At 66.1% G+C, this 115,343-nt stretch carries 68 protein-coding genes, 2 pseudogenes and 1 CRISPR repeat array (1 of these 71 running past the window's edge); of the genes and pseudogenes, 36 read left to right on the top strand and 34 right to left on the bottom strand.

Annotated features, from left to right (window positions below; translation table 11 throughout):
• Positions 1-5,636 carry the 5' portion of a non-ribosomal peptide synthetase gene (locus FHW81_RS16140; protein ID WP_079760265.1) on the bottom strand. Its footprint begins 838 nt before the window's first position, so 5,636 of the gene's 6,474 nt are visible here — the first part of the coding sequence; its start codon is at positions 5,634-5,636; its stop codon lies off the left edge, out of view.
• A 99-nt stretch (positions 5,637-5,735) separates the two neighbouring features.
• On the bottom strand, positions 5,736-21,185 hold the full coding sequence (locus FHW81_RS16135) for a non-ribosomal peptide synthetase (RefSeq protein ID WP_271017648.1): 15,450 nt from the start codon (positions 21,183-21,185) through the stop codon (positions 5,736-5,738).
• Between the two features lie 317 nt (positions 21,186-21,502).
• On the opposite strand from FHW81_RS16135, the gene FHW81_RS16130 reads away from it, so the two are divergent.
• From FHW81_RS16130 to FHW81_RS16095, 8 genes are read left to right on the top strand one after another with little or no spacing between them, the layout of a single operon-like run.
• On the top strand, positions 21,503-22,714 hold the full coding sequence (locus FHW81_RS16130) for a PepSY-associated TM helix domain-containing protein (protein ID WP_003106912.1): 1,212 nt from the start codon (positions 21,503-21,505) through the stop codon (positions 22,712-22,714).
• The gene (locus FHW81_RS16125; protein ID WP_003111932.1) at positions 22,711-23,250 is read left to right on the top strand and encodes a hypothetical protein; all 540 of its coding nucleotides are present in this window, start codon (positions 22,711-22,713) and stop codon (positions 23,248-23,250) included. Before FHW81_RS16130 ends, FHW81_RS16125 begins: the two co-directional genes overlap by 4 nt.
• Positions 23,247-23,576: a hypothetical protein gene (locus tag FHW81_RS16120; RefSeq protein WP_003089624.1), complete on the top strand. Its 330-nt coding sequence runs from the start codon at positions 23,247-23,249 to the stop codon at positions 23,574-23,576. Before FHW81_RS16125 ends, FHW81_RS16120 begins: the two co-directional genes overlap by 4 nt.
• Positions 23,573-24,133, top strand: a complete 561-nt coding sequence (locus FHW81_RS16115; RefSeq protein WP_003116924.1) for a DUF6162 family protein — start codon at positions 23,573-23,575, stop codon at positions 24,131-24,133. Before FHW81_RS16120 ends, FHW81_RS16115 begins: the two co-directional genes overlap by 4 nt.
• Before the next feature lie 32 nt (positions 24,134-24,165).
• Complete coding sequence (locus FHW81_RS16110) at positions 24,166-25,119, top strand: metal ABC transporter substrate-binding protein (protein ID WP_003113055.1); 954 nt, start codon at positions 24,166-24,168, stop codon at positions 25,117-25,119.
• Complete coding sequence (locus tag FHW81_RS16105) at positions 25,116-25,871, top strand: metal ABC transporter ATP-binding protein (protein ID WP_003106905.1); 756 nt, start codon at positions 25,116-25,118, stop codon at positions 25,869-25,871. Before FHW81_RS16110 ends, FHW81_RS16105 begins: the two co-directional genes overlap by 4 nt.
• Positions 25,868-26,773 (top strand): metal ABC transporter permease, encoded by a 906-nt coding sequence (locus FHW81_RS16100; protein WP_003106903.1) that lies wholly within the window; start codon positions 25,868-25,870, stop codon positions 26,771-26,773. Before FHW81_RS16105 ends, FHW81_RS16100 begins: the two co-directional genes overlap by 4 nt.
• Positions 26,770-27,687, top strand: coding sequence for a metal ABC transporter solute-binding protein, Zn/Mn family (locus tag FHW81_RS16095; protein WP_003111290.1), 918 nt, complete (start codon positions 26,770-26,772; stop codon positions 27,685-27,687). Before FHW81_RS16100 ends, FHW81_RS16095 begins: the two co-directional genes overlap by 4 nt.
• Before the next feature lie 99 nt (positions 27,688-27,786).
• Here the strand turns inward: FHW81_RS16095 and FHW81_RS16090 are convergent, their stop codons facing one another.
• From FHW81_RS16090 to FHW81_RS16070, 5 genes are all read right to left on the bottom strand, one after another.
• Positions 27,787-28,551, bottom strand: coding sequence for a thioesterase II family protein (locus FHW81_RS16090; RefSeq protein ID WP_003105945.1), 765 nt, complete (start codon positions 28,549-28,551; stop codon positions 27,787-27,789).
• Positions 28,552-28,770, bottom strand: coding sequence for an MbtH family protein (locus FHW81_RS16085; protein ID WP_003089636.1), 219 nt, complete (start codon positions 28,768-28,770; stop codon positions 28,552-28,554).
• A 77-nt stretch (positions 28,771-28,847) separates the two neighbouring features.
• Positions 28,848-30,257 (bottom strand): aspartate aminotransferase family protein, encoded by a 1,410-nt coding sequence (locus FHW81_RS16080; protein ID WP_003089638.1) that lies wholly within the window; start codon positions 30,255-30,257, stop codon positions 28,848-28,850.
• A gap of 178 nt (positions 30,258-30,435) precedes the next feature.
• Positions 30,436-31,755: a PQQ-dependent sugar dehydrogenase gene (locus FHW81_RS16075; RefSeq protein ID WP_003451062.1), complete on the bottom strand. Its 1,320-nt coding sequence runs from the start codon at positions 31,753-31,755 to the stop codon at positions 30,436-30,438.
• Positions 31,748-32,173, bottom strand: coding sequence for a hypothetical protein (locus FHW81_RS16070; RefSeq protein ID WP_009876491.1), 426 nt, complete (start codon positions 32,171-32,173; stop codon positions 31,748-31,750). The genes FHW81_RS16075 and FHW81_RS16070 overlap by 8 nt, the downstream gene beginning before the upstream one ends.
• 358 nt (positions 32,174-32,531) lie before the next feature.
• Here FHW81_RS16070 and treA point away from each other — a divergent pair, with 358 nt between their 5' ends.
• A complete protein-coding gene (treA, locus tag FHW81_RS16065; RefSeq protein ID WP_014602887.1) occupies positions 32,532-34,175 on the top strand; it encodes an alpha,alpha-trehalase TreA in 1,644 nt (547 codons plus the stop codon).
• Positions 34,176-34,178: 3 nt separating this feature from the next.
• On the opposite strand, the gene FHW81_RS16060 is transcribed toward treA, so the two are convergent.
• Positions 34,179-35,117, bottom strand: coding sequence for a LysR substrate-binding domain-containing protein (locus FHW81_RS16060; RefSeq protein ID WP_003105956.1), 939 nt, complete (start codon positions 35,115-35,117; stop codon positions 34,179-34,181).
• A gap of 100 nt (positions 35,118-35,217) precedes the next feature.
• On the opposite strand from FHW81_RS16060, the gene FHW81_RS16055 reads away from it, so the two are divergent.
• The 14 genes from FHW81_RS16055 to FHW81_RS15990 all read left to right on the top strand — a co-directional run bounded on the left by FHW81_RS16055 (position 35,218) and on the right by FHW81_RS15990 (position 52,369).
• Positions 35,218-36,078 carry a pirin family protein gene (locus tag FHW81_RS16055; RefSeq protein WP_003089646.1) on the top strand — a complete coding sequence of 287 codons (861 nt, stop codon included), beginning with the start codon at positions 35,218-35,220 and terminating at the stop codon, positions 36,076-36,078.
• Positions 36,079-36,175: 97 nt separating this feature from the next.
• Positions 36,176-36,856: a hydrolase gene (locus FHW81_RS16050; RefSeq protein WP_106120649.1), complete on the top strand. Its 681-nt coding sequence runs from the start codon at positions 36,176-36,178 to the stop codon at positions 36,854-36,856.
• A gap of 81 nt (positions 36,857-36,937) precedes the next feature.
• Complete coding sequence (locus tag FHW81_RS16045; protein WP_023122083.1) at positions 36,938-38,356, top strand: OprD family porin; 1,419 nt, start codon at positions 36,938-36,940, stop codon at positions 38,354-38,356.
• A gap of 32 nt (positions 38,357-38,388) precedes the next feature.
• Positions 38,389-39,309 carry a SphA family protein gene (locus FHW81_RS16040; RefSeq protein ID WP_003116914.1) on the top strand — a complete coding sequence of 307 codons (921 nt, stop codon included), beginning with the start codon at positions 38,389-38,391 and terminating at the stop codon, positions 39,307-39,309.
• An 820-nt stretch (positions 39,310-40,129) separates the two neighbouring features.
• A complete protein-coding gene (locus tag FHW81_RS16035; RefSeq protein WP_003113065.1) occupies positions 40,130-40,444 on the top strand; it encodes a hypothetical protein in 315 nt (104 codons plus the stop codon).
• A gap of 270 nt (positions 40,445-40,714) precedes the next feature.
• A CRISPR array of direct repeats spans positions 40,715-41,342; the repeat unit is 28 nt; unit sequence GTTCACTGCCGTGTAGGCAGCTAAGAAA.
• A gap of 260 nt (positions 41,343-41,602) precedes the next feature.
• Positions 41,603-42,577, top strand: coding sequence for a type I-F CRISPR-associated endonuclease Cas1f (cas1f, locus tag FHW81_RS16030; RefSeq protein ID WP_004349917.1), 975 nt, complete (start codon positions 41,603-41,605; stop codon positions 42,575-42,577).
• The gene (cas3f, locus tag FHW81_RS16025) at positions 42,574-45,459 is read left to right on the top strand and encodes a type I-F CRISPR-associated helicase Cas3f (protein WP_253948316.1); all 2,886 of its coding nucleotides are present in this window, start codon (positions 42,574-42,576) and stop codon (positions 45,457-45,459) included. The genes cas1f and cas3f overlap by 4 nt, the downstream gene beginning before the upstream one ends.
• A gap of 93 nt (positions 45,460-45,552) precedes the next feature.
• Positions 45,553-45,804 (top strand): hypothetical protein, encoded by a 252-nt coding sequence (locus FHW81_RS16020; RefSeq protein ID WP_253948317.1) that lies wholly within the window; start codon positions 45,553-45,555, stop codon positions 45,802-45,804.
• A 57-nt stretch (positions 45,805-45,861) separates the two neighbouring features.
• Positions 45,862-47,166: a type I-F CRISPR-associated protein Csy1 gene (gene csy1 / locus FHW81_RS16015; RefSeq protein ID WP_009876497.1), complete on the top strand. Its 1,305-nt coding sequence runs from the start codon at positions 45,862-45,864 to the stop codon at positions 47,164-47,166.
• On the top strand, positions 47,153-48,136 hold the full coding sequence (gene csy2, locus FHW81_RS16010; RefSeq protein WP_009876498.1) for a type I-F CRISPR-associated protein Csy2: 984 nt from the start codon (positions 47,153-47,155) through the stop codon (positions 48,134-48,136). Before csy1 ends, csy2 begins: the two co-directional genes overlap by 14 nt.
• 10 nt (positions 48,137-48,146) lie before the next feature.
• Positions 48,147-49,175, top strand: a complete 1,029-nt coding sequence (gene csy3, locus FHW81_RS16005; RefSeq protein WP_003143949.1) for a type I-F CRISPR-associated protein Csy3 — start codon at positions 48,147-48,149, stop codon at positions 49,173-49,175.
• A 3-nt stretch (positions 49,176-49,178) separates the two neighbouring features.
• Entirely contained in the window at positions 49,179-49,742 is a 564-nt protein-coding gene (gene cas6f / locus FHW81_RS16000) for a type I-F CRISPR-associated endoribonuclease Cas6/Csy4 (protein ID WP_009876500.1), read from the top strand.
• Between the two features lie 787 nt (positions 49,743-50,529).
• Positions 50,530-51,042, top strand: coding sequence for a BRO-N domain-containing protein (locus FHW81_RS15995; protein WP_003089651.1), 513 nt, complete (start codon positions 50,530-50,532; stop codon positions 51,040-51,042).
• 529 nt (positions 51,043-51,571) lie between these two features.
• Positions 51,572-52,369 (top strand): hypothetical protein, encoded by a 798-nt coding sequence (locus tag FHW81_RS15990; RefSeq protein ID WP_003102987.1) that lies wholly within the window; start codon positions 51,572-51,574, stop codon positions 52,367-52,369.
• Positions 52,370-52,501: 132 nt separating this feature from the next.
• Here the strand turns inward: FHW81_RS15990 and pvdL are convergent, their stop codons facing one another.
• Both pvdL and pvdG read right to left on the bottom strand, forming a co-directional pair.
• Positions 52,502-65,530: a pyoverdine non-ribosomal peptide synthetase/polyketide synthase PvdL gene (pvdL, locus tag FHW81_RS15985; RefSeq protein WP_106120648.1), complete on the bottom strand. Its 13,029-nt coding sequence runs from the start codon at positions 65,528-65,530 to the stop codon at positions 52,502-52,504.
• Between the two features lie 72 nt (positions 65,531-65,602).
• The gene (gene pvdG / locus FHW81_RS15980) at positions 65,603-66,367 is read right to left on the bottom strand and encodes a pyoverdine biosynthesis thioesterase PvdG (RefSeq protein WP_003116905.1); all 765 of its coding nucleotides are present in this window, start codon (positions 66,365-66,367) and stop codon (positions 65,603-65,605) included.
• 643 nt (positions 66,368-67,010) lie between these two features.
• Between pvdG and pvdS the strand changes: the two genes are divergently transcribed.
• Positions 67,011-67,574, top strand: a complete 564-nt coding sequence (gene pvdS / locus FHW81_RS15975; protein WP_003113068.1) for a pyoverdine signaling pathway sigma factor PvdS — start codon at positions 67,011-67,013, stop codon at positions 67,572-67,574.
• A gap of 16 nt (positions 67,575-67,590) precedes the next feature.
• On the opposite strand, the gene FHW81_RS15970 is transcribed toward pvdS, so the two are convergent.
• Both FHW81_RS15970 and ppk2 read right to left on the bottom strand, forming a co-directional pair.
• On the bottom strand, positions 67,591-68,058 hold the full coding sequence (locus FHW81_RS15970; RefSeq protein WP_016253400.1) for a hypothetical protein: 468 nt from the start codon (positions 68,056-68,058) through the stop codon (positions 67,591-67,593).
• Positions 68,059-68,144: 86 nt separating this feature from the next.
• Positions 68,145-69,059, bottom strand: coding sequence for a polyphosphate kinase 2 (gene ppk2 / locus FHW81_RS15965; protein ID WP_003089666.1), 915 nt, complete (start codon positions 69,057-69,059; stop codon positions 68,145-68,147).
• Positions 69,060-69,320: 261 nt separating this feature from the next.
• Here ppk2 and FHW81_RS15960 point away from each other — a divergent pair, with 261 nt between their 5' ends.
• Positions 69,321-69,566 (top strand): hypothetical protein, encoded by a 246-nt coding sequence (locus tag FHW81_RS15960; protein ID WP_003113070.1) that lies wholly within the window; start codon positions 69,321-69,323, stop codon positions 69,564-69,566.
• 40 nt (positions 69,567-69,606) lie between these two features.
• Here FHW81_RS15960 and FHW81_RS15955 read toward each other — a convergent pair whose 3' ends face one another.
• From FHW81_RS15955 to FHW81_RS15945, 3 genes are read right to left on the bottom strand one after another with little or no spacing between them, the layout of a single operon-like run.
• Positions 69,607-70,611, bottom strand: coding sequence for a biotin/lipoyl-binding protein (locus FHW81_RS15955; protein WP_003116902.1), 1,005 nt, complete (start codon positions 70,609-70,611; stop codon positions 69,607-69,609).
• Positions 70,608-70,817 carry a DUF1656 domain-containing protein gene (locus FHW81_RS15950; protein ID WP_003116901.1) on the bottom strand — a complete coding sequence of 70 codons (210 nt, stop codon included), beginning with the start codon at positions 70,815-70,817 and terminating at the stop codon, positions 70,608-70,610. Before FHW81_RS15950 ends, FHW81_RS15955 begins: the two co-directional genes overlap by 4 nt.
• The gene (locus FHW81_RS15945; RefSeq protein WP_106120647.1) at positions 70,807-72,981 is read right to left on the bottom strand and encodes an FUSC family protein; all 2,175 of its coding nucleotides are present in this window, start codon (positions 72,979-72,981) and stop codon (positions 70,807-70,809) included. The genes FHW81_RS15950 and FHW81_RS15945 overlap by 11 nt, the downstream gene beginning before the upstream one ends.
• A gap of 400 nt (positions 72,982-73,381) precedes the next feature.
• On the opposite strand from FHW81_RS15945, the gene FHW81_RS15940 reads away from it, so the two are divergent.
• Positions 73,382-74,296 (top strand): LysR family transcriptional regulator, encoded by a 915-nt coding sequence (locus tag FHW81_RS15940; protein WP_003089677.1) that lies wholly within the window; start codon positions 73,382-73,384, stop codon positions 74,294-74,296.
• 114 nt (positions 74,297-74,410) lie between these two features.
• Positions 74,411-74,680, top strand: coding sequence for a hypothetical protein (locus FHW81_RS15935; protein WP_003089681.1), 270 nt, complete (start codon positions 74,411-74,413; stop codon positions 74,678-74,680).
• A gap of 135 nt (positions 74,681-74,815) precedes the next feature.
• On the opposite strand, the gene FHW81_RS15930 is transcribed toward FHW81_RS15935, so the two are convergent.
• The 6 genes from FHW81_RS15930 to hflK form a co-directional block, all read right to left on the bottom strand.
• Complete coding sequence (locus FHW81_RS15930; RefSeq protein WP_003102966.1) at positions 74,816-75,361, bottom strand: DUF4946 domain-containing protein; 546 nt, start codon at positions 75,359-75,361, stop codon at positions 74,816-74,818.
• Positions 75,358-77,343 carry a cation-translocating P-type ATPase gene (locus FHW81_RS15925; protein WP_003102964.1) on the bottom strand — a complete coding sequence of 662 codons (1,986 nt, stop codon included), beginning with the start codon at positions 77,341-77,343 and terminating at the stop codon, positions 75,358-75,360. The genes FHW81_RS15930 and FHW81_RS15925 overlap by 4 nt, the downstream gene beginning before the upstream one ends.
• A gap of 28 nt (positions 77,344-77,371) precedes the next feature.
• The gene (locus FHW81_RS15920; protein ID WP_003089693.1) at positions 77,372-77,806 is read right to left on the bottom strand and encodes a hypothetical protein; all 435 of its coding nucleotides are present in this window, start codon (positions 77,804-77,806) and stop codon (positions 77,372-77,374) included.
• 153 nt (positions 77,807-77,959) lie between these two features.
• Positions 77,960-79,000 (bottom strand): SPFH domain-containing protein, encoded by a 1,041-nt coding sequence (locus FHW81_RS15915; RefSeq protein WP_060774219.1) that lies wholly within the window; start codon positions 78,998-79,000, stop codon positions 77,960-77,962.
• A complete protein-coding gene (gene hflC, locus FHW81_RS15910; RefSeq protein ID WP_031632959.1) occupies positions 78,997-80,022 on the bottom strand; it encodes a protease modulator HflC in 1,026 nt (341 codons plus the stop codon). The genes FHW81_RS15915 and hflC overlap by 4 nt, the downstream gene beginning before the upstream one ends.
• An 11-nt stretch (positions 80,023-80,033) precedes the next feature.
• The gene (gene hflK / locus FHW81_RS15905) at positions 80,034-82,034 is read right to left on the bottom strand and encodes a protease modulator HflK (RefSeq protein WP_058202572.1); all 2,001 of its coding nucleotides are present in this window, start codon (positions 82,032-82,034) and stop codon (positions 80,034-80,036) included.
• A gap of 687 nt (positions 82,035-82,721) precedes the next feature.
• Between hflK and FHW81_RS15900 the strand changes: the two genes are divergently transcribed.
• Complete coding sequence (locus tag FHW81_RS15900; protein WP_023090543.1) at positions 82,722-83,684, top strand: hypothetical protein; 963 nt, start codon at positions 82,722-82,724, stop codon at positions 83,682-83,684.
• Complete coding sequence (locus FHW81_RS15895; protein ID WP_003119384.1) at positions 83,681-84,556, top strand: hypothetical protein; 876 nt, start codon at positions 83,681-83,683, stop codon at positions 84,554-84,556. Before FHW81_RS15900 ends, FHW81_RS15895 begins: the two co-directional genes overlap by 4 nt.
• A 45-nt stretch (positions 84,557-84,601) precedes the next feature.
• Here the strand turns inward: FHW81_RS15895 and gcvT are convergent, their stop codons facing one another.
• The 6 genes from gcvT to FHW81_RS15865 all read right to left on the bottom strand — a co-directional run bounded on the left by gcvT (position 84,602) and on the right by FHW81_RS15865 (position 93,095).
• Positions 84,602-85,723 carry a glycine cleavage system aminomethyltransferase GcvT gene (gcvT, locus tag FHW81_RS15890; protein WP_003122380.1) on the bottom strand — a complete coding sequence of 374 codons (1,122 nt, stop codon included), beginning with the start codon at positions 85,721-85,723 and terminating at the stop codon, positions 84,602-84,604.
• A gap of 93 nt (positions 85,724-85,816) precedes the next feature.
• Entirely contained in the window at positions 85,817-87,193 is a 1,377-nt protein-coding gene (locus FHW81_RS15885; RefSeq protein WP_003112071.1) for an L-serine ammonia-lyase, read from the bottom strand.
• 47 nt (positions 87,194-87,240) lie between these two features.
• Positions 87,241-88,497, bottom strand: coding sequence for a serine hydroxymethyltransferase (gene glyA / locus FHW81_RS15880; protein ID WP_023091292.1), 1,257 nt, complete (start codon positions 88,495-88,497; stop codon positions 87,241-87,243).
• A 142-nt stretch (positions 88,498-88,639) separates the two neighbouring features.
• Complete coding sequence (gene gcvP, locus FHW81_RS15875; RefSeq protein WP_003160368.1) at positions 88,640-91,519, bottom strand: aminomethyl-transferring glycine dehydrogenase; 2,880 nt, start codon at positions 91,517-91,519, stop codon at positions 88,640-88,642.
• Between the two features lie 10 nt (positions 91,520-91,529).
• On the bottom strand, positions 91,530-91,913 hold the full coding sequence (gcvH, locus tag FHW81_RS15870; RefSeq protein ID WP_003089718.1) for a glycine cleavage system protein GcvH: 384 nt from the start codon (positions 91,911-91,913) through the stop codon (positions 91,530-91,532).
• 258 nt (positions 91,914-92,171) lie between these two features.
• Positions 92,172-93,095, bottom strand: coding sequence for a LysR family transcriptional regulator (locus tag FHW81_RS15865; protein ID WP_003089722.1), 924 nt, complete (start codon positions 93,093-93,095; stop codon positions 92,172-92,174).
• A gap of 122 nt (positions 93,096-93,217) precedes the next feature.
• Here FHW81_RS15865 and FHW81_RS15860 point away from each other — a divergent pair, with 122 nt between their 5' ends.
• Complete coding sequence (locus FHW81_RS15860; protein WP_003105792.1) at positions 93,218-94,960, top strand: amidohydrolase; 1,743 nt, start codon at positions 93,218-93,220, stop codon at positions 94,958-94,960.
• 7 nt (positions 94,961-94,967) lie between these two features.
• On the opposite strand, the gene FHW81_RS15855 is transcribed toward FHW81_RS15860, so the two are convergent.
• The 3 genes from FHW81_RS15855 to FHW81_RS15845 form a co-directional block, all read right to left on the bottom strand.
• Positions 94,968-96,503, bottom strand: a complete 1,536-nt coding sequence (locus tag FHW81_RS15855) for a sigma-54-dependent transcriptional regulator (protein WP_003105794.1) — start codon at positions 96,501-96,503, stop codon at positions 94,968-94,970.
• A gap of 81 nt (positions 96,504-96,584) precedes the next feature.
• Positions 96,585-97,502: a hypothetical protein gene (locus FHW81_RS15850; RefSeq protein ID WP_058198039.1), complete on the bottom strand. Its 918-nt coding sequence runs from the start codon at positions 97,500-97,502 to the stop codon at positions 96,585-96,587.
• 202 nt (positions 97,503-97,704) lie between these two features.
• Positions 97,705-99,285 carry an alpha/beta hydrolase gene (locus tag FHW81_RS15845; RefSeq protein ID WP_106120646.1) on the bottom strand — a complete coding sequence of 527 codons (1,581 nt, stop codon included), beginning with the start codon at positions 99,283-99,285 and terminating at the stop codon, positions 97,705-97,707.
• A gap of 156 nt (positions 99,286-99,441) precedes the next feature.
• On the opposite strand from FHW81_RS15845, the gene FHW81_RS15840 reads away from it, so the two are divergent.
• From FHW81_RS15840 to FHW81_RS15815, 6 genes and pseudogenes are all read left to right on the top strand, one after another.
• Positions 99,442-99,663, top strand: coding sequence for a YgdI/YgdR family lipoprotein (locus FHW81_RS15840; RefSeq protein ID WP_003089729.1), 222 nt, complete (start codon positions 99,442-99,444; stop codon positions 99,661-99,663).
• A 53-nt stretch (positions 99,664-99,716) separates the two neighbouring features.
• On the top strand, positions 99,717-100,568 hold the full coding sequence (locus tag FHW81_RS15835) for a class I SAM-dependent methyltransferase (RefSeq protein ID WP_003089732.1): 852 nt from the start codon (positions 99,717-99,719) through the stop codon (positions 100,566-100,568).
• Positions 100,565-101,101: a GNAT family N-acetyltransferase gene (locus FHW81_RS15830; RefSeq protein WP_023911094.1), complete on the top strand. Its 537-nt coding sequence runs from the start codon at positions 100,565-100,567 to the stop codon at positions 101,099-101,101. The genes FHW81_RS15835 and FHW81_RS15830 overlap by 4 nt, the downstream gene beginning before the upstream one ends.
• Positions 101,102-102,122: 1,021 nt before the next feature.
• Positions 102,123-102,635: pseudogene (locus tag FHW81_RS15825) on the top strand (RHS repeat protein); the annotation flags it as partial.
• Positions 102,636-103,817: 1,182 nt separating this feature from the next.
• Positions 103,818-104,192, top strand: a pseudogene (locus tag FHW81_RS15820) (RHS repeat domain-containing protein); the annotation flags it as partial.
• Positions 104,193-104,206: 14 nt separating this feature from the next.
• Complete coding sequence (locus FHW81_RS15815; RefSeq protein ID WP_106120645.1) at positions 104,207-106,921, top strand: RHS repeat domain-containing protein; 2,715 nt, start codon at positions 104,207-104,209, stop codon at positions 106,919-106,921.
• Positions 106,922-107,655: 734 nt separating this feature from the next.
• Here FHW81_RS15815 and FHW81_RS15810 read toward each other — a convergent pair.
• The 4 genes from FHW81_RS15810 to FHW81_RS15795 all read right to left on the bottom strand — a co-directional run bounded on the left by FHW81_RS15810 (position 107,656) and on the right by FHW81_RS15795 (position 115,005).
• Entirely contained in the window at positions 107,656-111,477 is a 3,822-nt protein-coding gene (locus FHW81_RS15810) for an RNA-directed DNA polymerase (RefSeq protein ID WP_124132388.1), read from the bottom strand.
• A gap of 80 nt (positions 111,478-111,557) precedes the next feature.
• Positions 111,558-113,435 carry an AAA family ATPase gene (locus tag FHW81_RS15805; RefSeq protein ID WP_106120644.1) on the bottom strand — a complete coding sequence of 626 codons (1,878 nt, stop codon included), beginning with the start codon at positions 113,433-113,435 and terminating at the stop codon, positions 111,558-111,560.
• Positions 113,432-113,938, bottom strand: coding sequence for an ABC-three component system middle component 2 (locus FHW81_RS15800; protein ID WP_087851428.1), 507 nt, complete (start codon positions 113,936-113,938; stop codon positions 113,432-113,434). The genes FHW81_RS15805 and FHW81_RS15800 overlap by 4 nt, the downstream gene beginning before the upstream one ends.
• Positions 113,923-115,005, bottom strand: a complete 1,083-nt coding sequence (locus tag FHW81_RS15795) for an ABC-three component system protein (protein ID WP_031690548.1) — start codon at positions 115,003-115,005, stop codon at positions 113,923-113,925. Before FHW81_RS15795 ends, FHW81_RS15800 begins: the two co-directional genes overlap by 16 nt.
• Positions 115,006-115,343 lie beyond the last annotated feature (338 nt).

Raw genomic sequence — 115,343 nt, 5'->3', positions numbered from 1 at the left:
TCGCCCGCCACGCCTACCGGCAGCAGGTTCAACTGCCCGTCGAGGATGTAGCCGCTACGGTTGCCCAGCAGCGTACCGATCGGCATGTAGGCCGCGCCGCAGGCATCGCCCGCCCGTGCTTTCCACAGCAGCGGCGTCACCACCGTCTCGGTCGGGCCGTAGCCGTTGAACAGGTACTTCGGTTTCAGCGCCCGCCACGCCAGGTCATAGCTGGCCTGCGCCACCGCGTCGCCGCCGAAGCAATAGACCCGTACCGGCGGCGGATTGCCGTCGCGCTCGGCATGCTCGGCCAGTTGCTGCAGGTACACCGGCGGGAACACCCCCACCGTTACCCCGTGGCGATGCATCTCGGCGTAGGTCCGTTCCGGCAGCCACAGGCTGTCGTCGCGGATCAGCACCCGCGCACCGTTGATCAACGGGTGCATCCAGCCTTCGTGGGAACCGTCGAAGGCGAACGACATGAAGTGCAGCTCGCAGTCCTCCGGGGTCATCTCGTAGCGCTCGCCGGTAGCCACGATATGGGCGATCAACGGACCATGGGACACCGCCACGCCCTTGGGCATGCCGGTGGAGCCGGAGGTGTAGATCACATAGGCCAGGTTGTCGCCGTGCAGCGCCACCTCTGGATCATGGGCGGGGAAGCCGGCCCACTCCTCCTCGCGATCCACGGAGAGGCAGGACAACCCCTCGGGGATCGGCAGACGCTCCAGCAGGTGGCTATGGGTCAGCAGCAGGTGCGCGCGACTGTCCTGCATCATGTACAGCAGGCGCTCGCGCGGGTATTCGATATCCAGCGGCACGTAGGCGCCGCCGGCCTTCAGTACCGCCAGGAACGCCACCATGATCTCCGCACTGCGCTGCATGGCGATCGCCACCCGCACCTCGGGGCCAACGCCTCGGGCGATCAACGCATGGGCCAGGCGGTTGGCCCGGCTATCCAGCTCGGCGTAGGTGAGCTTTTCCTCGTCGAAGATCACCGCCACCGCATCCGGCGCCATACACGCCCGCTCGGCCACTCGCTGGTGTACCAGCGGCGTTGCCGGATAGCCCGAGCCGCTGCGGTTCCAGAGCTGCCCGATGACTTCGCGCTCCTCGCGGTCGAGCATGTCCAGCTCTCCCAGGCGAGCGTCAGGCATCGCCAGGATCGCATCCAGCAGGTTCTGCCAATGCCGTACCAGGCGCTCTGCGGTCGAAGCATCGAATAGATCGGTCGCATAGACCAGCGCCGCCCAGATGTCCGACTCGGACTCACAGGTATCCAGCACCAGGTCGAACTGCGCCGTATGGCTTTCCCACGCCTGCTCTTCGATGCTCAGTCCCGCGACTTCCGGCAAGCCGTGCTCGCCCCGCTCCGCCTGGTAGTTGAATAGCACCTGGAACAGCGGGCTGTGGCTGAGACTGCGCTCCGGTTGCAAGGCTTCCACCAGTTGCTCGAACGGCAAGTCCTGGTGCGCCTGCGCCTCCAGCGAGCGCTGGCGAACCTGGTGCAGCAATCGGTCGAACCCCATCTGCCCATCGATGTCGGCCTTGAGCACCTGGGTGTTGACGAAGAACCCGATCAGTCGCTCGGTTTCGACCCGGTTGCGATTGGCGACCGGCACGCCGACACGGATATCCGACTGACCGCTGTAGCGATACAGCAGCGCCTGGAACGATGCCAGCAGCAACATGAAGGTACTCGCACCCTGCCGTTGGGCAAGCGCCTTCAGCCGCCTGGCCCGCTCCGCGCCGAGTTCAAACTCCAGCCGCGCGCCGCGAAAGCTCTGCTCCGCAGGACGGGGACGATCGAACGGCAGCTCCAGCACCGGCTGTTCGCCACCCAGCAGGCCGATCCAGTACGCCAACTGGCGCTCCCTCTCTCCGGCCTCCATCCATTCGCGCTGCCAGACGGCATAGTCCGGATACTGTATCGGCAGCGCCGGCAGGGCCGCTTCGCGCCCCTGGCTGTAGGCGGCATAGAGCTGGACCAGCTCTTCGACCATCAACTGCATCGACCAACCGTCGGAGACGATATGGTGCTGGACCATGACCAGCACATGGTCATTCGGAGCCACTTCGAACAGACTGATCCGCAGCAACGCATCCGTCCGTAGGTCGAAGGGCCTGGCCATCTCCGCTTCGACTGCCGCCCTGAGCGACGCGTCATCGACATTCGCCAGGTTATGCCGGGAAACCTGCAACTGCCCATCGGCGTCCACCACCTGAACGGTACGCAGGCCTTCCTGGCGGAAGCGGGTACGCAACGACTCGTGACGCTGTGCGAGGCGCTCGAAACTGCGCTGTAGCGCGACGACATCGAGGCCGCCGCGCAAGCGCAGGGCGGCGGGAATGTGATAGGCCGCGCTCTCCGGTTCCAATTGCCAGAGGAACCACTGGCGCTCCTGTGCATAGGACAACGGCAGCGGCTGCTCGCGGGTAACGGGCATGATCGGCGGAACCTCCGCCGGTTTCTCGCCCAGGCTCTCGACGAATCCCTGCAGGACCGGCTGCTCGAAAAGGCTCTTCAGGCTGACTTCGATACCGAGATCCTGGCGAATCCGCGAGACCAGGCGCGTCGCCAGCAGCGAGTGTCCGCCCAATTCGAAGAAGTTGTCGGTAAGGCCGACCCGTTCGACGCCCAGCAACTCGCCCCATATCGCGGCCACGTCTTTCTCCAGCGCGCTCGCCGGCGCCATGTGTTCGTGTTGCATCAGGCCGGCATCCGGCTTCGGCAGCGCCCGACGGTCCAGCTTGCCATTTGGACTGAGCGGCATCCGCTCGAGGAACAGCAGGTGCGAGGGCACCATGTAGTCCGGTAGCGAGGCCCGTAGCGCTGTGCGGATACGCTCGCGCAAAGCCGGCTGGCGAGTCTCGTCCTCGCCCCCCTCAGCCACCAGGTAGGCCACCAGTTGACCGTCCAGCGCAAGAGCCGCCGCTTCGCGTATTCCCTCCAAGTCCATGAGGCGGGCTTCGACCTCCCCCAGCTCGATGCGGAAGCCGCGGATCTTCACCTGATGGTCGGCACGCCCCATGTACTCGATCACGCCGTCACCGCGTCGGCGCGCCAGGTCGCCGGTCCGGTAGAGCCTCGAGCCCGGTTCGCCGAAGGGGTCGGGCAAGAAGCGCTCGGCGGTCAAGCCGGGCCGATCGTGGTAGGCACGGGCCAGCCCGGCACGGCTGGCGATATAAAGCTCGCCTACCGCCCCTACGGGCAGTAGGCCGAGATGTTCATCCAGCACCAGCAACGTACGGCCGGGTAGCGCCTGGCCGATAGGACTGGCATTGCCCACCCGGGCGTTCTCGGCGGAACAATCGAAGACGCTGGACACCACCGTGGCCTCGGTCGGTCCATAGGTATTGAGCAACCTCACCCGGCCCATGCCGGCTTGCCGCCAGAGCTTCGGCCCCTCCAGTGGCATGGCTTCGCCACCGATGTGGATCTGCCGCAAGGCACCGTAGGAACGCCGTGGCTCGGCCAGGGCATCGAGCAGGAACAGGTTCCAGTACGCCGTGGGCAGGTCGGCAAGGGTCACGCCCTGCTCGACTATCTGCCGATACAGCTCACCGGTATCCCAGAGGTCGCCGCCACGCAGGACCACGCAGGCACCACGGGTCAGCGCCGGATAGAGCTGTTCGACGAAGCCGTCGAAGCTCAGGGTGGCGAACTGCAATATCCGATCCTCCGGGGTGAGCGCGGAATAACCACTGGCGATACGCGAGAACTGCGCAAGCGCCGCATGGCTGATGGCCACGCCCTTGGGTTTTCCGGTGGAGCCGGAGGTGTAGATCACATAGGCCAGGTTCTCCGGCCGCAGGTTCACCACCGGATCATCCGTAGACACCGATGCGTCCCGTTCCAGGCGGTCGATGGAGAGCACCTCCAGCCCTTCGTGCAAAGGCAGCCCGGGCAGCAAATGCTCCTGGCTGAGCAACAGGCCGACGGCGCTGTCCTCGAGCATGTGACGCAAACGGTCCTGCGGATAGGTCGGGTCCAGCGGCACATAGGCACCACCGGCCTTGAGAATCGCCAGCAGACCGACCACCATGTCCAGCGAGCGCTCGACGGCGATTCCCACCAGCACATCGGGACCGACGCCACGCGCTATCAGGCAGTGAGCCAGACGATTGGCGCGGGCGTTGAGCTCGGCGTAGCTCAAGGCCTGCCCCTCCAGCGCCAGTGCTTGCGCCTGCGGACGCAGACGGGCCTGCTCCTGGATCTGCAACTGGACCAGGGGCGGCAACCCACCCTCGTCGGCGTTCTCTGCCCAGGCCCGCAACAGGCAATCGCGCTCCTCGTCCAGCAACAGCGGCAACTCGGCGACCGGCCGGCCCGGTTCGGCCACGATGCCGCGCAGGAGATTCTGCCAGTGCCGAGCCAGGCGCTCGACGGTCGAGGCCTCGAACAGATCCGTGGCATAGCCGAACGATGCCCAGATACCGTCCTCGGCCTCGTGCACGTCCAGCGTCAGGTCGAAGGCCACGGAGCTGCTCCGCCACTCCATCCGCTCCAGCGACAGGCCTGGCAGTTGCACGCCCTGGTTGGCCGAACGAGAGTCGGCCTGGTGATTGAACATGACCTGGAACAACGGGTTGTGGCCGAGGCTGCGTTCCGGCTGCAAAGCCTCCACCAGTTGCTCGAACGGCAGGTCCTGGTGAGCCTGTGCCTCCAACGCGCGCTGGCGGGCCTGGGCCAGCAACTCGTCGAAACCCATCCGGCCATTGATGTCGGCCTTGAGCACCTGGGTGTTGACGAAGAAACCGATCAGCCGCTCGGTTTCAACCCGGTTACGGTTGGCGATCGGCACGCCGACACGGATATCCGCCTGTCCGCTATAGCGATGCAACAGCGCCTGGAAGGAAGCCAGCAACAGCATGAACATGGTCACACCCTTGCGCTGAACCAGCTGTTTCAAGGCAAGGGCCAGGTGTGGCTCCAGCTCCAGGTCCAATTGCGCTCCACGATAGCTGCGCAGCGGCTGCCGCGGGTGATCGAGGGGCAACTCGATCACCGGCTGCTCGCCGCCCAGCAGGCCGGTCCAGTACGCCAACTGGCGCTCCTTTTCCCCCGCCTCCATCCAGCTGCGCTGCCACAGGGCGTAGTCCGCGTACTGGATCGGCAGGGCCGGCAACACCACGTCGAGCCCTTGGCTATAGGCGGCATAGAGCTGGACCAGTTCCTCGACCATCAATTGCATCGACCAACCGTCGGAGACGATATGGTGCTGGACCATGACCAGCACATGCTCGTCGGCGTCCACCTCCAGCAAAGTCACCCGCAGTAACGGTCCCTGTTCGAGATCGAAGGGTCGTGCGATCTCCGCCTCGACCCGCTCCAGCAATCGCTGTTCGTCGAGTCCCCGTTGCACTTCGACTTCGAGCGCCAGCGAGACGTCGGCGGAGACGACCTGCACCCATTCATCACCCATCCGCGCGATCCGCGTGCGCAGGCTTTCGTGCCGCTCGACGAGCGCCGCGAAGCTGCGCTGCAAGGACGCAATGTCCAACCTGCCGCGCAGGCGCAGGGCGGTAGGAATGTGGTAGGCGGAACTCTCCGGCTCCAGCTGCCAGAGGAACCACTGCCGCTCTTGGGCATAGGACAGCGGCAGGTTGTCCATCTCCTGGCGAGTCTGCGGGATCGGCAGGCGGGCGAAGCTCATGCCCTTGGCCTGGACACGCTGATAGAACAATTTCTGCTGCGCCAGAGGCAGGCGAACGAAGCGGGACACGAGGTCCAGATTTGGATTGGAAAGCATGGGTCAGATCGCCTCTAGTTCGCTCATGAATTCACGAAGGTCATCGAAATCGGTGTCATTGCTGGAAGTCTGCGCTGCGGCAAGCTCGGCATAGGCTTGCAGCGACTCGGTCTGGAACAGCGCCGCCAGCGGCAGCTCCACGCCGACCTCGCTCTGCATCCGGGCAGTCACCTGGATCGCCAGCAACGAGTGGCCGCCAAGCTCGAAGAAGTTGTCGTCGAGCCCGACCTGTTGCAATTGCAGGACCTCCGCCCAGATCCCCGCGACCTGTTGCTCCAGATCGCTTCGCGGCGCCACGTAGACCTGCTGCAGCAGGCTCGCATCCGGCTGTGGCAGGCCCTTGCGGTCCAGCTTGCCGTTCGGCGTCAGCGGCATCCGCGCCAGGAACAACAGGTGCGACGGCACCATGTATTCCGGCAGGCGCTCGCGCAGCGCCGTCTTCAACTGCGCCCGGCACTCCGCCTGCGCTTCCGGCGAATCCGCGACCGCCGACGCCTGCGCCACCACGTAGCCCACCAACTGCTGGCCCACCGCACCCGGCTGGGCCACCACCACCGCCTCGCGCACCGCCGGATGCTCGCGCAGGCGCGCCTCGATCTCTCCCAGTTCGATGCGGAAGCCTCGGATCTTCACCTGGTGGTCCACCCGTCCGAGGTAGTCCACCACCCCATCCGCACGCCCACGGGTCAGGTCGCCGCTGCGGTACAGCCGGCTGCCCGGCGCGCCAAAGGGATCCGGCACGAAACGCTCGGCGGTCAGCGCCGGACGCTCCAGGTAGCCACGCGCCACCCCTTCCCCGCCCAGGTACAGTTCGCCCGCCACGCCTACCGGCAGCAGGTTCAACTGCCCGTCGAGGATGTAGCCGCTACGGTTGCCCAGCAGCGTACCGATCGGCATGTAGGCCGCGCCGCAGGCATCGCCCGCTCGCGCTTTCCACAGCAGCGGCGTCACCACCGTCTCGGTCGGGCCGTAGCCGTTGAACAGGTACTTCGGCTTCAGCGCCCGCCACGCCAGGTCATAGCTGGCCTGCGCCACCGCGTCGCCGCCGAAGCAATACACCCGTACCGGCGGCGGATTGCCGTCGCGCTCGGCATGCTCGGCCAGTTGCTGCAGGTACACCGGCGGGAACACCCCCACCGTTACCCCGTGGCGATGCATCTCGGCGTAGGTCCGTTCCGGCAGCCACAGGCTGTCGTCGCGGATCAGCACCCGCGCACCGTTGATCAACGGGTGCATCCAGCCTTCGTGGGAACCGTCGAAGGCGAACGACATGAAGTGCAGCTCGCAGTCCTCCGGGGTCATCTCGTAGCGCTCGCCGGTAGCCACGATATGGGCGATCAGCGGACCGTGGGACACCGCCACGCCCTTGGGCATGCCGGTGGAGCCGGAGGTGTAGATCACATAGGCCAGGTTGTCGCCGTGCAGCGCCACCGCTGGATCATGGGCGGGGAAGCCGACCCACTCCTCCTCGCGATCCACGGACAGGCAGGACAACCCCTCGGGGATCGGCAGACGCTCCAGCAGGTGGCTATGGGTCAGCAGCAGGTGCGCGCGACTGTCCTGCATCATGTACAGCAGGCGCTCGCGCGGGTATTCGATGTCCAGCGGCACGTAGGCGCCGCCGGCCTTCAGTACCGCCAGGAACGCCACCATGATCTCCGCGCTGCGCTGCATGGCGATCGCCACACGCACTTCGGGGCCGACGCCTCGGGCGATCAACGCATGTGCCAGGCGGTTGGCCCGGCTATCCAGCTCGGCGTAGGTGAGCTTTTCCTCGTCGAAGATCACCGCCACCGCATCCGGCGCCATACGCGCCCGCTCGGCCACTCGCTGGTGTACCAGCGGCGTTGCCGGATAGCCCGAATCGCTGCGGTTCCAGATAGCGCCGATAGCGCTAAGCTCCGCCTTCTCGAGCATCTGCAGATCGACCAGACGTCGCTGCGGATGTTCGGCGAATGCCTCCAGCAGAGTCGTCAGGTGGCGACCCAGGCGCTCGATCGTAGCGGCCGGGAACAGTCCGCGATCGTAGCTGAATTGCAGTGACAAGCTATCCCCGCCACCCAGCGCCAGGGCCAGCGGATAGTTGGTCTGCTCGTGCATCGCTACGGCACCGAAACGCACGCCTCCAGCGGAGGACCGTTCGAGCACCTCGTCCACCGGGTAGTTTTCGAACACCAACAGGTTGTCGAAAACCGCCTCGCCGCCGAACCCCGCCCAGCGCTGCAGCTCGAACAGAGGCGTGTGCTCCTGTTCGCGCAACGCCAGGTTCTGCCGTTGCAGCCCCTGCAGCAGTTCGTCGAGGGTCATCTGTGGAGCCAGCGTTATCACCACCGGCAAGGTATTGATGAACAACCCGACCTGGTTCTCGACACCCGGCAGATCGGCAGGGCGCCCGGAGACGGTGGCGCCGAAGACCACGGTGTGTTGTCCGGTATAGCGTTGCAGGAGCAGCGCCCAGCCCGCCTGGACCAGGGTATTGAGAGTGACCTGGTGGCGCCGGGCGAAATCCCGGAGCCGCGCGGTAGCCGTTGCGTCCACCTCACGCAGGTGCTCTCCGACGCCGTTGGCCGATGTCAGTCCCGGCTGAGCCAGTGCCTCGACCAATCGCGTCGGCTCGTCCAGAGCCGCCATCTGCTCGCGCCAGAATGCCTCGGTAGCTGCCGCGTCCTGCCGCTGCAACCAGGCGATGTAGTCGCTATAGCGGCCATCCCGGAGCTGCTCCGGCGAGCGTCCGGCATAGGACTCCAGCACCTCGCTGAGCAACTGGGCATTGCTCCATCCGTCCAGCAGGATGTGATGATGGGTGTAGATCAGGTGATGCTCACCTTCGGCAGTCTTCACCAACAGCAGCCGCAACAGTGGCGCACGCTGCAGTTCGAAACCGCGTTCGCGCTCGGCCGCAGCCAGCGCGAGCAGCGCGGCGTCCCGATTCGCCGCCTGGCTCAGGTCCTCTTCGGCGAAGGGCAACTGGCGCTGTCGATAGACGATCTGCAAGGGCTGCTGCAGCTCCCCCTGCCAGGCGAAACCACTGCGCAGGATCGCGTGCCGGTCCAGGGCGGACTGCCAGGCTGCGCGGAAGCGCGGGATATCGAGGCCGGACACATCCACACGCATCTGATTGATGTAGTCGCTCGATGCCTGCTCGTACAGCGAATGGAACAGCATGCCCTGCTGCATGGGTGACAGCGGATAGATGTCCTCGACCTCTTCCAGCGCGACCGGCAGGGCATCCAGACGCGCCTGGTCCAACCCCGCCAGCGGGAAATCGGAAGGCGTCGCGCCATGCCGTGGCGAATCGCAGCAGAAGTCGACCAGCGCCGTCAGCTCAGCCACATAGTCATCGGCCAGGCGACGCACCTGGTCCTCGCCGAACATCTGCGAGCTGAAGCTCCAGTCGATGCTCAGTTCACCGTCGAACACCCGGCCATTGAGACTCAGCCAGTTGTCCAGCGGAGCGCCGGGGTCCATCTCTGCCCCCGCGCTTTCGCCAGCCGGGTCCAGCAGAGCCATCTCGTCGAACTGAGCGTCGAACTGGCCCAGGTAATTGAAAGTGATCCGCGCCTGCGGCAACCCCGCCAGGACCCGGGCACTTTCCTCTCCAGCCAGATAGCGCAGCAAGCCATAACCCAGGCCCTTGTCGGGAATCGCACGCAACTGTTCCTTGATCGCCTTCAGGGACTCGCCAAGATCCGCGACCGGGCTCAGGCGCACCGGGAACAAACTGGTGAACCAACCGACGGTGCGACTCAGGTCGATATCGGCGAACAGCTCCTCGCGCCCATGCCCTTCCAGCTGTACCAGGCTTGAAGAGGCGCCGCTCCAACGGCAGACCACTCGCGCCAGGGCGGTCAGCAGAAGATCGTTGACCTGGGTACGGTAGGCTGCCGGCGCCTGCTTCAGCAGGCGTTCGGTCAAGCTGCGGTCGAAGCGACTCTGCACGGAGGTGGCGAAACGCTGCTCCAGAGCGCCTTGCGGATGCTCGCACGGAAGCTCGGCCGGCGCACCTTCCAGCAGCTCGCGCCAAAACTGCAACTGCGCCTTCATCGACTCACCACGGGCATGCTCGCTCACTCGGCCGGCCCAGGCCTTGAACGGGCTGGTCTTGCCAGGCAGCCGCGGAGCTTCTCCACGGAGGCTCTGCTGGTAAGCCCTTTGCAAATCCTCCAGCAGAATGCGCCAGGACACCCCGTCCACCACCAGATGGTGGATCACCAACAACAGACGCTGGCCGCCGTCGGCCATATCCACCAACAGGCTCCGCAACAGTGGGCCGTCGGCCAGGTCCAGGCTGCGCTGCGACTCCTCGCAGAGCGACTCCAGCGCTTGTCGGTCCACCGCCTCGGCACGCCAGAGCAGCGCACCGCCCAGCGTTGCTTCGGCATGTTCGGCATGCCAGGTTCCGTCCGTTTCATGGAAGCGCAGACGCAATGCGTCGTGATGTTCGACCAGGGCCTGCAAGGCCGCTTCGAGTGCCTTCGCATTCAGGGCCTCGCGCGGCTTCAACAGCAATGACTGGTTCCAGTGCTGGCGATTGGGAATCGGCTGTTCGAAGAACAACCGCTGGAACGGCAACAACACCGTCTCGCCGCTCACAGGCCCCTGCTCCATTTGCACCGCAGCCCCTACGCGGGCGACTCGCGCCAGCCCCTGTACGGTCTGTTGTTGGAACAGGTCCTTCGGAGTGAACTGGATGCCCGCCGCACGGCATCGACTCACCACCTGGATCGAAACGATGGAATCGCCACCCAGGGCAAAGAAGTTGTCGGTGGCGCCCACCTCCTCCAGCTTCAGCACGTCCGCCCAGACGGCCGCGATACGTCGCTCCATTTCATTCTGCGGCGCAACATGCGTCTGCCCCGCAGCAGCTTGCGGTCGCGGCAACGCCTTGCGATCCAGCTTGCCGTTCGGACTCAGCGGCATCCGCTCCAGCGCCAGCCACTGCGCCGGCACCATGTATTCCGGCAGGCTCGCCGCCAGGTGCGCGGCCAGCGCTTCGCGCCAGTCGCCGCCCTCGCTCTCCAGCACCACGTAGCCGACCAACTGCCTGCCGTCCACCGCCAGCACCGCCGCCTCGCGCACCCACGGATGCTCCAGCAGGCGCGCCTCGATCTCGCCCAGCTCGATGCGCAGGCCGCGCAGCTTCACCTGGTGGTCGATCCGCCCGGCGTACTCGATCACCCCATCGGCGCGGTAGCGCGCCAGGTCGCCGGTGCGGTACATCCGCTCCCCAGCCACGAACGGGCTGGCGACGAAACGCTCGGCAGTCAGCCCCGGACGCTGGTGGTAGCCACGAGCCAGGCCCCGACCGGCCAGGTACAGCTCGCCGAGCACGCCCACCGGCACCGGCTCCAGGTTGCCATCGAGGATGTAGCAGCCCAGGTTGGCGATCGGCCGGCCGATCGGCACCGCGTCCTTGCCCTCCTCCACGCAGCTCCAGTGGGTGACGTCGATGGCCGCCTCGGTCGGGCCATAGAGGTTATAGAGGCCGGCCTGCGGCAGCTTGGCGAACACCTGCTGCTGGGCGTCCGCCGACAGCGCCTCGCCGCTGCAAACGATGCGTTTCAGGCTGGTGCAGGAGACGACGTCTTCGTCCTGCAGGAAGGCCTGCAGCATCGACGGCACGAAGTGCAGCGTGTCGACCCCTTCGCGGTTGATCAGCGCCACCAGCTTCGCCGGGTCGCGATGGTCGCCCGGCGCGGCCACCACCAAACGCGCCCCGCTCATCAACGGCCAGAAGAACTCCCAGACCGACACGTCGAAGCTGAACGGGGTCTTCTGCAACACCGTGTCGCCGACGCCCAGCCCATAGGCCTGCTGCATCCAGCACAAGCGGTTGCTCAGCGCCGAATGGCGGTTGCCGGCGCCCTTGGGCTTACCGGTGGAACCGGAGGTGTAGATGACATAGGCGAGGTTCTCGCCATCGAGATGAATATCCGGGTTCGCCTCACTGTAATCCTCGAACCAGGGCGCACCGCGATCCAGGTCGATCCGCTGCACGCCTTGCGCCAGCGGCAGCTTCAGGTGCGACTGGCTGAGCAGCAGCTCCACGCCGCTGTCCTCCAGCATGTAGGCCTGGCGCTCCTCGGGATACTCCGGGTCCACCGGCACGTAGGCGCCGCCGGCCTTGAGGATCGCCATCAGGGCCACGACCATCTCGATGGAGCGCTCCATGGCCACGCCCACCAGGCGGTCCGCACCGACCCCGCGCTCGATCAGGGCATGCGCCAGGCGGTTGGCCCGGCGGTTCAGCTCGGCGTAGTCCAGGCGCTCCTCGCCGAAGGCCAGCGCCGGCGCCGTCGGCGTGCGCTCGACCTGCTCCTCGAACAACCGGTGCACGCCGCGTTGCAGCGGGTACTCGGCCGCAGTGGCGTTCCAGCCTTCCAGCAACTGGCCACGCTCCTCGGCATCGAGCATCGGCAGCGAGTCGACGCTGGCCTGCGGGTTTTCCAGCATGCCGCGCAGCAGATTCTGCCAATGCCGCGCCATGCGCTCGACGGTCCGCGCCTCGAACAGGTCGGTCGCGTAGGTCAGCGCCGCCCCAAGGCCGTCCGGGGTTTCCCAGGTATCGAGGGCAAGATCGAACTGTGCGGCAGCACCGTCCCAGGCAAAACTCTCGATGTGCAAACCATCGACTTGGGCATCCTGCCGCTCGCCGCTCTGGTGGTTATACATCACCTGGAACAACGGGCTGTGGCTGAGATTGCGTTCGGGCTGCAAGGCATCGACCAATTGCTCGAACGGCAGATCCTGGTGCGCCTGCGCGCCCAGCGCCGCCTCGCGCACGCGGCCCAGTAGATCGCGGAAAGCCAGGCCAGCATCGACCTGGCAACGCAGCACCTGGGTATTGACGAAGAAGCCGATCAGGCGCTCGACCTCGGCGCGGTTGCGGTTGGCGATAGGTACCCCGACGCGAATGTCCGACTGCCCGCTATAGCGCTTCAACAGCACCTGGAACGAGGCCAACAGAAGCATGAACGGGGTGACACCCTCCCGCCGGGCGCAGGCCAGCAGCTCCTCCGATAATGGCACCGGCAGCGCCATGTCCAGACGCTGCCCGCGTCCGCTGGCCTGGGCCGGGCGCACCCGGTCGGCGGGCAGTTCCAGGACCGGCTGCTCGGCGCCCAGGCGCTCACGCCAGTAATCCAGCTGCCGCGCGCCCTCGCCGCTGTCCAGCCAGGCGCGATGCCAGGCAGCATAGTCGGCGTACTGCAGCGTCAATGGCGCCAGCGTCGGTTGTTCGCCGCGGCGCGCCGCGGCATAGGCCTGGAGCAGTTCGTCGACCATCACCTGCATCGACCAACCGTCGGACACGATATGGTGCTGGGTGATGACCAACACATGCTCCTGCCCAGCCAGCGCCAGCAGACGCACGCGCAGCAGCGGCCCACGAGCCAGGTCGAATGGCTGGCGGATTTCCTCGGCCACCCGCTGGCGCAACGTTGCTTCGCTCGCCCCGGCGCAATCCTCCAGGACAATGCGCAACGGCATGTTCGCCAGGATCGTCTGGCGCGCCTGACCGTCGACCTCCTCGAAGCGGGTGCGCAAGGTCTCGTGGCGCAGCATCAGCCAATCGAAGGCCTGCTGCAACGCTGCCCGGTCCAGGACGCCACGCACGTGCAGTACGCTGGGGAGATGATAGGCCGCGCTTTCAGGCTCCAGTTTCCAGAGGAACCACATGCGTTGCTGAGCATGCGACAAAGGCAGCTCGGCGACTCGCGGCAATACTTGCAGCACAGGGGCAGCGCTCGCCGCCTGGGACTCCAGGGAAGCGGCGAAGTCTGCCAGGACCGGCCGCTCGAACAGGATGCGCAAGGGTACGTCCAGTTCCAGATCCTGGCGCAGGCGCGAGACCACCCGGGTGGCGCTGAGGGAGTGACCGCCGAGTTCGAAGAAGTGCTCATCGCGGGCGATGCCCTCGACACCGAGCAGCGCCTCCCAGATCGCTGCGACCGAACGTTCGAGCCCCTCCCGCGGAGGCTCTCCGGCCTGGCGGCGGGCAGCCGCGTCCACCTTCGGCAGCGCCTTGCGATCCAGCTTGCCGTTGGCGTTCAGCGGCAAGCTGGACAGCACCTGCCAAGCCGTCGGTTGCATGTACGCAGGCAAGCGTCCGGCCAGCCAGGTGCGCAGCTCCGCCAGAAGGTCCTCACCCCGCATAGCGTCACGCCCCACCAGGTAGGCCGCCAGCAGCGGACCACCGACGCCATCCAGCGCCACGACCGCTGCTTCCGCCACATACGGGTGTGCAAGCAGTTGGCTCTCGATTTCGCCGATCTCGATGCGGAAACCACGGATCTTGATCTGCTGATCGGCGCGGCCGAGATATTCGACCTGACCGTCGACGCGATAACGCGCCAGGTCCCCGGTGCGATACAGGCGCTCGCCCGAACCTGAGAACGGATCGGCCACGAAACGCTCGGCGGTCTGGCCGGGGCGGCCCAGGTAGCCACGAGCCAGGCACTGGCCGCCGATGTACAGCTCGCCGATCATCCCCGGCGCACATGGCTGCAGGGCTGCGTCCAGTATGCAGGCCCGGCGCGCACCGAGCGCGCGGCCGATAGCGGGAGCGCCGCCCTCTTGCGTCCGACAGTGCCAGGCCAGCGGAGTGATCACCGCCTCGGTGGGACCGTAGGCGTTGAACCAGGCTTCAGCCTGCACCGCCTGCTGGGTCAGCAGGCTGGCGTCCCAGGCTTCGCCGCCGAGGATACAGGCGCGTACCGCGATCCGGCGGCCGGCGTGGCGCAACTCCTCCGCCTGTTGCTGAAGATAAGCCGGCGGTAGATCGAGGATAGTCACCGCGTGCCGCTCCACCTCATCCGCCAGATGTTGCGCGCTCCACTGTCCAGCGTCGCCGAGCAGGACCCGGGCTCCTGCCAGCAGAGGTACGAAGAGTTGTTCGGCAGCGGCATCGAAACTGATCGAGGCGAACTGCAGTTGGCAGTCGCCAGGGCCGACGCCGTAGGTGCGTGCTGCCGCCTGGCAGTGCGCGACGAGCGCCGCCTGGCTGACCGCCACTCCTTTTGGCTGGCCGGTCGAGCCGGACGTATAGATCACGTAGGCCAGCGTCTCGCCAGCTACCTCCGGCAGCGGCCGCGTATCTGCACTCGCCGGCCAGGCGGCGGTCTCCAGCGGCAGCCGCTCGACCTCTGCCGGGCAGGGCAGCCGCTCCGCCAGGGTTTCCTGGCAGATCAGCCAGCGCGCGCCGCTGTCGCGCAACATGTACGCCAGGCGCTCCGCGGGGTAGTTCGGATCCAGCGGCAGGTAGCCGGCACCGGCCTTGAGGATACCCAGCAGGCCGACGACCAGGTCGAAGGAGCGCTCGGCAGCGATCGCCACCAGCGCTTCCGCGGCCACGCCGCGCGCCCGCAGGCCACGCGCCAGACGCTCGGCGCGCATATCCAGTTCGGCATAGCTGAGATACTCGTCGCCGCATACCAGCGCGATCGCCTCAGGCGCCGACGCTGCCTGATGCGCGAAGGCCGCCGCGACGCCGCCGCGCGGCAGCGCCTCGAGCGGTGCCTGCCAATCCCGCAGCGCCTCCTGGCGTTCCCCGGCGTCGAGCAGGGCCAGCTCGCCCAGCGCTGCCTGGGGGGTCTCGGCCATCCGCTGCAGCAGATGCAGCAGATGACGGTCCAGTTCGGCGATGTCCGCTGCGTCGAAATCGCGCCGCGCATAGACGTACTGCAGGCTCAGGCGCTCACCCAGGGTGACACCCAGCGTCAGGGGGTAGTTGGTCTGCTCGTGGTTGCTTGGCGTGGAGAACTCCAGATCGGCGGGAGCCTGGCGCAGAGCCTCGGCCACGGGGAAGTTCTCGAACACCAGGATGCTATCGAACAGAGCCTCGCCGCCATGCCCGGCCCAGCGCTGGATGTCGTACAGAGGCGTATGCTCGTGTTCGCGCAGCGCCAGGTTGAGCGCCTGCATCCCCTGCAGGTAGTCCGCGACGCTCTGCTGTGGCTGCGGCGCGGCGATCACCGGCAGGGTATTGATAAACAGACCGATCTGCGCCTCGATGCCTGGCAGTTCCGCCGGCCGTCCGGCCACGGTGGCGCCGAAGGCTACCGTCTCCTGCCCGCAGTGCCGCTGCAGGAGCAGCGCCCAGGCCGCTTGCACCAAGGTGTTGAGCGTGACCTTCTGACCTTGGGCGAAGGACGCCAGTTGGCGGGTCGTCTGCGGATCCAGTTCGCGCAGATGCTCACCCTGGCCAGTCTGCTCCGTCCTCGCCTGACGCGCCAGGCGTGTCGGCATCTCCAGGGAGGCCAGCCGATCGCGCCAGAAGGACTCGGTTGCCTTCGCATCGCGGCTCTGCAACCAACCGATGTAGTCGCGGTAGCGCCCAACGGTAGCGGCTACCTCCTGCCCCGCATAGCGCTGCAGTACCTCGGCAAGCAGTTGGGCGTTGCTCCAGCCATCCATCAGGATGTGGTGATAGGTATAGATGAGGTGCATCCGCCCATTCGCCAGCGGCACCAACACCAAGCGTTGCAATGGCGCCCTGGCCGGGTCGAAACCGGCTTCGCGCTCAGCCTCTGCCTGCCGTTGCGGATCACTGCCTGGCAGGGCCAGCCGCAGCTCCAGCGTCGCCTGCTCGAATACCACCTGCAACGGCTGAGGCCAGCCGTCCTTCCAGAGGAATCCGCTGCGCAGGATCTCATGGGCATCGAGGGTGGCCTGCCAGGCTGCGCGGAAGCGATCCGGGTCCAGTCCGCCGATATCCATGCGCAATTGGTTGACATAGTCGCCTTCCGCTCCATGAAGACTGTGAAACAGCATGCCCTGCTGCATCGGCGACAACGGATAGATGTCCCGCACCGAATCAGGATCCAAGGACAATCCATCGAGCTGCGTCTGGGAAAGCCCGGCCAGCGGGAAGTCCGACGGCGTCACGCCCCGATGCCGCGGGTCGAGACAATGCTCGATCAGCGCGTGCAGCTCCCGCGCGTAGTCATCGACCAGGCGCTGGACGGTCGCCTCGGCGAACATTTCCCGGCTGAAGCTCCAGTGCAGGCTCAGCTCGCCGCCGTAGACCTGGCCTTCGATGCTCAACCAGTTGGCCAGCGGGGCGCACGGATCCTGGGCGGCGCCGGCGCTTTCCGTGGCCGGTACCAGCAGCGCCGCTCCATCGAACTGACGGTCGAACCGGCCCAGGTAATTGAAGGTGATCCGCGGCTGCGGCAGTGCGGCCAGGCGGGTCGCAGCCTCCTCTCCAGCCAGGTAGCGCAGCAGGCCGTAGCCGACACCCTTGTCCGGCACGCCGCGCAGTTGCTCCTTGATCGCCTTCAGCGACTCGCCGAGGTCCGCGGCCGGGGTCAGGCGCAGCGGGAACAGGCTGGTGAACCAGCCCACCGTGCGGCTCAGCTCGATGGCCTCGCCGAGGTCCTCGCGGCCGTGCCCTTCGAGCTGCACCAGCACGCTGGCGTCGCCGCTCCAGCGGCAGGTCGCGCGGGCCAGGGCGGTCAGCAGCAGGTCGTTGACCTGGGTCCGGTAGGCCGCCGGGGCTTCCTGCAGCAACTGCCGGGTACGCTCGGCGTCCAGGGTCAGGACGAGCTTGCGCTCATGGCGGTTTTCCAGGGCGCCGTGCGGGTTTTCGCATGGCAGCGCATGCGGAGCGTCGTGCAGTTGCGCCTGCCAGTAGTCGAGTTCGTCCAGGCGCGCGCCGGCCTGTTCGTGCAGGTGCCGGCTCCAGGCCTGGTAGGAACTGCTACGCGGCCCGAGATCGGCGTCGAGGTCGGCATAGAGACGCTGCAGGTCTTCCAGCAGGATGCGCCAGGACACCCCGTCCACCGCCAGGTGGTGGATGACCAGCAGCAGGCGCTGGCTGCCGTCGGCCATGTCCACCAGCAGCGCACGCAGCAGCGGCCCCTGTTCGAGGTCGAGGCTGCGCTGGGCTTCTTCGCAAAGCGCCAGCAACACCTCCTCGGACCCCGCCTGCCGGCGCCACAGCGGCTCGCCGGCCTGCTCGGCGTAGGCCTGGTGCCAGGCGCCGCGCTCTTCGCGGAAACGCAGGCGCAGGGCATCGTGCTGCGCCTGCAGGCGTTCCAGGGCACGCCCCAGCCGGTCGCCGTCGAGCGGCTGGCGCGCCTGCAACAAGAGAGACTGGTTCCAGTGCTGGCGGTTGGGAATCGACTGCTCGAAGAACCAGCGCTGTACCGGCGCCAGCGCCACCTCGCCGCTTGCCGGACCCTGTTCCGCCGTCGCCGCACCCGCCTTGGCCGCCAGGGCCAGGCTGCGGATGTTCTGGTGCTGGAACAGGTCGCGCGGGCTCAGTTGCAATCCGGCCTGGCGCGCACGGCTGACTACCTGGATCGAGACGATCGAGTCGCCGCCGAGGCTGAAGAAGTTGTCGTCCAGGCCGACCCGCTCGACGCCCAGCAGGTCCTGCCAGATTTCCGCCAGGGTTCGCTCCACTGCGTTGCGCGGTGCGCTGTAGCCTGCCTGCGCCACGCTTACTTCAGGCGCCGGTAGCGCCTTGCGATCCAGCTTGCCGTTCGGACTCAGCGGCATCCGCTCCAGCGCCAGCCACTGCGCCGGCACCATGTATTCCGGCAGGCTTGTCGCCAGGTGCGCGGCCAGCGCTTCGCGCCAGTCGCCGCCCTCGCTCTCCAGCACCACGTAGCCGACCAACTGCCTGCCGTCCACCGCCAGCACCGCCGCCTCGCGCACCCGCGGATGCTCCAGCAGGCGCGCCTCGATCTCGCCCAGCTCGATGCGCAAGCCGCGCAGCTTCACCTGGTGGTCGATCCGCCCGGCGTACTCGATCACCCCGTCGGCGCGGTAGCGCGCCAAATCGCCGGTGCGGTACATCCGCTCCCCAGCCACGAACGGGCTGGCGACGAAACGCTCGGCAGTCAGCCCCGGACGCTGGTGGTAGCCACGGGCCAGGCCCCGACCGGCCAGGTACAGCTCGCCGAGCACGCCCACCGGCACCGGCTCCAGGTTGCCATCGAGGATGTAGCAGGCCAGGTTGGCGATCGGCCGGCCGATCGGCACCGCGTCCTTGCCCTCCTCCACGCAGGTCCAGTGGGTGACGTCGATGGCCGCCTCGGTCGGGCCATAGAGGTTATAGAGGCCGGCCTGCGGCAGCTTGGCGAACACCTGCTGCTGCGCGTCCGCCGGCAACGCCTCGCCGCTGCAAACGATGCGTTTCAGGCTGGTGCAGGAGGCGACGTCTTCATCCTGCAGGAAGGCCTGCAGCATCGACGGCACGAAGTGCAGCGTATCGACCCCTTCGCGGTTGATCAGCTTCACCAGCTTCGCCGGGTCGCGATGGTCGCCCGGCGCGGCCACCACCAAACGCGCCCCGCTCATCAGCGGCCAGAAGAACTCCCAGACCGACACGTCGAAGCTGAACGGGGTTTTCTGCAACACCGTGTCACCGACGCCCAGGCCATAGGCCTGCTGCATCCAGCACAAACGGTTGCTCAGCGCCGAATGGCGGTTGCCGGCGCCCTTGGGCTTGCCGGTGGAGCCGGAGGTGTAGATGACATAGGCAAGATTCTCGCCGTTCAGCTCGATCCCCGGATTGTTCTCGGCATGGTTTTCCAGCCAGGCATCGGCCTGGTCCAGGTCGATCCGTTGCACACCTTGCGCCAGCGGCAGCTTCAGGTGCGACTGGCTGAGCAGCAGCTGCACGCCGCTGTCCTCCAGCATGTAGGCCTGGCGCTCCTCGGGATACTCCGGGTCCACCGGCACGTAGGCGCCGCCGGCCTTGAGGATCGCCATCAGGGCCACGACCATCTCGATGGAACGTTCCATGGCCACGCCCACCAGGCGGTCCGCGCCGATCCCGCGCTCGATCAGGGCATGCGCCAGGCGGTTGGCCCGGCGGTTCAGCTCGGCGTAGTCCAGGCGCTCCTCGCCGAAGGCCAGCGCCGGCGCCGTCGGCGTGCGCTCGACCTGCTCCTCGAACAACCGGTGCACGCCGCGTTGCAGCGGGTACTCGGCAGCAGTGGCGTTCCAGCCTTCCAGCAACTGGTAGCGCTCCTCGGCATCGAGCATCGGCAGCGAGTCGACGCTGGCCTGCGGGTTCTCCAGCATGCCGCGCAGCAGGTTCTGCCAATGCCGCGCCATGCGCTCGACGGTCCGCGCCTCGAACAGGTCGGTCGCGTAGGTCAGCGCGGCGTACAGGCGGCCGCCCTTCTCGTAGGTATCCAGGCTCAGGTCGAACTGGGTGGTACGGCTCTTCCAGTCGAGCTGGCCGAAGCTCAGGCCGGCCACGCTGTCCAGCGCCTCGATGTCGGCCACCAGCGGCTGGTGGTTGTACATCACCTGGAACAGCGGGCTGTGGCTCAGGCTGCGCTCGACCTTGAACGCCTCGACCAGGCGTTCGAACGGCAGATCCTGATGGGCCTGGGCGCCAAGCACGGTGTCCTTGAGCCCGGCCAGCAGGGTCGCCACCGACGTGCGGCCGTCGAATACCGAGCGCAGCACCTGGGTGTTGACGAACAGGCCGATCAGCCCTTCCACCTCGGCGCGGTTGCGGTTGGCGATGGGGACGCCGACCCGCAGGTCGGTCTGCCCGCTATAGCGTTGCAGGAGGATATTGAAGCCGCCGAGCAACAGCATGAACAGGGTCAGCCCCTGGCGTCGGGCGGTGCCGCGCAGGGCCTCGGCCAGGGCCGGCTCGATGCTGAACTCGTAACGGCTGCCACGGTAGCTGGGAACCGCCGGACGCGGGTGGTCGGTCGGCAACTCCAGGACCGGATGCCGCTCGCCGAGCTTGCCGCGCCAGTACTCCAGCTGGCGCTCCTGCTCACCGGCCTCCAGCCAGCTGCGCTGCCACAGGGCGTAATCGGCGTACTGGATCGGCAAGGCCGGCAGGCCGGGCTCCGCGCCAGTCGCATAGGCACTGTAGAAACGACTGAATTCTTCGATCAGCACGTTCATCGACCAGCCGTCGGACACGATGTGATGCAGGGTCAACAGCAGCACATGCCGCTCCTCGCCCAGGCGGATCAGGCGGACCCGCAGCAACGGCCCCTCGCACAGGTCGAACGGCTGCAACGACTCGCGCTGCGCCTCCTCGCGCAGGCGGGCTTCCTGCTCGGCCTCGGGCAGGCCGCTGCAATCCTCGAAGGCAACCTCCAGCGGGCGTTGCAGGGGCGCCTGCGCGAGGCTGTCGTCGGCGCCGCGCGGGAACACCGTACGCAGGGTTTCATGACGCTGCACCAGGCTGGCGAAGGCGCGCTCCAGCGCTTGGCGATCCAGCGGTCCGTTCAGGCGCACCGCGCTGGGCAGGTTGTAGGCGCCACTCTGTGGCTCCAGGTGCCAGAGGAACCACATGCGCTGCTGGGCGTAGGACAGGCGGTCGCGCTCGGCCGAAGACACGCCGGCCGGAATCGGGAACAGCGAGAAATCGATTCCCTCCCCTCGCAGGGTTTCGAGGAAGACCCGACGCTTCTCAACGGGTAGTTCGATAAAGCGGCGGGCGAGCTTGAGGGAATCTTCTGCGTTCATCGGTCTTCTTCCGTGCACATGGGCAACGAGCGCGGGGCTCGGTCATTCATGTGAAACGGACGACACATCGTGAAAATTAACCGGACAGCGACTTCCGGTCGCACCTTGGCCGATCGGTTTTTTGCATAGCCATCAGGCGCTTACGGAAGCCCTCGGACAAGCCGCCGGCGCCAGGCTGAAAGCAACTGCGAAACATTTGCTTTCATCTTCCCCTTCAGGTTCTACCGGCCTCATTCGTCCTATATGGATGAACGGGGCGCATCCAGTCCCCGCAACCCATGGTCGGTGCCCACGACCCCTAACCTACCGTTAGCCTCATGTCGAAAAAGTCCCGCTCCAGACTCTGGTTCCTCGTCCACAGCTGGCTGGCCCTGCCCATCTGGTTCTTCGTCCTGATCGTCTGCGTCACCGGCACCCTGGCGGTGGTCAGCCAGGAGATCGTCTGGCTGGCCAACCCGGACGTCCGGGCCAGCAAGCCCTACGAAGATGCCGAGCCGCTCAGCTTCAGCCAGGTCCTGAAGGCGATCAACGAAGCCCAACCGGACCTCCTGGTCGAATCCATCCAGCGCCCCGACGAAGAGCATTTCGCCCTTACTGCCGAGGTCAGCTATCCCGGCGGCAGCGAGGCGACCCTGTACATCAACCCCTACACCGGCGCCATCCAGGGCGAAAGCCCCTCCTTCGACTTTCGTCAGTTCACCCGTGCCCTGCACGGATGGTGGCTGGTTCCGTTCAACAACGGCTACAGCTGGGGCTGGTACATGGTCTCGCTGCTCGGCCTCCCCATGCTGGCATCGCTCATCACCGGGCTGGTGGTCTATAAACGATTCTGGAAGGGCTTTCTCAAACCCAGATTACGCATCAACCAGGGCGCCCGGATCTTCTGGGGCGACTTCCATCGCCTGAGCGGCATCTGGTCGATCTGGTTCATCGCCCTGATTTCCATCACCGGCACCTGGTTCCTGATCCAGGCCATCCTTGCCGACAACCACGTCACCCTGACCAACGACGGCATCCCTCCGGTCATCGCACGCGCCGACGTGCCCCGCGCCGCACCCGGTCAGAAGGTTCCATACATCGAGCTGGACGAGGCGGTGCGGCTCGTCACCGGGCGCATCCCCAGCCTGGAGGCCAGCGCGGTGTTCCTGCCCGGCAACGCCTACAGCCCGATGTTCGTGGCCGGACGCGGCTGGTATCCGCTCATGTTCCAGTCGGCCGCGCTGAACCCTTATACGGGCAAGATCGAAACCACCCGCCTGCTCAGCGACCGTACCCCCCTGCAGTTCGTCACCGAATCCATGCGCCCCCTGCACACCGGCGATTTCGGCGGTATCTGGGTCAAGCTGATCTGGTTCGTCTTCGGCCTGCTGCTGAGCATGATGGTGCTCAGCGGCCTGCTGATCTGGAGCAAGCGCACCGCACAGGCCACCGCCGCGCTGGTCAAGCGCGGCAAGCGCCCGGCGCGCCAGCCGAAACCGGCCAAGCCGGCGCCGGTAATGGCCAACCAGACCGCGGAGGGACAGCCATGAGCAAGGCCGCCGTCGCCCAGCCCGTTTCGCCGCTGCGCCAGTTCTGGCTGCGCTGGCGTTTCCACCTGAACGTTCTGCTGATCCTGATCCCGCTCGGCTTCATGCCACGTTATTTCGCCGACATGGCGTTGTTCTCTGGCAGCAGCGGACTGGGTGAACGCGAGATCGGCGAAGTCCAGGTAGGCCCCTGGAGTCTCAAGCTCGCCGAATGGCGTATCGAACCGCCGCACGACGAAGGCCCCGCCGGCTTCATGAAGGACTTCAATGCCGCCCTCTGCCAGGCCTGCATTCCCCAGGTCAAGGCGACCTACCTGCGCATCGGCAAGCCGCGCAGCCTGCGTGCCGCCGGGGTGATCTTCTTCGGCAGCCCCTACCGCATGGGCACCAGCGTGCCGATCCCGCCGCGCACCCGGCCCGACGCCGAGCTGTGGATCACCATGGAAGGTTGGGACGGCTCCATGCACCAGGCTTCCATTCCCCTGGCCGAGGCATCCCCCGCCACCGTGGCCTGGCTGAACAAACGAGGTAAGCAATGAGCATCCACACCCGCCCCTGGCGCCTGCCCCTGGCCGCCCTGTTGCTCGGCCTGAGCGGCGCGGCCCTGGCGCACAACCCGATCTGCGAATGCGAGGAAGTGCAGGCCGGCGAGATCCGCTGCAAGGGCGGCTTCTCCGACGGCAGCGGCGCCCCCGGCGTAACCCTCGACGTGATCGGCTACGACGAGCAGATCCTGGTTCCCGGCAAGCTCGGCGCCGACTCGACCCTGACCTTCAAGCGTCCCGACGGCGAGTTCTACGTGCTGTTCGACGCCGGCCCCGGCCACGTGGTGGAAATCGACCACGCCGACATCGCCGCGCCATGAGCGTCGAAACCGTCCGCCCGGCCGGCGCCGGCCACGAGACCCTCTACGTACTGCTCGGCAGTGTGCTGATCCTGGCCCTCGCCGCCACGGTGGTCGGGCTGCGCCAGCAGTCCCATGAAGCGCAAGCCCTGGACGCCCACCAGGTGGACGCCCGGCTCGACCTGAATGCCGCCGAACAGGGCATCTACGCCGACCTGCAGGTCGCCGCCGAAGACATCCAGGCGCGCCTGGACGACGGCGAAGCCGCGCCCTCCGTCGACGAACTGGCCGCCGAGGGCTTCCCGCCCTTCGTCGCCGACGTCGCCGCGAGCAGTCGCGGCGAGCACCGCTGGAGCCGCGGCGAAACCGCCGGGCGTCCGAGCTACCTGGGCGTCAGCGGCAAGCCCGGGGTGGCCGGCTCGTTCCTCCTGCTGCTCGGCCCCGCCGAAGTCTGGCTGAAGCCCGCCGCGGCCGCTGCCGGCACCGTACCGGGCGACGCCCGCGCCCTGGCCGATGCCGGCTGGCGCCAGGTGGTCAGCCGCTTCGACGCCGGCGTGACCCGTCAGCACCGCCATTGATCGCACATCGACTCCACAGAAGGCGTTTTTCCATGCTGTTCTCCCGTCGCTCATCCCGTCCGCGCGGCCTCGCCGCCCTCCTCCCGGGCCGTGCCCTGCTGGCCGCCCTGCTGCTGGCCCTGCTCGCCCCGCTGGCCCAGGCCGAAGACGGCAAGCGCCTGCGCATCGGCATCACCCTGCACCCCTACTACAGCTACGTGAGCAACATCGTCGGCGACAAGGCCGAGGTGGTGCCGCTGATCCCCGCCGGTTTCAACCCGCATGCCTACGAGCCGCGCGCCGAGGACATCAAACGCATCGGCACGCTCGACGTGGTGGTGCTCAACGGCGTCGGCCACGACGATTTCGCCGAGCGCATGATCGCCTCCAGCGAAAAGCCCGGCATCCCGGTGATCGAGGCCAACGCCAAGGTGCCGCTGCTGGCCGCCACCGGCATGGCCGCGCGCGGCGCCGGCAAGGTGGTCAACCCGCATACCTTCCTGTCCATCAGCGCCTCGATCACCCAGGTCAACACCATCGCCCGCGAACTGGGCAAGCTCGACCCGGCCAACGCCAAGGCCTACACCCGCAACGCCCGGGCCTACGCCAAGCGCCTGCGGGCCCTGCGCGCCGACGCCCTGGCGCGGCTGAACAAGGCCCCGGCCGCCGACTTCCGCGTCGCCACCATCCACGGCGCCTACGACTACCTGCTGCGCGAATTCGGCCTGGAAGTCACCGCCGTGGTCGAGCCGGCCCACGGCATCGAGCCGAGTCCGAGCCAGTTGAAGAAGACCATCGACCAGCTCAAGGCGCTGGACGTGAAGGTGATCTTCTCCGAGATCGACTTCCCCTCCACCTACGTCGAGACCATCCAGCGCGAGTCCGGGGTGAAGCTCTATTCGCTGTCGCACATTTCCTATGGCGACTACAGCGCCGGCAAGTACGAGGAAGAAATGGCGCGCAACCTCGACACCGTGGTCCGCGCCATCCAGGAGTCCGGCGCATGACCGTAGCCGAACGGCTTTGCGCCACGCCTTGCGGGCCGGCCATCGAGTTCGCCGGGATCGACCTGAGCCTCGGCGGCAGCCGCATCCTCGATGGCGTGCGCCTGCGCGTCGAGGCCGGCAGCGTGCACGCGCTGGTCGGACCGAACGGCGGCGGCAAGAGTTCGCTGGTCAAGACCCTGCTCGGGCAGATGCCGCATCGCGGCGAGCTGCGCCTGGAGTGGCCCGGCGCGCCCGGCTGCATCGGCTACGTGCCGCAGGCGCTGGAGTTCGACCGCGGCCTGCCGCTCACCGTCGACGATTTCATGGCCGCCATGTGCCAGCGCCGTCCGGCCTTCCTCGGCCTGTCGCGCAGCCGGCGCCCGGCGATCGACGCGGCCCTGGAACGGGTCGGCATGCTGGCCAAGCGCGGTCGGCGCATGGGCGCCCTCTCCGGCGGCGAGCGCCAGCGCGTGCTGCTGGCCCAGGGCCTGGTACCGCCGCCGCAACTGCTGGTGCTGGACGAACCGATGTCGGCCCTCGACGAGGGCGGCATCCAGGTCTTCGAGCGGCTGCTGCTGGACTGGCGCCAGGCCGGCGTCACCGTGCTCTGGATCGAGCACGACCTGGAGGCCGTCGGCCGCCTCGCCGACCGGGTCAGCGGTCTCAACCGCCACCTGCTGTTCGACGGTCCGGCGGCCAGCAGCCTGACCCCGGAACGCCTGCTCACGCTGTTCTCCACCCAGCCCCGGAAGAACGCGGAGGCCAGTCGATGAACGACGCCTACGAACAACTGCGCCAGGCCGTCCAGGCCTGGGCCGCCGCCGGCTACCTGCCGGAGACCCTGGCCTACGGCTTCGTCGTCAACGCGCTCCTCGCCGGCCTGCTGATCGGCCCGGTGCTCGGCGGCCTCGGCACCCTGGTGGTGGTCAAGCGCTTCGCCTTCTTCTCCGAGGCGGTCGGCCACGCCGCGCTCACCGGCGTGGCCATCGGCATCCTTCTCGGCGAGCCCTACACCGGGCCCTACGGCAGCCTGTTCGGCTACTGCCTGCTGTTCGGCGTCCTGCTCAACTACCTGCGCAACCGCACCGGCCTGGCCCCGGACACCCTGATCGGGGTGTTCCTCTCGGTGTCCCTGGCGCTCGGCGCCAGCCTGTTGCTGGTGCTGGCGGGCAAGATCAACGTGCATATCCTCGAGAACGTGCTGTTCGGCTCGGTGCTGACCGTGAACGGCCATGACCTCGCGGTGCTGGCGGCGGTCGCCGTGCTGGTGCCGTGCCTGGCCCTGCCGCTGTACAACCGCATCATGCTGGCCAGCTTCAACCCGCAACTGGCGGCGGTGCGCGGGGTCGCGGTGAAGAGCCTGGACTACCTGTTCGTGGCCCTGGTGACCCTGGTCACCGTCGCCGCGGTGAAAGTGATCGGCGCGATCCTGGTCGGTGCCCTGCTGGTGATCCCGGCGGCGGCGGCGCGCCTGGTCAGCCAGTCGCTGAAAGGGTTCTTCTGGCTGGCGGTGCTGATCGCCACCGTCAGCACGCTGGCCGGTATCCTGTTGCCGATCATGTTCGACCTGCCGATTCCCTCCGGCGCCGCGATCATCCTGGTCGCCGGCCTGGCCTTCGGCCTCGCCGCCATCGCTCGCGGCTGCCTGCCGCACCTGAAAGGAACCCCCGGATGAACCTGAAACCCCATTGCCTCGCCCTGGCCCTGGCTTGCGCCGGACTCGCCGGCCCGCTCCCGGCCCTCGCCGCGACGCCGGCCGCGGCTCAGTCCGCGCAAGTCACGGTACTGGCCAGCCTGCCGGTCACCCACGCCCTCGCCGAACGCCTGCTGCGGGACACCGAGGTCAAGCTGCAACGGGTCGCCCCGGCCAACCTGCCGGCCAGCCGCCAGGCCTCGTTCTTCGCCGGGCGCGGCGCCGGCGGCCTGGCCAAAGCCGCCGGGCAGGCCGACGCGGTGATCGACCTGCGCTCGATCTGGAGCGACGACCCGCTCTACCCGCTGGCCCGCCGTAGCAATATCCGTATCGTCGAGATCGACGCCGCGCGTCCGGTGGACGGCGCCCTGCCCGGCATCGCCCTGCGCCCCGGCAGCGACCTGCATGCCTACCCCTGGCTCAACCCGACCAACCTGGGGCGCATGGCCGATGTCCTTGCCAGCGACCTGGAACGCCTGGCGCCCGGCGCCGCAGCGACCATCCAGGCCAACCTGGCGACGCTGAAGAAGCAATTGCTGGAAGCGACCGCCAGCAACGAGACTCGCCTGGCGAAGGCCGACAACCTCAGCGTGATCAGCCTCTCCGAACGCCTCGGCTACCTGCTCGCCGGGCTCAACCTGGACCCGCTGGACGTGGAGATCCAGGCCGACGACGGCTGGACCGAGACCAATATCCAGGCTTTCGCCGAGGAGCTGAAGAGCGAGGACATCGCCCTGGTCCTGCACCATCGCCAGCCACCCAAGCCCCTCGCCGATGCCATCGCCGCCAGCGGCGCACGCCTAGTAGTGGTGGACACCGAGGCGGCGGACCCGGTGGCCGGCCTGGAAAGCGACATGAAAGCGATAGTCGAAGGGCTGCTGGCCGGTAAAGGCTGAGCCGCGCCTCGTAACGAAAAAGGCCGGGGAGCGCTGCTCACCGGCCTTTTTTTCGTCGACATCGGACCCGCCGCAGGGCCTATGGCGCCCTCGCGGGCATCAGCAGATCGCCGCCGACTCCACCGCCAACGCCGCGGCGCCCTGCCCCGCGCGCCAGGCCTCGACCTGGCGCTCGACGACCGCCAGCACCTCGGCCTCGCGCTGATGGATGAAGAAGTGCCCGCCGTCGAACAGCTCCAGTTCGAAACCGCTGCGGGTTTCCTCGGCCCAAGCCAGCAACTGTTCCTCGCTGGCCTTGTCCTCCCTGCCGCCAAGCGTTCGGATCGGACAGGCCAGCGGCGGGCGCCGCTGGTGACGATAGCTGCCGCAGAGCAGGAAATCGGCGCGCAGGATCGGCAGGGTCAGGCTCATCAGCTCGCGGTTGCCCAGCACCTCTTCCGGCGTACCTTGCAGGTCGCGCAGATCGGCGATCAGCTCGGCGTCGCTCTTCGGTTCGGCGAAACCGCGGTCATACTCGGCGCGTCGCGACGGCGCCGCGGTGCCGCAGGCGAAGAACCCCAGCGGTGTCGGGCAACCCAGCTCGCGCAAGGCATACAGCACCTCGCAGGCGAGCAAGGCGCCGAGGCTGTGCCCGAGCATCGCGTAGGGGCCCTGGCGGACCTCGTCGTGCAGCTCGCGCGCCAGTTGCTGCGCCAGGCTCGCCAGGTCGGTCTGCAACGGCTCGGCCATCCGCGCCCCGCGCCCCGGCAACTCCACCGGACGCACCGCCAGCCAGGCCGGCAGCTTGCGCCGCCAGCGGCTGTAGGTCATGGCGCTGGCGCCGGAATACGGCAGGCAGAACAGCCGTACGGGCGTACCGCCCACTCAGCCGGCCGCCTTGTCCATGTGCTGGCGCAGGCTCAGCGGGCGCATGTCGGTCCAGACTTCCTCGATGTAGGCCAGGCAGTCCTTCTTCAGGCCGCTCTTGCCGGCCGCCCGCCAGCCCTGGGGAATCTCCTTGTATTCCGGCCAGATGGAATACTGCTCCTCATGGTTGACCACTACCTGGAACTGGATGTCGTCACGGTCGAACACTGAAGTCATTGCTTGCTCCTGATGGGATCGAACGGCCGCGCGCAGCACGGCCCTTGCGTTGGATAACGAAAAGCCCGGCGGGAAAATTAGCCGGCCAGCGCCGCGCCGAGGGCGCGGGCGAAACGCCGGGCCACCTCGTCGATCTGTTCGGCGCCGATGATCAGCGGCGGCAGGAAGCGCACCACGCTGCCGTGGCGGCCGCCCAGTTCGAGGATCAGGCCGCGCCTCAGGCACTCGCGCTGGACCCGCGAGGCCAGGGCGCCGTCGGTCGGCGGATGACCGAGGGCATCCGCCTCGCCCTGCGGGTCGACGATCTCGACCCCGAGCATCAGCCCCCGACCGCGGATATCGCCCAGTTGCGGATAGTCGCGCTGGAGGATGCGCAGGTGCTCGGCCAGGCGCTCGCCCATGGCCGCCGCGTGGGCCGCCAGGTCGTGTTCCTTCAGGTAGCGCATCACCGCCGAACCGGCGGCCATGGCCATCTGGTTGCCACGGAAGGTGCCGGCGTGGGCGCCGGGCTGCCATTTGTCCAGCCATTCGCGGTAGACCACCACCGCCAGCGGCAGGCTGCCGCCGATGGCCTTGGACAGCACCACCACGTCGGGGACGATGCCGGCGTGCTCGAAGGCGAACATCCTGCCGGTACGGGCGAAGCCGCTCTGGATCTCGTCGACGATCAGCGCCACCCCGGCCTGCTCGGTGATCCGCCGCAAGCCGCGCAGCCAGTCGAGATCGGCCGGGACCACGCCGCCCTCGCCCTGGACCACCTCGACGATCACCGCCGCCGGCAACTGCACGCCGCCTTCCGGATCGTTCAGCAGGTTCTCCAGGTAGTGCAGGTTCGCCTTGACCCCCGCCTCGCCGCCGAGACCGAACGGGCAACGGTAATCGTAGGGATACGGCAGGAACTGCACGCCCGTGCTGAGCACCGCGCCCAGCGGCTTCTTCGGTCCGAGATTGCCCATCAGCCCCAGCGCGCCCTGGCTCATGCCGTGGTAGCCGCCCTGGAACGACAGGATGGTGCTGCGCCCGGTGGCGGTGCGTACCAGTTTCAGCGCGGCTTCCACCGCGTCGGTGCCGGTCGGGCCGCAGAACTGGATCTTCGCCTCGGCGGCCAGCGCCGGCGGCAGCAGGCCGAACAGGTCCTGGACGAACTGGTCCTTCACCGGGGTGGTCAGGTCGAGGGTGTGCAGCGGCAGCTCGTCGGCCAGAACCTGGCGGATCGCCTCGATCACCACCGGATGGTTGTGCCCCAGCGCCAGGGTGCCGGCGCCGGCCAGGCAATCGATGAAGGTACGCCCCTCGACGTCCTCCACCAGCAGCCCCCTGGCCTTCTTCAGCGCCAGCGGAATCCGCCGCGGATAGCTGCGCGCGTTGGACTCCTGGCGGCTTTGCCGTTCCAGCAAGGGCGACTGGGAGAACTCGTAGAGCGTTTCGCCCTCCGCCGGGGTGGCGCGGAGCGGCTGGTCTTCGATGACGCTGGTGGCGACGTGCATGTCTTCAACCCTCAAGGCGTGGTGGTGTTCCACTGGCAACCGGCGATCCGGCCGCCAGGGGCGGCATTCGCGGATCGGATGCACAGGAGACGCAGGAGGGACGCACGGATTTACTGCGCCGGACCGCAGCACCGAGCCCGGACCGCCAGCTCCGGCCCGGACACCGTCGAGCAGGCCGCTAGTCGGCGCCCGCGGCGCTCACCCGCCAGATCGCATTGCCGACGTCGTCGGCGATCAGCAACGCGCCGTCGGCCGCCTGCGCCAACCCCACCGGCGCGCCGAACAACTGCTTCTCGTCCGCGGAGACGAACCCGGTCACCACCGGCTGCGGCGCACCGGCGGGCTTGCCGTCGGCGAACGGCACATGGACCACCTGGAAGCCGCTGACCGGCGAGCGGTTCCAACTGCCGTGCTCGCTGACGAAGGCGCCGTTGCGATAGCGCTCGGGCAACTCGTCGCCGGTGTAGAAGAACAGGCCCAGCGCGGCCACGTGGGAACCCAGCGCGTAGTCGGGGACGATGGCCTTCGCCACCAGGTCGGGACGCTGCGGCTTCACCCGCGAATCCAGGTGCTGGCCGAAGTAGCTGTAGGGCCAGCCGTAGAAGCCGCCCTCCCGTACCGAGGTCAGGTAATCCGGGACCAGGTCGTTGCCGATCTCGTCGCGCTCGTTGACGATGGTCCACAGCTTGCCGGAGACCGGTTCCCACTGCAGGCCGGTCGGGTTGCGCAGGCCGGAGGCGTAGATGCGGCTGCCGCGGCTGGCGACGTCCACCTCGAGAATCGCCGCGCGACGGTATTCGATCGCCGCGCCGTTCTCGGTGATGTTGCTGTTCGAACCGACGCCCACGTAGAGCTTGCGCCCGTCGGGACTGGCGAGCAGCGCCTTGGTCCAGTGGTGGTTGATGGTGTCCGGCAGGTCGGTGAACTCCATCCCCGGGTCGGCGACCCGGGTTTCACCCGGCACGTAGCGGTAGCGCATGATATTCCCGGTATTGGCGACATACAGGTAATCCCCCACCCGCTGCACGCCGAACGGCGAGTCCAGCCCTTCCAGGAACACGTACTTCTGCCACTGGCCTCCGGCGCCGGCTCGGCGCAGCAGGGTGATGCGGTTGCCGCCCTTGCCGGCCTTGCCGGACTTCCCCTTGACCATCCCCGCGATGAGTTGCTTCGGCGTGGTCACCGGCGCGGTGCCGGGCGAGTTGGCCTCCACCACCAGCACATCGCCGTTGGGCAAGACCAGCAACTGGCGAGGGTGTTGCAAGCCATCGGCGATCTTCTCGATCTTCAGGCCCTGGGCCACCGTCGGCTTGGCCTCTCCCGACCAGCCCACGCCTTCCGGTACCTTCATCGGCGGCAGAAGGAAGTGCTTCGGTTCCGGAAGCGCCGGATTGGCGCCGGTCTGCTGCTGCGGATCGTTCTGCGACCCCTGGTTGCAGCCGGCCAGGACCAGGCCGAGGGCAAGCGCGACGGGGCGCAGCGAGTGGAGGCTAGCCATGCGCCACCTCCTCCGCGGATACCGCCAGGAGCGCCTCTCCCAGCGCCAGCAGCAGCACGGTCGCGATCGACAGCCATAGCCCGGCCGGCATCACCGCATAGGCGTCGCGGCTGTGCACGAAGGCATTGAAGATGGCCAGGACGATGCCGGCGAACTTCAGCAAGGAGGAAACCCTGGCCGCCGCGACGACTGCCGCGCGCCGCAGCAGCCATACGCGGCACAGGTCGACGACGCAGGGCAGGATGGCGAACAGCAGGCCGAGACTGATCAGCCAGGCCGCGCTCTTGCCCCACATCACCTCCGCCGTGGCGAAATAGATGGCATCGAAGACCAGGGCGGCGACGAAGAAACCGAAGGGAACCGGGTTGAGGACGTTGTAGAAGGCGTCCAGGGGTCTGAAGCGTGGTGCGGTGGCCATTGCGAAACACTCCTCTCGGGAAACGCAGGCTTCCCGACGTGAAGGGACGGGCAGGAGATTCGAACCGCCGAGGCCCTGCGCAAGGCGTGGGCAGCGGGGAACGGCACGGCGAAACGGCGACTGGGGGGCTCGCGCCCCTTCTGCGACGGACCTGCGCGAAGCGCTGGAGTTCATCTGCAAGGACCTGTCGGAAGCGATAGGTACGCTGGCGATCCTTCCGATGGAACTTCGTGCGCCGCGACTCACCGAAACAGGGGTAGCGACCTTCCCGGCCCTCCCGCCGGGTTGCCGCGCCGCCCCAGGCGCACCCCGCCGGCGACCGATCCGCGCCCGGCGTTTGCCGAAGAGGAGACAGCCGATGCCTGATCGAACCGCTCTGCCCCGCGCCATGCTCGCAGCCTGGGTCCTGCTCCTGCTGGCGGCCTGCAGCCAGGGCCCGGCGCCTACCCCGCCCGCGTCCTCGTCCTGGGGTTGGCAGGACGCCAGCGGCGAACGCGCGATCGCCCCCGACGAAGCCTATCCCGAGCTGTTCCAGGCGGTGCAGGAAAGCCGGCTGTTCAGCGACCAGAAGCACTTCGTCGATGCGCTCCCGCTGCGCGAGCCTGCACGGATCCGCGCCGACTACCTGCGCGAGAGGGAGCGGCCCGGCTTCGACCTGCGCGCCTTCGTCGGCCGCAACTTCGAGGAGTCCGGCAGCGTCGAGACCGCCCCGCCGGAAGCGGGTGCCGATCTCGCCAGCCACATCAGCGACCTGTGGCCGGCGTTGACCCGCCACTACGAGCAGGTGCCGGCCCACAGCAGCCTGCTGCCGCTGCCGAAACCCTACGTGGTCCCCGGCGGACGCTTCCGCGAGGTGTACTACTGGGACTCCTACTTCACCATGCTCGGCCTTGCGGAGAGCGGGCAGCACCAGCGGGTGCGCGACATGCTCGACAACTTCGCCTACCTGATCGATACCTACGGGCACATTCCCAACGGTAACCGCAGCTACTACCTGAGCCGTTCGCAGCCGCCGTTCTTCGCCTACATGGTGGACCTCCAGGCAAGACGCGAAGGCGACGCCGCCTACCGGCGCTACCTGCCGCAGCTACAGAAGGAATACGCCTACTGGATGGAAGGCTCCGCCGGGCTGCGCCCCAACGAGGCGCGCCTGCACGTGGTGAAACTGGCCGACGGAAGCCTGCTGAACCGCTACTGGGACAACCGTGACACACCGCGCCAGGAGTCCTTCCTGGAGGACCGGGCGACCGCCGCGCGCGCCCCGCAGCGCCCCGCGGGCGAGGTCTATCGCGACCTGCGGGCCGGCGCGGAAAGCGGCTGGGACTTCTCCTCCCGCTGGCTGGACGACGGCCGCGAACTGGCCAGCATCCGCACCACCGCCATCGTCCCGGTGGACCTCAACGCCCTGCTCTACCATCTCGAACGAACCATCGCCAAGGCCTGCGCCAGCAGCGCGCTGAAGGCCTGCGAGCAAGGCTACGGCGCCCGCGCGGAGAAGCGACGACAGGCCATCGAAGATCACCTCTGGCACCCGGCGGGCTACTACGCCGACTACGACTGGCAACGCCGGCGGCCCATCGAGCGGATCAACGCCGCCAGCCTCTTCCCGCTATTCACCGGGCTGGCCTCCGCCGAACGCGCCGGTCGTACCGCCGACAGCGTCGCCGCCCAACTGCTGCGCCCGGGCGGACTGGCCACCACCACCCGTGCCAGCGGCCAGCAATGGGACGAGCCGAACGGCTGGGCACCCTTGCAGTGGGTCGCCGTACAGGGCCTGCGCGCCTACGGCCGGGACGCCCTGGCGGAAGACATCGGCCGGCGATTCCTCGCCCAGGTGCAGCAGGTCTACGACCGCGAAGGAAAGCTGGTGGAGAAATACGACATCAGCGGCAACCAGGGCGGCGGCGGCGGTGGCGAGTACCCGCTGCAGGACGGCTTCGGCTGGTCCAACGGCGTGACCCTGCAACTGCTCCGACTCTACGGCCCGGGCGCCGGTCGCTGAGCCTCAGCCCGGCGCCGGGTACTGGCGCTGCGCGGCGTCGGCGAAGCCTGCGGCGAGAAAGTCGATCAGCGCGCGGACCGAAGGCAACAGCCCGCGCCGCGAGGGGAACATTGCCACCACCATGCCTTCCACCGGCGTCCACTCCGGCAGCACCCGCACCAGCCGGCGCTCGGCCAGGTCGCGACTGACCACGCAGAGCGGCAGGCCGCCGATCCCGACGCCCTCCAGCACCGCCTGGCGCAAGGTGCCGAGGTCGTCGCTGAGCAGTTGCGGGCGCAGGTTGAGGGCCGCGCTGCTGCCATCCGCGCCGACCAGCCGCAGGCTGCCGTCCAGGCGCGAACGCTCCCAGCCGACGTAGGGCATCGCCGACAGGTCGGCCGGCAGCTCCGGCGGGCGGTAGCGGGCCAGCAGCTCCGGGCTGGCCACCAGCACCTGCGGGCTGCGTGCCAGCACCTTCATCACCAGGTCGCTGTCCTCCAGCGGCGGGAAACGCAGCGACAGCGAGATGTCGTAGCCTTCGGCGATCACGTCGACCCGGCGATTGAAGGTCTTCACATACAGCTCGACGTTCGGATACTGCGCCATGAAGCGCGCCAGCATCGGCGCCAGTTCGAAGTGCAGCAGCGGCGTCGAGCAGGTCAGGCGGACCATTCCGCACGGCTCCGAGCGGTTCTGTTCGATGACGTCCTCGGCAGCCTCCGCTTCCACCGTCATCGCCACGCAATGACGGTAGTAGGCCTGGCCGATCTCGGTCACCTGGAATTGCCGCGTCGAGCGCTGCACCAGGCGTACGCCCAGGCGCGCCTCGAGCTGCGCGACCTTGCGGCTGATGGTCGACTTGGGAATCCCCAGCACCCGCCCGGCGGGGGCGAAGCCACCGTGCTCGACCACCTTGGCATAGATGAAAAGCGCGTTCAGATCGAACACCAGCTCACCACTCATCGTTCCACCTGCGAGACTCTGAGACTTGATTTAAGGACTACCGGTTCCCACTCCCGGGAACTAGCGTATCGCTCCATCGACTCAATCGAGGAGCACCGACGTGAAAAAGGTCCTGGGAATCTACGGCAACGCCAACCGCCACTGGGTGGGCGACGGATTCCCCGTTCGTTCGCTCTTTTCCTACAACACACTGGGCCAGCATATCAGCCCGTTCCTCTTGCTGGACTACGCCGGGCCTGCTGATTTCCCCCCCGCACAGCAGCGCCGCGGCGTAGGCCAGCATCCTCATCGCGGCTTCGAGACGGTGACCATCGTCTACCAGGGCGAGGTCGAGCACCACGACTCCACCGGCGCCGGCGGACGCATAGGGCCGGGGGATGTGCAGTGGATGACGGCGGCCTCCGGGATCCTCCACGAGGAGTACCACTCGGAACGCTTCCGTAGCACAGGTGGAACGCTGGAAATGGTCCAGCTATGGGTCAACCTGCCCTCCAGCGACAAGATGAACCCGCCGCGCTACCAGACCCTGCTGGATGCCGACATTCCCCGCGTCGGCCTGCCCGACAGGGCCGGCGAACTGCGGGTGATCGCCGGACGCTACGGCCGCCACCAGGGGCCGGCGCTGACCCACTCGCCGCTGGCGGTCTGGGACGTGCAGCTGAAGGCCGGCAAGCACCTCGCCCTCGACCTGCCCAAGGGACATACCTGCGCCGTGGTGGTCCTGCGCGGCACCCTCGCGGTCGGCGACGAGATCGTTCGCGAAGCCCAGGTCGCCCTGCTCGACCGCGACGACCCGCGGCTGGAACTGGAAGCCAACAACGACGTGCAGTTGCTGGTGCTCAGCGGCGAGCCGCTGGACGAGCCGATCATCGGCTATGGCCCCTTCGTGATGAGCAGCCGCGAGGAAATCGACCAGGCCATCGAGGACTTCGAGAACGGGCGCTTCATCCGCGCCCACTGAAGTCCGCCCCCCTACGACATGGCCCGCGCAGGAAGCGCGGGCCCGGCCGGGCTTTGCCCGAAATTCACGGACGACCACCCTGCAAGAGGAAATGGAAATGAGCGCTCCCGCCAACTTCAACGGCCAGACCCCGAAGATCGATCCGGCCAACGCCGCCATGTTGCTGATCGACCACCAGAGCGGCCTGTTCCAGACGGTCAAGGACATGCCGATGACCGAACTGCGCGCCAACGCCACCACCCTGGCCAAGGTCGCCACCCTGGCGAAGATCCCGGTGATCACCACCGCCTCGGTACCGCAGGGCCCCAACGGCCCGCTGATCCCGGAGATCCACGAGGCCGCGCCGCACGCCCAGTACGTCGCGCGCAAGGGTGAGATCAATGCCTGGGACAACCCGGAATTCGTCGCCGCGGTGAAGGCCACCGGCAAGAAGCAACTGATCATCGCCGGCACCATCACCAGCGTGTGCATGGCCTTCCCCAGCATCGCCGCGGTACACGACGGCTATCAGGTGTTCGCGGTGATCGACGCCTCCGGCACCTACTCCAAGATGGCCCAGGAAATCACCCTGGCACGGGTGGTCCAGGCCGGCGTGGTGCCGATGGACACCGCCGCGGTCTGCTCGGAAATCCAGCGCACCTGGAACCGCGACGACGCTATGCAGTTCGCCGAGGCCTACAGCGCGGTCTTCCCGCACTACCAACTGCTGATCGAGAGCTACGCCAAGGCCCAGGCCGTGGTCACCAACCACGAGCAACTGGACTCGCAGCGCAAGTGATCCATGGGAAGGAAGGGGCTGCACGCCCCTTCTTTTGCCGAGCAGGAGCCTGGTGGACAGCAACGACTACGGACCGGACCCATGCCTGATTCCTCCATGAAGCGCGGGGCTACGCTCTGCCTTGCCCTTGCCATAGGTCCGGGCTCGCTCCTGGCCGACGACTCCCTGGGCCATCGCGACAACATCAGCACCGGCCTGAACCAGCGGCAGAAAGCCGAAATGAAGGTGCCGCCGGGCTTCGTCGAAGGCTCGACGCTGAACGGTTTCATCCGCAACTACTATTTCGCCCGCGACAACCACGACACCCCGTCCCGCCGCGACCAGCGCGAATGGGCCCAGGGCCTGATGCTGTCGTTCCGCTCCGGCTATACCGACACGCCGATAGGCATCGGCCTGGATGCACACGCCTTCTACGGCCTGCGCCTGGACGGCGGGGGTGGCAGCGGCGGCGCCGGCGTGCTGCCGCTGGACTCCGCCGGTCGCCCCGCCGACAGCTTCTCGGCGGCCGGCGCGGCCCTCAAGCTGCGCGGCCTGGACAGCCTGCTGAAGATCGGCGACCAGTTGCTGGAGAACCCGGTGATCGCCAGCGGCGTCAGTCGCATGGTGCCGCAGAGCTACCGTGGCGTGACCCTGAAGAACTACCATTTCCGCGCGCTCGAACTGGACGCCGGCTTCGTCGAAGCCACCCGCCTGCGCAACCAGAGCGGCCACAGTCATCTCACCAGCGGCTACGGCAACGGCACCAAGGGCGGTATCGCCGCCGATCGCGAAAGCCCGCACATCGCCTGGCTGGGCGCCAGCTACAGCGCCCCCGGCGGCAGCCAGGCGACGCTCTACAGCGGCCGCCTGGAGGATATCTGGAACCAGCACTACCTCGGCCTCAGCCAGCCGTGGCGGCTTTCCAGCCAATTGACCCTGACGCCCTGGCTGCATTACTACAAGACCCGCGACCAGGGCCGCAGCCAGCTCGGCCGGATCGACAACGACCTCTACAACGCCGGCCTGACCCTGGCCGGCGGCGGCCAGTCGCTGAGCCTCAGCCTGCAAAAGGTCGATGGCGACACCCCGTTCGACTTCATCGCGCAGAACGACCGGACCTTCCTCTACGAAAGCAACGCCATGCAGTACGCCGACTTCAACGGCCCCGGCGAGCGCTCGTGGAAGATTCAGTACCAGGCCAGCCTGGCCTTCCTCGCCGCCCCGGACTGGCAGTTCGGCGCCGCCTACGGCCGTGGCCAGGCCGACCTGACCCGGGTCGACCCGGACAGCGCGGGCTATGGCTACCTCTACAACCCCAATGGCAAGAACGCCCAGCACTGGGAACGCGACCTGTCGCTGCGCTACGCCTTCCCCGCCGGCCCGGCCAAGGGCCTCAGCGTGACCCTGCGCTGGGCCACCCACCGCCCCGGCGAAGGCTACACCGCCCCCGGCAACACCCGCGGCAACTCCAGCTCCGACGAATACCGGGTGGTGGTCGACTACCCGATCAGGTTGCTCTGAACCCACGGAACCAGAAAAAGAGAAATCCCCTCATGCGTGCAGCCCTGCTACCCACCTTCGGCGCCCTCTCCGCCGCGCTCTGCCTGGAGGCCCGCGCCGACGCCGTCGCGCTGCCGCCGCTGGCGCTCGGCAACACCAGCTTCATGGACGGCGTCAGCCGTCCCGGCATGCTCTTCGAACTGCCCCTGCAATACGTTCGGGCGAACAACGCCAGCGATGCCGGCGGGCATTCGGTTCCCGGACGGCAACGGGTTCGTGGCACCACGCTGTTGCCGCACTTCGCCTACCTCAGCCAGAACACCCTGCTCGGCGCCCACTACGGCGCCGAAGTGCTGCTGCCGCTGGTACGCCTGGACCTCGATATCGACGGCGGCCCGGACGGCCGGCGCACCCGCCAGGGCGACCTGATCGTCAGTCCGCTGATGCTGCAATGGGGGCCCGCTACGCTGTTCGGCCGCCCCTACTGGCAGCGCCTGAACTTCGTCTTCTCCCTGCCCACCGGCGACTACGACAAGGACGCCGCGATCAACACCGGCAGCAACACCTGGATCTTCAACCCGCACTACGCCTTCACCTGGGAACTGGGCGAGCGCCTGGAACTCAGCGGCCGCCTGCACTACGCCTGGATCAGCCGCAACGACGACCCCTCGCCGCGCCTGGGCGCAAACGACGTACAGCCGGGACAGGCGCTGCACGCGAACTTCTCGATCTCCTACGCGCTGGACCCGCACTGGCGGATCGGCCTGGCCGGCTACCAGTTGAAACAGATCAGCGCCGACCGCATCGACGACCACCGGCAGGCCGACTCGCGCGAGCAGGTCTTCGGCATAGGCCCGGGGGTGATGTACAGCCAGGGCAGGCAAACGCTGTTCGCCAACCTCTACGCCGAAAGCGGCGCGCGCAACCGCAGCGAAGGCAACCAACTGACCCTGCGCTACCTGCTGGCGTTCTGAATCGGCGGATAACGCCCTGGAAACGCCGACACCTCCCCGGGTCCGTAGGGCGAATAACCGCTCGCGGTTATCCGCCGCTTAACCGCGACATCGGCGGATGACGCCCATGGCGTTATTCGCCCTACGCACCCCGGAAACGCCGGACAGCACCCCAACTCCGTAGGGCAAATAACCGCTCGCGGTTATCCGCCGCTTATCCGCGATATCGGCGGATAACGCCCATGGCGTTATTCACCCTACGCACCCCGGAAACGCCGGACAGCACCCCAACTCCGTAGGGCAAATAACCGCTCGCGGTTATCCGCCGCTTATCCGCGACATCGGCGGATAACGCCCATGGCGTTATTCGCCCTACGCACCCCGGAAACGCCGGACAGCGTCCCAACTCCGTAGGGCGGATAACCGCTCGCGGTTATCCGCCGCTTATCCGCGATATCGGCGGATGACGCCCATGGCGTTATTCGCCCTACGCACCCCGGAAACGCCGGACAGCGTCCCAACTCCGTAGGGCGAATAACCGCTCGCGGTTATCCGCCGCTTAACCGCGACATCGGCGGATAACGCCTGTGGCGGTATTCGCCCTACAGGCCCTGGAAACGCCGGACAGCTCCCCCGGACATTTCCGCAGGCTCTCTCAGAAGCCCGGGAATTGGATAAAAACCCAGTAGGAGGATGATGGAGGGGCCGGCAAATCCGTCCCGCAGGGACAGGACCGAACGGCACTGCCCTCTATTTTCTGAGGGCAAAAAAGACGCGGGCCGCAGGTGGTGGAACACCTACGACCCGCTAACCACAACCCAGCTTACTAAGGAGCTGACCCATGGCTAAGCCGAATGATACGTCCAACCCCGAGGTAACAGAATCGTCCCCCCGCTTCGTCCCGCTGCTACCCACCTCCCAGGCCGACATGTGTCCGCGTAGCGCCACCCTGTACGTAGACACCCATGCACTCCCCACGCACTTGTTCGACAACGCGAAAGTGCGCTTGAGGTCGGCAATCAACATCCTGGCCATGACCCGTTTGCTCGATGAGAAAGAAGAGCCCGGCGGCACCCTGGCCTACATCAACGGTGCGTTGCTGTCGCTGCTCAGCGATGCCTTGTCCGAAATCGAGGCGGGCCACCCGAGCCTGTAGCGCCGCTCCCTGGCGCGACGCCCCCGGCCTGGCCGGGGGCTTTGCGGCATCGCCCATCACAAGACCTTTTGCCCTCGAACGGCATGGTTGATCGCCGTCCCGGTCCTCGCGAAACGGCCTCCAATTGCCCGAAACTTCCGACCCTTTTTTCGGACGATTTCTTACGCCCTTATAAATCAGCAAGTTACGAGGCCTCGAAAAAAGAGGGTTTCTGGCGGGAAAAACTCGGTATTTCTTTTTCCTTCAAATGGTTATAGGTTTTCGGAGCTAGTTCACTGCCGTGTAGGCAGCTAAGAAATGCGAGCAGCTTGCCGCTTGCGGCCAACGCCTGTTCACTGCCGTGTAGGCAGCTAAGAAAGCATCCTTGAAGCTGGTTTTCTTCTCGACCGCGTTCACTGCCGTGTAGGCAGCTAAGAAAACTTGGAAGCTCCCATTCGCCGGCTTCAGAACGTTCACTGCCGTGTAGGCAGCTAAGAAATGATGCCCGACATGGGTCGGTTCGCGGGAACCGTTCACTGCCGTGTAGGCAGCTAAGAAATCGTAGGCAGCCCGGTACGCTGCCCACACACTGTTCACTGCCGTGTAGGCAGCTAAGAAACAAATGGGCGTGGTCGCACCCGTTGCCCACCAGTTCACTGCCGTGTAGGCAGCTAAGAAATGGCCGCTCGGCGTCGTCTCGTTCGCCACCTGGTTCACTGCCGTGTAGGCAGCTAAGAAAGCGGAATCATCTCGCCGGCCGTCTTCGTGCTCGTTCACTGCCGTGTAGGCAGCTAAGAAACCGGACGCCCCTAATCTGGAGGGCTCCTGGCAGTTCACTGCCGTGTAGGCAGCTAAGAAATTTCCCCGCGAGGCATAGCAGGGATATCTTGTGTTCACTGCCGTGTAGGCAGCTAAGAAACTCGAACCCACCTCGGCCACAACAGCCGCCGGGTTCGCTGCCGTCTAGGCAGAACCACCCTCCCCATCCCACTACCAAACATCCGAATATAAAGTTCCTACCCCGCCCGCCAGCCTCGCCCGTCCACGACAATGTGCCTCGCTTGGAAGCTCACGCTCCTCATACAGACGAAAACGGGGTAGCGGCAATCGGCCATATCCGCTAAACAGTTGCCTTGGCGCAGAATTCGATAGATCCGATAGGGACAGGCCACGGTCAACATGGACGACATTTCTCCCAGCGAACTGAAGACGATCCTTCACTCCAAGCGTGCCAACCTGTACTACCTGCAACACTGCCGGGTACTGGTCAACGGCGGGCGGGTCGAGTACGTCACCGACGAAGGCCGGCATTCGCACTACTGGAACATCCCCATCGCCAACACCACCAGCCTGTTGCTGGGCACGGGTACCTCCATTACTCAGGCAGCCATGCGCGAACTGGCCAGGGCCGGGGTATTGGTAGGCTTCTGCGGCGGCGGCGGAACGCCGCTGTTCAGCGCCAACGAAGTGGACGTCGAGGTGTCCTGGCTGACGCCGCAGAGCGAATACCGCCCCACCGAATACCTGCAGCTCTGGGTCGGCTTCTGGTTCGATGAGGAAAAACGCCTGGAGGCCGCCCGGCACTTCCAGCGGGTCAGGCTGGAGCGGATTCGCCACAGTTGGCTGGAAGATCGCGTATTGCGCGACGCCGGCTTCGCCGTCGATGCCACCGCGCTGGCAGTTGCCGTGGAAGATTCCGCCCGAGCGTTGGAGCAGGCTCCCAATCATGAGCATCTACTGACCGAAGAAGCGCGCCTGAGCAAGCGCCTGTTCAAGCTCGCAGCCCAGGCCACCCGCTACGGCGAGTTCGTCCGCGCCAAGCGCGGCAGCGGCGGCGACCCGGCCAACCGCTTCCTCGACCATGGCAACTACCTGGCCTACGGCCTCGCGGCGACCGCCACCTGGGTGCTGGGCATTCCCCATGGACTGGCGGTACTACACGGCAAGACCCGGCGCGGAGGCCTGGTGTTCGATGTGGCGGACCTGGTCAAGGACTCGCTGATCCTGCCGCAGGCATTTCTTTCCGCCATGCGCGGCGACGAGGAACAGGACTTCCGCCAGGCCTGCCTGGACAACCTGAGCCGCGCACAGGCCCTGGACTTCATGATCGACACGCTGAAAGACGTGGCGCAGCGGAGCACGGTGTCCGCATGAACATCCTGCTGGTGTCGCAATGCGAAAAGCGCGCCCTGAGCGAAACCCGCCGCATTCTCGACCAGTTCGCCGAACGCCGCGGCGAACGGACCTGGCAAACGCCCATCACTCAAGCCGGACTGGATACCCTGCGACGCCTGCTGAAGAAAAGCGCACGGCGCAACACCGCCGTAGCCTGTCACTGGATCCGCGGCCGCGACCACAGCGAACTGCTGTGGATCGTCGGTGATGCCAGCCGCTTCAACGCCCAGGGTGCGGTGCCGACCAACAGGACCCGCCGCGACATCCTGCGCAAGGAAGACGAGAACGACTGGCACAGCGCCGAGGACATCCGCCTGCTGACGGTGATGGCAGCGCTGTTCCACGATATCGGCAAGGCCAGCCAGGCCTTCCAGGCCAAACTGCGGAACCGCGGCAAACCGATGGCCGATGCCTATCGTCACGAATGGGTATCACTGCGCCTGTTCGAAGCCTTCGTTGGCCCAGGCAGCAGCGACGAGGACTGGCTGCGGCGCCTGGCGGACAAGCGAGAGACGGGCGATGCCTGGCTGTCGCAACTGGCCAGGGACGACCGGCAACCCGCGCCACCCGGCCCGTTCCAGAAAAGCCGGCTACCGCCGCTCGCCCAGGCGGTCGGCTGGTTGATCGTCAGCCATCATCGCCTGCCCAACGGGGACCATCGCGGCAGCGCCTCGCTGGCACGCTTGCCGGCCCCCATCCAGAGCCAATGGTGCGGCGCACGCGACGCAGACGCAAAAGAAAAGGCCGCCTGCTGGCAGTTCCCCCACGGCCTGCCCTTCGCCAGCCCCCATTGGCGCGCCAGGACAGCGCTATGCGCGCAGAGCATGCTCGAGCGTCCCGGCCTGCTGGCTCGGGGGCCGGCCTTGTTGCACGACGCCTACGTCATGCATGTGTCCCGACTGATCCTGATGCTCGCGGATCACCACTATTCCAGTCTCCCTGCCGACTCCCGGCTGGGCGACCCGAACTTCCCCTTGCACGCCAACACCGACCGGGACAGCGGCCAACTCAAGCAGCGCCTGGACGAACACCTGCTCGGCGTCGCCCTGCACAGTCGCAAGCTCGCCGGCACCCTGCCACGCCTGGAGCGACAACTACCGCGCCTTGCCCGGCACAAGGGCTTCACCCGCCGGGTCGAGCAGCCGCGCTTCCGCTGGCAGGACAAGGCCTACGACTGCGCGATGGCCTGCCGCGAGCAGGCTATGGAGCATGGATTCTTCGGCCTCAACCTGGCGTCGACCGGTTGCGGTAAGACCCTCGCCAACGGCCGCATCCTGTATGCGCTGGCCGATCCGCAACGCGGCGCGCGTTTCAGCATCGCTCTCGGCCTGCGCAGCTTGACCCTGCAAACCGGGCAGGCCTACCGCGAGCGGCTCGGCCTGGGCGACGACGACCTCGCTATCCTGGTCGGCGGCAGCGCCGCCCGCGAACTGTTCGAAAAGCAGCAGGAGCGCCTGGAGCGCAGCGGTAGCGAGTCAGCCCAGGAACTGCTGGCGGAAAACAGCCATGTACATTTCGCCGGCACGCTCGAGGACGGCCCTCTACGCGAGTGGCTCGGCAGGAACAGCGCGGGAAACCGCCTACTCCAGGCGCCCATCCTGGCCTGCACCATCGACCACCTGATGCCCGCCAGCGAAAGCCTGCGCGGCGGACACCAGATAGCGCCACTGCTCCGCCTGATGACTTCCGACCTGGTGCTCGACGAGGTCGACGACTTCGATATCGACGACCTGCCCGCCCTGTCGCGGCTGGTGCACTGGGCCGGCCTGTTCGGCAGCCGCGTGCTGCTCTCCTCCGCGACCCTGCCGCCAGCCTTGGTGCAGGGCCTGTTCGAGGCCTATCGCAGCGGCCGGGAAATCTTCCAGCGCCATCGTGGCGCTCCCGGACGCGCTACGGAAATCCGCTGCGCCTGGTTCGACGAGTTTTCCAGTCAATCCAGCGCCCACGGCGCCGTAACCTCCTTCAGCGAAGCGCACGCGACCTTCGTCGCCCAGCGCCTGGCGAAGCTCGAGCAACTGCCGCCACGTCGCCAGGCGCAGCTATGCACCGTGCATGCCGCTGGCGAGGCCCGTCCCGCGCTGTGCCGCGAGTTGGCCGGGCAGATGAATACCTGGATGGCTGACCTGCATCGCTGCCATCACACCGAACACCAAGGACGTCGCATCAGTTTCGGCCTGTTACGGCTGGCCAACATCGAACCCCTGATCGAACTGGCCCAGGCCATCCTCGCCCAGGGTGCGCCCGAGGGGTTGCATGTCCATCTGTGTGTCTACCATTCGCGGCATCCCCTTCTGGTCCGCTCGGCCATCGAGCGACAACTCGATGAACTGCTGAAGCGTTCGGACGACGACGCCGCCGCGCTGTTCGCTCGTCCGACGCTGGCCAAGGCGCTCCAGGCCAGCACGGAGCGGGATCATCTGTTCGTCGTACTCGCCTCGCCGGTGGCGGAGGTCGGTCGCGACCACGATTACGACTGGGCCATCGTCGAACCCTCCTCCATGCGCTCGATCATCCAGTTGGCCGGGCGAATCCGCCGCCATCGCTCCGGCTTCAGCGGCGAGGCCAACCTGTACCTGCTATCGCGCAATATCCGCTCGCTGGAAGGGCAGAATCCGGCGTTCCAGCGGCCCGGCTTCGAGACCCCCGACTTCCCTCTTGACAGCCACGACCTGCACGACCTGCTCGACCCCGCCCTACTCGCCCGCATCGACGCCAGCCCACGAATCGTCGAACCGTTCCCACTGTTCCCACGCAGCCGGTTGGTCGACCTGGAACACCGACGCCTGCGCGCGCTGATGCTTGCCGACGACCCACCGTCGTCCCTGCTCGGCGTACCGCTCTGGTGGCAAACCCCGGCATAGCTCAGCGGCGCCCTGCAAACCAGCCAACCATTTCGCGCAGGCGCCAAGGAGCGATGCTACGCCCTGCTGCCGGACGAGGACGACGAGGAGCGCTTGCATTTCAGCCGCTACGAAGAAGGGACCTGGAGCAACCAGGACAACCTGTTGCGCAACCTCGACCTCACCTATGGCCCGCGCATCCAGACATGGGGCACGGTCAACTATCGGGAGGAGCTAGTCGCAATGGCCGGCCGCGAGGACCTCGACCTGCGTCAATGCGCCATGCGCTACGGCGAGATGAGATTGCGAGAAAACACCCAGGGATGGAGCTACCACCCTTATTTGGGGTTCAAGAAATACAACTGAGGAGCACAGCTTTCGAATGCGAGCACTCGTCAATGACAATCGACCAAGGAGGCATGGATGACCTCTCCCCTCCCAACGCCTACGTGGCAGGAGCTTCGCCAGTTCATCGAATCCTTCATCCAGGAGCGCCTCCAGGGCAAGCTGGACAAACTCCATCCCGACGAAGACGACAAGCGCCAGACATTGCTGGCCACCCACCGGCGGGAGGCCTGGCTGGCAGATGCCGCCCGGCGGGTTGGCCAGTTGCAGTTGGTGACCCACACGCTCAAGCCGATCCATCCCGACGCCCGCGGCAGCAACCTGCACAGCCTGCCGCAAGCACCCGGGCAACCGGGCCTCGCCGGTTCCCATGAGCTAGGTGACAAGCTGGTCAGCGATGTGGTGGGCAATGCCGCGGCGCTGGACGTATTCAAGTTTCTCAGTCTCCAGTATCAGGGTAAAAATCTTCTGAACTGGCTGACAGAAGACAGTGCCGAGGCATTACAGGCGCTGTCCGATAACGCCGAACAGGCTCGCGAATGGCGGCAAGCGTTCATCGGCATCACGACCGTCAAAGGCGCTCCCGCGTCCCACAGCCTGGCCAAGCAGTTGTACTTTCCCCTGCCCGGTTCCGGCTACCACCTGCTAGCACCGCTGTTTCCCACCAGTCTGGTGCATCACGTCCACGCTCTGCTCCGCGAAGCGCGCTTCGGCGACGCGGCCAAGGCGGCACGCGAAGCGCGCAGCCGCCAGGAGTCATGGCCCCACGGATTCAGCGAGTACCCCAACCTGGCGATCCAGAAGTTCGGCGGTACCAAGCCGCAGAACATCAGTCAGTTGAACAACGAGCGCCGTGGCGAGAACTGGTTGCTGCCAACGCTTCCGCCGAACTGGCAAAGGCAGGATGTAAACGCGCCGATGCGGCACTCTTCGGTCTTCGAGCATGACTTCGGAAGAACTCCTGAAGTATCCCGCCTAACCCGTACCCTGCAGCGTTTTCTTGCCAAGACAGTCCATAACAACCTCGCCATCCGCCAGCGGCGTGCCCAATTGGTGGCGCAAATCTGCGACGAAGCCCTGCAATACGCCGCCCGTCTGCGCGAACTGGAGCCCGGCTGGAGCGCAACCCCCGGGTGCCAACTGCATGACGCGGAGCAGCTCTGGCTCGATCCGTTGCGCGTACAGACCGATGAGACGTTCTTGCAGCGCCGACTACGAGGTGACTGGCCTGCCGAGGTCGGAAATCGCTTCGCCAACTGGCTGAACCGGGCGGTCAGCAGCGACAGTCAGATACTGGGTAGCCCGGAAGCCGCCCAATGGAGCCAGGAGCTGAGCAAGGAACTGACGATGTTCAAGGAGATACTCGAAGATGAGCGTGACTGATCCCGAGGCGCTGCTGTTGCTGCCACGCCTGTCCATCCAGAACGCCAACGCCATTTCCAGCCCCTTGACCTGGGGTTTCCCTTCGCCCGGCGCTTTCACCGGATTCGTCCATGCCTTGCAGCGTCGAGTCGGAATCTCCCTCGATATCGAACTGGACGGTGTCGGCATCGTCTGTCACCGCTTCGAAGCGCAGATATCGCAACCGGCCGGCAAGCGCACCAAGGTCTTCAACCTGACCCGCAATCCGCTGAACCGCGACGGCTCCACCGCAGCCATCGTCGAAGAAGGTCGCGCCCATCTGGAGGTCAGTCTGCTGCTCGGAGTGCATGGCGATGGTCTGGACGATCACCCCGCACAGGAAATCGCCAGGCAGGTACAGGAGCAGGCTGGCGCCATGCGCCTCGCCGGTGGCAGCATCCTGCCCTGGTGCAATGAGCGCTTCCCGGCTCCGAACGCCGAACTGCTGATGCTGGGTGGCAGCGACGAACAGCGGCGCAAGAACCAGCGCCGGCTTACCCGCCGCCTGCTCCCCGGCTTCGCCCTGGTGAGTCGCGAGGCGTTGTTGCAACAACATCTGGAAACCTTGCGTACCACGCTCCCCGAAGCCACCACGCTCGATGCACTGCTCGATCTTTGTCGAATCAACTTCGAGCCTCCTGCAACCTCGTCCGAAGAAGAAGCATCGCCGCCCGATGCAGCCTGGCAAGTGCGCGACAAGCCCGGCTGGCTGGTGCCGATCCCGGCTGGCTACAACGCCCTGTCACCCCTGTACCTCCCCGGCGAAGTGCGAAATGCCCGTGATAGGGAAACACCGCTGCGCTTCGTCGAAAACCTCTTCGGTCTGGGCGAATGGCTCAGCCCCCATCGCGTCGCCGCGTTATCGGACCTGCTTTGGTATCACCACGTCGAGCCTGACAAAGGGCTCTACCGCTGGAGCACACCCCGTTTCGTCGAACACGCCATCGCATAAGGAAATCAGCATGTCCAAGCCAATACTGAGCACCGCTTCCGTCCTCGCCTTCGAACGTAAGCTCGACCCTTCCGACGCCCTTATGAGCGCTGGCGCCTGGGCGCAACGCGACGCCTCGCAGGAATGGCCGGCCGTGACCGTGCGCGAGAAGTCCGTACGCGGCACCATCTCCAACCGCCTCAAGACCAAGGACCGTGACCCGGCCAAGCTGGACGCCTCGATCCAATCGCCCAACCTGCAGACGGTGGACGTGGCCAACCTGCCGAGCGACGCCGACACCCTCAAGGTCCGCTTCACCCTCCGCGTGCTCGGCGGCGCCGGAACGCCGTCTGCCTGCAACGACGCGGCCTACCGTGACAAGCTGCTGCAAACGGTCGCCACCTACGTGAACGAGCAGGGCTTCGCCGAGCTGGCTCGTCGTTATGCGCACAACCTGGCCAACGCCCGCTTCCTGTGGCGCAACCGGGTGGGCGCGGAAGCAGTGGAAGTCCGTATCAACCATATCCGCCAGGGCGAGGTGGCTCGCGCCTGGCGCTTCGACGCCCTGGCCATCGGCTTGCGCGACTTCAAGGCCGACGCCGAACTGGACGCGCTCGCTGAACTGATCGCCAGTGGCCTCTCAGGCAGCGGGCATGTCCTGCTCGAAGTGGTCGCCTTCGCCCGTATCGGCGATGGCCAGGAAGTCTTCCCCTCCCAGGAACTGATCCTCGACAAAGGCGACAAGAAAGGCCAGAAGAGCAAGACCCTGTACAGCGTGCGCGATGCCGCGGCCATCCACTCGCAGAAGATCGGCAATGCCCTGCGCACCATCGATACCTGGTATCCCGACGAAGATGGCCTCGGCCCCATCGCCGTGGAGCCCTACGGCTCCGTCACGTCCCAGGGCAAAGCCTATCGCCAGCCCAAGCAGAAGCTGGACTTCTATACGCTGCTCGACAACTGGGTACTGCGCGACGAGGCGCCCGCCGTGGAGCAACAGCACTATGTGATCGCCAACCTGATCCGTGGCGGCGTGTTCGGTGAAGCCGAAGAGAAGTAAGCCATGGACCACTACCTCGACATTCGCTTGCGACCGGACCCGGAATTTCCCCCGGCGCAACTCATGAGCGTGCTCTTCGGCAAGCTCCACCAGGCCCTGGTGGCACAGGGCGGGGACAGGATCGGCGTGAGCTTCCCCGACCTCGACGAAAGCCGCTCCCGGCTGGGCGAGCGCCTGCGCATTCATGCCTCGGCGGACGACCTTCGTGCCCTGCTCGCCCGGCCCTGGCTGGAAGGGTTGCGGGACCATCTGCAATTCGGAGAACCGGCAGTCGTGCCTCACCCCACACCGTACCGTCAGGTCAGTCGGGTTCAGGTGAAAAGCAATCCGGAACGTCTGCGGCGGCGGCTCATGCGCCGGCACGATCTGAGTGAGGAGGAGGCTCGGAAACGCATTCCCGATACGGTCGCGAGAGCCTTGGACCTGCCCTTCGTCACGCTACGCAGCCAGAGCACCGGACAGCACTTCCGTCTCTTCATCCGCCACGGGCCGTTGCAGGTGACGGCAGAGGAAGGAGGATTCACCTGTTACGGGTTGAGCAAAGGAGGTTTCGTTCCCTGGTTCTGAAGAACCCCGTCAGCGCCTTATCGGCATGTCCGCAACGAAGTCCCATGGAAAGGGACTTCGTTTCGACTGGTGACCCCGGCCGACAGCGAACCGCATCAATCGATACTTCAGGGCTGCTGGCCGTTTCTTGACGACCTATGTGGCAGTGAAATCGCCCGAAGCCCGCTTATGAACTTCGAGACATTTTTTTGCTGCCTATACGGCAGTGAACGTTGTTGCCGTCTGCGCCCTGGTCGCGTTCCTTTTCTTAGCTGCCTATACGGCAGTGAACTGAAGTCGGCGGCGACGATGTGCAGCGTCACCTTTCTTAGCTGCCTATACGGCAGTGAACTTGCTCCGTTGATGGTCAGGATGGGGGCAACGTTTTCTTAGCTGCCTATACGGCAGTGAACAAGACCAAAAAACCATCAACCTTCCCAGCTCCAAGGGCTCCAGCGCCAAAGCCCGGAAAAACCCCTCTTTTTGCAGCGATCTCTAACCCTTTGATCTAAAAGGGCTTTAAAAAACCACCAAAAAAAGGGTTCCCAAGCATAGCGTCCATCCCCTGTTTTCTCCATGCCGGCGTAATGTTCAGAACGGCCTAGCTGTTCAGCGGGCTTGTGCCATCGGAGACTTCGTACAAGGCTTAGCCATTGCCGTCCTACAGGCGCTGTCAGTAGGCTTTTTTCGCCGGCGACTTCGGTTCCCGGCAGGCCACAGCCTGCTGGCCCAACACCCACGAGCGGCCTGTCTCCCTGCCGCGCCGGCAGAAGCCAGGCAGCGGACAGCTCAGAGAAGGATTTCTCCTATGCACGGCCATACCCAGCTTGCCCCGCACTACTTCTTCCGACAGCAGCGATTGCTGCGCGCGCTGCTGATCGACGACCAGGCCTGGTTCGTCCTCGACGACTTCGCCCGGCTCATCGAACACAGCCAGCCCGAACAGATGCTCGCCCGCCTGGACGACGACCAGGCGCGCCGGGAGTCGTTGCGTTCCGAACGTGGCGAAGACCAGGCGCAGTGGCTGATCAGCGAGTCCGGCGCGTATGCCGCGCTGATCTACCAGCAGCGCGGCGATGGCGGCGAATTGCGCCGCTGGCTCAGCGGCGAGGTGGTGCCGGAGTTGCGCAGCGCCACCGACGACAGCGGTATGCCGCGCTACGTCAAGTTGCGCTGGGAGCGCCAGGTGGTGCACATGCTCGACTGGCAGGGCAAGCTCTGGGTGAATTTCAGCGAGATGCCCGACCTCCTCGAACGCCAGGGCGAACCCATGGTGCAACTGGGTTGGCGACGCTGGTTGCGCAAGTTGCGGCCGCTCTAGGCGAGCGGCCACTTGCTCGTCGCAGGGGCTCCACTCCTCCACCCGTTTGAGACGAAAGCCCGAACCCGATCAACAGGTTGAGCAGGCTGCCCAACGTGCGGTGACGCTTGACCACGCCGCTGGCCAGCCAGTCGGTGGTACGCGGCCCTTCGATCGAGTAGCGGTCCAGCAGGTGCACCATCCCTCCCTGTCCAGCCGCCAGCCGGACAGCGGTATGGCGTGCAGGTTGACCGGCAGGCGGCGAAGAAGTCGTCGCGATCGTAGATGTTCTGCGTCATCTGCCCCCCCGGAAGGACAGCGAAAGAATAAAGGCCGGCGGCGAAGAGCGACCGCCAGCGCAGCGAGCCGAAGCAAGTTCCGAATATAAGTTAATACCCTGTCAGATCTGGCAGCTTAAGGCGTATGGCGGCGCCAGTTAACAATATGGAAATAGACTTTCCCTAGCCTCACCTCCACGCACAACAACAAGAAGTCATCGGCATGAAAAAAATTCGAAAATTAATATTGGATGATTCCTTCGGAGAAGATTATGACTGCCAGGATCTACCGGGAAGTCGTCAACCCGGGAAAACTCGACGAAACACAGAGGGGAAACCTCGCAAGCGAACTCTACGCGATTCACGCCAGGATCTTTCATGGCGTCCAGTATGAATCCTTCGCTCGCGAGGTCATCCACTCCACCGCCCGCCTCACCCGCATCGCCATCTACCGCAACCGCCAGCACGAGATCGTCGGCTACTGCGCCGTGCATTTCCACGACTCGGAAGTCTTCCAGTACAGCAAGGCCTGCGTGATCCGCGCCGAGTCGGGGATCCTCCCGGAGTACCGCGGGAGCAACCAGAGCATTCCCTTCCTTACCCGCCAGGTGCTGCGCTACAAGTTGCTCAACCCCGGCAAGCGCCTGCTGTTCCTCGACACCCTGATCCATCCCTCCAGCTACGCCCTGGTGACCAAGTACGTGGATGACGTCTGGCCCTGCCACTGCGACCTGGAAAGCCACCACGTGAAGTTCCTCGAACACCTGATCGCCCAGTTCAGCTTCAAGCGCAGCAGCAACGATCCGCTGGTGGTCGACACCGGCTGGACCACCACCGAGGCCGATCACGAACGGGCACGCTGGGCTACGCACAGCAATCCGAATGTGCGTTTCTTCCTCGATCGGAACCCGGAATATCACAAGGGCAACGGATTGATCACGGTATTCCCGATCACCTTGAAGAACATCTTTACGGCGACCCGGCGTTTCAAGCGCAGTTCTTCGGTCAAGCGTAAACAGCACCAGCGTTACAACGCAGCTTCGGCGAAAGTCGGGAATATCGCGTTGTAATGAACCAAGCCGACCCGTATATCGGCGTTTATATATACGCACATATATGAAGAATGGCCGGAAGGGAGTATGGAACATTCCCTTCCGGCCATTTTCATCGCCCTCCGCGAAGGGCTCGGCGGCCGGATCCGATCAGAGCATTTCCAGCTTCGACATCAGGTCGTTCAGGCGCTCGGCCTTCTGCTCGCTGATCTCGCTCGGGGCCAGGGACTCGATGTAACTGGCCAGCTCTTCCACCGTGGTGCATTCGAACATCGCCCGTAGCGGCACGTTGCGTTGCAGGGCCTTCTGCACCCGCGAGGCGATCTGGGTGGCCAGCAGCGAATGCCCGCCGAGTTCGAAGAAGTTGTCGAACACCCCGACCCGCTCGACCTTCAGCACCTCGGCCCAGATCCGTGCCAGGGTTTCCTCCAGTTCGTTGCGCGGGGCCTGGTAGGCCTGGTTCTGCATCTGGCCGATGTCCAGCGCCGGCAGCGCCTTGCGGTCGAGCTTGCCGTTGGCGTTGAGCGGCATCCGGTCCAGCACCAGCCAGTGCAGCGGCACCATGTAGTCCGGCAGGTCGGCGCGCAGTTGCTGCTTGATCCGCTCGAACCAGGCGCCCTGCTCCACCATCAGTCCGGCCGGCGAGTCGGCGCTGGAACGCGGTGTCTCGCCGGGAACCAGGTAGCCCACCAGGTACTTACCGTTCGCCCCTTCCTGGACCGCCACCGCCGCCTCGCGGACGTCGGCGCGTTCGTGCAGGCGCGCCTCGATCTCGCCCAGCTCGATGCGGAAGCCGCGGATCTTCACCTGGTGGTCGATCCGCCCGACATATTCCAGCACCCCGTCGGCGCGCCGCCGCGCCAGGTCGCCGGTACGGTACAGGCGCTCGCCCGGCGCGCCGAACGGATGCGGGACGAAGGCCTGGGCGGTGCGCAGCGGGTCGCCGACGTAGCCACGGCCGACGCCGGTGCCGGCCACGCACAGCTCGCCCACCGCGCCCAGCGGCACCAGTTCGAAGGCGTCGTCGGCGCCGGCGCCGAGCAGGTACAGGCGGTTGTTGTCGGTGGGACTGCCGATCGGCAGGTAGGTGCTCTCGGTGGAGGCCAGGTCGACGCGGAAGAACGCCACGTCGTCGGAACACTCCGCCGGCCCGTAGGCATTCACCAGGCCGATCCGTGGGTAGCGCTTGAGCCACTGGCGCGCCAGTTCCGGCGGCATCGCCTCGCCGGTGGGCAGCATCCAGCGCAGGCCGTCGAGGGCCTGGCGCTCTTCGGCGAGCATGCCCTGGATCAGCGACGGCACGCTTTCCAGCACCGTGATGCCCTGTTCGCCGACGTGCGCCAGCAGGCCCTGCGGATCGTGGGCGATGGCGTTCGGCACGATCGCCACGCGGGCGCCGAACAACGGCGCGGCGAGGAACTGCCAGACCGAGATGTCGAAGCTCTGCGAGGCGGTCTGGGCGATCACGTCGTTCTCGTCCAGTTCCAGGTACGGGACCTTGCTCAACTGGTTGTTGAGCATGCCCGCCTGCTCCACCATCACGCCCTTCGGCAGTCCGGTGGAGCCGGAGGTGTAGATCACGTAGGCGAGGTTCTGCGGCCCGCTGTAGACCTGCGGATCGTGCTCGGCGCCCTCGCCCTGCTGGATCTCGTCCCACACCAGCAGGCGCGGCCGGTCGACGCAGCCGAGTTCGTCGAACAGCGCCAGCGCCTGCTCGCGGCAGGCCTGGGTGCAGACCAGCACCGGCGTGCGGCTCAGCTCGACGATCCGGGTCAGGCGCTGGGTCGGATGGCCGGGGTCGAGCGGCAGGTAGCCGGCACCGGCCTTGAAGCTGCCGACGATCATGCCGAGCAGGTCGAGGCCGCGCTCGGCCAGCAGTGCCACCGGCTGGTCGATGCCGACGCCGGCGGCGCGCAGGGCGTGGCCGAGGCGGTTGGCCCGGCGGTTCAGCTCGGCGTAGCTCCAGCGCTGTTCCAGGCAACTGGCGGCGATGCGCTGCGGATGGGCTGCCACCTGCGCCTCGAACAGCCGCACGTAGCCTTGCTCCAGCGGGTAGTCACGGGCGCTGCGGTTGCAGCCGTCGAGGAGGAAGTCGCGCTCGTCCTCGCCGAGCAGCGGCAAGGCCTCCAGTTCGCCGTGGAAACCGTCGGCCAGGGCCAGCAGCAGGCGCTTGAACTCGCCGAGCAGGCGCTCGACGGTCGGCGCCTCGAAGTAGCGCTGGTCGTAGGACAGGTGCAGGCCGAGGTCATCGCCCGGATAGCAGACCACGGTCAACGGGAAGTTGGTGTGGGTACGCCCGGAGTCGGAACTGGCGTTCAGGCTCTGCGCGCGGTCCAGCACCGAGACTTCCACCGGGGCGTTCTCGAACACGAACAGGCTGTCGAACAGCGGCTGGCCCTTGGGCAGCTCGCTGCTTTCCTGGATGGCCACCAGGGGCAGGTGCTCGTGCTCGCGCAACTCCAGGTTGCGCTCGAACAGCCGGTTCAGCCATTCGCGCACCGTGCAGCGCTGGCCGGCGGCCGGCATCTGCACGCGCAATGGGATGCTGTTGATGAACAGGCCGACGGTGCGCTGCATTTCCGGCATGCCCACTGGGCGCCCGGCCACGGTGACGCCGAACAGCACGTCGCGCTCGCCGCTGAAGCGGCGCAGGGTCAGCGCCCAGGCGGCCTGGGCGAAGGTGTTGACGGTGAGCTGGTAGCGCTGCGCCAGTTCGCGCAGGCGCGCGCCGTCGGCGGCGTCCAGACGCGTGTAGCGGTCACCGACGATCATCCCGCCGCTCTCGCCGGCGTGCTCGCGGAGGAACGGGCGGTCGCTGGGCACCAGGGTCGGCCGCTCGAAACCGCGCAGGCTCTCGCTCCACCAGCGGCGCGATTGCTCCAGGTCCTGGCGTTGCAGCCAGGCGATGTAGTCGCGGTAGCGCGGCGGCGTCGGCAGGTTCGCCGGGCGGCTTTCGCCGAGAGCACTGTAGATCTCGAAGAAGTCGCTCATCAGCAGGCCACGGCACCAGGCATCGATGAGGATGTGGTGGTTGCTCATCATGAACCAGTAGCGCGCCTCGCCCAGGCGGATCAGGCGCAGGTGGAACGGCGGCTGTTCGAGCAGATCGAAGCCGGCCTCGCGCTCGCGCTTGTGCAGCGCTTGCAGGAGCTCCTCGTGGCCGTCCTCCGGCAGCTCGCTCCAGTCGAGGAACTCGATGCGGGTGCGACCGGGCTTGTGGATCACCTGCAGCATCGTTTCGCCGGCATTCCAGACGAACGACGCGCGCAGCGCCTCGTGGCGGGCCACCACCGCCTGCCAGGCGGCGGCGAAGCGCTCGGGATCGAGCGGGCTGTCGATCCGGTAGCGGTCCTGCATGTAGTAGATGCCGGTGCCCGGTTCCAGCAGGGTGTGTAACAGCAACCCTTCCTGCATCGGGGTCAGCGGGTAGACGTCCTCGATCTCGCCGGCCGGCACCGCCAGGGCGTCCAGTTGCGCCTGGCTCAGTTGCGCCAGCGGGAAGTCGGACGGGGTCAGGCCGCCGGCGCCGTCTTCCAGGCAATGCTCGATCAGCGCCTGCAGTTCGGCGAGATAGGCCTGCGCCAGCTCGTTCACCGTCTGCGCGTCGTAGCGCTCGCGGCTGTAGGTCCAGCGCAGCACCAGCTCACCGCCGTAGACCTGGCCATCGACGCTCAGCTCGTTGGGCAACGGCGCCTGCTCGTCGTGGATCGGCCCGGTGGGCTGGTCCAGCGGCTGGAACAGGGCATCGGCGAAGCTCTGGTCGAACTGTCCGAGGTAGTTGAAGGTGATCGGCGCCGTGGGCAGCGCGGCCATCGCCTGGCGCACCGCCGGATCGGCGAGGTAGCGCAGCACGCCGTAGCCGAGGCCTTTGTGCGGCACCGCGCGGAGCTGTTCCTTGATCGCCTTGATCGACTCGCCCGGGCTCTGCGCCGGGGTCAGGCGCAACGGGTAGGCGCTGGTGAACCAGCCGACGCTGCGGGTCAGGTCGATATCGTCGAACAGCGCCTCGCGGCCATGCCCTTCCAACTGCACCAGCGTCGACGGCTGCCCGCTCCAGCGGCAGAGCACGCGAGCGAGGGCGGTCAGCAGCAGGTCGTTGACCTGGGTGCGGTAGGCCGCCGGCGCCTGTTGCAGCAATTGCCGGGTACGTTGCGGGTCGAGCCGCAGGCTGACACTTTCCGCCAGCGCCTCGCGGTTGTCGCCCCGCGGGCGGTCGCATGGCCACTCGGCCGACTGCCCGCCCAGCCGGGCTTGCCACCAGCCCAGCTCTTCGCGCAGCGATTCGCTGCCGGCGTAGGCCTGCAGGCGTCCGGCCCAGTCGCGGAAGGCGCTGGTCTTGGCCGGCAACGCCGGTTCGGCGCCCTCGGCGAACTGACGGTAGACCTGTTGCAGGTCCTCCAGCAGCACCCGCCAGGACACCCCGTCCACCACCAGGTGGTGGATCGCCAGCAGCAGGCGTTGCTCGCCGGCCGGGCCGTCCACCAGCACCGCGCGCAGCAGCGGCCCCTGTTCGAGGTCGAGGCTGCGCTGGGCCTTGGCGAACAGCTCGGCGCATTCGTCGAAGGATTGCACCGGAACGTGCCAGAGCAGTTCCTGTTCGTGCAGCGGACGATGCTGCGCCAGCCACTCGCCGTCGACCTGGCGGAACGCCAGGCGCAGGGCATCATGCTGTTCGACCAGGCGTTGCAGGGACTTGCGCAGCAGACCGAGGTCAATGGCCTGCCGCGGCTGCAACAGCAGCGACTGGTTCCAGTGTTCGCGGCGCGCCAGCGGCAGGTCGAAGAACCAGTGCTGGATCGGCGTCAGCGCGCTGTCGCCCTGCACCGGCCCCTGCTCGGCCTGGCTGGCCTGGCTGTGCCGGGCCACCGCGGCGAGGCTCTGCACGGTCTGGTGCTGGAACAGGTCGCGGGGGCTGAAGTGGATGCCGAGCTGGCGGGCGCGGCTGACCACCTGGATCGACAGGATCGAATCGCCGCCCAGTTCGAAGAAGTTGTCGCCGAGACCTACCCGCTCGACGTTCAGCACCTCGCGCCAGACCCCGGCCAGTTGCTGCTCCAGCACGCTGCGCGGGGCCTCGTAGGCCTGCCGGTTGAGCGCCGGGTCGGGCGCCGGCAGCGCGCGGCGGTCGAGCTTGCCGTTGGCGGTCAGCGGCAGGCTGGCGAGCAACAGCAGGTGGGCCGGCACCATGTAGTCCGGCAATTGCTGCTTGAGATGCGTTTTCAGCGCCTCGCGCAGCGCCGCCTGGGCGTCCTCGTCCTGCTCGGCCACCGCGCTGGCGACATAACCGGCCAACTGCTTGCCGCTCGGGCTGTCGAGCGCCAGGACCAGCGCTTCGCGAACTTGCGGATGCTCCAGCAGGCGCGCCTCGATCTCGCCCAGTTCGATGCGGAAGCCACGGATCTTCACCTGGTGGTCGATGCGGCCGACATATTCCACCTGGCCGTTGTCGCACAGGCGCACCAGGTCGCCGGTGCGGTACAGGCGGCCGCCCTCGGCAGCGAAGGGATCGGGCACGAAGCGCTCGGCGCTGAGCGCCGGACGCTCATGGTAGCCGCGCGCCAGGCCGGCGCCGCCGACGTAGAGTTCGCCGGTCGCGCCCTGCGGCACCAGGGCCAGGTCGGCATCCAGGATGTAGGCGACCCGCGCGCCGACCACGCTGCCGATCGGCACGCTGGCGGCACCCTCCTCCAGTCGTTCGGGAGCCAGGCAGGCCAGCGGCATGACCACCGTCTCGGTCGGTCCGTAGGCATTGAAGAACGACGCCGGGGCGAAGGCCTGGCGAATCCGTTGCAGGTGCTCGCCGGTCAGCGCTTCGCCGCCGGTGATGCACATGCGCACCGGCAACTGCCGGCCCTGGCTCTCCAGCCACTGGGCGAGCTGGCTGCCGTAGCTCGGGGTGAAGCCGAGGATGCTCACGCCCTCCGCACGGATCAGCTCGCAGATTTCCTCCGCGCCCCACTGGCCCTGGGCCCGCAGCACCACGCGGGCGCCGCACAGCAACGGGGCCAGCAGGCGCTCGCTGGCAGCGTCGAAGTTGATCGAATAGAAGTGCAGTTCGCAATCCTCGGCGCGCATGCCGAAGCGCTCGATCACCGCGGCGCAGTGCATGGCGATCTCGCCGTGGGAGACCGCCACGCCCTTCGGCTTGCCGGTGGAGCCGGAGGTATAGATCAGGTAGGCCTGGTGCTGCGGCCCGCTCAGCGCTGCCAGCGGCGCGGGGTCCTCGGCGTCCAGCGCCGGGCCGTCCTCCTCGAGGCACCAGCGCGCCACGCCTGCCGGCAGCTCGCCGAGGGCCTCGAACAGCGCCGCGTGGCTGAGCAGCAGGCGTACGCCGCTGTCCTCGATCATGTATTGCAGGCGCTCCAGCGGATATTCCGGGTCCAGCGGCACGTAGGCGCCGCCGGCCTTGAGGATCGCCAGCAGGCCGACGACCATCTCCAGCGAACGCTCCAGGGCCAGGCCGACCCGCACTTCCGGGCCGACGCCGTGACTGCGCAGGACGCGCGCCAGACGGTTGGAGCGGGCATCGAGTTCGGCATAGCTCAGGGTCTGCCCGGCGAAGGTCAGCGCCGGGGCCTGGGGGCTGGCCGCCACGCGGGCGGCGAACAGGCCATGGAGGGTGTCCTGGAGCCCTGCCTCGCCGGCCGTGCCGGCGAGCAGCAGTTGCTTCCGCTCCTCGGCGGCGAACAGCGGCAATTCGGCAATGCGCCGCTGCGGGTCGCCCAGCAGCGCCTCCAGCAGGTTCTGCCAGTGTCCGGCCATCCGCGCGATGCGCGGTTCGTCGAACAGGTCGCGGCTGTAGGTCAGGCAGCAGCCGAGGCGCTGGTCGAGGTCGGTGACCTCAAGGTTGAGGTCGAACTTGGTCGCCCGCGCATCGTTGGCGATGTACTCGACGGTCATCCCGGCCAGTTGCCGGGTTTGCTGGAACTCCCAGCGCTGGACGTTGCACATCACCTGGAACAACGGGTTGTAGGCGGCGCTGCGCGGAGGTTGCAGGGCTTCCACCAGGTGGTCGAACGGCAGGTCCTGGTGCGACTGGCCATCGATCACGGTCTGCCGCACCTGCTCAAGCAGCTCGCCGACGCTCATCTGTCCGTCGAGCCGGCAGCGCAGCACCTGGGTATTGAGGAAGGCGCCGATCAGCCCTTCGCTCTCCGGGCGGATGCGGTTCGCCACCGGCGCGCCGATACGCAGGTCCTGCTGGCCGCTGTAGCGGTAGAGCAAGGCCGCAAGGGTGGCGGTCATGGTCATGAACATGGTCAGCCCGCGGGCGGCGTTGAAGCGACGCACGCGCTCGGCCAGCTCGGGGCTCAGGTCGAAGCGGTAGAGGTCGCCCTGGTGGCTCTGCACCGGCGGGCGTGGCCGGTCGCCCGGCAGTTCGAGCAGCGGATGCTCGTTGCCCAGCTGGGCCTTCCAGTAGTCGAGCTGGCGCTGGCGCTCGCCGCTCTCCAGCCACTCGCGCTGCCACACGCTGTAGTCCAGGTACTGGACCGGCAACGGCTCCAGCGGCGATTCGCGGTCGTCGAGGAAGGCCTCGTAGAGCGCGCCCAGTTCGCGGGCGAAGATGTCCATCGCCCAGCCTTCGGTGACGATGTGGTGCAGGGTCACCACCAGGTAGTGCTCGCGCTCGGCCATCTTCACCATGCAGACCCGCAGCAACGGCCCGCTCTCAAGGTCGAAGGGACGGTGCGCCTCGCTGTCGGCGAGGGTCTGCAGGTGCTGCCGGCGGCTGTCGCGGTCGAGCGCGGAGAAGTCCTGCCAGTCCATGTGCAGGCCGCCATCGCTATGTACGCGCTGTACCGGCACGCCGTCGACGCTGGGGAACGTGGTGCGCAGGGTCTCGTGGCGCAGCACCAGGGCCTGTAGCGCGGCCTCGAAGCGCGCCACGTCCAGCGGCCCGCTCAGGCGCGCCAGGCCGCCGACGTTATAGGCCGGGCTGTCCGGCTCCAGTTGCCAGAGGAACCACATGCGCTGCTGCGAGTAGGACAGCGGCACCGGCTGCTCGCGGTCGATGCGGCGGATCGCGCCGTGGCTGTCGGTGCGTCCGGCGGCCTGGGCTGCGCGGACCTGTTCGCAGAAGGCCTCCAGTTCGCTGGCCTCGAACAGCGCGCGCAACGGCAGTTCGACGTCGCAGGCCTGGCGGGTGCGCGAGACGATGCGGGTGGCCAGCAGGGAATGCCCGCCGAGTTCGAAGAAATCGTCGCGCAGGCCGACCTGCGGCAGGCCGAGCACTTCGCTCCAGATCGCGGCGATGCGCCGTTGCAGCTCGGTCCGCGGCTCGACGTGCTCGCGCTGCTGCCAGACCGGCTCCGGCAGCGCCCGCGTATCCAGCTTGCCGCTCGGGCCGAGGGGCATCTGCGCGAGGCGCATCAACTGCGCCGGGACCATGTATTCCGGCAGTTCGGCCTGTAGCGCGGCGCGCAGACGCTGGTTCTGCTCGGCTTCCGCCTCGGCGCCGACAGCGCCGGTGTAGTAGCCGACCAACTGGCTGCCGGCCACGCCTTCGCGGATCACCACTACCGCCTGGGCCACCCCCGGCTGCGCCAGCAGGCGTGCCTGGATTTCCTCCGGCTCGATGCGGAAGCCACGCAGCTTGACCTGCTGGTCGAGGCGGCCGAGGTATTCCAGCACGCCGTCGGCGTTCCAGCGCGCGCGGTCGCCGGTGCGGTACAGGCGCTCGCCGGCGGCCGAGAACGGATCGGCGACGAAGCGCTCGGCGCTCAGCGCCGGGCGCCCCAGGTAGCCACGGGCCAGGCCCAGGCCGCCGATGCACAGCTCGCCGGCGACGCCGGCCGGCAGTAGGTTGAACTCGGCGTCCAGCACGCGGCAGACCACGTTGCCCAGCGGCCGGCCGATCGGCGAACGCTCGCCGTCTTCCGCGCGGCATTGCCAATGGGTGACGTTGATGGCGGTCTCGGTCGGCCCGTAGCGGTTATGCAGGGCCACTGCCGGCAGGCGTTGCAACACGCGGTTGCGCAGCTCCGCCGGAAGCGCCTCGCCGCCGGAGAACAGGCGGCGCAGGCTGCCGCAGGCGGCGACGCCGGGTTCGTCGATGAACAGTTGCAGCAGCGGCGGCACGAAGTGCAGCGTGGTCACCCCGAACTGCCGCACCAGTTCCACCAGGCGCGCCGGATCGCGGTGCTCGCCGGGGGCGGCGAGGACCAGCCGGCAACCGGTGACCAGCGGCCAGAAGCACTCCCACACCGACACGTCGAAGCTCACCGGCGCCTTCTGCATCAGCACGTCGTCGCCGTCGAGGGCGTAGGTGGCCTGCATCCACTGCAGGCGCTCGGCCAGCGCCGCGTGGGTGTTGCCCACGCCCTTCGGCTGGCCGGTGGAGCCGGAGGTGTAGATGACGTAGGCGAGATTGTCGCCGTGCAGGTGCAGGCCCGGTGCCTGGCTCGGCCAGTTGTCGAGTTTGAGGCTGTCCAGGCAGATCGGCGTGACGCCCTCCGCGACAGGCAGGCGCTCGAACAGATGGGCCTGGGTCAGTAGCAACTCGACGCCGCTGTCGGCGAGCATGTAGGCCAGGCGTTCGCTGGGGTAGTCCGGGTCCAGCGGCACGTAGGCGCCGCCCGCCTTGACGATCGCCAGCAGACCGACCAGCAGTTGCGGCGAACGCTCGGCGCAGATCGCTACCCGCACGTCCGGGCCGACGCCCTTGTCGCGCAGGTAGTGGGCCAGGCGGTTGGCCCGGGCGTGCAGTTCGGCGTAGCCGAGGCTGCCGCCGTCCCACTCCAGGGCGACGCGTTCGGCGGACCGCGCCAGTTGCCGCTCCAGCAGCTCCGGCAGCCAGGCGCGCGCCGGCTCGCAGGGCGCGCTGCCCCATTCGGCGAGGTGCGCCGCCTGCTCGGCGTCGACCAGGGCGATATCGCCGAGGCAGCGCTGCGGGTCTTCCGCGACCTGGCGCAGCAGCTCCAGGTATTGCGCGGCGAAACGCCGGATGCTGGCCTCGTCGAAGAGGTCCGCGGCGTAGTCGAAATTCAGGGTCAGGCGACCGCGAGCGTCCTCCTCGCTCTGCAGTTGCAGGTCGAACTTGGCTTCGCGGCTGTGCCAGGGCAGCTCGTCGGCGAGCAGGCCGGGCAGCCGGCGCAACGCCGACAGGTCGCGCTGCTGGTGGTTGAACAGCACCTGGAACAACTGGCCGCCCTGGCCGCAGGCTGCGAGCACCTGGTCGAACGGCAGGTCCTGGTTGGCCTGGGCGCCGAGGGTCGCCTCGCGAGCCTCGCCGAGCAACGCGGCGAACGGCTGGCGCGCCCGGGGCGTGCCGCGCAGGACCAGGGTGTTGATGAAGAAGCCGACCAGCCCCTGGGTCTCCAGGCGCTGGCGGTTGGCGCTGGGCACGCCGATGCGGATCTCGCCCTGCCCGCTGTGGCGATGCAGCAGCGCCTGGAACGCCGCCAGCAGCCACATGAAGACACTCGCCTCATGGTCCAGCGCGGCCTCGCGGATAGCCCGCGCCAGGGCTTCGTCGACCCGCAGGCTGTAGCGCGCGGCGGGCGACGCCTGGCGCGCCGTGCGCGGATGGTCGGTGGCCAGTTCCAGCACCGGCGCCGCGTCGCCCAGGCGCTCCCGCCAGTAGGCCAGTTGGCGGGCGCCCTCGCCCGCGTCCAGCCACTGCCGTTGCCAGGCAGCGAACTCGGCGTAGTGCAGTTCCAGCGGCGCCAGGTCGGCCGGCTGGCCGCCGCAGGCTTCGGCGTAGAGCCGCGAGAATTCGTCGAGCAGCAGGTTCAGCGACCAACCATCGGCGACGATGTGATGCAGGGTGACCCAGAGCTGGTGCTCCTGTTCGTCCAGGCGCACCAGGCTGACCCGCAGCAGCGGCCCCTTTTCCAGGTCGAACGGCTGCTGCGCCTCGGCTTCGCGGCGCTGCGCGGCAGCCGCGGCGCGTTCGTGCTCGGCCAGCGCGGCGAGGTCGACGAACTGCCAGGCGAACTCGCCCCGCTCGTCGATACGCTGCAAGGCCGCGCCGTCGCGCTCGAGGAAACGCGTGCGCAGCGCTTCGTGGCGTTCGACCAGGCGCTGGAAGCTGGCGCGCAGCGCCGCTTCGTCCAGCTCGCCGCGCAGGCGCAGGCCGCCGGGGATGTTGTAGGCGGCGCTCTGCGGATCGATCTGCCAGGTCAGCCAGAGACGCTGCTGCGCCGCCGACTGCGGCAGGTCGACACCGCGCGGCAGGTGCGCCATCGGTGCCTCGGCCGGCAGGCCGGCGGCCAGTTGGCGGGCCACCGTGGCGCTGAAGGCCTGCAGGGTCGGCGCCTCGAACAGTTGGCGCAGGTCGAGGGCGACGCCGAGACTGTCGCGCACCTGGGCGACCACCTGGGCGGCGCCGATGGAATTGCCGCCAAGCAGGAAGAAGTGATCGCGCGGCGCTACCTGCGCCACGCCCAGCCGGGCCTTCCAGATCTCGCCGATGCGTGCCAGCAGTTCGTCGTCGCCTGCCGGCGGCTGCGCCTCCTGCACGGCCTGGAGGCCGGGAAACAGCGCATAGCTGTCCAGGCTGCCGTCTTCCAGGCGCAGGCGGCAGGCGGAACGTTGCAGCTTGCCGCTGGACGTCTTCGGCAAGGCGCCGGGATTGAGCAGCGCCACCACCTTCGGCGCTTCCTGGTAGGCCTCGGCCACCGCCTGGCGGATCGAGTCGATCAGCTCCTGGGCCGGCACCGATTTCTGGACGCCGCGACCGATCTCGGCGGCGATGCCGATGCCTTCCTCGCCATCGACCGTGACCGCGAAGGCCGCGACCCTGCCCTTGCGCGCCGACGGCACCTCGCTCTCGACAGTGCGTTCGATGTCCTGCGGATAGAGGTTGTGGCCGCGGACGATGAGCATGTCCTTCAGGCGCCCGGTGACGAACAGTTCGCCGTCGCGGAGGAAGCCGAGGTCGCCGGTGCGCAGCCAGGTGCGCCCGTCACGCTCGACGAAGGTCTTCGCCGAAGCTTCCGGGTTGCGCCAGTAACCGTGGGCGATGCTCGGCCCGGCGGCCCAGATCTCGCCGACGTTGTCGTCGCCGAGGACCTCGCCGCTCGCCGCGTCGACGATCAGCACGGCGTGTTCCGGCTGGCTGCGGCCGCAGCACATCAGCACGCTGCCTTCGCCTTCGGCGATGCGGTTGCGCGCCAGCGCCTCGCCATCCACCGCCAGGGCGGGAATGCCCTGGCCGCGCTGGCCGCCGGTGACGAACAGGGTCGCCTCGGCGAGGCCGTAGCAGGCGAAGAAACTGGACGCATCGAAGCGGCTGGCGGCGAATTTCTCGGCGAAGCGTTCCAGGCTGTCCTGGCGGATCGGCTCGGAACCGGAGAAGGCTACCCGCCAACCGCTCAGGTCGAGACGCTGCAGGGCCGACTCGGCGACCCGCTCGCTGCACAGCCGGTAGGCGAAATCGGGACCGCCGCTGACGGTGCCGCCGTACTGGCTGATGGCTTCCAGCCAGCGCACCGGACGTTCGAGGAAGTAGCGCGGCGACATCAGCACGCAGGGTACGCCGCTGAAGATCGGTTGCAGCAGGCCGCCGATCAGGCCCATGTCGTGGTACAGCGGCAGCCAGCTGACGATCACGTCGTCGGCACCGATGCCGAAGCCTCGGCGGATCAGCACCTCGTTGGCGACCAGGTTGCCATGGCTGACCTGCACGCCCTTGGGCAGTGCGGTTGAACCGGAGGTGTACTGGAGGAAGGCGATGTGCTCGGGACGCACTTGCGGCTCGTCCCAGGCCTCGGCAACGGCCGGGTCCAACTGGTCGACGCAGAGCAGTTGCGGGGCGTTGGCGGCGGACAGTTGCGCGTTCATCTGCAGCAATGGCTCGCGCAGGTCAGCGGTGGTCAGGACCAGGCGCGGCTCGGCGTCGGCGATGATCGACAACAGGCGTTCCTGGTGATGGCGGCGCGCCGATTCCGGCGGGTAGGCCGGCACCGCGATGACCCCGGCATACAGGCAACCGAAGAACGCCGCGACGTAGTCGGGGCCGCTGGGAAACAGCAGTACCGCGCGATCGCCCAGCTGCGCATGGGCCTGCAGGGCCGCGGCGATGCTCCGCGCGCGCAGGTCGAGATCGCGATAGCTGAGGACCACGCCTTCGCCATCGTCCTCGGCGAGGAAGCGCAGCGCCAGGCGCTCGGGCTCCTGGACAGCGCGGCGACGCAGGGCCTGGACCAGGGTGGTGGGAAGTTCGAAGGCGTCCATCATGTGTTTTCCTGCCTGAATTCGGCTTGCAATCGAGTTCTAGTGAGTCCCGGAAACAGTCGTCGCGGCCGCCCCTCAACTGGCGGCGCGCATGCTTCCCCGGACCTTGTCCTTGTGCCAGCGCAGCAGATGCTGGCCGGCGTAGCGACGCAGCAGGCGCAGCAACTGCCCCTGCTGTTCGCGGATGAAAAAGTGCTGCCCGTCGAGCAGGTCGAGGGTGAAGTCGCCCCCGGCCTCATGCAGCCAGCCGAGCAACTCGGCGCTGCGCAGGCTGTCCTCGCGTCCGCCGAACAGGTGCAGCGCCGCGTCCAGCGGCCCATGCGCCTGGTAGCGGTAGCTGCCGGTGACGAGAAAGTCCGCTCGCACCACTGGCAACAGCATCTGCATCAGCGACGGATCGTTGAGGACGGCCTCCGGAGTACCCCTGTAGTCGCGCAACGCGGCAACCAGTTCGGCGTCGGCCTTGGCGCGCCGGTAGCCGCTGACATCGTTTTCGGCGGGCGGGGATACGCCGGAGAGGAATAGCGCCAGCGGCCCTTCGAGGCCGCGCCGACGCATGGCATGGGCCAGTTCGAAGGCCAGCAGCCCGCCCAGGCTGTGGCCGAAGAAGGCGTAGGGAGAAGCGCTATCGAGGGTGCCTTGCAGCTCGCCGGCCAATTGCGCGACCAGGCTGGCGGCATCGGTATGCAGGGCCTCGCCGAAGCGAAGGCCGCGCCCCGGCAATTCCAGGGGTAGCAAGCGGATCCAGCCCGGCAGGCTGGGCTGCCAGCGGCGGAACAGCGTGGCGCTGGCCCCCGAATAAGGCAGGCAGAACAATTGCAGGGAAACGGCCGGGCTCACCTGCCGACCTCCTTGCGCCGCTGTCGTGGCCCTCGTCCGGGGCAGAGCGCTTTCCCATGATCGATCGGCATTTCCGTCTCCTGCTGCGCACGCCGGGGCGCCGGGCACCTGCCCGCGCTGTCACAGAGGGGAACGGATAACAACGGCAAATAATTAGCGCATGTAACCGCAATCTCCGGGCAACCGCGGAGCATTGCGCGAAAGGACGCCAACCCCTATCCATTCTGATGGGTTGTGCCCGGCGCTATCGCCGCATCGGCGATAGCGATGTACGCCATGGAGCAGCCGGGAACGGTTGTCGCAGCGCCTTAGCGCAGTTCTTGCGCGGAACGCCGGCAGGAGCGGCGAGGCATTCAATACCGACTTCTAACTAGCTGATTCCTAAAGATTATTAAAAAAATTTCGTCTGCGACGCATGACTGCAACATTGGCGCGGCCATCCTTCTGAAACGCCGAAGAATTTCTCCCCTCCATCATTCGCAGCGGCTATTTGCCAGCATGCGGACCATTCACGAATAAAGGTGAGATTGGTTATTTCTTCGTAATTGACAATCATTATCATTCAACATAATTTGTTGCGCCATGTGTGGGTCTTACCCCACCGCCAGTGCTCTGCAGCCCCCTCCGCAGCAAGGTGATTTCCATGTCGGAACAACTGTCTACCCGCAGATGCGATACCCCGCTCCTCCAGGCATTCGTCGATAACCGTACGATCCTGGTGAAGATCGCCGCCCGCATTACCGGTTGCCGCTCGCGAGCCGAAGATGTGGTCCAGGATGCGTTCTTCAGGCTCCAGTCGGCGCCGCAGATCACTTCGTCGTTCAAGGCACAGCTCAGCTACCTGTTCCAGATCGTCCGCAACCTGGCCATCGATCACTACCGCAAGCAGGCGCTCGAACAGAAATACTCGGGGCCGGAGGAAGAAGGCCTGAACGTGGTGATCCAGGGCGCCTCGCCGGAAACCTCGCACATCAACTACGCGACCCTCGAACACATCGCGGATGCCCTCACCGAGCTGCCCAAGCGCACCCGCTACGCCTTCGAGATGTACCGCCTGCACGGCGTGCCACAGAAGGACATCGCCAAGGAACTGGGCGTCTCGCCGACCCTGGTCAACTTCATGATCCGCGACGCCCTGGTGCACTGCCGCAAGGTCACCGCCGAGCGCCAGGGCGACAACGTCACCCATCTCAGCGCCCGCCGCTGACGGCGGCGAGCATTCCTCAGCGCCGGTAGCGGCGCACCGACGCCGCCTGCGCCTCGGCCCTGGCGGCGAAATGGGTTCCCAGCAGCAACAGCGCCGCGCGCTTGTGGCGAAAATCGAAGGGTTGGCCGCAGCAGCGGCAAAGGCCCGGCGCGGTTTCGCAGCGCGCCTTTCCCAGCGTTGGCCTCGGCGGCTCAACGGGACCGTCCAGGTAGAAATGGTGGACCAGCGCCGCCAACCACTCCGCCACCCGCTCCGGCTCTCCCCGCTCCCGCGGCCCAAGGGCGTAAAGCAAGCCCGTGGGATCGCCACGCCGGCGCTCCTCCTCGATGAATGCGCAGGTCGCGACAGGTTCAGGACGCTCCTGCGCCGGTTCGTGCGACTCGTTGCACGCAGGCCGCTGCCTGTCGCAGCGGGCATATGGATCGGCCTCGCGGCGCTCGAGGGGCGACGGAAACGACAGGCTGGAGGCTGGAGACGGAAGCATGGCCGGCTACTCGTGGGGCTTGCCTGAGTAACGTCGCATCCCGCCGCGAATTTACCCGTCCAGCCCGGCGTCCGGCCGAACGGCCATCAATAGACTTCCGGCACGATGATCTCGCCGGGCGTCGGATGCCTGACGTAATCGGCGTGGCGCAGGCGCTCCGGCAGGTGTACCGGCGGCTGCGGAACTTCCCGGTAGGGCATCTGCTGCAACAGGTGGTGGATGCAGTTCAGCCGCGCGCGCTTCTTGTCGTCGGCCTGTACCACCCACCAGGGCGCCTCGGGGATGTGGGTGCGTTCGAGCATGGTTTCCTTGGCCTTGGTGTAGGCCTCCCAGCGCCGCCGCGACTCCAGGTCCATCGGACTGAGCTTCCACTGCTTGAGCGGATCGTGGATACGGCTGAGGAAACGCAGGTGCTGCTCGGCGTCGGAGATGGAGAACCAGTACTTGAGCAACTGGATGCCCGAGCGCGCCAGCATCTTTTCGAACTCCGGCACGCTGCGGAAGAATTCCTCGTATTGTTCGTCGTTGCAGAAACCCATGACCCGCTCGACCCCGGCACGGTTGTACCAGCTGCGGTCGAACAGGACGATCTCGCCACCGGCCGGCAGGTGCGAGACGTAGCGCTGGAAATACCACTGGGTCTGCTCGCGGTCGTTCGGCGCGGGCAGCGCGGCGACCCGGCAGACCCGAGGGTTGAGGCGCTGGGTGATGCGCTTGATCACGCCGCCCTTGCCCGCCGCGTCGCGTCCCTCGAAGAGAATCACCACCTTGTGCCCGGTGTGCACCACCCAGTTCTGCAGTTTCACCAGTTCCCGTTGCAGGCGGAACAGCTCGCGGAAATAGCGGCGCCGACTCAACTCGCCGGGCGCATCCTCCTGCTCGGGACCGAACAGCTCGTCCAGGTTCAGCTCGTCGTCGAGCAGTTCCTGCTCCAGCTCTTCGTCGTGTCGATCGAGCCAGTCGCGACCGATGCGGCCCGAGGTATCGCCATAGGAGTCCATGCGCTGCTCTCCACGTCATGCCGAAATACCGCGAATGCTAGGCGCGTCTTCATGACGTTTTGGTGACGGTTCGATGAAAACGTAGCGATCGCCCGCCGTCGAAAACAGTCGAAAGGTCACTGAAAGTCAGAAAATTCCCTAATCATTTGAATGACTTGGCCTAAGCTGGCCAGCCTCTCCGCACTTTCCACATGCTCCGCGCACCCCGGCGACCGCCGGGGCGAACCGCGCCCTTGCGGCGCCATTGATCGGAGATCGACCATGCAAGCGTTTTCCAAACAGCAACTCATCGATGCGCTGAATGCCCAGAGCAGCGACCTGGCCACCCTGCAGAGCCTGGTCATGGGCCTCTACCTGTGGATTCGCGACAGCCATGGCCAGGCCAGCGTCGATGCGGCCTTCCAGCGCGCCCGCGAGGAGGCCAGGCAATTCCGCCAGCAGAGCGGCAACCAGGCTGACGAGCGATTGATCCTGCACCTGGCGGAAATCGTCCGCGAACAACCCTGAGCCATGACCGGCACAGACTGACCGGTTCGGCCTGACTGACTCAAGGCCGCAAGGCAGTCCCGGGCGCCGCGGAATCGACTTTCGCGGTGTCCTCCGCGGGCAGCACCCGGATGGTCGCGGTCACACCGGCGCGCAAGGTGTTGCGCTGGCGATAGGCGGGATCGATGGCGATGCGCACCGGAATTCGCTGGGCCAGCTTGACCCAGGTATAGCTCGGGTTGATGTTCGCCAGCAGGCGCGAGCCCTCGGCATTCTCCCGGTCGGTGATGGCATGGGCGATGCTCTGCACGCGCCCGTCGAAGCGCTCGCCGCTCATCAGTTCCACCCGCGCCCGGCTGCCGACGCGGATGCCCGGCAACTTGGTCTCCTCGAAGTATCCGCTGACATAGAACGAATCGCGGTCCACCAGCGCCAGCAATGGCACCCCGGCGTGGGCGTAGTCGCCCTCCCGGGTCTGCAGGTTGGTCACGTAGCCGCTGACCGGGGCGCGCACCTGGGTACGTTCGAGGTCGAGACGGGCCTGCTGCAAGGCGGCTTCGGCAAGCTCCACGTTGGCCTGGGCCAGGCCGAGGCTGGCCTGGTTCCTCAGCAACTCGGCCTGGGCCAGGCTGACGTCGGTCTGGGCCTTTTCGTTCTCTTCCACCGATAGCATCGAGCGCTTCTGCAATGCCGAGCGCCGCTGCGCCTCGCTGCGGCGCTGGCGCAACTGGGCCTGGCTGGCCTCGATCGCCGCGCGCGACTCGCCCAGCGCCGCCCGCGCCACGTTCACCGCGCGCTCGGCGCGCAGCACCGCCAGTTCATAGCGCGCCGGATCGATGCTGAGCAGCAGCTCGCCCTTCTCCACGGGCTGGTTGTCGCTCAGCGGCAACCGGGTGATCAGCCCGGAAACGTCCGCCGACAGCGTCACCACATCGGCGCGGACCCGCGCGTCACGGGTCCACGGTGTGCGGGTGTAGCGTTCCCAGGCGAGGAACACCAGCGCCGCCGCCACCAGCACCGCCAGCAGGGTGGCCAGGCGTGGCCATTTGCCTTGCAACAGGTTCATCGGGACATCTCTCCCATCCACAGGATCAGACCGGCGCAGATCGCGCAGTACAACGCGCCCTGGAACAGCGCTTCGTGCCAGACCCGCTGCAACACGCCGAAGCGCCGCAACAGCGGGTTGAGCAGCAGCAGGATCAGCCAGGCCAGCAGCAGCGCCTGGGCGATCGGCGGCAGGTAGGCGCCCCCGACCTCGACATCAGCGGGCATGTCCGCCCTCCTCTTCTGGTTCTTCGACGACCGCCGGTGCGCCGCGGTCCTCCTCCAGCAGCGTCCGATAGCGTTGCAGCGACTGCTGCAGGATCAGTACCGCGACATTCATGATGAAGCGCTGCCGCGTCGCCCCGAGGTCCTTCGACGGCTGCGCCAGCAAGGCCTCCAGGCCCCGGCCGAAACGCCGCAGGGCGGCCAGGGCGAGGTCCTGCCGCGGGGCGTCCGCGCCGCCGGCTATGTAGGCGGCGACCTCGCGCAGCGCCTCGCCCAGCAGCGGCTGCAACTCCAGCGGCACCACCCCGGCGTCATGCAGCGGCTCGCGCAGGCGGTTCAACGCCACGCCCATCACCACGCAGCCCAGGGCGCACTGGAAACGTTCCGCCGCAGCCGGCTCCTGGCTCGCCGGCAGCAGGCCGACCATCACCGCCAGGCGATCGATCATCCGCGTCTCGAAGGCGAAGCGCTGCGCCTCGCTGGCCTCGCAGCGCGACATTTCCGCGACGTCCTGGCGCGACAGGTAGAGCAGCCGGCGCAGGCGCGGGTCGGCGCGGAACGGATAGACCAGGGCGAACACCAGCACGGCGAGGACCGCCGCGGCGAGGAAGCCGCCGACGAACTCGAACCACTGCGAAGCGTTGCTGTAGTAGACCGCGATATTCTGTGGCGCCACCATCAGCAAGGTCTCCAGGCCGATGCCCATGGCGATCCCGGCGCTCAGCGGGCTGCTCAGGCCGACCGCGACCACGTACAGCAGCAACGCCATCCACAGCGCCAGCCACTCGAAGTCGGCGGATGCCGGCAACAGCACGAACAGCAGCGCCGCCGAGATCAGGATCGCCAGCAGCAGCCCGCGCAGGAAGTTCTGCGCCGCCAGCAGCGGACGCGGGAAGGTCGCCATCAGCGAGCACATCACGCCGACCAGCAGCAGGCTGCTGAGGGCGCCGTTCCAGGCGCTGGTGATCCACAGCCAGGCGGCGCAGGACAAGGCGACGAAAGCGCGCACGGCGTTCATCGAGGCCAGCGCCCAGTCCAGGTGCAGCGCCTGCGCCTGGCCACGGCGGTAGAAACTGCTGGCGTGGCGGCCGGACTGGATCGCATCGTTGAGTTCGAGCACTTCGCCCAGGCGCTGAAACAGCCGCGCGTATTCCCAGCGCAGGATCGCCACCTGCGGGCGCAGCGCCGGGCTCAGCGCCTCGTCGTAGGACTCCGCGCGCGTCGCCGCGGCATCGAAGGCCTGGCGCACCGCCTGGAACTCCTCCAGCACCTCGGAGGGTACCGCCCGCCCCTGCTCGGCCAGCGCGTCCAGCACCCGCAACGCACGATCCAGCAGTGCCTGGATATCCGCCGGCAACGGCCCGACCCAGTGCGCCCGCACCAGCAGGCGATGCTGGCGCAGCAGCAACAGCCGCGAGGCCATCAGCACCAGCAGGTTACCCAGCAACTGCACCAGGCCATCGGCGCGGCGCAGGTTCGGCGCGTCGAAATAGAGGTGCCGGCGCAGGCCGTCCAGCGCGGTGATGCTGGCGACCAGTTGCATCTGCCGCTGGTTGAACGACTCGTCGCCCTCGTCGCCGCGGATCACCGCCGCGGCGTGCCGCGCGGTACTGCGGATCAGGCCGTCGACCTGGGCGAAGTAGCCCTTCGCCACCGCCTGCGGTCGCGCGCTGAGCAGGCTGACCAGGGCCACGCAGGCGACGCCCAGCAGGGTCTCGGTGACCCGCACCACGGCGAGCATGGAGGTGTTTTCCGGATCGGGAATCGACAGCACGGCGACGATCACCGCGGTGAAGCCGCTGAGCACGAAGGCGTGCGAGTCGGTGTAGCGCAGCAAGGTGCCGCCGGCGGTGCAGAGCGCCAGCCAGAGTCCCAGGGCGACGAAGAACGGCAACGGTTGCTGGGCGAACAGCGCCATGATCAGCACCGCCACCACGGCGCCAGCGAAGGTACCGAGGACCTGGGCGAAACTGCGCTTGAGAGCCATCCCGGCCAGCGGCTGGCTGACGATGACCACGGTCATCAGCGCCCACTTCGGCTGCTCCAGGTCGAAGAGGAAGGCCAGGTACAGGGTCAGCAGCCCGGCGGCGACGGTGCGCAGGGCGAACAGCAGGGTTTCCCGCGGCGGCCGCCAGAGCAAGCGGGCGTAGAATTTCAGCCCTTCCATGCCCGGCCCCGCACCTCCAGGCAACGGTTGGCCGCGGACCAGGCGGCGATGAAGCGACTCGACATGCTGGTTTCTCGTTCGGGATTCATGCGGCGGGTTCGCTTCCAGTCTAGAAGGCGCAAGGAAATCCGTGGCCGCCTACGGGGGCGGGCAGGTGCGGTCGGCCACGGAGCGACGAGTCGCGGCTACAGGGTAAAAGCCCCGACGGCCTTCCCGGTAGCGCGTCCAGGCGAAAACCGTTTTCGCTGAGAACGAACGCTGCGGCGCCTTTCGATTGGGTAAGCTTGCTCAAGGCTGGATCGATTTAGCTTGCGAATCAAGCGGATAGAAAGCCCAAGGAAAACGACCAGGAGGAGCCGAGAATGCGTCGAGCGATTGCCACTGTATCGTGGGCCCACCGATGAGCCTGCGTTTCGACGATATCGAAGCCTTCCTCAACGTCGCCGAACTCAACAGCGTGACGTCGGCGGCCGAGCGCATGAGCCTGTCCAAGTCGGTGATCAGCAAGCGCGTCAGCGATCTCGAACGACGCCTCGGCGTCCGCCTGCTCTATCGCACCACGCGCAACGTCGAGCCGACCGAGGCCGGGCATTTCTTCTACAAGGCCGCTAAGGCCTCGCTGCAGGAACTCAACAACGCCGCGGAGATCGTCGCCCTGCGCGAGAACGACCTGTGCGGCGAATTGCGCATCGTCACCCCGATGAGCTTCGGCACCCTCTGGCTGTCGCCGATCATCGCCGACTTCATGAGCCAGCACCCGCGCCTGGAGATCGTCCTGCAGATGGACGACCGCCTCACCGACTTCGAGAAGGAAGGCTACGACCTGAGCATCCGCGTCACCCGCCTGGACGACAGTTCGCTGATCGCCCGGCCGCTGGCCAACAGCCAGCGGGTGGTCTGCTGCAGCCCCGACTACGCGGAACGCCACGGCACGCTGGACACCCTCGAACAACTGATGCAGCACGAGTGCCTGGGCTACAACAACGCCACGCCGAGCCAGGTCTGGACCTTCGAACCGGCGTTCCCCGGCGCCAAGCCCCGTGCCGTCTCGCCACGCGGACGCTTCAGCAGCAACAACGGCCAGGCCATGCGCGACGCCGCCCTGCGCGGCCAGGGACTGGCGTTGCTGCCGCTGTTCATCGTCGCCGAGGACCTCAAGAACGGCCGCCTGGTGGACGCCGCGCCCGGCCTGCGCCCACTCGACGACGTGATCTACGCGATGTATTCGCGGGCGGCGGCGATGTCGCCGAAGGTCAAGGCGTTCATCCAGCATCTCCAGCAGGCGCTGTCGATCCCGCCCTGGGGCAACGGCTGAGCGACCGAACCATTCCGGCGAGGCTCCGGTCAGATACTGGGCATGCGGAGAAGACTCCCAGGAGCCTGTCGTCTCTCCCCCGTCCGGCCACCCGGCCCACAAAGGAGAACTGCCATGATCGTGCGTACCCTGCTCATCGCCGCCGCCCTGCTCGGCGGCACCGCCCAAGCCGCCGAAAGCACCGACCTGTGCGGCGCCAACCTGCAGAAGCTGGACGATATCCTCGCCGTGCGCGGCAAGACCTCGGTCACCGGTGCGCGGGTCACCGAGGTCAAGGAACTCCAGGCCAAGGCCAGGCAGGACCAGGCCAGCGGCGACACCAAGGGCTGCATCACCGCCACCACCCAGGCCCTGCAGATCCTGCAGAACGCCGGGAAGAAATGATCCGCGACAGACGCAAGGCGGATAACCGCAAGCGGTTATCCGCCCTACCCCAATGCAACCCTCCGTAGGGCGAATAGCGCCGCAGGCGTTATCCGCCGACACTCCAGCCCCCGCCCCGACCGCGTCCGATTTCGCTCATTCGAAGCGCAGGCTTTCCCGCACCGCACGGATTTCTGCCTGGCTGGCGTCGTAGGCCTCGGCCAGGCCGGCATAGGACAGCGAATAGGCCGAGGTCTTGCCGGCCGCGGCGAGCAAGGTCTGCTTCATCACCACGGCGCCGCGCTGGCGAATGGTGCAGGTGGTCTCCAGCGCCGCCAGCCCGCCGGTGGTGGACGGCTGCGGCGAGGTGCAGGCGGTCTGCAGGCCGTTGCGCAGGAACTCGATCTGCACCAGCTTGCGCATGTGCCCGAGGACTTTCTCCAGGTTCACTGCCTGCCCGCTCTGCAGGGGCATCCGCGTTACCTCCATCACCAGTGCCTGGGAGCCGTCTGCCTGCAACTTGACCGCGCGCTGGCGCTGGCCGGCGCCGGCCTGGCCGGGCTGCGCGGCGGGCAGGTCGCTGACCTGCCAGCCCGCCGGCCAGCGCGCCATCGACGCCTCGGCCAGGCTCAGCGCGGACAGCGTGCCGACCGCCAGGGCCAGCCAGCGCCAGCCGTTGCGTCGCGTTTGCGCCTGCCTCACGGTGTACCCTCCTCTTCGCGTCCCTCCACGGCCGGCCGGGGCTGCCCGAGGGGCTCCTCGAAACGCAGCAGGCGTCCGGCATTGCCCAGCACCAGCAAGGTGCTGAGGTTGTGCAGCAGCGCCGCGACCATCGCCCCGGCCGCGCCGAGCAGGCCGAAGGCTGCCGCGGCGACGATCGCCAGGGTCCAGCCGAGGCCGATCGCCACGTTGACCTGCAGGGTCCGCCGGCATTGCCGGCTGAGCCGCACGCAGGTGCCGAGGCGGCGCAGGTCGCTGCCGATCAGCACGATATCCGCCGAGGCCAGGGCGATGTCGGCGCCGCCGGCGCCCATTGCCACCCCGACCACACCGGCCTTCAGCGCCAGCGAATCGTTGATGCCGTCGCCGACCACCATCGGCCGGAAACCGCTGCCGATCTCCGCGCCGACCTGGCGCAGCTTGTCCTCCGGCAACGCCTGCGCCACCAGTTGGCGAATCCCCACCTGCTTGGCCACGGCGTCGGCCACCGCCCGGCGATCGCCGGTCAGCAACAGTTGCCGGCCCAGACCCAGTTCGCGCAGATCGGCCAGGGCCTCGGCGGCCTCCGCGCGTACGCTGTCGGCCAGCAGCAGCCAGCCGAGGAAGCGCCCGTCCAGGGCGATTCCGGCGATCGGTCCCTCATGCTCCGGCACCTCGCTGGCGTCGATGCCCAGTTGCTGGAACAGTTCGGGCCGGCCGAGGGCGGCTTCGCCCGCCGCTGTTCGTGCGACCACGCCGAACCCCTGGCGTTCGCGAATATCGCTCAATGGATGATAGGCATCGTGCGCCGCCAGGGCTGCCAGCGCTCGGCTCACCGGATGGCTGCTGGCGGCACCGAGGCTGGCGGCCAGGCGCAGCACCGACGCCTCCTCGGCGGCATCGGCCAGGCGCAGCGCCTGCAGGCGCAGGCTGCCATGGGTCAGGGTGCCGGTCTTGTCGACCACCAGCGAAGTCAGGTCCGCCAGCTCCTCGAGGAAGGCCGAGCTGCGGATCAGGATACCGTGGCGGGCGGCCACGGCGATCCCGGCGATAGCCGTGGCCGGGGCGGACAGCACCAGGGCGCAGGGACAGGCGGCGACCAGCACGGCGAGCATGGCCTGGGCATCGTTGGTGACGAACCAGGTGACCGCGGCGATCAGCAACACCAGCAACATGTACTGCCCGGCGTAGCGCTCCAGCAGGCGGGTGATCGGCGGCTTGGCGCGCTCGGCCTGTTGCATCAGGCCGATCACCTTGCCCAGGGTCGAGGCCTCGCCGGTACGGGTTATCTCGATGCGCAGCAGGCCGTCGAGGTTGATCGCGCCGCCGTAGACCTCCATCCCCGGCGCCACCTCGAGCGGCACCGACTCGCCGGTGATCGGCGCGGTGTCGAGACTGGCCTGGCCCTGCAGGACCCGCCCGTCGGCCGGAACCCGGTCGCCGGCGCGCACTTCCACCTGGTCGCCCGCTCGCAGGCTGGCGTTGTCCACCTCGCTCAGGCTGCCGTCGGCCTCGATCCGCCGGGCATGGCTGCGGGTCAGCTCGCCGAGGGCGGCGATGGCCTCCTGGGAGCCGATCACGCTGCGCTCCTCCAGTACATGGCCGAAGATCATGATGATCGGCAGCAGCGCGGCGGTCAGCAGGTCGCCGCTGGCCCAGGCGCCGAGCATGGCCAGCGCGATCAACTGGTCGGTGACGCCGTGCAGGCTCGGATGCCGCAGGCTGTCCCAGGCCGAGCGGGCCACCGGAAGCGCCACCAGCAGCGACGCGACGCCGAGCAGGATCTGGCTGACCCCGGCCTGGTCCGCCGCCAGCCAGCGCCAGGCCAGGCCGAGCAGCAACAGGCCGAGGGCGAGCATCGCCAGGCTCAGCTGGCGCGCGGCGCGGCGCTGCTCGTCGCGGCTGAGCAGGCCGCCGCCGAACGGCAGGTGATGATGGTGATGCGCGCAGCCGCCATGGCTGCCGTGGGCGGTCGGCTCGCTCATGCGCACCTCCCGGGGCGAGCCGCGGCGGCTATTGCGGGAAGCGCGCGTCCGGCCGGCGTACGTAGTCCAGGGCTTCCTTCTCGGTGAGCTCCCAGATCTGCTTGACCTGCCCGTTGTTGTCGCTCTTCAGGCCGACGAAACTGCCCTTGAGCTGGGGCATGCGGCCATAGACGATGAACAGGTTCTGCGCCGTGCGGATGCGCACCGACGGCGCCACCGAATAGCTGACGGTCTTCTTCCCCAGCCCCAGGGTGAGCACGCTGCGCAGCAGGCTCTGCTTGGGTTTCTTCAGGGTGATGACCGGGTACTGCGCGCTGGCCACGAAGCCCACCAGCATGTCGCTCGGCAACTGCCGCGCCAGCGCCTCGCCGCCGCACAGCAACAGCGCCAGCCCGCACAGCAGGGCCCTGCCGGGTGATAGCCGCGCACCGTTGCCCGTGAATGGAATACCGCCTGCCGTCATTGCCCGTCCCGTTCGCCTGGTTGTTCGACTCGGCGCCGCGTTCCGCTGGCGGAAGCGCGTACCGAAGGTTGATGCCGACGCAGGGTAGCCGTTTCACGTTCGCTTGTCCGTCCATTGTTTCACAGCCCGCGAAGGGCACCGTCGGGCAGCGGCTCATGGCTGCCCACCTTGCAGAATCAGGCGGCCATCGTCGCGCGGATCGACGCTGCCGACCGAACCGGCCTTGCCGAGGATCGCCGGCACCCGTTCGCGGTACAGGCGCCAGAGCAGGCCGGCATCGGTCGCGCCCAGCGCCGGGGCCAGGCCAACGATGCTGGCGGTGTCGCGGCGCGCCTGGGCCAGCCGTTCGCCGGCCTCGGCGCGGGCGAGCTGCAGGGTGCGGTCGGCCCCCTCGGTGGCGGCCTGGGTGAGTTTCTCCGCCTCGGTGCGCGCCTTGGCGACGTTCTGCTCGGCCAGTTGGCTGGCGGTCAGCACCGCGTTGAAGGCGCTTACCGCATTGCGCGGCAGGCTCGACTGCACGTCGACCCGCACCACCTGGATGCCCAGCCCGCTGCCGGCCGCGGCCAACGCCGCCAGGCTGTGGTTGATGCCCTGCACCAGGTCGCCGCGCAGGCGTTCGCGGCGCTCGGCGACCGCGCTGTCGTTGCCGAGCAACTCCGGGCGCGCCACCAGGATGGTGTCCAGGTCGCGCGCGGCGCAGACCTGCACGGCGTTGCGCGCCACCAGGCGGTCCAGCGCCGGCAGCACGTGGGCGCCCTGGAGGACGTAGGCGTACGGGTCATCGACCTTGTAGAACACCCGCACGTCCAGTTGCACCACCCCGGCGTCGCCGGTCAGCAGGTAGCCGGAGCCGGCCAGCGCGTCGCTGGACAGGCTGACGTCGAGGTCGGCGCGACGCGCCTGCTCGGAGCGCAGCAGGCCCTCGACGCGGCGTTCGATCACCTGTTCGGCGGACGGCAGCAGCACCACCTGCTCCAGCGGCTGCGGCCAGGCCAGCAGCAGGCCGGGACCGGCCAGGCGCTCCAGCGCGCCCAGGCGCAGCACTACGGCGCGGTTCTCCGGGCCGATCTGGCGGACGTGGGAAAACGCCCAGGCCAGCGCCGCCAGGAGGGTCACGCCGAACAGTGCGAGGAACGCCAGGCGTCCGGCCTGCAGCCAGGGGCTGCGCAGCCCCTCGCGCGCTTCGCCGCTCATGGCCGGCGCCCGTTGGCCGGCGCTTCGGCGGGGAACGCCGGCGGCCCGTCGACCAGCACGCGAAACGGTGCGGCATCGGTGCGCAAGACCAGGCGGGTATCGCCGTTGACGATGGTGCCGAGGGTGTCCAGCGAGCGCAGCAGGTTGTACAGCTGCGGCGAACCGGCGTAGGCCTTGCCGTAGATGCGCGCCGCCTCGACCCGCGCCTGGGCCTCGATCTCCGCGGCTTTCACCGAAGCCTCGGCCTGGATCACCCGGGCGTCGCGCTCCGCCGCCGAACGGATCTCCGCGGCCTGGCGACGGCCCTCGGCGGTACGCTCGGTGGCGATGGTCTCGCGCTCGGCGCGCATGCGGTCGACGGTGGCGCCGAGGGTCACCTTGGGCAGGGTCAGGCGCTCGATGCCGACCTGCACCACCTTGACCCCGTAGGTCGCCAGCAACTGATGGTCGATCTGTTCGCGCAGGCGCGCTTCGAAGTCGCCGATACGCACCCGCGACGCCTCCGTATTCACCAGGTCGGCCAGGTCATAGGCGCTGGCGGTGGTTTCCAGCGCCGAGCCGACGAAGGTGCGCAACTGCCGGGCAGCCTCGTCCGGCTGGTTGCGCACCGCGCGCATGAAGCGCTGCACGTTGTCGGCGTCGCCCTGGACCTGCCAGGCCACGTAGGCCTGGACGATGATCCGCAGGCCATCGCGGGTACCGACGTCCTGCAGGCCGCTGGAGGTGGTGCGCAGGCGCAGGTCGACCGGGATCGCGCTCTCGAACGGCAACGGCAGGCGCCAGGCCAGGCCCGGTTCGAGCAGGACCCGCGCCGGGTTGCCGAAACGGGTGATGACCATCGCCTCGCCGGAACGTACCTGCACCAGGCAAGCGGCGGCGACGGCGAACAGCACCAGCAGCGCGGCGACCAGCAGCCGGCGCCAGGGCGGCGCGGCCTGTGCGCCATGGCCGTGATCGTGATCGTGATCGTGATCGTGATGATGCTCGTGGTGGCTGTGCGAGTGGGAGTGACCGAGGCTCAAGAGCGCTCTCCTCATGGTGCGGATTGCCCGGCCGCGGACGCCGGAGCGGCGGACGGACGGGACGAAGACGGGGAATCCAGGCGGCCGAGGCCGAAGCTGCGCAGGTCGATGGTCGGCGCGCCGGCGCCGGCGATGCGGTGGTCGATGAGCAGCAGGTTGGCCTTGCCCAGGCCGAGCCCGAGCTGGCGGTAGTAGGCCTCCAGCAGGAAAGCCTGGCCGGCGTCGGCATAGCCTTCCCGCTCCGCGGCGAAACGCCGGTCGGCGGCCTGCGCGGCGGCCAGGGTCTCGCGGGCCTGCGCGCTGGCCCGGTCGTGCGCCACGCTGGCCTGTAGTTGCGCCTCGTTGCGCTGCGCGGCGGCCTGCCCGCGCTCGCGGGCGATCAGCGCCTGGGCGGTGATCTGCGCGGCCTGCACCGCGTGGTAGGCGTTCGCCGCACCGGCCGGCGGATGGATCGCCTCGACCGCCGCGCCCAGTACCTCGACGCCGCTGCCGAGGCGGTCGAGGTCGGCCTGCACGGCCTGGCCGATCTGCTCGGCCAGGCCCGCGCGCTGCTCGCCGAGGACCTCATCGAGGGTCCGCGAGGCGAAGGCATGCACCAGTACGCGGCTGGCGGTGCTGCGCACCAGCGTCGGCACGTCGACGCTGCGGTAGGTCGCCGCCAGCGCCGCCGCGTCGTCGAGAGCGATGCGGTAGACGATGCGCACGTCCATGTTGACGATCTGGAAGCTCTGCCGGCGGTCGGCCAGGCTGGCGATGACCTGCGATTTCTCGCTGACGTGGGAGGCGTCCCACAAGCGGTTGGCGCTATCCGGGGCCGGACCTTCGGCGGGCGCGAGCGGCTCGGCTCCGCCGTCGCCGGCGGCGACGCTGGTGGCCAACTCGTGGACCACCCCGTTCTCCACCGCCAACACCCGCCCCAGCGGCCAGGGCAGCCCCAGGTGCAGGCCGGGGCCGAGCACCGCGACCGGCTTGCCGAAGCGCTCGTAGACGCCCCGTGCATCCATGCCGATCTCGCGTACGCCGCTGAGCAGCCAGCCGCTCAGCGACACCACCGCCAGCACCGGCAGGAACGCCCGCCGCATGAAACCGAAGGCCCAGACCTGGCGCAGGTCGATGCCGAAGCGCTGGTGCAACTCATGCTGCAGACGCTGCAGGGGACGCGGCGGCCAGCGCAACAGGTCGGCCAGCAGGCTGGTGGCGACCAGGCGCGGTTCGAGGCCGGCACGCTGCGGCGCGAACATCGCCAGGATCGCCCTGCCCAGCAACTCCAGCGCCAGCGCCGCCGGCAACAGGCCGAGCAGTACCGCCAGACGCGGGGCCCAGGGGTGTCCCTGGCGAGCCAGGAACAGACAGAGGGCGGCCAGCACCAGGGTACCGATCAGCGCCCGCGCCAGTTGCCCGAGGGCCGGGGCTTCCGGCCACTGCGCCGGCCCTTGGCTGGCGAAGCGACGTTCCAGCACCAGCACCGCGAAGGCCAGCAGCAGGCAGATCCCGATGGCGAGGTCGGCCGCTTGCCCGGAACTGGCCGGCGGCAGGTCGAGACGCCAGCCGGCGGCTACCAGGCACAACGCCAGCGCCGCGCTCGCCGCCAGCCACAGCGCAGCGTGCCCGAGCTGGGCCAGGCCGTGGGCGATGGCCTGGCCCAGGCGCTCCAGCAGCCGTTCATAGGCGCTGTCGGCGGTGGCGTCGGGTTCGTCCCGCTGCCAGCGCAGCCAGGCAGGCCGCGCGCTGGCCTCCGCGCCGAGGACCACGCAACGCCAGGCCGCGACCCGGTAGGCCGCGTGCAGACCGGCGAACAGGACCAGCCAGGCCGCGCCGAGGTTGTACAGCAGCGGCGGCCAGAGCGAGTCGGCGGCGAACAGGCCGATGAAGAACCCCAGCACGGCGCAGGCGGCGGCCAAGGCGACGCTGGCCGCTGCCCATCGCCACAGCTGGCGCAACTGCCGGGGCGCCTGCTGGAAACGCGGCAGCGATTCGGCGGCGACGCCCTCGGCGTCCAGGTCGACTCTCATCTTCACTCCAGGCAAAACTCGAAGGTACCGGCCAGGCCGGCGCAAACGCCCGCAACTTTATAACAATGCGCGTTAAGAAGTTGTCATGATTTGAAAAACAGTCTGCATCCCAAGGCTCTTGACTGGAAGACGAGAGTCTGTGTGCAGCACCCTGGGCAACACCTAACCAATCGAAAGGTTCTAAGCAGCCGGGAAAAACCACCGGACATCCGTGCAAACGACCATTCGTCGGCAATTCTCATTCAAATCGGATTTCTTATAACCAATCCGCATAGGCCTACCGGAGCCCTCATCTCCCCCGCAAAGGCACGCCATTCCGGGCCTCGACGCGTAGCCGGCAGGCCTTTTCGCATAGCCTGACGGTTTTATAACAGCGGCAGAGCGTCAATAATCCGACCATCGACTGTGATAGCGTCAAAAAAGAATCATATCGATCCTTTGTAGCGTTATCCGGTGCCATGCAGTCCTTATCGAACAACCGCCGGGGCCTCGCCAAGCCCCGGTTCGAGCCACGCATTGCGTGGTCGCAGCAAACGTTTGTGCGGATTACCCCAGGAGGCTCGCCCATGACCGAATCGACTGCCGGGGCCGGAGTCCATGGCACAGCCTCCGGACAGGCTGGCGAAAGCCCTGCCGCGCGCAGGGAACGATCGCCGGTGACGGATCGTCGATGAGCCGGGGGAAGCCATGCGAAGCCTGATCGGGATGACGTTCCTGAACTCCTCCGTAGGCCAGCGCCGGCTGCGCCAGAACGGTATCGTGCTGCGCCTGGGACCGGTAGTCGCGGATCGCCGGCGCGCGACCCTGCCGCACCGGCAAGGCCACTGCCTCGATCGTCAGGACCTGGAAACCCTGTTGCTATGGCTACAGCGGCACTTCCTCTGCGTTCCCCTGGAACACCTGCTCGAAGGCCCCGCTCCAGCCTGCCTGCGGATCGCCCTGAGCGTCGACGGCAACCCTGCGGAACTGGCCGAGCTGGTCTATCCGCTGCTGGAACGCTACGAAATGCCGGCGAGCGCCTTCATCGGCGGTGACCCGCGCAGTTGGCGCGAAGCGGTGGCCGAGACGCTCTGGCAGGCCGATGCGACTGCCGCCGGACCCTTGCTGGAACTGCTGGAGGGTTACAGCGGCGCGGCACTCATGGCGGTGTTCGAACGCACCGGCGACGACCAGCGTCGCAGCCGCAACCTCGACCTCCTCCTGCGCAAGCTGGAACGCCTCGACCCGGCCTCGCAGCAGGCCTTGCACGCGGCCTGCCCGGTTCCCGCACCGTACAGCGCTGGCGACTGGGAGCGGGTCCGCCGCCTGGAAAACAGCGGCCTGCTTCGCTTCGGCCTGCGCGGACAGGAGCCGCACCCATCGGCAGGCCTTTGCGCCGAGGACTGTCTCGGCCGCGCCCACCGCCAGCTCCAGCAGCATTGCGCCGCCCCCCTACCGGTGTTCTGCCAAGCTCGCACCACACCCGCCGCGCAACCCGGCCTGCGCGCCGCCCTCGGTCGGCTTGGCTACCGCTTCGCCTTCGGCGCGCGCAATGGCCTGGTGGATACCCGTTGCGACCCGCTGGACCTGCCGCGCATCGAGGTGGATGCGGCGATCGCCGCCCGTCCCGGCCGGCTGGCCTGGCACATCTATCGTGGAGCCCGCCCATGAGCATGGCTTCCAGCCCGTTCCCAAGGAGGCGCGACAGGCAGTCGCCCTCCGCCGGAAGACCGCCCGAACCACGGGAAGCGAACGCGCCGTCGCCCGCCATGCCGCAGCGACGCCGCTCTCAGGGATATGGCCAGCCCAGCTGGCCCGGTATCAGCAAGGATCGTCCCATGACTGCAGACACCCCTACCTCTGTCGCTACCATCAACCACCTGCTGCTCGGCGCGCCCTACACCAGCCCACTGGTGATCCCCGGCGACTGGCTGGTCGACGAGCTGGAAGGCGCCGTGGAGGTCGGCGGCTTCACCGACGGCCTGTTCCGCTGGCCGACGCGCAAGCGCAGCGGCCGCCCTTCGCCGATTCTCTGCGGCGACCTGCTGCGCGCGGTACGTACCGAATGCGCCGAGTCGGTGCAGTTCTGGTGGGGTTTCAGTCCGAGCCTGGTGGGGCGCTGGCGCCGCGCCCTCGGCGTGACCCGCCGCAACAATCCCGGCGACCAGGCGGTGGCGCGCGCCCGCGCCGCCCTCGCCCGCTCGCTGGACCGCAAGGCGCCGCCGAAGGCACCGGCCGCCTGGTCCAGCGAAGAAGTCGAGTTCATCCGCCGCCACGGCAGCAAGCGCAGCCTGGCCTGGTGCGCCTACATGCTCGGCCGCAGCTACCAGAGTGTCGCCAGCAAGGCCGAGGAGCTTTCCCCGCACAGCGGGCGCGACCGCAACAATGCGATCTGGAGCAAGTCCGAGGAAGATCTGTTGCGCCAGCACTACCAGCAGCGCGGCTCGCTATGGTGTGCGCAGCAGACCGGCAAGACCCGCGCAGCGGTATTCCACCGGGCCAAGAAGCTGGGCCTGCAACGGCAGCGGCCGAAACACCCGTGAGGCCGGTCGCCGCCCTCTCCCGCCGAGGCGAGAGAGGGCCAGTGCTCAACCGCGGTAGTAGCGCTGCGCCACGAAGGGCATCTTGCTGACCACCAGGGTCACCGGCTTGCCGCGCACCATCGCCGTCACCTCGCTGCCCAGGCCGGCCAGCTCGCTCGGCACGTAGCCCATGGCCAGCGGCGCGTTGAGACTCGGACCGAAACCGCCGCTGCTGACCTTGCCGATCGCCCGGCCCTGGGCATCGACGATCTCGGCGCCCTCGCGCACCGGCATCCGCCCCTGCGGCAGGAAACCGACGCGCTTGCTGGCAACGCCCTGCGCCTGCTGGGCAAATATCCGCTCGGCGCCGGGGAAGCCGCCGGCGCGCACGCCGTCGGCGCGGCGCGCCTTGGAAATGGCCCAGCCGAGGCTGGCTTCGACCGGCGTGGTGGCGCTGTCCATGTCGTGGCCGTAGAGGCACAGGCCGGCTTCCAGGCGCAGCGAGTCGCGCGCGCCGAGGCCGATCGGCGCCACTTCCGGCTCGGCCAGCAGGCGCCGCGCCAGGGCCTCGGCATGGGCGGCGGGCACGGAGATCTCGTAGCCGTCTTCACCGGTATAGCCGGAGCGGCTGACGTAGCAGTCCTGGCCGAGCAGCTCGACGCGGGCGAACTGCATGAAGGTCATCTGCGCCACCTGCGGCGCCAGGCGCTCCAGCACCCGCACCGCCGCCGGTCCCTGGAGGGCGAGCAAGGCACGCTCCTCGAACAGCGGCTCGACGCTGCAACGGTCTTCCAGGTGACGACGCAGGTGCGCCAGGTCCTGGTGCTTGCAGGCGGCGTTGACCACCAGCAGCAGGCAATCGCCGAGGTTGGCCACCATCAGGTCGTCGAGGATCCCGCCCTGCTCGTCGGTGAACAACGCGTAGCGCTGCTGGCCCACCGGCAGGTCGAGGATGTCCACCGGCACCAGGCTTTCCAGGGCCAGCGCCGCATCGGCGCCCACCAGGCGGATCTGGCCCATGTGCGAGACATCGAACAGACCGGCCTGCTCGCGGGTGTGCAGGTGCTCCTTGAGCACCCCGGCCGGGTACTGCACCGGCATGTCGTAGCCGGCGAAGGGCACCATCTTCGCCCCCAGTTCCAGGTGCAGGGCGTGCAGGGGCGTCTTGGCGAGGGTTTCTGCGGTCATGTTTCACTCCATGGCATCCCGGCCTCCTTTCTGCCGGAGAGCCGCGATCGATTGTCGGGAAAGAAAAAAGAAGCGCCGGCGCAGCGGCGCGGTTCAGCATTCGATGATGTTCACGGCGAGGCCGCCGCGCGCGGTTTCCTTGTATTTGCTTTTCATGTCGGCGCCGGTCTGGCGCATGGTGCGGATGACCTTGTCGAGGGAAATGAAGTGCTGGCCGTCGCCGCGCAGGGCCATGCGCGCGGCGTTGATCGCCTTCACCGAAGCCATCGCGTTGCGTTCGATGCAGGGCACCTGGACCAGCCCGCCGACCGGGTCGCAGGTCAGCCCGAGGTTGTGCTCCATGCCGATTTCGGCGGCGTTCTCGACCTGCTGCACGCTACCGCCGAGCACTTCGCAGAGCGCCCCGGCAGCCATCGAGCAGGCCACGCCGACCTCGCCCTGGCAACCGACCTCGGCGCCGGAGATCGAGGCGTTTTCCTTGTAGAGGATGCCGATCGCCGCCGCGGTGAGCAGGAAGCGCACCACGCCGTCGTCGTCGGCCCCGGGGATGAAGCGCGCGTAGTAATGCAGCACCGCCGGAATGATCCCCGCCGCGCCGTTGGTCGGCGCGGTCACCACGCGGCCGCCGCTGGCGTTCTCCTCGTTCACCGCCAGGGCGTAGAGGTTGACCCAGTCGAGCACGCTGAGGGCATCGCGCAGGCCGGCCTCCGGCCGCTGGCACAACTGGCGGTGGAGCGCCGCCGCACGGCGCCTGACCTTCAGCCCGCCGGGCATGATGCCCTCGTTGCGGCAGCCGGCCTCGACGCAGTCCTGCATCACCTGCCAGATACGCAGCAGGCCGGCACGGGTTTCCTCGGCGGGGCGCCAGGCCTTCTCGTTCTCGGCCATCAACTGGCTGATCGACAGGCCTTCGCGGACGCAATGGTCGAGCAGTTGCCGCGCGGTCTTGAAGGGGAACGCCAGCGGCGTGCGGTCCTCGACGATGCGGTCGAGGCCGGCGGCCTCGTCGTCGACCACGAAACCGCCGCCCACCGAGTAGTACTCGCGGCTGCGGACCTGCAGGCCGGCGGCGTCGAAGGCACGGAAGATCATGCCATTGGGATGGTAGGCCAGCGGCTTGCGGATCAGCGCAAGGTGTTCCTTCTCGACGAAGCGGATCGGCCGCTCGCCGAGCAGGCGCAGCTCGCCGCTGGAACGGATGGCATCGAGCCGAGCGGGAATCGCGGCGGTATCCACCGTGTCCGGCTGCTCGCCCTCCAGGCCGAGCAGTACCGCCTTGTCGCTGCCGTGGCCCTTGCCGGTGGCGCCGAGCGAGCCGTACAGCTCGACCTTGACGCTGGCAGTGGCCTCCAGCAACCCCTCGCGCCTCAGCCCCTCGGCAAAGCGCGCGGCGGCACGCATCGGCCCCACGGTGTGGGAGCTGGACGGCCCGATGCCGATCTTGAACAGATCGAAGACACTCAGGGACATGCTCGTCTCCGCTTGCGGATTGGCCGCCACCATGGCGGCGCTCCTGTTCAATCAGCGTAGACCGGGAAGTGCCGGCAGAATTCGCCGACCTGGCCCCTGACCCGTTCGCCGACCTCGGGATTGTCGATATCGTCGAGGATGTCGCAGATCCAGCCGGCCAGTTCGCGGCACTCGCCCTCGCGGAAACCGCGAGTGGTCACCGCTGGGGTGCCGATGCGGATGCCGGAGGTGACGAACGGGCTCTGCGGATCGTTCGGCACGGCGTTCTTGTTCACCGTGATGCCGACCCGGCCGAGGGCGGCGTCGGCTTCCTTGCCGGTCAGGCCCTGGCGCACCAGGCTGATCAGCATCAGGTGGTTGTCGGTGCCACCGGAAACCACGTCGTAGCCGCGCCCGATGAACACCTCGGCCATCGCCTTGGCGTTGCGGATCACCTGCGCCTGGTAGTCCTTGAAGCCCGGCTCCAGCGCTTCCTTGAAGCACACCGCCTTGGCCGCGATCACGTGCATCAGCGGGCCGCCCTGGGCGCCGGGGAATACCGCGGAGTTGAGCTTCTTCTCGATCTCCTCGTTGGCGCGCGCCAGGATCAGGCCGCCGCGCGGGCCGCGCAGGGTCTTGTGGGTGGTGGTGGTGACCACGTCGGCGAAGGGGATCGGGTTCGGGTAGAGGCCGGCGGCGACCAGCCCGGCGACGTGGGCCATGTCGACGAATAGCAGCGCGCCGACCTTGTCGGCGATGGCGCGGAAGCGCGGGAAGTCGAGGGTCTTGGAGTAGGCGGAGAAGCCGGCGACGATCATCTTCGGCTTATGCTCCACGGCCAGGCGCTCGACTTCGTCGTAGTCGATCAGCCCGGTAGCGGTGTCCAGGCCGTACTGCACGGCGTTGTACAGCTTGCCGGAGGAGGACACCTTGGCGCCGTGGGTGAGATGGCCGCCGTGGGCCAGGCTCATGCCGAGGATGGTGTCGCCGGCGTTGAGCAGCGCCAGGTACACCGCGGCGTTGGCCGAGGAACCGGAGTGCGGCTGGACGTTGGCGTAGGCGGCGCCGAACAGTTGCCTGGCGCGGTCGATGGCCAGCCGCTCGACCTTGTCGACGTGTTCGCAGCCGCCGTAGTAGCGCTTGCCCGGATAGCCCTCGGCATACTTGTTGGTCAGGCCGCTGCCCTGCGCCTGCATGACCCGCTTGCTGGCGTAGTTCTCCGAGGCGATCAGTTCGATGTGGTCTTCCTGCCGCCGGTCTTCGGCGTCCATCGCGGCGAGCAGTTCGTCGTCGTAGCCCTGGAGCTGGTCGTGCTTGCTGAACATGGCGCTGGCCTCTTGTCGTGTCGGTGTCAGGACGCTCGCTGGCGCGAGCGTGGCCGCGGTGCCGCTACGCAAGCGCGGCGCCGGGAAAGGGGTATCGCCGGAAACGCGAGGACGCCGCCGCTGGCGGCGCCCTCCTCGTCCGTCACTCCTCGCTGTACGCCTCGATCGGCGGGCAGGAGCAGGTCAGGTTGCGGTCGCCGTAGACGTTGTCGACGCGGCCCACCGGCGGCCAGTACTTGGCCTCCACCAGGCTGGCCAGCGGATAGGCGGCCTGCTCGCGGCTGTAGGCGTGGTTCCATTCGCCCAGCAGTTCGGCGGCGGTGTGCGGCGCGTTCTTCAGCGGGTTGTCTTCCTTGTCCAGCTCGCCGCGTTCCACCGCGCGGATTTCCTCGCGGATGCGGATCATCGCGTCGCAGAAACGATCCAGCTCGGCCTTCGACTCGCTCTCGGTGGGCTCGATCATCAGCGTGCCGGCCACCGGGAAGGACATGGTCGGCGCATGGAAGCCGAAGTCCATCAGGCGCTTGGCCACGTCGTCGACGCTGATCCCGCTGCTGTCCTTGAGCGGACGCAGGTCGAGGATGCATTCGTGGGCGACCAGGCCGTTGCCGCCGGCGTAGAGCACCGGGTAGTGCTCCTCCAGGCGATGGGCGATGTAGTTGGCATTGAGGATGGCCATTTCCGAGGCGCGCTTGAGGCCTTCGCCGCCCATCATGCGGATGTACATCCAGGTGATCGGCAGGATGCTCGCGCTGCCGTACGGCGCCGCGCTCACCGCGCCTTCCTTGCGCTCGCCGCGAGCGTGGCCGGGGAGGAACGGCGCCAGGTGCGCGCGCACGCCGATCGGGCCGACGCCCGGGCCGCCGCCGCCGTGGGGGATGCAGAAGGTCTTGTGCAGGTTCAGGTGGGAAACGTCGCCACCGAACTTGCCCGGGGCGCACAGGCCGACCATGGCGTTCATGTTGGCGCCGTCGATGTACACCTGGCCGCCACAGTCGTGGACGATGGCGCAGATCTCGCGGATCGCTTCCTCGAACACGCCGTGGGTGGACGGATAGGTGATCATCAGCGCGGCCAGGCGTTCCTTGTGCTCGCTGGCCTTGTTGCGCAGGTCCTCGACGTCGACGTTGCCGCGCGCGTCGCAGGCCACCACCACCACGCGCATGCCGACCATGCTGGCGGTAGCCGGGTTGGTACCGTGGGCGGAGGACGGGATCAGACAGATGTCGCGCTGGCTGTCGCCGCGGCTCTGGTGGTAGGCACGGATCGCCAGCAGGCCGGCGTACTCGCCCTGGGAGCCGGCGTTGGGCTGCAACGACACGGCGTCGTAGCCGGTGGCGGAACAGAGCATCGCCTCCAGTTCGTCGGTGAGCTGGCGGTAGCCTTCGCTCTGCTCGGCCGGGGCGAACGGGTGCAGGTTGCCGAATTCGGCCCAGGTCACCGGGATCATCTCGCTGGCGGCGTTCAGCTTCATGGTGCAGGAGCCCAGCGGGATCATCGTGCGGTCCAGCGCCAGGTCCTTGTCCGCCAGCTTGCGCAGGTAGCGCATCAGCTCGGTTTCCGAGTGATGGCGGTTGAAGATCGGGTGGCTGAGGATCGCCGACTGGCGCAGCAGCTCGACCGGCAGGCGGTCCCCGCTGCTGGCGGCAAGGGCGGCGAAGTCCGGGAGCGCCTGGCCCTCTTCGGCCAGCAGGCCCCAGAGGGTCTCCACGTCGGCCTGGCGGACGGTCTCGTCGAGCGACAGGCCGAGACGGCCGGCATCGATCTCGCGCAGGTTGATCCCGGCGGCGCGGGCCTTGGCATGGATCGCCGCGGTACGCGCGCCGGTGGCCAGGCTCAGGGTATCGAAGAAGTGCTTCTGCTCGACGGCCACGCCCAGGCGCTCCAGGCCGGCGGCGAGGATCGCGGTCAGCCGGTGGGTGCGCCGGGCGATGCGCAGCAGGCCCTGCGGGCCGTGGTAGACGGCGAACATGCTGGCGATGTTGGCCAGCAGCACCTGGGCGGTGCAGATGTTGCTGGTGGCTTTCTCGCGGCGGATGTGCTGCTCGCGGGTCTGCATGGCCAGGCGGTAGGCCGGCTTGCCGTGGCGGTCGATGGAGACGCCGACCAGGCGTCCCGGCATGTCCCGCTTGAAGGCGTCGCGGGTGGCGAAATAGGCCGCGTGCGGGCCGCCGAAGCCGAGCGGCACGCCGAAGCGCTGGGCGCTGCCGATGGCTACGTCGGCGCCGAACTCGCCCGGCGGGGTCAGCAGGGTCAGCGCCAGCAGGTCGGCGGCCACCGCGACCAGAGCATCGACCGCATGGAAGCGGCTGACCAGTTCGCGATAGTCGACGATCTCGCCGTCGCAGGTGGGGTATTGCAGCAACGCGCCGAAGTAGGCGGAGAAGTCTTCGATGGCGCTCTCGTCGCCGACCACCACCTCGATGCCCAGCGGCTCGGCACGGGTGCGCAGCACGTCGAGGGTCTGCGGGTGGCAATGGCGGGAGGCGAAGAATGCCTGGCTGGTGCGGTTCTTCGACAGACGCTTGCAGAAGGTCATGGCCTCGGCGGCGGCGGTCGCCTCGTCGAGCATCGAGGCGTTGGCGATCGGCAGGCCGGACAGGTCGCTGACCAGGGTCTGGAAGTTCAGCAGCGCCTCCAGGCGGCCCTGGGAGATTTCCGGCTGGTACGGCGTGTAGGCGGTGTACCAGGCCGGGTTCTCCAGGAGGTTGCGCAGGATCGGTGCCGGGGTGTGGCAGTTGTAGTAGCCCTGGCCGATGAAGGAACGCAACGCGCGATTGCGCGCGGCGATCGCCTTCAGGCTGGCCAGCGCCTCGGCCTCGCCCATGCCGGCCGGCAGGTCGAGCACGCTGCTGCCCTTGATGCTGTCGGGGATCACGTTGCCGATCAGCGCGTCCAGCGAGTCGTAGCCCAGGCGCTGGAGCATGGCCTGGGTGTCGGCGGCACGCGGGCCGATATGGCGGGCGATGAATTCGTCGTCGGTGCCCAGGTCGATGGCGCCGAGGTTCAGGTTATCAGTCATGGCGGGATCCTCAGGCGTCGGCGTTGGCGTTCAGCAGGCGGTCGTAGGCGGCCTGGTCGAGCAGCTTTTCCCAGGCGCCGGCGTCGGCCGGACGGAAACGGAAGAACCAGGCCTCGCCGAGCGGATCCTGGTTGACCAGCTCCGGGGCGTCCGGCAGCGCGTCGTTGATCGCCACCACCTCGCCGTCCAGCGGCATCAGGATGTTGCTGGCGGCCTTGACCGACTCCAGCACCGCCACTTCACTGCCGGCGGCGTGTTCGCCGAGTTCCGGCAACTGCACGAATACCACGTCACCGAGGGCGTCCTGGGCGTAGGCGGTGATGCCGACGGTCAGCAGCCCGTCGTCGTCCTGGCGCAGCCATTCGTGGTCGGTGGTAAAGCGCAACTTGCTCATGCTGGATCCTCATTGTCAGCGGGTCGCCCGGTCGGGACGGGACTTTGTTCTGCGGCTGCCCGTAGCAAGCAGGGTGCCAAGCGGCCCCGGCCCTGTCGCCACGGGGCGTGGCCGGGCGCGGGGGAAACCCGGACAGGGCCGCCATGGAACGCTTTCGTTACAGACCCGCCGGACATTTCCCGAACCAGAGCGCAAACGCCTGACAGCAAAGGTTTTTCCGGCAATCGGAACGAATTCGTTCCACTCGTAACCGAAGCGTTACAGCCGATGGCACAGCCCCTGTCGCTGCAAGCTGGCGCGCAGGTGCTCGAGGAACGCGCGGACCTTCCGCGTGTTGCGCCGGTGCCCCGGATAGAGGACATGGATGGAGGGCCCGAACGGCCCCGGGTCGAAGTGGTAGTCGCCGAGCAGGCGCACCAGCCGCCCTTCACCGAGCAGCGGCGCGACGCTCCACTGCGGGCAGAACTGCAGGCCCAGCCCGGCCAGCAGGTGGGCGAGCAGGAAGTCGTAGTTGTCGCTGGCCAGTCGCGGGCGCGGCTGGTCGATACGCTGGCGGGCGCCGTCGCGCTCCATCCACCAGAAGTTCTGGTTCAGCGAAGGGTGCTGGAAGACCAGCCAGGCGTGCCGCTCGAAGTCCTCCGGGCCTTGCGGCGCGGGTTGCCGCGCCAGGTAGGCGGGGCTGGCGCAAAGCACGATCTGGTTCGGCGCCAGCGGCCGCGCCACCAGCCCCGGCAGGTCGATGGGGCCGTCGCGCAGGCCGAGGTCGTAGCCGCCTTCGCTGAGATCGAGGAAGGTTTCGTCGAGGTCCACCCGCAGGCTGATCCGCGGATGCGCCTCGAGGAAGCTGGCGCAGGCCTGCTGGAGGAACGCCGCGGCGAACGACGGCGGCGCGGCGAGGCGCAGTTCGCCGCGCAACTCCGACTCCAGCAGTTCGATCTCCTGCCCCGCCGTGCGCAGTGTTTCCAGGGACTGGCGGGCCGCCTCCAGGTAGATCTGCCCGGCCTCGGTCAGCGCCAGGCTGCGGGTAGTGCGCTCGAACAGGCGGGCACCGAGTTCCGCTTCCAGGTGGGCGACGGCCTTGGTCAGCGCCGAGGGCGTCTTGCCCAGGCGCTCGGCGCCACGGCTGAAGCTACCGGTTTCGGCAGTGGCGACGAACATCGCCAGGGCATTCAATTTGTCCATCGACTCCTTCCGTTCCGGCACAAGTGTTGTGCGCCGCGCCCGGTTCTGCCGGGCCGGCGCTTTGGCTAGTCTCGCCTTGCCCGGGCCACGCTACACAAGACCAAGAAGCAAAGGAAACCACCATGAAGCAACGGATTCCCACCCTCCTCGCCGGCGCCTGCCTGGCCATCCCCCTGCACGCCCTCGGCGCCGCCGACCTGCTGGTGGTCAACGCCAGGATCTTCACCGCCAATCCGCAGCAACCCTTCGCCGAGGCCCTGGCGGTAGAGGACGGGCGGATCCTCGCGGTCGGCGACGAGGCCGGGCTGCGCGCCCTGGCCGATGGCGACAGCCAGGTCGTCGATCTCGGCGGCAAGCGCCTGATGCCCGGCCTGATCGACACCCATTCGCACGCGGTGTTCGGCGGCCTGGAGCTGGCCGGCGCGGACATGGGCAACGAACAGGTCGGCCTCGACGAACTGGAACGGCGCCTGCGCGCCTGGCGCGACAACGGCAAGGCGCGACATGGCGACATGCTCAATGTCAGCGGCATGCATACCGCCTACTGGAGCCAGGTCAAGGACTTCCGCGCGCGCTTCGACCACGGCGAATGGGCCGACCAGCCGCTGGCCTTCATCGGCAGCGACCACCACACCGGCTGGGCCAACGCCGCCATGCTGAAACGCGCCGGCATCGACGCCGCGCGGGTCCGCGCCCTGCCCGAGGAACAGCGCAACACCATCGGCCACGACGCCGACGCCACCCCCAACGGCTTCCTCGCCGATGCCGGTCTCGACGCGGTGCTCGCGGTACTGCCGGCGCCGAGCGCGGAACAGATGCTAGAAGCCGGACGCAGCGCGGTGCGCTACAGCAACTCGCTGGGCCTGACCGCATGGATGGACCCGGCCGCCAATGGCTCGCCGGGCGATGCCCTGTTCAGCCTCAGGCCCGACGAGAACACCGTCGGCGTGCTACCGGTCTACCAGCGGCTGGCCAAGGGCGGCGAACTCAGTGCCCACGTCGCCGCCCTCCTGGTCGCCAACCCACGCAGCCGGCCGACCGACCTCGAGGTGCTGGACAAGGTGCGCCAGCGCTTCCTCGGCAGCCCCAACCTGACCCTGCCGGGAATCAAGGTGTTCGCCGACGGCGTACCGGAATACCCGGCGCAGACCGCCGCGCTCCTCGAGCCCTACCGCAACAGCAGGAAGACGGGCGAACTGCTGATCGACCCGGCGCACTTCGGCGAACTGGTCAGCGCCGCCGACGCCCGCGGCTGGCTGGTCCACGTCCACGCCATCGGCGACCGCGCGGTGCGCGAGGCGCTGAACGGCATGCAGCAGGCGCGGCGTGATCGCGACAGCGGCATCGCCCATTCGATCACCCACCTGCAACTGGTCAATCCCAAGGAATTCGAGCGCTTCAGGCCGCTCGGCGTGATCGCCTCGATGCAGCTGTACTGGGCCGCCGCCGACGAAACCACGGTGGACCTGATGAAGCCCTACATCAGCGCCTTCGCCTACCGCTACCAGTACCCGGCGCACTCCCTGCTGAGCAAGGGCGCGACCATCGCCGGGGCCAGCGACTGGCCGGTGTCCAGCCTGTCGCCGTGGAAGGCCATCCAGCAAGCGGTGACCCGCAAGGGCCCGCAGGGCGTGCTCAATGCCGGCGAACGCCTGGACCGCCAGACCATGTTCTACGCCTACACCCGCAACGCTGCGCGGACCATCGGCCTGGAGCGCCGGATCGGCAGCCTGGAGCCGGGCAAGCAGGCGGACTTCATCGTCCTCGACCGCGACGTGTTCGAGGTGCCGGAGACGCAACTGGGCGAAACCAAGGTGCTGAAGACCTGGTTCGCCGGCAAGCCGGTGTATTCCAGCGAGGGCTGAGCCCGCTTCAGGCGCGCGGGCCGATGCCGTACTTGCGCAGGCGGTGGGCGATGGCGGTGTGCGAGGTCTGCAGGCGCGCCGCCAACTGGCGGGTCGATGGATAGCTGACGTAGAGCTTCTCCAGCAGGGCTTTCTCGAAGCCCTCCACCGCCTCCTCCAGGCTGCCCACCTCGCCGTCGTTCTGCCGCGCCACGGCGGTGCCGGCGATCTCCAGGTCGCCGATATCCACCAGGCTGCTCTCGCAGATCGCAGCGGCACGGAAGATCACGTTCTGCAACTGGCGCACGTTGCCCGGCCAGCGGTTGCTCAGCAGCGCCGGGTAGGTGCCCGGCGCCAGCCGGCACACCGGGCGCTGGATCTGCGCACAGGCCTGCTGCATGAAGTGCCGCGCCAGCAGCAGGATGTCGTGGCCGCGCTCGCGCAGCGGCGGGACTTCCAGGCTGAGCACGTTGAGGCGGTAGAACAGGTCCTCGCGGAAGCTGCCCTCGGCGACCATCTTCTCCAGGTTGCGGTGGGTGGCGCTGAGGATCCGCACGTCGACCCTCACCTCGCGGTCGCCGCCGACCCGGCGGAAGCTGCCGTCGCTGAGGAAGCGCAGCAGCTTGGCTTGCAGATAGGGGGACATCTCGCCGATCTCGTCGAGGAACACCGTGCCCTGGTGGGCCAGCTCCAGCAGGCCCGGCTTGCCGCCGCGCTGGGCGCCGGTGAAGGCGCCGGGGGCGTAGCCGAACAGCTCGCTTTCGGCCAGGTTCTCCGGCAACGCCGCGCAGTTCAGCGCCAGGAACGGCGAGTTGTGCCGCGCACTCAGGGCATGGCAGCCGCGCGCCACCAGTTCCTTGCCGGTACCGGTCTCGCCGTGGATCAGCAGCGGCGCGTCGAGCGCCGCCACGCGCTGCGCACGGGTCTTCAGGGTGCGGATCGGCTGGGAATCGCCGAGGAGCATCTCGAACCCCTCGGCATGGTCATGGTGCAAGGCCGCCAGGCGCTCGCCGATGCGGTTCGGTTCGTAGAGGGTCAACAGGCCGCCGGCCAGGTGCCGCTCGCCCTCGCCCGGCCCTTCGGTGATCGGCGTGGCATCGAGCAGCAGGGCCTGGCCCATGAATGTCACTTCGCGCAGCGGCAGGCGGAAGCCCTGCTCGACCAGCGCATCCTCCAGGGTTTCATCGTCGAACAGGCTGGCCAGCCGCTCGCCGGCCGGGTCGCGTCCGCAGCGCTCGCTGAAGGCCGGGTTGGCCAGCAGCACCAGGCCCTTGCCGTCCACCGCCAGCACCGGATCGGCCATCGCCGCCAGCAACGCATCGAGCTGCAAGCGGCGGCGCTGGCCGGGAAGGATGTCGACCACGGTCATCGCCTGCACGCCACGGATGCCCAGCAGCGCTGCGCGCAGTTCCTCCAGCACTTCGGGACTGAGGGTCGGCGCGTCGATGTAGACGTTCGGCGGCACCATTTCCACCGCGTCCAGGTTCAGGTTGCGCCCGCCCAGCAGCGCCAGCACCTCCTGGGTGATGCCGACACGGTCGATGAAGGAGACGTGGATGCGCATGCGGGAACCTGGACTGCGGCGACGCTCGCCATAAAGCCGTCGATTGTACGGCCTGGCGCCGCCCAGCCCAAGGGGCCGGCGTCAGGGTACGGGGCGCAGCGCCTCGCTGCGGGTGCGGTGGCTCCAGTCGCCCTCGTCGTCCATCACGGTTTCGGTCACCAGCACTCGGCCCGGCTGCTGCGGGTCGGCCTTGTACAGCACCAGCTCGGCCTCGGCATCGTCCCAGGTGGTGGAGATGTCCGGCAGCATCCGCACCCACTGGCCGTCGCGGATTTCCAGCAGCGACGACTTGGTCCAGGTGCTGGTCCACCAGGTACGCAGCAGTTGCAGGCGCTCGCGGCCGCTGTCGTCGAGGTCGCCGAGGACGGTGAGCACCGCGCCGGTGCAACTGCCCAGCGGCTTCGGCGGGACGCGCGCGTCGGCGCTCCAGAGGTCGCAGCGGCAATCCTCGTATTCGTCGCACAAGGCGGCGCTGTTCGGCGCGTGGGCCACTACCCAGGCGAAATCCGCCTCGGTACCGGCGAAGCGGCCGCGAGCCAGCGGGGTGTACCGCGGGTCGACGGCGTAGCGGGTGATCTCGTCGCTCTCGCCGACGAAGCGCCAGGTATCGCCCGGCCCGGCGCGCTCGGCCAGGAGCAGCCCCGGATAGTTGCGCAGGCGTCCGTCGAGGCGTACCTGCTTGACGAAGCGCACCTCGTAGCGGCCTTCCTGGTCGCCCGGCACGATCTGCGGCGCAGCGACGATGCGCTGCTCGAAGTCGGGATGGCGGGCGAAGAAGGCCTGCTTGGCGGAGAGGGTGCGCTCGCGCGTCTGCGCGCGGCCATAGTAGTCCAGGCGCGGCGCATAGACCCCTTCCAGGGCCTTGCCGCTGCGTTGCCCGTGGGCGGCCTGCCAGCGCTGGAACAGGCCGAGGATTTCGCTTTCGGCGGCAGCCTGGACCAGCGCTGGGTACAGGCAGAAGAGCGCGGCGCAGAATACCGGGCGCAAGAGTCGGCGCATCGAGAACATCCTTGTCGTTCGATTGAGGCGAACGCCGATTGTCCCCTATCCGCCGACGCTGGCAAATGGCCCTGGACGATTTTTTCCGATTCCGCAACGCGGTGGGCATCGCGAATACGCTCCGGACAGCCTTCCCCCACCTCCAGGCCGCGGCCCGGCGGATAACCGCAAGCGGCTATCCGCCCCACGCCAGCCAGCCGGCTCAATGCGCCGGCAACAAGGCCTGCAACCCTTCGGCAAGCTCCAGGCTCCACGCCGCGTAGTCGTGACCGCCGGGGAACTCGCGGTAGTGCAGCGGGTAGCTCTTGCCTTGCAGCGCCGCGCGCAGGCTGCGGTTGCTGCCGAGAATGCCGTCCGCCTCGGGCTCCTCGAGCAGGCCGGAACTGAGGAAGAACGTCAGCGGCAAACGCTCGCCAGCGGCAAACTGCCGTACCAGCCACTGCGGCTGCTGCTCGTCCGGCCCCCACCAGAACGAGCCGGACAGGCTCAGCACCTTGCCGAAGCGTTCCGGATAACGGTAGGCGATGCAGCCCGAGGCCAGCCCGCCGTAGCTGGAACCGGAAAGCACGCGATCGGCAGGCTCCTCGCTCAATGCATAGCGCTGCTGCAACCAGGGCAGCAGCTCGTGGGCGAGCATGTCGGCGAAGGCCTCGTTGCAGGGCAGCTCGCGGCCCCGGCTGCTGGCGTCGACATTGCCGACAATCACTGCCAGGGTCGGGCGGATGCGCCCGGCGGCGATCAGGTTGTCGAGGATGGTCGGGGTCGGTACGTCGCGCGCGTAGTGGTCCTCGTCGAACAGCACCAGCAGCGGATAGCGCTGGCCCTCTGGGTCGTAGCCCGGCGGCGTGTAGAACGTCAGCTGGCGCTGGTTGGCCAGGGCCTGGCTGGTATAGCCGAGGCGCTCCACCTTGCCGCGCGGCACGTCCTTGCGCGGCTGGTCCCAGGTCTCGGCAGGGGCACCGCCGAGCTGCACCAGCGAGGCCTGCTCGGCCCGCGGCAGCGCGCGGCTGTTGAGCCACGGCGTACGGCTCAGCGGGTCCGGCCGCGCCGCCGCCTGCAACGCCAGGCGCAAGGTGCCGCGATCGGCCTGTTGCAGGTCCGGCAGGTCGGCGCTGAGCTGGTAGGAAACCCGCGCGTCGCGGCGCAGCGGCAGGCTCAGGTAGCGCACGTCGCTGCCGGCCAGGGCCTCGAAGCGGCGGGTGTTGACCTCCGGGGTCGGCCACAGCAGGCGCACGTCGCCGGGACGCTGCTGGCGCCAGAGGAAGGTGACCAGCACACGTTCGGCATCCAGCGGCTCCACCAGCGGCGTGCCCTGCTTCGCCACCTGCTTCCAGAACGCCTTCAGCGCGCCGGGGCGCTTTTCCGCAAGCTCCGCCTGCAGGCGTTGCAGGGTCGGGCTCTGCGGCGCCGGCGAATCAAGCGCCGGGGTCTGCGGGGTGAGGCGCTGGGTGGGGGTCAGGGTCAGTGCGGTGTCTTCGTCGGCGCTGAAGGTCAGGCGCAGGCCCTGGCGCTCGCCGGCCTGCAGACCGAGCGACTGGCGTCCGGCCAGCTCCGTCGCGCGCAACGCCTTGCCGTCGGGCGTGGTGGCGCGCAGGCGGACGCGGCCGCGGTCGACCTCCAGGTCGAGCAACTGCAACTCGCCGGGGGCAAGGTCGAGGTAGCGCTGGCGGCTCTCGCCGGCAGCGATCTCGATGCGGCCATCGGCCAGCGGCACGGGCTGGGCGGCCTGGGCCGGGGTCAGCAGGTTGAGGAAAAGCAACAACGAGGTGGAAACGGCAGACATGGAATCTCCCTTCGAATAGGCGCCGCCATCCGGGCGGTTCACCGGAAGAGACGTACGATCGCAGCGGAAATTTGCCGCTGTGATCCAGGCTAGAGCGGTTGCGCCGCGACTGGAGTAGAATCCGCCGCCTCGAAAACCGTCCGAAGGAAAATTCCGATGACCTCCCGTCTGCTGCCCGCCCTGTTGCTCTCGTCCGCATTCGCCGTCCTGGCCGGCTGCTCCACCCCGACCATCGTCACCCTCAACGATGGCCGCGAGATCCAGGCGGTGGATACCCCGCGCTATGATCGTAGTTCCGGCTTCTACGAACTGGAGCAACTGGACGGCAAGCGCACCCGCGTCAACAAGGACCAGGTGCGCAGCATCAAGGACATGTAACCCCCCGGACCCGCCATCCGCGCGGTGGCACACTCCAGGGAAGGAGTCGAACCATGCGATCCGACCTGCACGAGGCCAACCGGCTGTCGTGGAACGCCGCCACCCGGGCGCACAACAGCCACAAGGCCGACCAGGCCGCCTTCTTCCGCAACGGCGGTTCCACGCTCTATCCCGAGGAACTGCAACTGCTCGGCCATCTCGACGGCCTGCGCCTGCTGCATCTGCAATGCAACGCCGGACAGGACAGCCTGAGCCTGGCGCGCCTTGGCGCCCGCGTCACCGGGGTCGACATCGCCGACAGCGCCATCGACTTCGCCCGCCAGCTGTCCCGTGACAGCGGCATCGCCGCCGACTTCCAGCGCGACGACATCCTCCGCTGGCTGCCCGTCGCCGCCACCCGCGGCGAACGCTTCGAACGGGTCTTCGCCTCCTACGGCACGCTGGTCTGGCTCTCCGACCTCAAGCGCTGGGCCGACGGCATCGCCCAGGTACTGGTTCCCGGCGGGCGCTTCGTCCTGGTGGAGTTCCACCCTTTCGCCCTGTACTTCGACCCACACTGGCAACCGGCCTACGACTACTTCAGCCGCGAGCCGATCGCCGAGAGCGGCGTCAGCGACTATGTCGCCGAGTCCGGCGCCAGCCTGGCGCCCTCCGGCTACCGCGCCGGCGTCGAGAACTTCAGCAACCCTCATCCCAGCTACGAGTTCCAGTGGGGCCTGGCCGATGTGATCGGCGCCCTGCTCGGCGCCGGCCTGCAACTCGAACGGCTGGAGGAATACCCCTACGCCAACGGCTGGGCCGGCTTCGACGGCATGCGCGACGGCGGCGGCGGACGCATGCTGCCGCCCGCCGATCGTCCGCGCCTGCCGCTGATGTACGGCCTCAGCGCAAGGAAACCACGATGACCGAAGAACGCCTGCTGCGCCGCGACGAAATCCCCCTGGTCTGGGAGATCGACCGCAGCGAAGTGATCGAACACCTGTATTCCGTCGAGGCCGGCCAACTGGTGCTGCGCCCCGAGTTCTACGACATGCGCGGCTGGCCGGAGGGCGAGGCCGAGCACTACACGCCGATCCTGCTCGACTGCTTCGACCGCGGCGGCTGGTTCCTCGGCCTGTTCGACCAGGGCCGCCTGATCGGCGCGGTAGTCCTCGACCCACGCCGCCTCGGCCCCGAGCGCGACTGGCTGCAACTGAAGTTCCTCCACCTCAGCCACGCCTACCGCCGCCGCGGCCTCGGCGCCCACCTCTTCCACCTCGCCGCCACCCAGGCCCGCCACCTAGGCGCCAGCGCGCTCTACGTTTCGGCTACGCCGTCGCAGAACACGGTGGATTTTTATACGAGACTCGGATGCCGGCTGTGCATGGAGCCGGATGAGGAGTTGTATCGGTTGGAGCCGGAGGATGTTCATCTTGTTTATCAGATACTCAACGCATAACCCTGAGAAATTACTTCGAACCATGCAATTCAAACTGAAAACCTTGCAACTCCTTGCATTCCTATCTATCTCTCAAGCCGCAACGGCGGAAATTTACTGGTATGGTGTTGGCACTGAAGACAAAAAAATAAAAACCCCTAGCGAATTATGTAATTACTATGCAGAACAGCGCAAAAGGGATTCTTATGAAAGGCCTGGGGCCGGTGGCCAGATAGCAATTACGGAAATCAGGACAAAATACGTCTCAAGTAAAACTCGCGACTGCAGATTTGACTATATATACATTAGCGGCCCATCTGCAGGAACTGAGAGTTACGGAAAATTACGTCTTTATAGAAGAGGGGATTGCTCACCATTAGATACGTACTCACATGCAACCGGGGCATGTGAAAAAAATGGAGGACCCGCGGGAAAAACATCGCCTCCTTCCAATACATGCAACGCGCCTAACTCCACGATAGGAAACCCTATTATAGTGGCGTATGGTACAAAAAAATATGAAGAAGCACTAATAACAGAACCGTTCCCCATACTACTGCTTTATAACTCCATAGATACAGAATGGAAGACCTCACTAGACTATAGAGTTCTAAAAGACACCACAACAATAAGAATAGCAAGCCCCAGTGGCGAGGAACTGGAATACAAGATCGAATCCGGATCATTCACCCCTAAAACTCCGACCCAAGGAATACTATCAGAAAAGAATAACCAACTTACTTACACCCAAAAGCATAAAGAAGTAACCTTCAAGGACGAAGAGCCTGAGAAGATAAAACACCACCACTCCTCTCCCATCGTTCTAGAGCGGAAAGGAAATCTCCTGACAGCAAGGACAAAGAGCCAAGAAAAAGTCGAAATCCTTCTCGACGAATATGGAAAAGCCAAATCCTTGGAAACATCAAGCACAAAAGTAGACCTAACCTACAATCAAAACGGAAGCCTAACTAAAAGAACAACTAATGCCTCCGGTTTCAAATCGGAAAAAGACTACCATTACGAAAATAGTCAAAACCCCCGTCTGTTAACCGGAATAACAGATGAAAATGGGGCCCGCTACGCCACCTGGACCTACGACGACCAAGGCCGCGCCATCTCCAGCGAACACGCCAACGGCGCCGAAAAGGTCACCCTCGCCTACAACGATGACGGCTCCACCACCGTCACCAACGAATACGGCAAGCAGGCCACCTACCGCTTCCAGGTGATCCAGGGTATCAAGCGCATCGTCGCCATCGAAGGCGAACCCTCGCCCAACTGCCCCAGCAGCAATTCCACCTTCACCTACGATGACCAGGGTCTGCTCACCAGCAAACGCGACAACAACGGCAACCTGACCACCTACCAGTACAACGCCCGTGGCCTGGAGACCTCGCGCACCGAGGCCGCCGGCACTGCGCAGGCGCGCACCATCAAAACCGACTGGCACCCGACCCTGTTCCTCCCGGTGCAGGTCAGCGAGCCCGGCCGGATCACCCGCTACCAGTACGACGCCGAGGGACGCAAGACCGGAGAGGCGGTTACAACGAACTAGAGAGTTACCTTTCAACCGACGCTCCATCACACCAAACCATGGAGCTGGAAGATTTAGCCTTTATATATTCAGCAAGGAGTTCTCATGTTGAAACTTAAAGAACATCCTATCACAACAATAAGCATGCTCTTTTTAATCACTCAACATAACTTTGCATTCTCCTCTGACTCAGAAATTTTTTGCTGGACTACAGCAGGCGGCCCTGGAGACCCTAGCAAATGCACCACAAACCCTGTCCCTCACTGCGAAAAAGCAGTACAAAAGAAGCAAGACAACGCACCTTTAGGTTATAAATATCAATATATATATACCGAAGTATATCCTGCAGGATCTGTGCTCTACTCGAAATGCCACTACACAGAGACAGTACCCACAGGCCAAGTCTTCACAAACCAATACCTACCAGGACCTGTCCTGTACAACCTATCCAGCTGCCAGCACCCTAATTTTATCAATGGATCATGTCTAGAGGGAGTTCCTCCAAAAACAGACTCATGCGCCAGCCCCAGTATTTACAATATCTATACTGGTGAGCCAGATTATACATATACAGTGCCAGCAGACCCCAGATCCCCGCCTATCAGTGTACACTATGACGGCAAAAATAATTTATGGAGACATAATTTCTCTGATTTTCTAATTAGTATCCAAGGAAATACATATATCTCGCTCAGCGACGGTAGGACGGCAACTTTCCCCTCCCTCCATAAGCATCCTGAAACCCTGACAAAGACAGAAACAGGATACATTTACGACTCCATAGAAAACAATCGACTTGAGTTCGATAAAAATGGAAAACTAATAAGCAAAAAAATCAACAAAGTAGAGTACACAGTCACTCAATCACCAAACAATAAACTGATAGTTTCCTCCAAGACAAAATTCACCACTACGATCACCCAAGACACTAGACTTCAACCGCTTTTAATTGAATCTGAAATCAAAAAAATCAAGTTTATATATGACAACTCTTTAAACCTTCGAAAAATAGACAACAACAATGCCTCCCTCACCACCTTTGACTATGCGCAGACCTCCCCAAAATGGAAGCTAAGCAGCGTAACAGCAAGAGACAATATAAAGGAGGCACTTTGGACATACAGAAACAACTACTTGTTCGAGATAGAGCGTGCATCAGGCATAGATAAGACACAAATATCAGACATCACCAATAACTCCATGACAATAGTCAATCCGTACGGCAGAAAAACAACATATCACTTTCAATTTATCCAAGGTATAAAATACATAACGTCTATCGAAGGCGAACCCTCGCCCAACTGCCCCAGCAGCAATTCCACCTTCACCTACGATGACCAGGGCCTGCTCACCAGCAAACGCGACAACAACGGCAACCTGACCACCTACCAGTACAACGCCCGTGGCCTGGAGACCTCGCGCACCGAGGCCGCCGGCACTGCGCAGGCGCGCACCATCACAACCGACTGGCACCCGACCCTGTTCCTCCCGGTGCAGGTCAGCGAGCCCGGCCGGATCACCCGCTACCAGTACGACGCCGAGGGACGCAAGACCGGCGAGACCGTCACCACCCGCTGACAAGGACGACACCCATGCGCATCCCCCCATACTTTCCCCGCCTCGGCGCCCTCGCCCTGGCCTGCGCCCTCGCCCTGCCCGCCCTGCCCGCGCAGGCGGCCGAGCGCGCCTGGAGCTACAGCTACAACGCCCTCGGCCTGATCGAGCGCGCCGACGGTCCGCGCACCGATGTGCAGGACGTCACCCTCTATGCCTACGACAGTCGCGGCAACCTGACCCAGGTGACCAACGCCCTCGGCCAGGTCACCCGCCTCGGCGACTATGACGAGCGCGGCAAGCCCGGCAGCATCACCGATGCCAACGGCGTCACCAGCAGCCTCGCCTACACCGGCGTCGACGGCTGGCTGGCCTCCGTCAGCACCGCCGGCAGCACCACCCGCTTCGACTACGACGCGGTCGGCCAGATCACCCGCGTCACCCGTGGCGACGGCAGTTGGCTGAGCTACGAATACGACGACGCACGGCGCCTGGTGGCGATCGGCAACAACCTCGGCGAACGCCTCGAATACGACGTCGACACCAAGGGCAATCGCACCGCCCAGCGCATCAAGGACGCCAGCGGCAGCCTGGTGCGCCAGCAGCAATGGGCCTACGACGAGCTTGGCCGGCTGCTCCGTGCGGTCGGCGCCGGCGGCCAGACACGCAGCTTCGCCTACGACCTCAACGACAATCCGGTCGGCGAAACCAACCCGCGCCAGTTCGCCCACAGCCAGGCCTTCGACGCCCTCGACCGGCTGGTCGGCCAGAGCGATCCTCTCGGCGGCAAGACCCAACTCGCCTACGACGCCCAGGACAACCTCACCGAGGTCAAGGACCCGCGCGGCGTCACCACCCGCTACGAATACGACGGCCTCGGCAACCTGACCCGACTGGTCAGCCCGGACAGCGGCACCACCACCTTCGAGCACGACGCCGCCGGCAACGTCATCCGCCGCACCGACGCTCGCGGTGCGGTCACCGAGTATCGCTACGACGCCCTCAATCGCCTGATCGAGCGCCACTCGCCGAGCGACCCGAGCCTCGACGTACAGTACCGCTACGACCTCACCGCCGACGGCAACAAAGGCATCGGCCGCCTGGGCGCCATCGAAGGTGCCCGCGACAGCCTGGTGTACCGCTACGACGAGCGCGGCAACCTGGTCGAGCAGGTACGCAGCATCCGCCTCGACCAGCAGGCCCTGCTCGACCGCGTGACCTACCGCTACGACGCGGCCAACCAACTGCTGGAGATCGGCTACCCCTCCGGCCTCGCCATCGGCTACCCGCGCAACGCCGGCGGCCAGGTCGCCAGCGTGACCCTGGCAGTAGGCGACAAGGCGCCGAGCCCCCTGGTCGGGCAGATCGCCTACCTGCCCTTCGGCCCGCTGCAGCGCCTGACCTGGGGCAACGGCATCACTCTCAGCCGCGAGTACGACCAGGACTACCAACTGCTGCGGCAGAAGGTCGGCCCCTGGCAGAGCGACTACCAGCACGATGCCAATGGCAATATCCAGCAGCACCGCCACAGCCTCTGGGGCACCCTGGACTACCAGTACGACCCGCTGGACCGCCTGACCGAGGAAAGCGGCGTCCAGGGCGGGCGCAGCTATGCCTACGACGCGGTCGGCAACCGCACCCAACGCAGCGACAACCCCGCCTCAGGCGGCACCGCCAGCAGCCAGGACTACCAGTACGCGCCCGACAGCAACCGATTGACCGCCATCGGCGCGCAAGCGGTGACCAGCGACGCCGCCGGCAACCTCACCCAGGACCGCCCCGCACGCAAACTGGCCTACGACGCCCAGGGCCGCCTGCAAAGCGTCAGCCTCGACGGCCAGCAGGTCGCCGAATACCGCTACAACGCCCTCGGCCAGCGCATCGTCAAGCTCACCCCCGAAAGCATCACCACCTACCTCTACGGCCCCGACGGCCAATTGCTCGGCGAAGCCGAACACGACGGTAGCGGCCGGAAACTGCGAGCCCAGTACTACCTGTGGCTGGACAGCCTGCCGCTGGCCACCATCGACGCCGACTACGACGCCCAGGGCAAGGTCGGCAACCCGACCCTGCTCTACCTCCATGGCGACCACCTCGACACCCCGCGCCTGGCCACCGATGCCAGCGGCCAGATCGCCTGGCAGTGGCAGTCCGACGCCTTCGGCCGCGGCGAAGCGCTGAGCCAGGGCAGCACCCAGGTCAACCTGCGCTTCTCCGGGCAGTACTACGATGCGGAGAGCGGGCTGCACTACAACTACTTCCGCGATTACGACCCACAGACAGGGCGCTACGTCGAGAGTGACCCTATTGGACTCAGAGGTGGTTTGAATACCTATGGGTATGTAATGGGAAACCCTCTCCGGTATATTGACCCCACCGGAGAAAGCATCGCGATAGTAGAAGCGCTTGTAGTGGGGGCGGTAATTGTCGGCGGCGCAATGATTATTAACAGCTTGGGGAATCCTGCTGGCCAAGACTCGCAAGGTGGAGATAACTATGGCGTCATACCTGACTGGCATAACCCTGACTACACTGGGCCTATTGCGCCGGAAGCGCCATCTGAAATGGCAAAAGGCGGAAAGCAAAACATTGATAATGAGTATGTTCGAGATGTTCTGGCTCAAGGGAAAAACTGCAACCCTTGCGAGTACTTAAGAAACCTCTATCAGAATGAGAGGAACGCAGTAGAGAGACAGAAAATCAAGCAAGCGATGAAGCGCTTTAACTGCGACGGCAAAAATAGGTTCCAATAATGACTTGGTTCGTTGTTAGCATTGCATCAACAATAGAGCTCTTGGCCCCCCCCCAAGAAGAGTATCCAATTTATGAGGACTACTACCTATTCGAGGCGCACTCTGAGGTTGAGCTTCAAGAAAAAATAAAATCCACGATGCAGATTATTGATAGCGCAGGAGACTGCACTTACCAAGGAAGCCCCGCTAAGCAGAAATGCTTAGGAACTCGAAAGGTAAGATCCATATACAACCCTCCACCTTCAGATCTGGATTCATCGCCGCCCTCGGACGGAACAGAGCTTAGTCATTCGTTCTTCATCGCAAGCTCATTGAAGGACGCTGAGGATTTTGCCCAAGGGAAGTCCGTACTCTTAAAATGCGTTGATGATTCAGAAGAATAAATATAGCTGATAGCCCACATCAGCCCTTAATAGAACAGGCCTCTATCTTAATTTGATAGGGGCCTCTTACTTATCTCTCGATTCCAATCAAAGTATTTACACCTCGCTACAAATGAGTGCGAGCGGCTGCTTAGTCGCTGTATCAATTCCCCCAGCAGGGTGTTCAGACTTTTTCGGTTCAGGGTGTCAGGTTGTTCCGGCACAGCGTTCAAGTTGGTGCAGCGCCTACAGGTGTTGGGGCCGGGGGATTTAATACGACCTGCTGGTTTTTTCTGGCGTCTTGCGCCGGAAAAACTTGCACGCCCTGCTGACTGCACCCTGCACATTCGCCGTGAGCGGCTGCTCAACAGCTCACCGCTTCAAGCCAGCTGGGGGGGCTTTGCCAATCCGCTCGCTCACCGTCTTGGTCACCGACGAACCAGGCTTGGCTGCTTCGAGCTCGGGCCCGAAATCCTCCATACGCACATCAAAAACTGAGATCGCTAGCTGCTCGGAGCCGTGGGAATGGGAAATCAGCCGTCGGTGTTCCTTGTCATACGGTGCTTGAGCAGTCGAGCCGCCAAACTCGCCGATATTCGCAATGAGGACGTGCTGGTACATGTGGTAACGCAACGCGGCAACCATTCCGTCGAACGTTTTCACGTCTTTGTTCATCGCTGCAACAACGTACATATGACTCTCATCTCTGAGATCAGCAGCAAGTGCGAGATCTGTAGCATCAAAACAGATCGAGCCCGTCAGCCTATAGGGCATCGCAGACGCATCTGCAGGATCTAACAACTCAATCACCACTTGGTATGGACGCCAAGAGCTAATACCAAGCCCCTGCTCCTCAGGCGTGAGGTGATATTTACCCTGATCGACCTCTACCCATGATCTCCGCCCAGAGCGTCTTTGGGGAACTAACCAACGGGCCGTGTTGATGGGGTTATTAGTGCCAGGCTCCCTCGCCCCGAGAAGACCATAGAAGAGCATCGCACCAGTTGCGTCCGAGAATGCTCGCATGAGGTCTTGGTCATCCACATGTATGGTTAGCTCGGGAAATACTACCAAGTCAAAATGCGGTTTTTCTGAGAGTCCTAAGACATAGTCTCTTGCAGCCAAATGCTTGATTGCTAAATGCAAAAGCGCTGCCGTGTGGTTACGGTGCTTTTCCCTATACCCCGGAGCTTCAAATCCATCTAGCCCAAGGGAGAAATGATCGTGCAGAGGCATTAGGCCTTGCACCATTGCAACACGAAGTCCTCGCTCCGACTTCAGTGGCCATTCGATAGGGTATCGGTAAATCGGTAGATTACTGCTGCTGCCATATATCTGTGCCTGGGCTTCTAGTCGCGCCCTGACCACTCTTTTAAAGTCACGGCGAGTTCTTATTTCCGCCACTGCGGAGCTCTCGTCTTCTGCGATACCGGGCCATCGGAGCAGCAATAAGAGTAGAGAAGAAAACCATGGCGTGATGGCGGCAGCAGTGCCACGGAGCGCCTCGGCCGTATGCAACATGCCCGTACGGCGCTTATGCCAAGTGCTCCGTAGCCCCCGATACCAACCTACATCTTCCCGGGCAAGCCAGTGACGTGCCGTGAAATCGGCTTCGCCTGTCGCCGCAGACCGCAGCAGCCGTCCAAACGCGTACATCCAGGCATCGTTCTCCATACACCACGACGGCGTTTCATAAGCCCTATCCCGAGCCTTGGATGTCGGAACTGCGCGCACCTCTATTTCTGTAAATCTAGGGTCGTTGAGCTTTTCCCAGTTATCGCTTCTCACTTGGACGTTCAGCGGTGTCAGCAACTCTGGATCGAACTCTTTTACACTCCTTGCCTGACCTAGCGCGAGCGCCAGTTTAAGTAGTGCATTTTCTTGGCTGAATGGCCCAGTAGGATGCGTGGTGACAGCTATCAAAGGCAGCCATTTCCGCGCAGGAAGAGGGGTAAAGCCATCTACCCACTTCGCAGCGGAATATTTGGCCAGATACTTCGGTGCACATGCAGCTAGGTTTGGCATGCCAGCGCGTTTAGATACGCTGATTTCAGCAAATAGATCGGGAGATGTTTCAGCTATGACCTTCCAAGCGTGAGAAATAAAGGGTTTTTCTTTCCCTACACAGAAGCGCTGGAACCAACTTATATAGTGGGGTACATCTCGTAGCAGCTGATGCCCAACCAACGAGATCACAAGATCCTCTTCCGTAGACATCTCCTGTCCGGATGAGGGTGAGCTGACAAAGCTCTGCAATACGCGGTGGAAACGTAGTTCAGATCCCCGAAGGCTAGCAATGGTTGGCTTCCGTAGCGCAGCCAGCAGCAAGCTGCCCTGTTGCTGCACATACCACGGAACATCGGAAAGCTCCAGCACCTGCGCTGCCAGTGCGGCAAGGGCCTCCCTATAGGCATCAACGTCCGCCACGCTGAAGCTCATGTCCTGCTCTGCCCACCACCCCGTCTCGGTCGCCCCTGCTTTGAAGAGGTCAGCGAATACGTAGTAGGCAACTCGCCTTTCGTAATCTGTTGTAGTGAGTGAAGTTTGGACTTTGCTCAACAGTGCCTGCGAGACAGGCTCCAGCAGCTCGGTACTAGGGTACAAATCGAGGGCATATCGTAGGACCTGAACCAGTGATGGATTCACAGCCCAAGCGGAGACAAGACGTCGTGCGGCTGCCTGAAAGTCGTGTATTAGGCCATCTTTAGTCGCTTCATCTTCATTGGTTTCTGTCAGGTCGGTCATACTTCGGCGCATACGCAGGGAACGTACGAGTCGATATGCCGAGAATCGTGTCAAGGTGTCATCACGCACCTCTAGCTTGGTCTTTGCTACAGAGGCCAGCCGCAGATAATCGTGTTGCCGAGGCGAGGCACTCTCTTCAATCAGTCCCAACTCTGCTAGCGACAGTAGCCCATTGAGACCTGCCTCTGTTTGGCGCAATGAGTCTAGATCGAACGGCCCACTTAGCTGTTGTTGGAGCGCTTTCATCCTAGCGGCTGTACGAGAGTCGCCGCCAACCTCTCCAAGTCGCTCGATCTGTGTCTTCGCGATATTGAGTCGCAGCCAAGTCGTGAGCTTCCCTTCAGGCGTTGTGTGCTTCTTCAACAGGCCCTGAATCCACTCACTGACTACCCCATTGAGCTCCGCTTCGCCTATAGCCCCGTCGTTCTGATCAGTCGAAATAACTAAGCGCAAATCATCGACATACCGGCAGTAATCATGGATATGAAAGCCTTTTCGTGGAGCACGCTTTCCTATGAAGTTGCCGACAGCTCGATCAAATTCCAACAGGTATGCGTTTGCGAAGAACCCACTGGAAACAAGTCCCTGAGGAAGTCCAGCAGGAAGCACACCGTCTCGAAACAGGCCTGCAAGACTCTTATCCTGAGTGCGCCACTGAAATGTTAGGGCGCTTCTCGCAGCCTTCCAAAACGACTCGCTTGACGGCTTCCGCTCCTCGCCTTTGGCAGCAAACGCCTCATATGCACCTCGCATATGTTTAACAAGAAGCTCGACATCGATATTATCGAAAAACGCACTTATATCGAGACTGACAATAAAGACGTTCGCCGCACCACTATCTTCAGCTGCTGTAGCAACGGCTATAGGTCGCTCCACAAAACGCTGATAGTCCTGAAAGTATCTGCTGTAGGTGTTGGAGTTTCCCCAAGAAAAATTTGCAACAGCATGGTCGTTCGACCATGTGCAAAAGAGACGATTACCGTAGCTGAAAACTCCACTGGCAGATGCTTCCAAGGCTGGCAGGGACGTGTCACCTTGCGCCGACTCGATGCAGTCTGCAAGGCACAACATGACGGCGGTGGCGACTGTTTGCTCGCGGATACCAATGTGAGCGAGCGGTCGAAGGACGGGTGAGTCCTCTCCTTCAGAAATCCGGGGAGCCCAACCACCATCACTTGTGGGTTTAAAAGTCCAGAGCCCATTTTTTGGTGCGGGCACTAGCCACGCTGGCGCCGTCTTATAGGTTCCGTCGGCTATAGCTTGGGACCAAGCGGATAAATTGCTTGCTAAGCAAACCGCAGACGCATCTAGCTCCAGAGTATCTGCATACCAGTTATGCTGCCGTATGAATGTATGTGTTTTCTTCCAAGCTTGCGCAAGGACAACTTCATCTTGGAGGATGACTCTCCGTGGGAAGAGCCTGTCATACCGCGCATCTACTACGCTCATTTAAAAACCTGTGAAAAACCATTCAAAGCTCGATTCAAGCGATCCCTTCAGGGAGTCTTCCTAAGTGCCAAGCTGGTATATTATACCGTGGGCTCGGGCGTGTATGGGAAAAGCCCATATCTTCCGTGATGCGGATTTTTTCCGAACATTTGAGACTGCTCGCGTTTCATTATTGAATCGGGTGGATTGGTGTTCTCAACCACAATGATCTGGCTATCTTCAGGCAGCGACACTAAGTAGGAGTAGAACTGCTCTTGAAGATCGGTGCCGGTCAAATCATCTTCATTACCATCAGGCTCCCGGTAGGCCAGCAAAGGGGAGTCTAAGACGACAAATCCCGTGTGCGGTGTTTTCCGACCGCGACAGAAAGCTAGAAGCCCCAGTGTGAACGCAGCATGGGTAATGGCGCGTAACCCTTTCCCGAATGCACTACGCGACTTCCCTGCAATAACTAGGTCGCGTGTCTTGGGGTCGAAATGTACATCTCCGGCCTCTGGGAAATGCCAGTCCTTCAGAATGCCCTCGACAATCTTGGAGAAATTGTGAGCAATGGTTGTAGGGATATCAGAGCTTGCCGCAGCGTCTGCTTTTTCATTACCCACGTCCTGCTCTAATACTTTTCGACGACGCTCCATATCCTGCACAGTGGCATACAGACTAAGTGCTTCACGCACTTCAGCACGCTTATCTGCAAACTCAGAATACGACTTTCGGACAGTCGATAGCCTCGGTGAGATCAGATCGTCCACTGCCACCGATACAGCATTCAGCTCATCAATGGCCCCTTGAATCCTACGCTCAAAACCATTGGTTTCTCGCTGAAGATCCCGCACCGTAGTCGATAGCTCGGCTCGTAGCACTTCTATCTTATTAATTTCCTGATGGGCCGCCTGTACTACTGCGCCTATGTTGCCATCGCATTGACTATCCACATGCTGGCTCTCAGGCATTGCGCCGCAAAGGGGGCAATGCTTGACGCCCATTACGCTGAACAGCGTTCCTCCTTCTTCAATAGCCCGCAGCCTCTCGATATCAGAGGCATAGTGCTGATCGAGAAGCCTGAAGCGCTCAAGCATTGCCGTGACTTCTGCCTGACGCTCGCGAATATCTTCCAATTTTTTGCGTAGCACACGCCGGTTCCTGGCAGCTTCCTGAAACTCGGCCTCGGACGTGTCTACCTGGGCAGCATGCTGGCGGAGTGAGATATCGATTTTGTCCAGTTGCTCCTCAAGCTCTTTCGGGCTACTGGTCAGCTCCTTCAACTGCCCACGATACTCATCGAGAAGCTGATCAAGCAGTTGCAGCTGTGCCTCGCGCGACAGCTCCTCAGGCTCCCGCTTGCTGCTAGAAACCAAGGCCGAATCGTCCGTTCCCGTCAAGAGCAACTTGAATGTTGCTAAGTTCGGTGTATTGGAGATTGGATTGCCATCAAAAAGAGGAGAGCTTTGCTGGGTGATCTCGGTCTCGTTGACGATCATCAACCGAGCCATGTTGCGAAAGCTCAGGCTATTGGTTTCGTTACGGGAATTTTTCCGTACTCGTTTACCCTGCAGGCTACAGAGGCTAAGCAAAAATGCTGAAAGGTTTGCGTCATGTCGGTCGCTATGTTGCTCGTCCAGTTGCTTGTACTCGACCTCCATCTCTGGTGGGCTCTCGTGCAACCCTTCATAGAGCCGAAAGCCTCCACCATCCATGCTGCGCCACAGCGTGAATTGTTCACCGGTCATCGCCTGTAGACCCAATAACACGCGGTCATAACCGACTCGCTCCGGTATGTCCCGCAGCGGGGGTTTGCCACCAAGCATGAAGTCAATGGCTTCGACAATGAATGATTTGCCCGTATTCGAAGCGCCATAGATGACATTCAGGCCAGCACCGAATGAAACGCAAGCGGGCTCCTTGTTCGGCCCAAAGAATCCTAGGAAGCACAGATGGAAACCTGAAAATTCCGGAGTCATACCTCGCCCCCTAGGCTTCGCTCATGCTGTTGAAACTCTTCAACCCACTTGTCGAAGAAGCGTCGCATTACCCTTTTGAATGCCTCGTCCGAATAGTCGCCGTACATATCAATTAGCCAAGAGGCACGCTCTTTCAGGTTGCACAAATAGTTCGATGAAAGGGCAGAAAGAAAGGTGGCGGCGTTTTCCCCTGCCACATACTTGATCCCGTCGGAGCTAATCTCTCGATCTACCAAGTCACGGGTCATCATCAACAGCAGCGCTTGCTCGACGAGCTTCCGACGTACCAGAAGCTCAGCGGAATGCATCGGGGTTGGCGGATGTAGATTGTCGGGCCCTCCTACGTCAGCGGTATGCACTAGTAGGTAGTCAAAAGCGACAAGCCTCTGTAAATCGTAGGCCTGAGGGTATGCCATACCTAGGATGGCCACTGCGCGCATTCCAGCTTCGAGGGGGCTATTGAAGGTAACAGGAGGGCGTCTCGGAGTCATGATTGCGTCCACCGCAAGCGCTCCTCGTTGACGAGCTGGTGGCAAATGCCATCTCGGTCCTTCGGGTTGGTGCAATTGATCAATGCATTTGCTGTGATTTGCATATCACGTGCGGCTTTTGTCACCGCGCGGACCTTTTCATACCCGTCGGCATGAGTGGCGTCATGGGTATCAATGACGCCGTCGTAGATGTCATCCTGCAATGACTCGAAAATGCCTGGCGGAACCGTGTCACGTGCGAACACGCGTAGTGCCTCCGCCTCATAAAACGCTTCCCTCTGACGGCGAAAATGATCCTTGAGCTTCGGCTGCGTGAGATCTGCAGGATCAGTCACCTGTGTGCTGGTGTGCTCTGAATAAGCGCCAAGTAGCTCCGTTACATAACGGCTTTCGACCGACGCCAGAGCAGCCGGGGGCTTGCCCGCTACCGGCCGAGGTGGCAATCCTCCACCAAAACGAGCAGAGAATGCCGGAGTGGATCGGTGATCTTCGACAAGTTGAAGCCCTGTCTTTGCTTCAAAGATCGTTAAGTCGAATGACTCCAGATAGGCGCTTAGCTCCGCATCGAGGTGAACCGCCTGGGTACTTGTAATTGAGTCTTTGATGGACTTGTCCCAGTTCGCAATCAGCTCCTCTCGCAGTCGCTCGGAGTTCCCAAGCAAGCGACTCAGCTTAGTGCCTGCCCCCCATGGAGAGACGAAATAGTAGTGGCGTGGAGGTGTGTATTCGCCCTTGAAGGAATACCAAATGATCTTCCCGAACTCGCCCCATACATCACCGGGCCAGAGCGCATGATCGTAGTGTTTACATTGATAGTTGTCCCAAGCGCCTTGCAGGCGCTTTTCACCTACAAAGCCGACGACATCAATACCCATGTCGCCAGCGCCAGAAAACCGCTGTACCTGGGCGTAGATTCGCTTCAGGCAGTGGTGCCCCCACTCTTGGACAAAGTCTTCCCACTGGTGGGGTGAATAGGTAAGGATGCGTTGCTGAGGTGGAATGGCAGGCCCATGAACCACTTGGGAAGCAGTAACCTCAGCCGCAGGCGCGCTCGGTACATCGAGATCCGTCCAGTTCACTGCGCCATGCCTCCTTACACAATCTATAAGTCATAACATCCTCTATCCGGTGCTTTATATGCAAGCCCGCCTATGCATCCGGGGCTCAACCCATCTCGTCCCCACCGCCGACTGAGCGACCAAGCCTCACGTTAAGGAAATTGCCGCTGCCGCAGAATTGGGCTGCCAACTCCCATCGCCCAAGCCGTAGGCATCGCCGATGCCCCATGGACTACAGCAGCGTCGCGAGCAGTCAAGCAATGGTGTAGTGGTCTACTGATCCCGGACACCGATTTAGGCGAAAATCCTCGCCGTGAGAGAGGTGTCTGATGAGCAAGCAACGACGTACGTTTTCCGCC

The organism is Pseudomonas sp. RC10-4-2 (assembly GCF_050433085.1).
Classification (GTDB): Bacteria; Pseudomonadota; Gammaproteobacteria; order Pseudomonadales; family Pseudomonadaceae; genus Pseudomonas; species Pseudomonas aeruginosa.
The sequence above is the reverse complement of the archived record's forward strand: the minus strand, read 5'-3'. Positions and strand labels throughout refer to the sequence as shown.

What these genes read in the sequence shown, in the direction of transcription:
- FHW81_RS16135 (WP_271017648.1), bottom strand. Translation starts at nt 21,185, where the DNA reads ATGAACGCAGAAGATTCCCTCAAGCTCGCCCGCCGCTTTATCGAACTA.
- FHW81_RS16130 (WP_003106912.1), top strand. Translation starts at nt 21,503, where the DNA reads ATGTCGAAAAAGTCCCGCTCCAGACTCTGGTTCCTCGTCCACAGCTGG.
- FHW81_RS16125 (WP_003111932.1), top strand. Translation starts at nt 22,711, where the DNA reads ATGAGCAAGGCCGCCGTCGCCCAGCCCGTTTCGCCGCTGCGCCAGTTC.
- FHW81_RS16120 (WP_003089624.1), top strand. Translation starts at nt 23,247, where the DNA reads ATGAGCATCCACACCCGCCCCTGGCGCCTGCCCCTGGCCGCCCTGTTG.
- FHW81_RS16115 (WP_003116924.1), top strand. Translation starts at nt 23,573, where the DNA reads ATGAGCGTCGAAACCGTCCGCCCGGCCGGCGCCGGCCACGAGACCCTC.
- FHW81_RS16110 (WP_003113055.1), top strand. Translation starts at nt 24,166, where the DNA reads ATGCTGTTCTCCCGTCGCTCATCCCGTCCGCGCGGCCTCGCCGCCCTC.
- FHW81_RS16105 (WP_003106905.1), top strand. Translation starts at nt 25,116, where the DNA reads ATGACCGTAGCCGAACGGCTTTGCGCCACGCCTTGCGGGCCGGCCATC.
- FHW81_RS16100 (WP_003106903.1), top strand. Translation starts at nt 25,868, where the DNA reads ATGAACGACGCCTACGAACAACTGCGCCAGGCCGTCCAGGCCTGGGCC.
- FHW81_RS16095 (WP_003111290.1), top strand. Translation starts at nt 26,770, where the DNA reads ATGAACCTGAAACCCCATTGCCTCGCCCTGGCCCTGGCTTGCGCCGGA.
- FHW81_RS16085 (WP_003089636.1), bottom strand. Translation starts at nt 28,770, where the DNA reads ATGACTTCAGTGTTCGACCGTGACGACATCCAGTTCCAGGTAGTGGTC.
- FHW81_RS16080 (WP_003089638.1), bottom strand. Translation starts at nt 30,257, where the DNA reads ATGCACGTCGCCACCAGCGTCATCGAAGACCAGCCGCTCCGCGCCACC.
- FHW81_RS16075 (WP_003451062.1), bottom strand. Translation starts at nt 31,755, where the DNA reads ATGGCTAGCCTCCACTCGCTGCGCCCCGTCGCGCTTGCCCTCGGCCTG.
- FHW81_RS16070 (WP_009876491.1), bottom strand. Translation starts at nt 32,173, where the DNA reads ATGGCCACCGCACCACGCTTCAGACCCCTGGACGCCTTCTACAACGTC.
- treA (WP_014602887.1), top strand. Translation starts at nt 32,532, where the DNA reads ATGCCTGATCGAACCGCTCTGCCCCGCGCCATGCTCGCAGCCTGGGTC.
- FHW81_RS16060 (WP_003105956.1), bottom strand. Translation starts at nt 35,117, where the DNA reads ATGAGTGGTGAGCTGGTGTTCGATCTGAACGCGCTTTTCATCTATGCC.
- FHW81_RS16050 (WP_106120649.1), top strand. Translation starts at nt 36,176, where the DNA reads ATGAGCGCTCCCGCCAACTTCAACGGCCAGACCCCGAAGATCGATCCG.
- FHW81_RS16045 (WP_023122083.1), top strand. Translation starts at nt 36,938, where the DNA reads ATGCCTGATTCCTCCATGAAGCGCGGGGCTACGCTCTGCCTTGCCCTT.
- FHW81_RS16040 (WP_003116914.1), top strand. Translation starts at nt 38,389, where the DNA reads ATGCGTGCAGCCCTGCTACCCACCTTCGGCGCCCTCTCCGCCGCGCTC.
- FHW81_RS16035 (WP_003113065.1), top strand. Translation starts at nt 40,130, where the DNA reads ATGGCTAAGCCGAATGATACGTCCAACCCCGAGGTAACAGAATCGTCC.
- cas1f (WP_004349917.1), top strand. Translation starts at nt 41,603, where the DNA reads ATGGACGACATTTCTCCCAGCGAACTGAAGACGATCCTTCACTCCAAG.
- cas3f (WP_253948316.1), top strand. Translation starts at nt 42,574, where the DNA reads ATGAACATCCTGCTGGTGTCGCAATGCGAAAAGCGCGCCCTGAGCGAA.
- csy1 (WP_009876497.1), top strand. Translation starts at nt 45,862, where the DNA reads ATGACCTCTCCCCTCCCAACGCCTACGTGGCAGGAGCTTCGCCAGTTC.
- csy2 (WP_009876498.1), top strand. Translation starts at nt 47,153, where the DNA reads ATGAGCGTGACTGATCCCGAGGCGCTGCTGTTGCTGCCACGCCTGTCC.
- csy3 (WP_003143949.1), top strand. Translation starts at nt 48,147, where the DNA reads ATGTCCAAGCCAATACTGAGCACCGCTTCCGTCCTCGCCTTCGAACGT.
- cas6f (WP_009876500.1), top strand. Translation starts at nt 49,179, where the DNA reads ATGGACCACTACCTCGACATTCGCTTGCGACCGGACCCGGAATTTCCC.
- FHW81_RS15995 (WP_003089651.1), top strand. Translation starts at nt 50,530, where the DNA reads ATGCACGGCCATACCCAGCTTGCCCCGCACTACTTCTTCCGACAGCAG.
- FHW81_RS15990 (WP_003102987.1), top strand. Translation starts at nt 51,572, where the DNA reads ATGACTGCCAGGATCTACCGGGAAGTCGTCAACCCGGGAAAACTCGAC.
- pvdL (WP_106120648.1), bottom strand. Translation starts at nt 65,530, where the DNA reads ATGATGGACGCCTTCGAACTTCCCACCACCCTGGTCCAGGCCCTGCGT.
- pvdS (WP_003113068.1), top strand. Translation starts at nt 67,011, where the DNA reads ATGTCGGAACAACTGTCTACCCGCAGATGCGATACCCCGCTCCTCCAG.
- FHW81_RS15970 (WP_016253400.1), bottom strand. Translation starts at nt 68,058, where the DNA reads ATGCTTCCGTCTCCAGCCTCCAGCCTGTCGTTTCCGTCGCCCCTCGAG.
- ppk2 (WP_003089666.1), bottom strand. Translation starts at nt 69,059, where the DNA reads ATGGACTCCTATGGCGATACCTCGGGCCGCATCGGTCGCGACTGGCTC.
- FHW81_RS15960 (WP_003113070.1), top strand. Translation starts at nt 69,321, where the DNA reads ATGCAAGCGTTTTCCAAACAGCAACTCATCGATGCGCTGAATGCCCAG.
- FHW81_RS15955 (WP_003116902.1), bottom strand. Translation starts at nt 70,611, where the DNA reads ATGAACCTGTTGCAAGGCAAATGGCCACGCCTGGCCACCCTGCTGGCG.
- FHW81_RS15950 (WP_003116901.1), bottom strand. Translation starts at nt 70,817, where the DNA reads ATGCCCGCTGATGTCGAGGTCGGGGGCGCCTACCTGCCGCCGATCGCC.
- FHW81_RS15945 (WP_106120647.1), bottom strand. Translation starts at nt 72,981, where the DNA reads ATGGAAGGGCTGAAATTCTACGCCCGCTTGCTCTGGCGGCCGCCGCGG.
- FHW81_RS15940 (WP_003089677.1), top strand. Translation starts at nt 73,382, where the DNA reads ATGAGCCTGCGTTTCGACGATATCGAAGCCTTCCTCAACGTCGCCGAA.
- FHW81_RS15935 (WP_003089681.1), top strand. Translation starts at nt 74,411, where the DNA reads ATGATCGTGCGTACCCTGCTCATCGCCGCCGCCCTGCTCGGCGGCACC.
- FHW81_RS15925 (WP_003102964.1), bottom strand. Translation starts at nt 77,343, where the DNA reads ATGAGCGAGCCGACCGCCCACGGCAGCCATGGCGGCTGCGCGCATCAC.
- FHW81_RS15920 (WP_003089693.1), bottom strand. Translation starts at nt 77,806, where the DNA reads ATGACGGCAGGCGGTATTCCATTCACGGGCAACGGTGCGCGGCTATCA.
- FHW81_RS15915 (WP_060774219.1), bottom strand. Translation starts at nt 79,000, where the DNA reads ATGAGCGGCGAAGCGCGCGAGGGGCTGCGCAGCCCCTGGCTGCAGGCC.
- hflK (WP_058202572.1), bottom strand. Translation starts at nt 82,034, where the DNA reads ATGAGAGTCGACCTGGACGCCGAGGGCGTCGCCGCCGAATCGCTGCCG.
- FHW81_RS15900 (WP_023090543.1), top strand. Translation starts at nt 82,722, where the DNA reads ATGCGAAGCCTGATCGGGATGACGTTCCTGAACTCCTCCGTAGGCCAG.
- FHW81_RS15895 (WP_003119384.1), top strand. Translation starts at nt 83,681, where the DNA reads ATGAGCATGGCTTCCAGCCCGTTCCCAAGGAGGCGCGACAGGCAGTCG.
- gcvT (WP_003122380.1), bottom strand. Translation starts at nt 85,723, where the DNA reads ATGACCGCAGAAACCCTCGCCAAGACGCCCCTGCACGCCCTGCACCTG.
- FHW81_RS15885 (WP_003112071.1), bottom strand. Translation starts at nt 87,193, where the DNA reads ATGTCCCTGAGTGTCTTCGATCTGTTCAAGATCGGCATCGGGCCGTCC.
- glyA (WP_023091292.1), bottom strand. Translation starts at nt 88,497, where the DNA reads ATGTTCAGCAAGCACGACCAGCTCCAGGGCTACGACGACGAACTGCTC.
- gcvP (WP_003160368.1), bottom strand. Translation starts at nt 91,519, where the DNA reads ATGACTGATAACCTGAACCTCGGCGCCATCGACCTGGGCACCGACGAC.
- gcvH (WP_003089718.1), bottom strand. Translation starts at nt 91,913, where the DNA reads ATGAGCAAGTTGCGCTTTACCACCGACCACGAATGGCTGCGCCAGGAC.
- FHW81_RS15865 (WP_003089722.1), bottom strand. Translation starts at nt 93,095, where the DNA reads ATGGACAAATTGAATGCCCTGGCGATGTTCGTCGCCACTGCCGAAACC.
- FHW81_RS15860 (WP_003105792.1), top strand. Translation starts at nt 93,218, where the DNA reads ATGAAGCAACGGATTCCCACCCTCCTCGCCGGCGCCTGCCTGGCCATC.
- FHW81_RS15855 (WP_003105794.1), bottom strand. Translation starts at nt 96,503, where the DNA reads ATGCGCATCCACGTCTCCTTCATCGACCGTGTCGGCATCACCCAGGAG.
- FHW81_RS15850 (WP_058198039.1), bottom strand. Translation starts at nt 97,502, where the DNA reads ATGCGCCGACTCTTGCGCCCGGTATTCTGCGCCGCGCTCTTCTGCCTG.
- FHW81_RS15845 (WP_106120646.1), bottom strand. Translation starts at nt 99,285, where the DNA reads ATGTCTGCCGTTTCCACCTCGTTGTTGCTTTTCCTCAACCTGCTGACC.
- FHW81_RS15840 (WP_003089729.1), top strand. Translation starts at nt 99,442, where the DNA reads ATGACCTCCCGTCTGCTGCCCGCCCTGTTGCTCTCGTCCGCATTCGCC.
- FHW81_RS15835 (WP_003089732.1), top strand. Translation starts at nt 99,717, where the DNA reads ATGCGATCCGACCTGCACGAGGCCAACCGGCTGTCGTGGAACGCCGCC.
- FHW81_RS15830 (WP_023911094.1), top strand. Translation starts at nt 100,565, where the DNA reads ATGACCGAAGAACGCCTGCTGCGCCGCGACGAAATCCCCCTGGTCTGG.
- FHW81_RS15815 (WP_106120645.1), top strand. Translation starts at nt 104,207, where the DNA reads ATGCGCATCCCCCCATACTTTCCCCGCCTCGGCGCCCTCGCCCTGGCC.
- FHW81_RS15810 (WP_124132388.1), bottom strand. Translation starts at nt 111,477, where the DNA reads ATGAGCGTAGTAGATGCGCGGTATGACAGGCTCTTCCCACGGAGAGTC.
- FHW81_RS15805 (WP_106120644.1), bottom strand. Translation starts at nt 113,435, where the DNA reads ATGACTCCGGAATTTTCAGGTTTCCATCTGTGCTTCCTAGGATTCTTT.